The following is a 115,343-nucleotide window of genomic DNA, read 5'->3' as shown; positions in this document are numbered from 1 at the left end:
TAAGGATTTTGCGAGCGTCTTCTTCAGTTGCTTTACCTTTACGGCGTTCAACGAAAGATGCTACCATTGCATCCATTTCTTCGTATGTAGCTGGGTCGTAAATATCAACGCCTGCTAATGTTAAATTCATGCTAGCAGCTTTTGCGCTAATTTCTTCCTTATTACCAACTAAGATTGGTTTTACTAACTCTTCTTTTGCTAAACGCTCTGCAGCGCCTAAAATTCTTTCATCAGTTCCTTCAGGAAGTACGATAGAAATGCCTTTTCCTTGAACTTTTTCTTTTACTGTTGTAAATAAGTTGCTCACGAATAAACCCTCCTACATATGTTAAAAAAACTCTATCTTTAAGAATACTGCTTTTCTTCTATATTTTAAACTTATAGCTCCCAAAAAATAGATAAAATAAAAATGATTATATTTTCATAAAATTCAGCCGTTAAATTCACCTTGCTTAAACACTTAAATGTGACAATTTTATGCGCCAAGGTTTTATATAGATGATTTTAAAACTATATATGCTATAGTTAACGTGTAAAACTATCATTAACTGAGGTGAATAGAATGAGTGAAGCAACAACAACGTTAGATGGCTGGTATTGTTTACATGATTTACGTTCTATTGATTGGGCTGCATGGAAAACATTATCTAGCGACGAACGCGGACAAGCAGTGTCTGAATTTTTAAATGTCGTTGAAAAATGGAACGAAGTAGCTACTGCGAAAAAAGGTAGTCACGCAATGTATACAGTTGTTGGCCAAAAAGCTGATATTATGCTTATGATTTTACGTCCAACAATGGAAGAGTTAAATGAAATTGAGACAGAATTGAATAAAACAACTTTAGCTGAATATATGGTTCCTGCATATTCTTACGTATCTGTTGTTGAATTAAGCAACTACCTTCCAGCTGATGAGGATCCATACCAAAACCCGCAAATTTTAGCTCGTTTATATCCTGAATTACCGAAAGCAAATCATATTTGCTTCTATCCAATGGATAAGCGTCGCCAAGGTGATGACAACTGGTACATGCTTCCTATGGAAGAACGTAAAAAAATGATGTACAGCCATAGTAAAATTGGTCGTCAATACGCAGGTAAAGTACGCCAAGTGATTTCAGGATCTGTTGGATTCGACGATTTCGAATGGGGCGTAACATTATTCGCTGACGATGTTCTTCAATTTAAGAAACTTATATACGAAATGCGCTTCGATGAAGTAAGTGCTCGTTATGGTGAATTTGGAACATTCTTCGTTGGAAACATTTTACCAGACGAAAAAGTAGAGAAATTTTTACACATATAAATGGTGAAAAGGAACGAAATTCGTTCCTTTTTTTATTCTTCTCTATATTTATCCTCAAAAATCTCCTTTTTTCTGCACTTTTGAAGAAAAACCAACATTTTTTCAAATTTCTTGTAAAATTGTAACCTTTTTATATGTAAAGATATGCTAAAATGATACGAGCTATATGCTAAATAACGATGCGAAGGTGATAATCTATATGAAAAAAATCTTGTCTATTTTACTATTGCTTGTATTGTCAATTTCTTCCTTAGGAGTAACAACATCCCATGCGGAAGAAAAAATACATATTGAGGCGGCTGCTGCACTTTTATTTGATGCAGATACAGGAAAAATACTTCACGAGCAAAATCCAGATGAATTGCTAGCTATTGCTAGTATGTCAAAATTAATTGTTGTTTACGCTGTTTTAGAAGCAATTAAAGAAGGAAAAATCACATGGGATACGAAAGTAAATATTTCTGATTACGCTTATGAAGTCTCTCGTAATAATGAATTCTCTAATGTACCGTTCGAAAAAGGACGTCAATATACTGTAAAAGAATTATATCATTCTATTGTTATATTCTCTGCAAATGGATCTAGTATTGCTTTAGCAGAACTTCTTGCAGGAAGTGAGAAAAACTTCTTAAATCTTGCAAATGAACATGCTAAAAAGCTAGGATTAAAGAAATATAAATTTGTAAACGCTACTGGCTTAAATAACGCTGACTTAAAAGGAAAACATCCTGAGGGTACTGATCCAAATGCAGAAAACTCTATGTCAGCTCGTGATATGGGTATGCTTTCAAAAGCAATGATTACAAAGTATCCAGAAATGCTAGAGGATACAAAACAAAGATTTAGAAACTTCCCAGACAATCACCCAAAACCAATTCGTATGGAAAACTGGAATTGGATGTTACCAGGAGCTGCTTTCGCTTATGAAGGTACTGATGGTTTAAAAACCGGAAGTTCTGATACAGCTGGATACGGATTTACCATTACTGCTAAACGTGGTGATGTACGTCTTATCTCGGTTATTATTAAAACAAAATCAATGGATGAACGTTTCACGGAATCTCGTGAATTAATCGAATATGGATTTAATAACTTTGAAAAACAAAAACTAAAAGTTAATAAAAACAATACAATCTCTGTAGTAAAAGGGAAAGAAGACCAAGTAACTGTTGCACCCGAAAAAGAAATAACAGTAATTGCGAAAAAAGGTAGCAAAGAGCCTTATAAAATTGGAACTGAATTAGATAAATCTCTTTCTGAAGATGGACATTTAGTTGCTCCTATTAAGAAAGATACCAAAGTAGGCTCAATTACTTTAGAATCAACTGATAAATATGGTTTCTTAGACGGTAGTAAAAGTATGAAAGTTACTGCAAAAACGACAGAGGAAGTTGAAAAAGCAAATTGGTTTGTGTTAACAATGCGCTCTATTGGTGATTTCTTCTCAAACTTATGGTCTAAAGTTTTTTAATAAAAAAGCTGGCTCACGCTAGCTTTTTTATTTTCCACTCTCAATGTAAAACTTTGTTTGGTTGTCATATCTGAGTCCTTTTCCTCATACGTATGAACTAGTAATTGTTACACACTTCATCTAGAGATAAAGTAAAACTTTAATCAGTGGGGGAATCCCCCGCTGATTATTAGTTGAACCAATCGGGCGTTTACGGGCAGTTTGATCTCCCATCTAATTTCTTTACTTCAACCAAATTTTAGGGCAGGAGTCTTACTGCCCGTTAATGCGGGATAAACCTCTTTCCAAAAGGTATTACAAAAAGAGAGGTGACACATAATGGGCGTTATTGCTTATAACGAAGAAGATGTAAAGTTGTTGGCTAGACTGATGCGTGCTGAAGCCGAAGGAGAAGGGCAACAAGGAATGTTAATGGTCGGAAACGTTGGGGTAAATCGTGTCCGCGGAAATTGTTTAGACTTTAAAAGCATTCGTAATTTACGTCAAATGGTTTATCAAAACCCCGGCGGTTTTGAAGCAACGCAAAAAGGATATTTTTATCAACGGGCACGCGAACAAGATATTGCCCTAGCGAGACGGACCATTCAAGGGCAACGTTTTTGGCCTGCCAACTTTGCCTTATGGTTCTTTAGACCTGAAGGTCCTTGTCCACCAACTTGGTATAACCAACAAAACTCTGGTCGCTTTAAAAAGCACTGCTTCTTCCAGCCATCTGCTGGAGACTGCCCTAGCGTATATTAAGGAATAAAAATGAGGAGGGATTTTTGAATGGCACAGCAACAAAATCCATACTATGGAACAGGTTTTTATCAACCATCTGGAACTTATGTACAACCGCAACAAATGACTCAACAACAGCAGCAAGCGATGCAACAACAAACAGCTCAAGCTGCGCAAGCTCAATATGCAATTTCTCAAGGCATGTTACCTCTAGAGCAATCCTATATTGAAAATATCCTTCGTTTAAACAAAGGTAAGCAAGCTACGGTTGTAATGACCTATGAACGTGGCAGTTCCCTTGGCACACAATCTTATACAGGTATTATTGAAGCAGCTGGCCGTGACCATATCGTTATTAGTGAACCGCAATCAGGAAAACGCTATTTACTACTAATGATCTACTTAGATTACGTAGAATTTCCAGAAGAAATTACGTATTTACCTAGTCAACAAGCAACTTATACTCCAAGACCATAAAAAAAGCTGGCAAATGCCAGCTTTTGTTTTTTTATAATCCTTTTACAACTGCAGTCCCTACTAGGATCCACGCCACAATAAACGCTACACCACCAAGAGGTGTAATTGGACCAAAGAACTTAATACCTGTCGTACTTAATGCATACAAACTACCTGAGAACATAATAATTCCAGCTACCATTAGCCAACCAGCAGTAGTTAAAAGTGATGATTGAACCTTATCCATCAATAAAGCAACTACGAATAGTCCACCTGCATGAAACATTTGATATGTAACGCCTGTTTTCCACACTTCTAACATTTTTGCAGAAATTTTATTTTCTAAACCGTGTGCTCCAAAGGCCCCTAATGCAACAGATAGCCCCGCTGCAATACAACCTAGTAAAAAGAAAATTTTCATCTTAATTCCCCTTTTTTACCTTTATCATAAGCAATTTTTGCATATAAGCCAAACGATTTATCTTCTAAAAATCAAATAAAGAATTACCGTTTGCATCACTTTCTTTTATATATACCGGCTCCCCAGAAACAGGTGCAATTGGTTGCATAGTTGTTACTGGTTGTGATCCAATTACTTGCGATGGAATTTGCGGTTCTCTATATGTAGATGTTTCAACTTGTTCATCTAATAATAAGTCACATAAAGCACGCACAACTAATAAATGTTCTTTTGACTTTTGTCCTTCACTACTTTTTGCCTTCGCAATTTCATTCGCCATTTTATTTAAAATCTTGTCGCTAGATATTTGCATTCCTTCTCACCTCGTACTTTGTAATTCTTTCTCGAATTGCCCCAATTTCTCTACTGAACCAAATACTATTATCATATCACGTTCTTTCAATTTTTCCTGCCCTGCTGGATTATGTATAATATCCCCATTTCTTGAAATCGCTAATATTGTTACATCAAACTGATTCCTTACATTACTCTCTAGTAACGATTTACCAACTAATATTGAATCTTTTCCAACTAGAATTTCTTCAATGACAAATGACTGTTCTATTCCATACAACACTGTATCAATATAATGAACGGTTAATGGATTTGCAATACCTTTTGCGATATGAATACCTGCCATACTAGATGGATTAATAACCTTATTTGCACCGGCGCGCCTTAATTTCTCTTCAGTTTCTGGCTTTTCAGATCTCGCCACAATTTTAATCGTATCGTTTAACCCTCTTGCTGTTAATGTAATAAATACATTTTCGGCATCATTTGCAACAATAGCAACTAAACCAGCTGCTTTTAAAATTCCGGCATTATGTAATACTTGATCTTCCGTTGCATCTCCATGTACAAATAAAAGCTTTTCCTGCTCCAATATACTTTCATCTTTATCAACAACGACAAATGGAATATTCTTTTCTTGCAATTCATGTACAACTTGAAGCCCCACTCTACCGCAACCACATACTATAATATGATTTTTCAACTGCGCTATTTGTTTATCCATCTTCTTCCTCCGTACTGCATGAAATAAATTCCCTTCAATAATCATAGCTGCCACTACCCCAATTGCATACGTAACAATACCTACGCCAACAGGAATAATAAGAAGCGCAAATACTTTCCCCGCTTGCGTTACAGGAACAGCATCTCCGTATCCAACAGTCAATACAGTAATCATTGTCATCCAAAATGCTTGAAACAAACTAATCTCTTCAATCGTCATAAATCCTATCGTTCCTAGAATTACAACAAAAGTCATACATATAACTGCTATCCATAATTGCTTACGTGCATTCATACCGTGTTTCAACTCTTTTCTCTATCTACAATCTTTGCCAGTGGAAATAAAATACGTATATACTAGATACGGAATCTATGAAAGAGGTTGATATAATGAAGACATTTCTTTCCGCCTTACAATGGGCACTATTTATTTTAGCTGGAAGCCTTATTGTACCAATTAGTGTCGCAACTAGTTATGGTCTTGATGGCGCTGAAGCCATTGCATTCGTACAAAGAACATTATTTGTTCTAGGCTTTGCTGGTCTCTTGCAAGCTATATTTGGGCATAAACTTCCTATTCAAGAAGGTCCTGCTGGCCTTTGGTGGGGAATTTTCTCCCTTTATGCGAGTTTAGGCGTCGTATTATTTGGATCAAGCAATGAGACACTTAAAGTTCTTCAATATGCTTTCTTATTAAGCGGTATTATTTGTATTATTCTTAGCGTTTTTGGACTTATTGATAAACTCGTTCGCTATTTTACACCGACAGTCATTGGAACGTATTTATTTCTTCTTGTCGCGCAGCTTAGTGGCTCCTTCTTAAAGGGAATGTTTGGCCTTGATGGAAAACATACAGAAGTACAACCTAACGTATTTATTCTTTCACTCATTGTTATTTTACTATCCTTTTTCATCATGAAGCTACCTATTATTGGACAATATTCCGTTCTTTTCAGTATCGTATGCGGCTGGATATTATTCGCATGTTTCGGATTATCTAATCCAATAACACCAGTGACAGACATAATCCGTTTTCCATCCTTATTTGTTTTCGGAATGCCTCGTGTTGAATGGAACATGGTAATTACGGTCATTTTCGTTACACTCTTACTTCTAACAAATATGTTAGCAAGTATTCGCGTTGTACAAAAGGTTGTCTCTAAATATGAAGAAAACGCTGCATCAGATCGTTTTAAACAAGCTGGCATTATAACAGGAATCAACCAATTGCTAGGCGGCCTATTTTCAGCTATTGGGCCTGTCGCTATTTCTGGATCAGCAGGTTTTATTGCAACGACTAATATTTATAAACGTCTCCCGTTTATATTAGGGTCAAGCTTTATTATTGTCGTTAGTATATTTCCAAAGATTACTTCATTCTTTGCAGCAATCCCTGTTGCAGTTGGTTATGCCGCTATTTATCCTGTATTCGCAAGCATGATTGGTCTCGCCTTTCGAGAATACGAAACTGTCCAGGATAAAGAACGATTATTTAAAGTAGCCGGTCTTTCAATCTTTACAGGAGTCGGAGTTATGTTTGTTCCAGCAGGAGCATATTCCACACTTCCACCATTTCTAGCATCGTTTTTAAGTAATGGTCTCGTTCTTGGATCTGTAATGGCAATCTTGCTAGAAATACTATTTTCTCGTTCCGCTGCAAAACAAATATCGTAAATTGGAAAACTTCCATTATTGCACTCTACCTTTAGAGTTGTTACGATAAAATCAAACTTTAATCATTGGGGTTTTATTCTTCCCCAATGATTATTAACCAATATTATGAGCAACAACTCATAATAATTTATCTACTTCTTTTCAAAGAGGTTTGATGTCTTACTATTATTCCTCAACATCTTCATGAACATGTATTTTGATTTCAATTAAAGAAAGGAATTTTCTATATGACTTATAAAATGATTGTTTTAGATTTAGATGATACTTTATTACGTGATGACCATACTATTTCACCTCGTACGAAAGAAGCGTTAATGACTGCACAAGAGCAAGGGGTAAAGGTTGTACTTGCTTCTGGACGTCCAACGTTTGGTATGCGCAATGTAGCCAAAGAACTTCGCTTAGAAGAATACGGCAGTTTCATTCTATCTTTTAATGGCGCAAAAATTATTAACTGTAAAACAAACGAAGAAATCTTTAGTAGTACACTATCTCCTGAAATCGTTCACAACCTATTTGAAATTAGTAAAACTGAAGATGTATGGATTCATACTTATATGGGCGATGATATCGTAACGGAAGAAAATAATCCTTATACTGAAATTGAGGGCGATATTACTGGTATGCCAATTGTTGTAGTAGATGACTTTAAAGCCGCAGTTAAAGAGCCTGTAGTAAAAGTATTAATGAATAAAGAAGCTGAACGCCTTGTTGAAGTTGAAAAGAAACTTCAACAACAACTAGAAGGCCAATTAAGCGTGATGCGTTCGAAACCATTCTTCTTAGAATTTACTGAAGCCGGTGTTACAAAAGGAACGAGCTTAAACAAACTGATTCAAAAGCTTGGCATTAAGCGTGAAGAAGTTATCGCAATGGGCGATAGCTATAACGACCAAGCAATGATTGAATTTGCTGGTCTTGGCGTTGCAATGGGCAATGCGCCTGATGATATTAAAGAAATTGCGAACTACGTAACAGATACAAATATGAACGATGGTGTTGCAAAAGTTGTAGAGAAATTCGTTTTAAAAACGGATGTACTTGTTTAATATTTTCATTCACAAAACCTATTTGAAGTCAAATACTTCAAATAGGTTTTTATTTAAATTCTCATGCTTTTGTGACTATATTTTGAACTTTGCACTATTCTCGTAGTGTAAACTTTCTTTTTGTATATAATGAAACAAAATAGACTATTTTATTTTGAAAAAGAATACAAATTTACTATATACAAGCATACGTTAAAGGAGGCTACTTTATGTTATCTACACCAATCGGACGATTAAGAGCAATTGGACTAGTTGAGGGTATTTCTTTCCTATTACTATTATTTGTAGCAATGCCATTGAAATATTTCGCAGGATTTGCAACAGCTGTTAAAATTACAGGCATGGCTCATGGTGTTCTGTTTATTCTATTCATCTTTGCAGTAATTCAAGTAACAATCGTACACCGTAAATCAATTTTATGGGCACTTGGAGCATTCGTTTCATCAGTTATCCCATTTGGTACTTTTGTACTAGATGCAAAATTAAAGAACGAGCAATAATGATAATAAAAAGGTAGTTAACAACTGTTAACTACCTTTTCTATTTATAAATTTGGAATTTCCCAATCAATTTCTCTTTCGCCCATATTAGCTAAAATCGTATTTATTTTAGAATATGGCTTACTACCAAAGAAACCACGTCTTGCCGATAATGGGCTTGGATGTACAGATTCGATAATATGATGATTCGGATTCGTAATTAATTTCTTCTTCGCCTGCGCATGGCGCCCCCACAATATGAAAATAACTGGCTTTTCACGTTCGTTCAACAGTTCAATTACACGATCTGTGAAGTGCTCCCATCCTTTTCCCTTATGAGAATTTGCTTCGCCTTGACGAACTGTTAATACGGTATTTAGTAATAATACTCCTTGTTCCGCCCATTTTACTAAATAACCGTTATTCGGGATTTCATAACCATATTCATCTCGAAGTTCTTTATACATATTTAACAATGACGGTGGTGTTTTAACACCAGGTTGCACAGAAAAGCTTAAACCATGCGCTTGATTCGGTCCATGATATGGATCTTGCCCTAAAATGACAACCTTTGTATTTTCATAACTTGTATACTGAAGAGCGTTAAAAATATCTTCTACCTTCGGATAAACAACATGCGTGCTGTATTCTTCTGTCAAAAAACTGGATAGAGTAAGATAATACTCTTTCTCGAATTCTGGTGCCAATAGTGGCTCCCAATCATTCTTTAAAACGTTTTCCATACTGTCACTTCCTGTCTAATTAATTCACCATATCCTGTCTTGTAAATACTACGAACGAAATAACAAGAGAAACAACTGCCCAAACAGTTAAATTCATCAAAGAAAATCCCATCGATAAACCTTGTAATGCAGGTAATTTTCCTGATAAATAATCCGTTAATGATAAATTCACACTAAAAATATATTTGGCGCCTTCCCAAGATGTTGCGAACGAGCTTAAAATACCGCCTGCAATTAATGCAGCTAGCATAACGCCCATACCAGCTGGTGTATTACGAATTAAAACAGAGACCATAAATGATATAGTTCCGACAACGATAGCAACAAACCAGGCTAGTCCATACGCCATTAAGATGTATTGCCACTGCGGAATAAGATGTACAAAGTTCGTATTTAACGTTTCCTTATCAATGACGAATCCTGTTAAAACAGGTAAATTCCATCCCGAGTACCCAAATACAAGCCCTGATAATATGTAAGCAAACAAACCTACAAGAAACAGTATGAGCGAAATGAAAAATAACATCGTCACGTATTTACTAAGGAGTATTTTCCAGCGCCGAATCGGCCGCGTAAGTAACATCTTCATCGTCCCATCACTTCGTTCTCCTGAAACGATATCAATGGCGACAATCATTACGAGAAGCGGAATAAATAATGTAATTCCTTGTTCAATAAATGCTCTGACAAAAGTCGGTGCACCCGGTGCCATCGGATTAATATCATGATCTAAATAATATTGTTGTTGCTCAACTCTTACCTTTAACCAATCACGCCATTCTTCTGGCAACCTAGAATTGTTCAACCGGTTCTGAGAATCAACAATTTGCTGTTGCAATGAAACCTTCCAATCAGTTGTACCGAGTCTTTTTTGTGTCGTTTCTATTTCACGATACTGCGCGTACACAAAAAGCGGGATCAAGATTGCTAAAATAAGCATGACAACAAAAATACGTTTCTTGCGGTAAATCTTTTCTGATTCATTTAAAACTAGATTCGCAAATTCACGCATGCTGCTCACCCCTTGTGAGTTCAATAAATAAATCTTCTAGCGTAAATACAAGCTCCTTAACGCTATGTACATCTATTTCATTTTCTACAAATTTTTTATTCCAACTACTTATAGATGCAATATCCATGCGGCATAGTAATCGCTCGCCTTTTACACTCACTTCTCTTATTTCCTCGGCCGCTTCTAGCATATCTTTCGCCTTAGAAATCGGTGTAACAATCCATTCTACACGATCACTTGCTGTTTTAATTAATTCTTCAACCTTGGCAACTGTTATCATCTTTCCTTTATGAATAATAGCAACGCGATCGCATATCATTTGCACTTCACTTAGCAAGTGACTTGAAATAAACACGCTCATATTTTCTTCTTTCACAAGCTTATGTATAAATTCCCTAAGTTCTCTAATCCCTGCTGGATCTAAACCATTCGTTGGCTCATCTAATATGAGCAATTTCGGATTCCCAAGGAGCGCCTGTGCAATTCCAAGGCGTTGTTTCATACCAAGTGAGTACGTTTTTACCTTGTCATGAATTCTTTCATCTAAATGAACCATTTCAGCAATTTCAATAATACGTTCATCTGATATATCACCTAACATACGAGCAAATTGCTTTAAATTTTCCCATCCTGTTAAATATGTATACAACTCTGGGTTTTCAACGATACTCCCAATTTGACGCATCGCTTCTCTGAAGTTTTCCTTAATCGAATAACCACCGATAGAAATCTTACCTTCTGTCGCCTTAATCAATCCGACTAACATTCGAATGGTAGTCGTCTTCCCAGCACCATTTGGTCCTAGGAACCCGAACACTTCTCCTTGCTTTACATCAAAGGAAATATTCTCTACAAGAGTCTTCTTTTCAATTACCTTCTTCAAGTCTCGTACGGAAAGTATCGTCGTCATTTTACCCCTCCTTGTTCTAGTTTTAATTTACTTACAACATTTTGAACTAAACGTTCTGCCATATACGTATAACCTACTTCGTTCGGATGAAAATGATCAGAGTATAATAAATCTTTCCCGCGGTTTTGGAATAAATCAAATGTCGGTGTAATATACACATTTTTATCGTTTAGCGCTAATTTCTCTAAAGATGCATTCCAGTCCACAACAATGTTTGAAGACCCTTTTAAATCTTCTACATCTTCAAAAGGATTGTATAAACCAAGCCAAAAAATCGGACTATCTGTATTTAATTTACGAATTTCTTCTATAATTTTCTTTGCTTCATTTTGAAACGTCTCTGTGTCAGGACGATACGTCTCTAAATCTATTTTCCCAAGTGATTCCCAGCCTGGGAACAAATCATTTCCACCAATCGTTAACACAATTACATCTGCTTGCTTAATTGAATATTGAGCGCCATTACTTTCAATTTGTTTTAATAAATCGGGCATTTTTGCACCACTAACTGCTAAATTTGTTAATGCAATTTTTTGCTTATAATCTTTTTGTAAATCCTCTTTCATTCGCCCAACATAGCCAATTCCTTCTTTATCACCAACGCCACGCGTTAATGAATCACCTAAACTAACGATTTGTAACGTTCCCGTTTTCTTTTTCTCTTTTGACACTACATCGGTCTTTTTAATTAAATTTGAAGCTTTCGGATTTAATACATCATTTACACCTGAAACAAAGCCATATGCAAATAAACAGAAAGATGCAATTGTAATGAGTAGAATTACTTTTACTACTTTTGATCTCATATCAAAACCCCTTTTAGCCCTTATAGATTGTCCATAATTATACCAAACGAAATTTTGAAAAGCGATTTTCACACCTTCTCAATTATGTCGTTTCTCTATCTACTAACTCTGGTAATAACTCTATATGCTTCACATCTAATTTCTCTTCATTAATCTTTTCATATAATAATTCAAACGCTTTCACTCCAACGTTTTTACTAGAATGCGAAATCGTCGTTATACCCAATATATCTGCCACCTCTTGATCATCACACCCGATAATCGTAATATCCTCTGGAATACGAACTCCTTGTTTTTTTGCTTCTGTAACCATCCCCGCTGCAATATGGTTACAAGATACAAGGAACGCCGTCGGTTTTACTGACATATGAGCCCATTCTCTAATTACATTGCGTCCATCTTCCACTGTAAAACATCCCTCAAATTTCCAGGTCTCTAACGATGTTACGATACTCTGTTGAAGCGAATCTTCGTACGCCTTCTTTCGTCTTTGGCTATTAACGCTATTACTTCTTCCAATACAATATCCAATACGTGTATGACCGGCATCTATTAAGCTTTTCATCCCACGTGAAAATACTTTGTAGTAATCGATATGGACACTTGAAATATACTTCGAATCTATTTCTTCACACATAACAATCGGGCCGAATTTCGTATATTCTTCAAGCTTCTCCTTACTATTTGTCCGAGAACAAATAATAACCCCATCAAGCTTTTTCATTTTTAACATATTCAAAATTTCTAGTTCTCTTTCTTCACTATAATTCGTCTGGCAAAGCATCATATTATAATTATTCTTTGCTGTCTCTTTTGATATCCCCTCGATAATAGCGCTATAATATTGATCATTTACGTGTGGCAATAAAACGCCAATTACATTCGTTTTTCCTTTCACTAAATGAATTGCATTCACGTTTTGCGTGTAATTTAATTCTTCTATAATCGCTAAAATTTCTTTTCGTTTCTGTTCATTTACGTACGGATGATTATTTAGTACACGTGAAACAGTTGAAACAGATACTCCAGCAAGTTCAGCAATCTTTCTTATATTTGTCATCTCATTTTCCCCTTCTCACAAAAATTCTTCCTTGACCTGGTAAGCTTTCCACAATATATCCTTTCCTAGCAAATACATTTAGAAAGGATATACAACTATGCTTCGATTCAAATTAGAATATATATTTTTCATTGGCGGTTTACTCATTCTTGCCATCGGTATTAATATGATGACGACAATTACTTCCTTTGGACTTAGCCCTTATGATTCCTTCTTTATTGCACTATATCAAAATTTTGGGATAAGTATTGGTTTTTGGATTTTCATGATTAACTTTGCCTTTACACTTATCGTACTCTTTTGGAATAGAAAACAAATTACAATCGGTACAATTGTAACGATGGTTCTTATTTCTCTTTTTGTTGATTGGATTGGTTCCATTACAACTATTATGGACGCTATCCGCTCTCTTCCAAAATATATAACACTTATTTGCGGAAATCTATTCGTTGGAGCTGGAATTGGTCTTTACGTCTCTACAAACCTTTGTGCAGCGCCTCAAGAAGCTTTCGTTTTAACGGTTGCCGAGAAGAAAAAATGGACGTTTAGAAGAACAGAGATTTCATTAGCCTTTTTATTTTTAACGTTAAGCTTTTTATTAGATGGACCTATCTATTTTGGAACAATCATCTTATCCTTTACAACAGGCTGGATTATCCAAGCATTTATTCAAGTTGGTACGCAGATTTTAAATAGAAAAGAGCCTATTAAGCAAGCTGCTTAATAGGCTCTTTCTGTTTTATGGTAAGAGATACTACTTAGCATCCCCTTCAATTCGATAGTTCGCTTTCAAACAATCTATTTCTTCATACCCTTGCAACGTATGTAGAATATAATCATAATCAGCAAGAGACGCACGATGCGTTACAATTACAATTTCAGCCTTTCCTTTCTCTTCAAGCGGCATTTGAATAATTTTCTCAAAGCTAACTCCGCGCTCAGAGAACAATGAAGTAATTTTTGCAAATACACCAATTTCGTCTTTTACATGCAGTCTTAAAAACTTTTTCACGACAATTTCGTCTGGCTCTTTTAATACTTTTTGATATTGTGGGACTACAGCACTATTTCCTGTTACCCCTAATCTAATATTTTGCATTACAGCAACTAAATCCGAAACAACAGCTGTAGCTGTCGGTAAACTTCCTGCGCCTGGTCCATAAAACATCGTTTCCCCAACTGCTTCACCGTACACATACACAGCGTTATATTCATTTTGTACTGCTGCAAGAGGATGTGTATTTGGAAGTAAAGTTGGTTCAACTGTAACCTCCAATTTTTCACCATCTCGTTTTGCAAGACCGATTAATTTAATTGTATAACCTAAGCTCTTACTGTATTCAATATCTTCCTCTGTAATAGAGGTAATCCCTTTTACTTTCACATCTCCAAGCTCTACATTTGTAGAGAAACCGAGGGTAGCTAAAATCGTCATTTTTCTTGCTGCATCTAAACCTTCTACATCTGATGTTGGATCTGCTTCTGCAAATCCAAGTTGTTGGGCTTCTTTTAACACGTCGTTATATGCTCTCCCTTCGTCTGACATTTTCGTCAAAATAAAATTTGTTGTTCCATTTACAATTCCCATTACTTTCGTAATAAGATCTGAAGAAAGTCCTTCTACGATACTGCGTAAAATTGGAATTCCCCCTGCCACACTCGCCTCATAGAATAAATCAGCCTTATTATCTTTTGCTGTCGCTAATAATTCAGCTCCATGTAATGCCATTAAGTCTTTATTTGCAGTTACAACATGCTTTCCGCTTTTTAAAGCTTGTAAAATATATGATTTTGCATCATCAATGCCACCCATCACTTCAATAACAACATCAATATTTGGATTATCTAAAATTTCATTTGCATCTTGTGTTAATAGAGTAGAAGGTACCTCTACCTCTCTCTCTTTCTCAATGTTTTGCACTAATACTTTCGTTACCTTCACTGGGCAACCTACTTGGTGTATGAGTCGTTCTTGATGATCCGTAATAATACGAACCACACCACTGCCAACTGTCCCAAGACCTAATAACCCAACTTGAATTTCTTTCATAGTACTGTCCACCCCTCAAAAATTGTGTTTAGATGAAATTATATGAGTAAAAAATCTGAAAAACAATGTATTTTGAACATTCGGAAAAATAAAGGTTAATCTTTACAAGGAAAACGTTGCCACGTGTTACACAATCTTTCTTTACAATATATAAGGGGTTTCTTGATACACGTAATAATTCAACCAATTAGAAAACAATAAATTACCATGACTCCTCCACCTAACAAGCGGCTTTTCATCTGGATTATTATGTTTAAAATAGTTTTTTGGCACATCAATATTTAATCCCTTGTCACGATCTCGTTCGTATTCTTGTTTTAACGTCTCACAACTATATTCGCTATGTCCAAGGGCAAACACTTGCCTTCCTTCTGGCCCAATAACAAGGTGAACACCTGCTTCTTCAGAGTTTGCTAACAATGTTAATTCTTTCACTCCTCTAATATCATTCTCTCGTACTTCTGTATGACGAGAATGCGGAGCAAAAAACAATTCATCAAATCCTTGTAATAATTTCACATGTTGCTCGCAAACTTCATGTTCAAATACACCGAACACTTTTTCCTTAAGGGGATACTTTGGAACACCATAATGATAGTACAAGCCAGCCTGTGCCCCCCAGCAAATATGGAGCGTAGATGTTACATTCGTTTTTGAATACTCCATAATATGTTTAAGCTCTTCCCAATAATCTACCTCTTCAAAAGCAAGGGTCTCCACTGGCGCTCCTGTAATAATGAGCCCATCAAACTTTTCATTTTCAATATCACGAAACGTTTTATAAAAGCTTGTTAAATGTTCTTGCGTTACATTACGCGATAGATGTGATTCCATATGAAGCAAATGAACATCTAATTGTAACGGCGTGTTTCCAATTAAGCGAAGTAATTGCGCCTCTGTATCTTGTTTCGTTGGCATTAAATTTAATATAGCAATTTTTAAAGCACGTATATCTTGTGTTTCTGCCCGCTCCTTCGTCATTACAAAAATATTTTCTTTTTGCAACACTTTGCGAGCCGGTAAATCTTTATCAATTATGATCGGCATGTGTTTTGCCTCCAACTAGAGCTGCTTCCAAATCTGCAATAATATCAGAAACATCTTCTATACCAACCGATAAACGAATTAAATCAGATGTAACACCCGCTAAACGCTGATCTTCAGCATTTAATTGTCTATGCGTCGTACTAGCAGGATGTATAACGCAAGTTCGTGCATCAGCTACGTGCGTTACAAGAGTTGCTAGTTTTACATTTGCGATAAATTCTTTTGCTGCTTCTAATCCGCCTTTAATACCGAAAGTTAAAACACCACTAGCACCTTTTTTCAAGTACTGTTGTGCTAACGAGTAATTTTCATTACTATCTAACCCCGGATAATTCACCCATTCAATACGTTCATGATTAGCAAGCCACTTAGCAACTGCCAGAGCATTTTCGCTATGACGCTCCATTCGTAAATGCAAAGTCTCTAAGCCAATATTGCTAATATATGCATTGAATGGGCTCATACAATTTCCATAATCTCTTAATAGTTGAACACGTGCTTTCACAATATATGCTGCTGCACCAAAGTTTTGAACGTAACTTACACCGTGATAACTTGGATCTGGTTCAACAAGCTCAGGATATTTTCCATTTGTCCAATCAAAGTTTCCACCGTCAATTACAATACCGCCTAAAGAGCTCGCATGCCCATCGATATATTTAGTCGTAGAATGAACAATAATATTTGCCCCATATTCAAACGCTTGGCATAAATAAGGAGTTGCTAATGTATTATCAACGATAAAAGGTACCTCTAATTCTTTAGCGGCAGCTGAAAATTCTTTGAAATTTAAAACATTCATCGCTGGATTTCCTAATGATTCTGCATAGATAAGTTTCGTCTTATCGTTAGCAAGTGCCGTAATTTCATCTGCCGTTAAATTTGGATTAAAGAACGTAACATCAATGCCAAGCTTACGTAAACTCACCCCAAATAAATTAAATGTTCCCCCGTAAACAGTTGAAGAGCAAAGTAAATGGTCTCCACTACTACAAATATTTAAAACTGCGAGCATAATAGCTGCTTGCCCAGAAGCCGTTGCAACAGCTCCTACACCGCCTTCTAAATCTGATAACTTCTGCTCAAATGCTGCTAAAGTAGGGTTTCCAATACGTGTATAAATATATCCTTCTGCCTCTAAGTTAAATAGAGCTGCTAAATCATCCGAAGTATCGTATTTATACGTTGTGCTTTGATAAAGTGGTAAAACACGTGGTTCACCATTCTTTGGCGTATAGCCACCTTGCACACAAATTGTTCCTTTTCCCCATGATTCTCCCATCTCTCATTCTCCTTTCTTTTATACAAAATAAAAAACTGCCCCTTTCCTGAAAACAAGAAAGGAGCAGTTTGAAAACACGCTCTAAAGGCTCTTTCTTATCTCTCAGGATTACTACCTGCAGGATTTGGCACAATTCCGTTATACGGCTGTTGCCAAGGTTTCATCGGGCCTGTCCCTCCACCTTTTCTTGATAAGACTATGCAATTACCGTTGATTTTATAGCAATAATTTCCTAATGTCAAACAGTTTTTCTGAATGTTCTAAAATAAATGTTAACAGTTTCATATAAAGCAACAAAAGAAATATATTCTAGTCTATTTCAAAAAAGACCTTTAAAAACCTCAAATCAGTCTATAAAATTAAATAAGTAATTTAACCTATAAATTCAAATTCCCCAAAAGTTAGCCTATATGTTGAATAGGCCATCTTCTCAAAAAGATACTATATATATTCAATCCATTTTTCACTAGTATATTTCACTTTTTTCCCTACTAAGATTTACATAACGGAGGTATAACATGACAAATAAAAAAGATATGCATTACATACTTGCTCTATATGGCATTCTTCTAGGATCTATAGTAGGAGCTACAGTCTGGTTATTTTTAGTCACAATAAATATTGGAATCCACTTTATTTGGGGATACTTGCCTGAAGTTCTCTCTTTTCCCTCTTATTACACCCTTTGCGTAACAATAATTGGCGGGGTCCTTGTTGGTCTATCACAAAAACATTTCGGTACATACCCACGCCTTATGCCTGAAGTAATGGCTGAATATAAAAAAACTGGTCGAATCGAATATCGCTTTGTCCATCGGGCTACTTTAACAGCGATTATTGTTTTAATTTTCGGTGCTAGTCTTGGTCCAGAAGCCGCACTAGTTGGAATTATAGGCGGACTGTGCACATGGGTAGGGGATCGCTTTAAATTTGCCTTAAAGGGTATGAATGAGCTAACCGAGATCGGAATTGGCGCTACTTTAAGTGTCATTTTTAACGCACCATTATTCGGTTATTTAGCACCAAATGAAAATGAGGGGGAAGAAATTGCTGCTTTTTCTAAAGGAAAAAAAGCGATTGTATACTTAGCTACTACTTTCGCAGGTTTTTCTGTTTATTTACTACTGAGTAAACTTGATAATCGTGGATCCTTTATTGTTGATTTCGGGGAAGGTACACTTTCTTTCAATGAATGGATTGCATTTCTTCCACTTGCTAGTATCGGTGCTATAGTTGGTTTCTTTTATTTCAAGTTAGAATTCACATTAGAAAAGTTAATTCACCCTTTTAGAGAATACAAGCTGACACTCGGAATTATCGGTGGTATTTTATTAGGAATTGCGGGAACCTTTCTTCCGTACACATTATTTTCAGGGGAACATCAATTAAAAGAATTAGTTGTTGAATGGAGCCATTTATCTTTTTGGATACTACTTCTTTCAGGGATTTTAAAGTTGTGCATTACTGCCGTTTGTTTGAACACAGGGTGGCGAGGTGGACATATCTTCCCAATTATATTTTCTGGGTCAAGTATCGGATACGCTGTAGCATCTATTCTTCCTATAGATCCAGTAGCATCTGTTGCCATCGTAACAACAGCAATTTCAAGCTATGCGTTACGAAAGCCAATAGCTATAACATTACTATTACTTATGTTTTTCCCGCTTAATTTACTATTGCCCATGCTTGGTGCAGCTGCTATCGGGAATGCCTTTCCCCTCCCAAAACATAACGAAAATAAAAATTAATAAAAATAGGCAGTGGGGACGAAAGCTCAACTGCCTATTTTTTTATTACACATGCTGCTTCAATAACGCTTCTAACTCCTCAAAATTATGCACTTCATATGTCGGTATAATCCCACTATCATTTAATTTCCTTTCTGGATTAAACCAACAAGTATCAATTCCCGCTACATATCCACCTTTAATATCAGCGCTTAATGAATCACCAATAATCAGCCCTTCTTCAGGTGCAAAGTTAGGAATCCGTTCAAAAACATAATCAAAATACTCTTTCATCGGTTTTTGAAAACCTGTATCTTCCGAAACAAAGACATCTTTAAATAATGAATGTAACCCTGCATTGCGCAAACGTTTATCTTGCGTCTTAGAAACACCATTTGTCACTATATACAATTCATACTCCCCTTGAATTTGATTTATAAATTCAAATGCACCTTGCATGAGTTGATTTCCTTCTTCTAAGTAGTTACGATAATTATTTTCGAATAATATTCCATTTACTTCTTCTCCATACTCTTTAAACAAAAGAGAGAATCGTGTATTTACAACTTCATTGCGTGATAGTTCACCTTTTTCAAAAGCATCCCAAAGACCTTTATTTATTTTTTTATAACGAGCCTCTATCTCGTCTGTTAAAGGGATTCCCTTCTCTTCAAAAAGTACCCGTAAAGCCACTTTTTCAGCCTTTTGGAAGTCTAGTAATGTATCATCTACATCAAATAACAATGTTTTATATTTTTTCATAAATTCATCACACTCTCTTTTCTACAAAAACAAATTTACATAAATCGTATCATTCCTTCTTGTAAAGATAATAGGAGATATCTCATACTATACATAGGGGTGAAAATATGAAAATCAGCAAAAATGAGGAAGAAATTTATCAATACATGCGAATCCATCAATTCCATACCCTATTTTCATTTCATGTCTTGCCATATGTAGAGCTGCATTCTTTTCAAACGAAAGAGATGATATGTAGTGAAGGAAATGCTCTCCCTTATCTCTATTACTTAATTTCTGGGAGAGCCAAAATATATATGAGTCATAAAAACGGGAAGGTTTCATTAATTAATTTTATTCAAGCACCATCTTTTATCGGGGAATTAGGATTAATAGGAGTAGAAAATATTACTAAGTCCGTTGAAGTACTAGAAGATTGTGTGTGTTTGGCACTTCCTCTTAAAGATTGTCAGCAACTTTTATTACAAGATGCAACGTTTTTACAGCACTTATGTAAATTTATTGGAGAAAAGACAATTACTCGCACTGAAAATTACGCAAAAAACTATAGTTATCCTTTTGAAAATCGATTAGCTGCTTTTATTTTATTAACAGAGCAAAATAATTGTTATATAGAAAAGCATACCGAGGCCTCGGAATATTTAAATGTCAGCTACCGTCATCTTTTATATGTATTAAATCAGTTTTGCCAACAAAATTATTTAAGAAAAGAAGGCCGAACATATTATATAAAAGATCGAAATACATTAGAAAAACTTGCTGATGAACTAAAAATATAAAAAAACAGCATTAACATATAAACGTTAATGCTGTTTTTTCGAGTGACGAGTATAATTTTAATTAAAATTTACTTGCTACTTTAGCTGCTTCTTCAAGACCTGCAGCAATGATTTCTTCTGCTTTATCTGGGAATTGGTTATGTCCTTCAATAATTACTGTTTCCATGTTTGTTGCGCCGAAGAAGCCCATCATACTTGCTACATATTTAACAGCCATTTCTACCTCAGCTGCTGGACCTTCTGAATATACGCCGCCTCGTGCATTTAATAATGCAATCTTCTTATCACCGATTAGGCCAACTGGACCCTCTGGCGTATATTTGAACGTTTTACCAGCACGGTTTAAATAATCAATATATGTGTGTAACACTGCTGGAATCGTTAAGTTCCATAATGGGAAGCCGAAAACAACTTTATCAGCTTCTAGGAATTGATTTAAATACTTATCAGCAACTGCTACTGCTTTTGCCTCTTCTTCTGTTAAATCAAATCCTTTACCTGCCTTGAATGTACCATTGATCATGTCTACACCTACATATGGTAATTCTTCTTTATATAAATCCAGTTCTACTACTGTATCATTTGGGTGTGCTTCTTTATAGTTTGCTAAAAATGCCTCATATAATTTTACACTAACTGCTTGTTCCGCTGGACGGTTGTTTGCTTTAACGAATAAAACTGTTGCCATTATTTCTTCCTCCTAGTACTTACTCTTATGTTGTTATATGCTTTCAAAAAAGGTATCCCTTGTAATTGTTGTTTTGTTGCTTACAATCATATTTTATCTTTATATAAAGACAATTTCGTCCTCACATAGACGTATTTTTCCATAAAAAAAGTCCACCTTCTAAAGGCGAACTAGGTCTTACGACTTTTGTCTTATACAATTCCATTTTTCACTGCATATAACGCCGCTTGCGTACGATCGGATAAATTTAATTTACTCAAAATGCTACTTACATGCGCCTTAACTGTCTTTTCTGTAATAACTAAAACAGATGCAATTTCCTTATTGCTCATCCCTTTTGCTAATAGTTGCAACACCTCATTTTCTCTCGCTGTTAGCACATCCACTTGAATAGAAGGTTCTTCTTCCTTTTCTTCTACAGGTAATGTTTGAGAGAGAAGAGCATTTGCTATATCCGGATGTAATTGAATATTACCTTTATATGCACTTCGAATAGCCTCAACAAGCTGATCCGGTTCTACATCTTTTAAAATATACCCACTTGCTCCAGCCCTTAATGCAGGTAACACATGCGCCTGATCAGAAAAGCTAGTTAACACAATTACTTTCACATTTGGATACTCTTTTTTAATATATGCCGTCGCCTCAACACCATCCATTTCAGGCATATATAAATCCATTAATATAACATCAGGATTTGTTTCTCCTACTTTCACTAACGCTTCTTTCCCATTATTCGCTTCTCCAACTAAATCTAAATCTTCCTGTGTGCTTAAGAAAAACGCTAATCCTTTTAAAACAACTGTATGATCATCAACTAACAATACTTTTATTTTCACAAACTTCCCTCATTTTCACATCATAATGGTACATTTACTTTTACGCTCGTTCGTTTATTACTACTTACAATTTTAATTGTTCCACCAACTAATTCTACTCTTTCACGCATCGTAGTCATACCTAGTGATTTCTTTTCTTTTATATTCTTTTCCACAAAGCCCTTTCCTTGATCAACTATTTCTAATGATACATTTTTCTCATTCACTGTAAAATAAATCGTCGCTTCTTTTACACCTGCATGCTTACTTACATTGTTCAGTGCTTCTTGGCCAATGCGCCATAAAGCTTCTTCTACTACACGAGGTAAATCACGAACACCCGTAACTTGCTCCCTAATTTTCAGTCCCAAATTTTCACCGTACTGCTTTAGAGCTGGCAATAATCCTTTTTCTAATCCTGCCGGACGAAGCTGCCAAATTAATGTCCTCATTTCTTTCAAAGCTCCTTGTGCAAGTTCACGCATCTCATGCAAAGATTGATCTACCTTTTCATTTTTACCTTTTAAAACTGCCTCGGCGCCTTTTGTCATGAAGGTTAATGAAAATAATTTTTGCGAAACAGAATCATGTAAATCTCTTGCTAATCGGTTTCTTTCTTCCATTCGTACAAGTTCACGGCGCTGCTCGTTTAACCTCAAATTCTCTATTATTAACGAAACATGGTTTGATAGCGCTTGAATTACATCTATTGTATTAGCATCAAACTCTCCATTATTCAAGCTAACACATAAAACACCAAATATATGGTTTTGAATATGTATTGGCGTAGCAATAACAGTTTGATTTAGATGCACATTATGCCCTATTTGATGTTTTATTAGAACTGGTTCATCTTGCTCTAACGCCTTGTTGGCCGCCTCTTTTACATCCTCTTGTAACTCTTCCTGAACGTAAGACGCTCGCAGAGATAATTCTTTTTCCTCCCTAATAAAAAGCGCTACTTGATTCCATTGAAATACTTCACCTACGTGATTTACCACCTTTTCAGGTAATACATTAAACTTATGAATCGTTTTTAAATCTTGAATGAAACGCTCTAATTTCACATAATAATGTGCTCTTCTTCTTTCATTTTCATATAATTTTGTTCGCTTTAAAGCCGTACCAATTTGGAAGGCAACCGATTGGAGTAATACTAATTCTTCTTCTGAAAAATGTGTTTTACCCGGACTTGCAACATTTAACAACCCAAATTTTTCTCCTCCAGCTTTTAAAGGAACCGTAGCATGATGAAGAATGCCCTCCGTATCTCCCCAATTATATTCAATTGCATTATTAATTCTTTTACATTCAATAATATTAACGGCTCTCTCTAATTTCCCATCTACAAAACCTCGTAAACACCAACACTCACCTTCGCACATCGGGCGTTTATTTTCATATGTAAGTGCCTCTGGTAATTGGTAATCAATCAACTTCGTATACTTCCCATTTTCATCTGCAAGAAAAATCCATCCTGTCGTTAAACCTGTTACACTTAGCAATTTCTCGAGGACAGCTTGCAATACATGATATGTATCATTTGATGTATTTAATGTTTCTGCAATTTCCTTTAATATAACTAATTCATTCGTACGATTATCTCGAAACATACTCATTCTCCTGCATACAAGATTTTAAATAGCTCTTAAAATAAATCATCTACTTTTCACTTTGTACTTATTCGTAACATTGATATAATGGTGAAAACATAGTTTTCATTATATCACTCGAGGGGGCTTTCATAATGACATTAAATAAAGCACTTACTATCGCTGGTTCTGACACAAGTGGCGGTGCTGGTATACAAGCAGATTTAAAAACATTCCAAGAACTGGGCGTATACGGAATGACATCTCTTACAACAATCGTAACGATGGATCCACATAACGGTTGGGCACATAACGTATTTCCAATCCCAGCTTCTACATTAAAACCACAATTAGAAACAACAATTGAAGGTGTTGGCGTAGACGCTTTAAAAACAGGTATGCTTGGATCAGTAGAAATTATTGAAATGGTTGCAGAAACAATCGAAAAGCACAATTTCAAAAATGTAGTAGTTGACCCTGTTATGGTATGTAAAGGTGCAGATGAAGCATTACACCCTGAAACGAACGATTGCTTACGTGACGTTCTTGTGCCAAAGGCATTAGTTGTAACGCCAAACTTATTTGAAGCTTACCAATTAAGCGGTGTGAAAATTAATTCTCTTGAGGACATGAAAGAAGCAGCGAAGAAAATCCACGCTTTAGGTGCCAAATACGTACTAATTAAAGGCGGAAGCAAACTTGGTACGGAAACTGCAATCGACGTCCTATATGATGGAGAAACATTCGATCTTTTAGAATCAGAAAAAATTGATACTACAAATACACACGGCGCAGGTTGCACATATTCTGCTGCAATTACAGCAGAACTTGCAAAAGGAAAACCTGTGAAAGAAGCAGTAAAAACTGCTAAAGAATTCATCACAGCTGCTATTCGTTACTCATTCAAAATTAACGAATACGTAGGTCCAACTCACCATGGTGCATATCGTAAATTCGTTGTATCAAAAGAACTTGTCTAATATATAAATAAAAACACTCACAAGGTTCATACATTGTCTCTGTGAGTGTTTTTTATAAGCTTTATGTCTTCCGGTCATCTTATCTTTAAGATGCAGAGCTGACCTTATTTCTACCATTTCGTTTCGAGTAGTATAACGCATCATCCGCCGCTTGAATAAATTGCTCTGATGCCCCTTCATACTCTGAAACCCCTACCGAAACTGTAATTTTTATTTTTGTTCCATCTAACAATTCAAATGAATGTTTTTCAACAGCTATACGAGTTTGTTCCCCAACATGAATTCCATAAACCATTCCTTTCCTTGGTATCAAAAGCGCAAACTCCTCTCCACCCTTTCGAAAAACCAAATCCGGAAATGCTGACATTTCTCGCAAAATATGCCCTACTTGTTTTAACACTTCGTCTCCCGCTGGGTGCCCATACGTATCATTTACATGCTTAAAATGGTCAATATCTATAAGTAGTAAACAAAGTGAATCGTTTTTCAAGTGTTTATTACTAATATGACGATTCATCTCTAAATCAAACTGTCTTACGTTTCCTAGACCTGTCAATGCATCTATCGTTGCGTATTGCTTCATCGTTTGAAATAGCTCATTGGATTGTAAAACATAATTTGCACTTATGAATGTTATGTAACCTGTAATAATACTAGAAATTAAATATAATCCCACTATGTGGATCTCTTTAATTAACCATATATATAACGCTGGGATTAGAATAGATAAAATATATGCGTGTAACCATACCCACTTTTCCCCTAAAGAAAGCTTCATACGCGAAATAAAGATACTCCCTATTCCTATCGCAATGATTGTATAAAAGGCCACTTGAGAAGCTAATGAATAATCCATAAACAACAGTCTAGTTACTAAAATCATAATAATTGTTATGGTACTCGCTATCGGCCCTCCAATAATAACAGCTAGAATAACAGCTAAGTAGCGTAAATCCAATAGGATGGTACCAACACGAACACCGAAATACATTAGTAATATACCTAGTATCCCAGTAAAAATGCCTACTACACATTTCTGCCCAAAAGAGAATCCTTCTTTTAACGGCTTATCTCTTAAAAGCTGACCTCCAACAAAAATAAAGGAAAGAATAATTGTTGTATTTACAAATAAGTCCCTTAACATAAAATGATCTCCTTACTTTTCTATCTATCCCTTTCCTTACTTTATTGTATACGAAATCCCTATAATTCCCAAAGTTTTTATTTATTTTTTGCTGTTCCACGTGAAACAGCAAAAAATAAAAAGGGCGAAAACTCGCCCTTTTTCATTAACAACAGCGTGATATTTTTCCACCCTTTGCGTTAAATCTTGCTTCTTGTGCCTCAGCAAAAAATTGCTTTTGACATAAAACCTCTTCTTCAGGATGATGCTTTTTCATATGCTCCACATATACTTCATAACTTGGTACCCCAACGAGCAAACTAATAAAGCGCTTCCTTTCCCCCCATACTTGCCACAGCTTTTTAAGCATAGTTCCTCGACTCACTTTCATCTCTAGGAATATATGGTGCCTCTTTTAACGGCATTGGCTTATTTCTTAATACTTGTATCCAAATTCGAAGTGCTGAAATTAACACAGCGATTACAACTATCATAAAAATCCCACAAAGCGCTGCATCGATATAATCATTAAAAATAATTTGCTTCATTTGAGTAACATTTTTAGCTGGTGCTAACACTTTCCCTTCATCTAACGCTCCCTGAAACACCTTCGCGTGAGATAGAAATCCGATTTTAGGATTTTCATGAAATAGCTTTTGATAACCAGCTGTCATTGTTACAATAAGCAATCCCACAGTTGGAATAAGTGTTACCCAAACGTACGCCTTTTTCCCCATTTTGAACAAAATTGTCGTTCCAAGTAATAATGCAATACCTGCTAGCATTTGATTTGCAATACCGAAAAGTGGCCATAATGTATTAATTCCACCGAGCGGATCTATTACCCCTTGGTATAAGAAATATCCCCATCCTAATACACATAATGTTGTAGCGATTACATTCGCTAATGTAGAATCCGTTTTCCCAAATGGCTTATATACATGCCCTAAAATATCTTGAATCATAAATCGGCCGACACGCGTTCCGGCATCAATCGTTGTTAAAATAAATAGGGCTTCAAAGAGAATCGCAAAATGATACCAAAATGCCATCATGGCCGTTCCACCTATTACTTGTGAGAAAATATATGCCATACCTATCGCTAATGTTGGCGCACCACCTGTACGTGATAAAATCGTTTGCTCTCCAACATTTACAGCAAGATCTTTTAATTCATTTGGTGTAATAGCAAATCCCCATGAGGAAATAACTTGAGCTGCCTGCGAGACATCTGTACCGATAAGTGCTGCGGGACTATTAATTGCAAAATACGTTCCCGGTGTTAATACACAAGCTGCAATCATCGCCATCGCTGCTACAAACGACTCCATTAACATTGCTCCATAACCGATTGGCTGTGCGTGTCCCTCTTGCTCAATCATCTTCGGCGTCGTACCTGATGAAACAAGAGCATGGAATCCAGACACTGCACCACAAGCAATAGTAATAAATAAGAATGGGAATAAGTTTCCAGAGAACACAGGACCAGTTCCATCAATAAATTTCGAAACGGCTGGCATTTGTAAATCTGGTGCTACAATTAAGATACCGATTGCTAACCCTACAATTGTTCCAACTTTTAAAAATGTACTTAAATAATCACGTGGTGCTAAAAGCATCCAAACTGGTAATGCAGATGCAATAAATCCATATACAATAAGCATAATAGCAATTGTTTCACCACTAAATGTGAACATACTTGCAAGTGTTGGATTTTCTGCTACATACTGTCCTCCAACAAGAGATAAAATAAGTAGGATAATACCGATTACTGATCCTTCTCCAACACGACCAGGCCTAATATAGCGCATATAAACTCCCATTAAAATAGCGATAGGAATCGTTGCTGCTATCGTAAACATTCCCCAAGGACTTCCGATTAGTGCCTTTACTACGACCAACGCTAATACTGCTAATAAAATAATCATAATTCCTAAAATACCTATCATTGCAATTAGTCCTGTAACAGGTCCAATCTCATCTTTAATCATTTCTCCTAACGATTTACCATTACGTCTCATTGAAGCAAATAAAATAACAAAATCTTGGACAGCCCCCGCAACAACTACCCCAACAATAATCCAAATGGTCCCTGGTAAATACCCCATTTGTGCCGCTAAAATCGGTCCTACTAAAGGTCCCGCTCCAGCAATCGCTGCAAAGTGATGTCCAAACAATACCCACTTATTTGTTGGAACATAGTCTTTCCCATCATTTAATGTATGGGCTGGTGTTTGCCGATTATCATCTAAATTAAAAACCTTTCTCGCTATAAATCTACTATAAAAGCGATAAGCAACTGCATATACACATACGGCAGCTACTAAGAGCCATACAGCATTAATGGTTTCACCTTGTGATAAAGCTATTACCCCAAAAGCACCTGCTCCTACTGCTGTAATAACGCCCCAAAGTAAGATCGATTTCAATGTCTTCACATACAATTCCCCCAATACTATTTCTTAGTGGAGATTGTACTAAATTTTCTGAATATTTAACTTGAATCCTCCCTATCATGAAGGATTTTTAGTTTATCATGTTAAAATACTCTCATTATCTACTATAATTCAATGTTATTTCGAAGGCGTTTTACATAATTACGACTGACTGGAATCGGTTGCTCATCATACCTATCTAAATACAAATTATACGTGCCATTATAATAAGGTTTCAGTTCTTTTACATATGACATATTAATTAAATAGCTTTTATGTACACGTAAAAAATCATATGCATTTAGCTTATTTTCTAATTCCTGAAGTGTATATGTTGAAATATACTGATTATTCGTTGTGTAAATTGAAACAGTTTTATTTTCTTTATTTTTACTTACATATACGATATCTTCTGGAAGAATATATCGTATGCCCTCTTGACTTTCTATCGGTAGTTTTCGCAAATAACTCTTTGCTTTCTCGCCTTGTTCTTTACCTATTTTATATAAAAGAAATTGTAAATCTTCTTCACGAAATGGTCGCAATAAATAATAAAATGCTTGGAAACGAAAAGCTGTAATAGATTCTTCTATGTTTTCACCTACAAAAATAAATTTTGTATAGCAATTTATTTCTCGTAATAAACTTGCATATTCAAAACCAGTACCATCTAGTAATTTGGAACTTAAAAAAACAAAGTCTGGTATATGTTTTTTCATCATAAATAAAGATTCTGTTCCTGTCTTTGCTTCAAAACATTCTACATTTCTCATATTTTCAGTGAAATTTTCAGCTAACTCTCTTCTCTCTTCTGCCTCTTCCATAATCAGTAAAATTTTCATTTCTTCAACCACCTAATTCTTTGTCCATATGTCCTGTTGTATACATTCGCTTTTATAAGAAATAATCCTTTTTCTTACTATACCATTATTTATCTAAAAAAACAGAAAAAAGGAAACCCCTTCGGTTTCCTCTCCCCCTTTATCCTACATTAACTGCCTAGAAAGAGCCGAGTAGTGTAGGGTAATAAACGATCAGGCATACATTTAAAATTTCACTTTATACTAATTCTCGTTGCTTCGTTTCTTGTCCAAGTATTACTACAGCGAATACACCAATTAAGATTGATCCGCAGAAAATCGTAAATATTAATGATAGTGAAGCTTCTGAGGCAACTAAATACCCCACTAATAATGGTCCAAGAATACCACCAATACGCCCAAACGCTGCTGCCATTCCTGCACCTGTACCACGAATAACGGTTGGATACTGCTCAGGTGTATAGGCGTATAATGCTCCCCAAGCACCTAAGTTAAAGAAGGATAGTAACATACCTGCCACGATTAATACTGTTAATGAATCCGCAACCCCAAACAAATAGGCACTGCAAGCTGTCCCAATTAAATACGTAACCAAAACAAATTTACGACCGAGACGTTCAATAAACCAAGCAGCGGTGAAATATCCTGGAAGTTGAGCTAATGTCATAATAAGTACGTATTGGAAACTTTTTATTAAACTAAATCCTTTTAGCACCATTACACTCGGTAACCAAAGGAACATTCCATAATAGGAAAAGACAACACAAAACCATAGAATCCATAGCATAATTGTTGCTTTACGATATTCCCCAGACCAAACTGATTTTATATTTTCAATAACAGATGGCCTTTTTTCAACTTTTTGGAACCTTGGGGAATCCGGTAAATTCCATCTTAAATATAAAGCATATAGTGCTGGAATTGCACTCAATACCATCGCAACTTCCCAACCATATTTAGGAATAACAAAATACGAGATAAGAGCTGCAATTAGCCATCCACCTGCCCAAAAACTTTCTAATAACACAACAATTTTCCCACGCTCATGCGCTTCAACACTCTCTGATACTAGTGTAGAGGCAACTGGAAGCTCTCCGCCAAGCCCCATACCAATTAAAAAGCGTAAAACGAGAAACATTGCAAGTGTTGTTGTTAATGCAGTTAAACCACTACCGATAGAAAATAACAATAATGTAATAATAAAGACTGATTTTCGCCCTATTTTATCTGATAGTATCCCAAAAATAAGCGCTCCTACTGCCATACCGATTGAGTTAATACTACCTATCCAGCCCATTTCTTGCGTACTTAATCCCCAATCCTTTTGCAAGGCTACCATTACAAATGAAAGCATTCCAACATCCATTGCATCAAATAGCCATCCAAGCCCAGCTATACCAAGTAGTTTGCGCTTCGAAATTTCTTTTACCTTGCCCACTAGAAGTCCTCCTCACACAGGTGTCTTTACACATAATTTTACATGTGTGAATTGTATAAGTAAAATACTTTTGTGTAAAAAATTTCTCCTTCATCATTCCCAAAAAGTAAAACGTCTATCCCGATTGGTGAGGGCTAATAATCAGTAGGGATGCCTCACTAATTAAAGTTTCAATTTATTAAAAATGAACAAATAAAAAAAGCAGCGATATTTCGCTACTTTTTCGAACGCATTACTTCTTTTAAAAATTCCGCTAATACTAACTGACGACGCCAGCGTGTTGGATTACTGCATAATCTATAAAACCACTCTAAATGAATCGCTTGAATCCATTTTGGTGCACGTTTTACCTCTCCAGCCCATACGTCTAAACTTCCACCCACTCCAACAGCCATTTTCGTTTCTAAACGATGCTTATTGTTTTGGATAAAGTTCTCTTGTTTCGGGAAACCAAGTGCAACAAGTAATAAATCTGGTTTTGCTTCTTGAATGCGAGAAATAATATTCTCTTCGTCTTCTTGTTTAAAATAACCATCTTGTATACCGGCGATGGATACAGCTGAATATGTCTTTGTTAAATGATCTGCTGCAGCTTGTACAACATGCGGCTTTGCACCTAATAAGAAAACAGATACCGGCTTACTATCTTCAGATAACTTCGCAAGTAAATTACACATTAAATCAAAACCTGCTACACGTTCTTTTAAAGGTGTACCAAGCATCCCGCTTGCCTTTACAACCCCAATACCATCAGGTGTAATTAAATCTGTATTCAATAATGTTTGATAGAACTTTTCATCCTTTTTTGCGCACATAACAATTTCAGGGTTTGCTGTTACTACCTGAAACGTATGAGTTCGCTCCGCTTCTAGTTGTTCTTTTAAATATTGGACCGTTTCATCCATTGTCATTGTAGAAAAAGGAACGCCTAGAATATCAACTGTTTGTACTGCCATAGTTAACTATCCTCTCTATCATTACAAGTTTTTCGCTATTAATTGCTTATATGTTTCCTTTGTATCTTCATATAGTTTTTGAAGTGAGAAGTTCATAGTAGCATGCTCATAAATATGTTTACCCATTGCTGCTAACTCTCCAGTTTTCCACTTATCATACGCTTCTTCTAAAGCTAATGCTAATGCCTTTCCATCACCTGTTGGCACAATCCATCCGTAAGTTTCATCTACGATTAATGGTTCAATTTCTCCAGCCCTAGTCACAATTGATGGTACGCGTTGATTTGCTGCTTCTAATAAAACTAGTGGGAACCCTTCACTATGGGAAGTTAATAAATTTACATGTGACGACGCAAATAATTGTTTTACATCTTGACGATGTCCTAAAAACTCTACTTTATCGTTAATCCCTTTTTCAGTAGCTAATGACTTTAGATTTTCTTCTAATGGGCCATCGCCAACTAATAATACTTTAATTTTCTCTAATTTTGTTTGTTGTAACGCATCGAATAAAACTTCATGTCCTTTGACAGGATGTAATCGTGCTACTTGGATTGCCGTAAATACATCTTCATCAATATTGAACATTTCTTTTTTATTATAGCCTTCTGCTTTTTCCTTATCGTATTCAATTCCATTATAAATAACATGCATCTTTTCATTTGAAATACCTAATGCTGCCAGGCTTTTTTTCAATCTATTTGTTACAACGAAAAATAAGTCTATATTTTTTAAGGCTTTCAAATTTAATTTCGTAAAAATCCAACCTTTTAAGCCCTGTTTAGTAAAGTCTTGAAATGGATCACTATGAATAGTCGTTACCCATTTTGCCTTTATTCTCTTTTTCATTAAAGAAACATAGAAATTAGCCCTAGGGCCATGTGTATGAACTACATCAAATTTTTCTTTATTAATAAATTCACTTATATTCTTTAAAATGGATAAATCATAGCGCGATTTTTGTGAAAACACATGGACTTTTATCCCTAACTCCCTTGCTTCCTTCGCAACAATTCCATCTTCAAATACTGCTAATTCTACTTCACCAGTTGGAAACTGATCGAGAAGTGAAATAATATGTGTTTTCCCTCCCCCATCTTCTGCTCCTGCATTCATATGCAATATTCTCATATTTTTTCCTCCTTTAAATCCTCGCTACGTTTCCATCTATTTTTATTTTACTGTACTAAAAAATAAAAGCTAACAAAAGTTAGCTTTTATTTTTATCATTCAATTTCTAGGTCTACTATTAGATAAGCTAACACCACTACAAAGTAAATCCCAACTCCTGGTGCTGTTAAAATATGTCCTGCAATATAAGCAATACCTAACGCTAACAATAAGCTTGCTGAAATCATTCCATATTTTATATTGAATATGTCCTTAAATCTCGTAGCAAATGCTAGTAAAATTCTTAGCCCGTAATAAATAAATGGAATCATTAATAATACAAAGCCAATAATCCCGAAATCATAAAACCAATCATGGAAGTCCATTTCAATTAGTTTTGGATCTGGCTGCTTTTGTTCATTGTATTTAAAGTTACCTGCATAACCCATTCCTAATAACTTTTGTGACATTGGCGCTTCTTTAAAGAACTGCTTATGTCTTTCTTCATATACTTGACGTCCACTGAAAATAAGATTTTCTTGATTTTCTTTCTTTTGCTCTTTCTCAAGCTCTTTCTTAACTTCCTCTTCTATCTTCGCCTTTTCTTCTGGCTTTTCAACTTTATGATGATTTTCTTCTTTTGCTTTAAGTTCTTGCTCTTTTTTCAGCTTCTCTTTAATTTCTTTTTCTTTTTGACCTTGCTGTGCCACATTTTGCTCTGATAAATAATTATTGTGAATACCCATATTTTGTGCTAATGGTGTTTGTTTAAACGTCCCAACTACACCAGCTAATAGGACCATAGCAATTACTGCATTAAGCGCAAGGGATTTTTTGTTCGGATTTTTTCTATCAAATAATAATTGTAGTACAATGATTCCGATTGCTGCCCCTAACGTAGCACCAATTGAGCCCATTCCAACTTTTGTACCGACTTGAATTAGCGAATAAATCATTAAAAGTGATGGAATCCAATATAAAATGTGTTTCCAGCTCTTTGTTTTTTGAATAGAATATAGTACCACAATAGGGAAAATAATAGCTAAGATTGAACCTAGTTCATTCCCTGCATAGAACCAACCTCGAGAACCAACCTTCATCCATTCATAACTACCAAAGTCAGTAGATGTTGAAATAGAAATAACCATAATTGCGTTAATGATTAATGTAGAATATACAATACTATTTCGAACCTTATCACTAATATTAACTGTCTTTTTCAATGATTTTAAAGCTAAAATGTATGATCCCAGCATGATATATATATACAATGCTTTCGCAACGAATTTAACCTCTTCACCAAGTACAATAGGATTTTTAACTAGTTTGTTATTAATAAACCCTATCCCTAAAACTCCGGCTAATAATATAAGATAAATTAAAAACTTTCTATTTTCCTTCTCTTTTGCCTGAATTAAAATGTAAATACCACCAACAGCCATAATAAGGAATCTTACTAAAATTCCAACGGTAGCATTTGACTTTAATAAAGTGATGCTAAGAGACGTTAATAAATCTAAAACAGGCTGTAAAATAATAAAAAAGAGCAAAAAATGCTCAAATCTAACCCTAGCTTGATTTGCTAACATTCCAAGACCTCCATACAAAATCTTAACATTATCTTTTAATCATAATTTTTTATCATTCAAACACACCTAGCAATTATAACATAACTCATATTCAAATCGAGAACTATTTTTCCAGCTAAAACTAGCCAGGACAAGTATTAATAAGTAATAAAAATCATCGTCCTTTAGCTATACTCCCCTATTTTTACAAAATCTATCTAACAACCATCCCCTTATTTTTGTCAGTATATACATATTTTTTTATCATTTTATACAAATATAAATATCTCACCTCTAATTGTAATATTTCACCAAATTAACAACATCAAAAAATGTAAAATTAATCTTTTCATATCTTTTTCAGATTACTTTATGGTTATTTTCCAAACATTTTCAAACGCTTTCTTTATGAATTTTATCCGTTTTTCTACATGTAGCGAAAAGTAATTGTTATTTCCAATACTTTAGTGTATATTTTTTCTCTGGAACATCTTTAAGAGGAAGGGATTAAGGCCATGTTATTAATCGATATATTTACGTTTCTTGGCATTATCGCCGCTGCCATTTCTGGTACATTAGTTGGTTTAAAAAAAGATTTAGATTTATTTGGTGTCCTTTGTTTAGCTGTAGCCACTGCGCTCGGCGGCGGTATTATTCGTGATATCATGATTGGTAACCTGCCCCCTGTCGCATTTGTAAAACCCATTTACTTTTTCGTAAGTGTATTATCAGCATTATTTACTTGTATGTTTTTTGAGCGTATCAATAAACTTCAAGTCGTTATTATGCTTTCTGATGCTGTTGGCTTAGGCGTTTTTACAGCTATTGGTGCAAATGCGGCAATGTCACATCATGTTGACGCCTCATTTCTAGTTGTTTCAATGGGAGTCATTACAGGTATTGGAGGCGGTATTTTGCGTGACATTTGTGCTCAAGATATCCCTTACGTATTCCGAAAAGAGATTTACGCAATCGCTTCTATCTTAGGAGCAATTAGCTTCCTAATTACACACGCTATGGGGGCGCACGTATTAGCTTTCTATGTTTGTTTATTAGTAACATTCGTTATTCGTGTCGTCACTGTAATATATAATGTGCATTTCCCTGTTTTCTTTAAAACACATGCTAAAATTAATAAAGGCCATTAAGAGAATTCTAGATAGAATTCTCTTAATTTATATACTATTCAACGAACTAATATAGAGTAATTATATATAAGCATATATAATTACTCTATATTAGTTTTAAAATTGAAAACGTTTTATATACAGGAGGAAGAATGATGCTTGGGGTTTTCAAAAAAAATATTAATAAAACAAATGCCAGTATAATCGAATTAAGTAAGAACCAACAAATAACTTTTAATGTACCTACTAATTCTGAATTAAAAATTCAAATGGATATGCTACATATTTCAAAAGAAGATTTACAAGTTGTAAAAGTACTACAGCCTTTTATTTATGCAGAAATTGATTGGATTACTGAAAAATTCTATGCCAACATTACAAAACAACCTAATTTAATTACTATTATTGAGCGTTATAGCTCTATTCCAAAACTAAAACAAACTTTAAAAACACATATTAAAGAATTATTCAGCGGCAATATGCATGAAGATTTTATTGAACAGCGTGTTAGGATTGCCAAAAGGCATGTACAAATTGGTTTACATCGAAAATGGTATACTGCTGCTTATCAAGAATTATTCCGCTCTATCATGAAGATTTTGCAAACAAAAATAACGACAATCGATGATTTTTCATATTCTATAAATGTTATAAATAAATTATTCACTCTTGAACAAGAACTTGTTCTTGCAGCTTATGAATCTGAATATGAAAGAATGCAAAAAGAGCATGAGAAAGAAAAAGAATTAACTGCTATGACAATTACGCATATCGCAACAGAACTAGCTGCTGTATCTGAAAAAACAAGCTCTTCTATTCAAAAACTAACCGCCAAATCTGAAACTATTGTAGAGATTGCTAAAACAGGTACATCATTAGCTACAACATCTGAAGAAAAAGCGAATAAAGGGAAAGAACAATTAAACCAGCAAAACAAACGAATGGGATCTATTCAAATGAATATGGAAACGATTATTACAGATACTCATGAACTTCTCAATATTTCTAACAAAATTAATGAAATTATAGATATTGTTAAATCGATTGCGGAGCAAACAAATTTACTCGCACTAAATGCTGCTATTGAGTCGGCACGTGCTGGAGAATTTGGGAAAGGGTTTTCTGTTGTTGCTGGCGAAATCCGAAAATTATCAGAGCAAACGAAAGAATCTATATTTAACGTTACAAAGCTCGTCGAAAAAACAAATGAACAAATTACTCGTGTCTCGTCTTCTGTGAAACAAATTAGCTCTCTCGTATCGGAAGGAACAGATAGTATGTCGGCAACAGATCGATACTTCCAAGAAATCGTAAAAGATATGTCTAACTCAAAAGAACAGAATAAGAAAATTGAACACGAACTACAAGCTATTTCACAAGTAATGAAAGGAATTCAAGATGATTCCTCACAAATGGCTCTAACAGCCGATAATTTGCAACTAGAACTAAATCGATAAGATGAAATTTAGTAGTCAAGCATACTTTTCATCTGTACTAACTACTAAATTTCATCTTCCATCAAAAAAAGAATCCAGAATGGATTCTTTTTATTTTCTGAAAAATATTTTTTGACAATACACATAACTCATATAAACACCAAAGCTCTGCAAAATAAACAATGCTGGCATAATTACATTGTAATATGCCATATCTACTTGGAAGAGCTTTAACAATACGTATCCACTAATTAAAAATAAGAACAACATATATCCCTCATTTTGTTGTTTCTTAATAAGGAAGTGTAATAGAGCTATAGTCATAAACAATGTTACGGCTATATATATCAGTTTTTCATATTTGAAAAGAATAGAATTTATCCCCTCATCTGAAAACTGATTTATCATCGGTTCTAAAAGTTTAAATCTTTCTCCCTCAATCTCTTTTAACTTTTGATCAATATGCTCTGTTACACTTTGATTTTTCGATATTTTTTCTTCATGTTGCGTTTTTCCAATTAAAACAGATTGAACATACGTCTCATTCGCAATCGTATATTGTGACATTCCCATTGTCTTAATTCCATAATTCACACCAAAATGGGCACTATAAAATAGAATAAGTATCCCTATCATCTTTAGTAACACCTTTTGTTTCGTTGCTGATTGAAATACTTCGATTAATAATACATATACCGTGATAAAAATAGGAAGAAATAATCCCATTGGGAAAATCATATTACTAAATGCAAATAAAATCGCTGAAAATACCCACATATAAGGATGATCTAATCCTTTATATAAAAGTATGTAACAAGCAAAATAAAATAAAAATATTGCAAGTGACTCAGGAGTTAATACGGAACTCATGAATATATTTGGAATATACAGAGCATAAAAGATAGAAGCAATACGACCGCATTCTTCTCCAAAAACCATTGCTGCAATACGATAAATAAAAAATGCGGTTCCTGCGCAAAATAACACATTAAATAGTTGTAAAGCGAATAATGTATCACCAAATATACGAATAATTACTGACTCATATATAATAAAAGGCAAATGAGTTACAGTCTCTATATTATTACCAATTGCAATCTGCTTTGCAGACTCATACATCACTTTCAGATCACCAATTATTGGAGCGTCTACAAATAACAGCATACTAAGTCTCACAACTATAGATATACTTATAAGAAAAATAAGAAATTGTTTATCTGTAAAACGATATTGTAGAATTGATGCCACTAACAAAATGAGTATGATAAAAATTGCTAATATGATTGTTACACTTGTTGTACTTCCTCCAAAAAATTGCTCACTTGTCTCAAATGCTGCCCAACAACTATAAACAAAAAATGCGAGCATCGCACCGATTGTAATTTTATTAAAGAAAGATGAAAAATTTGTTTGTATATGATTCATATGTCCATTGCACCTCTATTTCCATTCATAACAAAACGATTCTATCATGAATGAGTACACGGCTGATAGAGAATTTCTATGACAAATACATAGTCATTACTTTTTACTTGCAATGTAAGCGAATCCTCTTTTACACTACATTTTAGATAAAATAAATTTTCTTTCAGTTACATGAATACAAATACAGAAGTTTAAATAATCCTCTTTTGGAATACACTTTACTTCATTAAATATCTAATATGAGTAATCCGCTTACACATATTATTCTGATTGAAAACAGACTATAGGGGCTGAATATATGGAAAAGAAATTCATGCGAGAATCTAAAGCAATTAAGACAACACGTGTTTTTCCTAACGATTTAAATAATCACCAAACACTTTTTGGAGGGAAATTATTAGCAGAAATTGATAGTATTGCTTCGATTGCGGCTGCAAGACATAGTCGTAAACATTGCGTAACAGCATCTATTGATTCAGTTGATTTTTTAACTCCAATTCACCAGGCTGATTCTGTTTGTTATGAAGCATTTGTATGTTATACAGGGAAATCTTCAATGGAAGTTTTCGTAAAAGTAATCGCAGAAAATTTATTAGCAGGCGAGCGTAGAATTGCTGCTACTTGCTTCATTACATTTGTAGCAATAAAAGATGGAAAACCTTCGTCGGTACCACAAGTACTACCTGAAACTGAGGAAGAACATTGGTTATACACAACCGGTTCAGAACGTGCGGAAAATAGAAAAAAAGGACGTTTAAAAAGCAAAGAAATGGCTGAGGTTTTAACTTTAAATAAACCTTGGAATATTTAATACAATACTCTTCCATATACATGCACAGATTTTTTCTTCCTTGCATGTATTTTTTTATACAAAATATCACCTCTTACCATTTTATTCTCAATCTGTTCTCCTAAATCATGCACCAGCTTTTCCTTTATTTTGTTATACTGTTAATGGTATATTAAATAAAGTTCGTTTAAAAATAACCATAATATGATTAAGTATATAAGGGATGGTGCGGTAATGACTATTGAAGTACCAATTTCAATACCAAAAACGTTAATTATTATTCCAGCGTATAACGAGGAAGAAGCAATTGCAGATACATTAACAAGATTATTAAAACTAAAACAGCATTTTACAGGATTAAGCATTTGTGTTATTAATGATGGATCACACGATAAAACAGCTCAAATCGTACAAGATTTTCCTGTTCACCTTGTGAATTTACCATATAACCTAGGTATTGGCTCAGCTGTACAAACTGGATATAAATACGCATATGAGAACGGATATGATATTGCGATTCAGTTCGATGCTGATGGACAACATAATCCAGATGATTTATATAAAATTATAAAGCCAATCGCTGAAGATGAATGCGATATGGTGCTAGGGTCACGTTTTACAGAAAAAACAGCATATAAAGGTAGTATTTCCAGAAGGATCGGTATTTTTTATTTTACTGCCCTATTGAAAGTACTAACAAAACAAACATTTATGGATCCAACTTCTGGATATCGTGCTATCAATCGAGAAGTAATTAAAATTTTTGCACACAACTATCCAAAAGATTATCCAGAACCAGAAGTTCTTATTCATTTAAAAAAGAAAAAACTTCGCATTAATGAAATATCTGTAAATATGCAAGAGCGACAAGGTGGACAATCTTCTATCACACCCTTTAAATCTGCATATTACATGATTAAAGTAAGTCTTGCTATATTGATGCAAAAAATCGTGAAAGGTTGATAATAAATGCCTATAATTACCTTTTCATTCATCTTTATTTTATTATTATTATTATTAATTATTAATTCCATTCGCCGTGGAACTTTAGAAACGAAATATGCTGTTTTATGGATTTTTGTTTGTATTGCAATGGCTATTTTAAGTTCTACCGATAAAATTATAAACTGGATTGGAAAACTATTAAAAGTAGAATATCCCCCTTCCATTTTATTCTTATTTGGACTATTATTCTGTTTCATCTTAATTTTTGACCTAACAAGAAAAATTTCTAAACAACATCATCAACTTGTAACATTAACGCAAGATTATGCGTTACTAAAGCAAAAATTAAATGCAACTGAGCCAGACAAAGACTAACCTAATATTTCATAGCTAATATAAAAAACCTCTTAATTTATTGCAAAAATTAAGAGGTTTTTTATTCTTAATAATAATTTATTCGCCTTCACAATCGTTAAGATAGATACATCCTACTTAACTAATAAGTTAAAATGACATGAATAAGAAGTTATATGCAATAGACATGATAAAGCTATTTGAAATACGAGAATTAACCATAAGAATCTAACTTCCCGCCACCTTTTTAATAGAAAGTTGATTTACAAAGTTTATATGCGTTAAACTTATACAGATGTTCTTGTAATCTTCTTCCTTTCAAAAGGCTTGTATATATGATGCAAGACATAAAAAACTTGAGGAGATAAAAATTCTATGATGGAACAAAAGCAACTTGTTTCTGTTGTCATACCCCTGTATAACACGGAAAAATATATTGAAGAAACGATGCAGTCAATACTAGATCAAACATATAAAAATATCGAAATTGTAATTGTAGATGATGGAAGTAAAGATCAATCACCTTCTATTGTGAAAAACCTTGCTGAAAAATATCCAGGGCAAGTAAAATACGTTCATCAAAAAAACCAAGGTGTTTCAGTAGCTCGTAATACGGGTATTGAAAATGCTAGTGGAGAATATGTCGCTTTTCTTGATAGCGATGACTTATGGCATCCAACTAAAATTGAGAAGCAAGTCGAAAGTATGCATAAAAACAACATGGACGCTTGCTATTGTGGTTATATGAATTTCTACGAAGAAACAGGTGAGAAGGTTGAACATACAACAAACTTTATTAAAGGTGATATGGCAAAAGCATTCCTAACGCATCAAGTTGTTGCTCAAACAAGTACTTGGATTTTCAAACGATCCATCGTAATGGATCATAACATTCGTTTTACACCAGAATGTAGTTGGGGCGAAGATTTAGAGTTTTTATTTAAACTTATGAGTGTGACAAATGTATGTTATGTCCATGAATACTTAACTTATTATAGAATCTTATCAGAAGGAAATCTTTCTTCTAAGTATAAAGATTATGAATTAAAAACGACAAAAGAGCTGGAAGTATTCAATCGTATGAAGGAATGGGTACATAATAAATCTCAAGATTTCATTACAAAAGATTCTCAGTTACTTATTGAAATTCTTGAGACTTATTTATTCCCTTATACAGTCATCAATAACGCTTGTATATATATTAAAGAAAACTCTCAATTAGATAAATCACAAGTTCAATTAATCAAAAAAGATATAAAGAAATATTGCCGTAAAATCTATTCAAAGAATGGAAAACGTAGTAAAAAACTATATGCAATGCTTTGGTTTGTACGAATTAAATTTCTGTTTTCTTAAACTGAAAATATAACGATACTCTCTCTTTCTGTGAACAAATCAAATTTACAAATAGGACAAGCTAACCGGGTCCTAAAGAATAGAAAGGTCTTTTCTCATGAAAACAAATAAAATTCTAAAAAACGCATCCTACCTGTTTGTAGGAAACATTACTGTCCGTTTTGTACTGGCTATTGCAACAATTTTCTTTGCAAGGTATGTTTCTCCAAGTGATTACGGTATGTTTACAACTGCGTTAGCAGTTTCAGCTGTTATTTGTTACTTTACAGATGCAGGTTTAACACATACGTTTATGCGTGAAGGAACGAGAAGCGATGCTAATATTAGCGTGCTAATAAGTAGTTACTTACGTATTCGTTTAATATTAGCTATCGTAATTTCTGTACTTTTCGCTATTTTTGCCCAGTTCTTCTATCCCGATGCTTACTTACGCGCGATGGTATATTGGGTTGTTCTACCAACAATGTTCGGAGCAACCTTACAAGGTGTTGGAATGGCTTACTTCCAAGTAACAGAACGCATGCAATTTACAGCTATTATTTCTGTACTACAAGGTGTAACTGCTGCTGCTGCCCTATTACTAGGGATGTCTTTCCAATGGTCACTTATGATGGTTGCTGCCATGTACGGGGTATCTAGTCTTGTAACAGGTGTTATCGCCTTTATAATGACAATACGTTATACGAAGGTCCATAAGGGTTGGGATAAAGGCATTTTAGATCAACTACTTATTTTTACAATCAATGGCATCATCATTATGCTCTTACCACAATTGGGCCCTATTATATTAGAAAAGGTTTCAACGTATAATCAAGTTGGATTCTTTGGTGCTGCATCTAAAATACCTGCTGTACTATATCAAATACCTGGGGTAATTGCAGCGGCCTTTTATCCAAGGCTTTTTGCTTTTGGTAATGAGAAAAATATTGAAGAACATAGAAAATTATCAAGTTTTGAATTAAAACTTATGTCTTTTTTAGGAATGGGAATTTCTATCCCCTTTATTGCGGATCCAAGTTTCTGGATTGTTAGTTTATTAGGAGAAGAATACGCTCCCGCCGGTGACGCTCTTGCTATTCTAGCGTTTATGGTTATTTTACAATCAATTAACTATCCACTAGCCGATAATTTAACAACGATTGGCCAGCAATGGAAACGTGCAACAACAATGACTATTGGATTAGTTGTTGCCATCATAGGTTATATTGTATTAGGTAGTAAATATGGAATGATGGGAGCAGCTGCCGCAGCTATCCTTACCGAAATTACACTATTAATCGGATTTACCCTCTTTATTCGTAAAGGCATGCAATTATTAGTTAAAGGAGTTATATTTAATTCCTTAGCCTTTATTATTAGTTACGGTATATACCGAATTGCATTAATCAACTTACCGCCACTAATTGCTTTAACTCTTACTGGTATACTATACGGTATAATTGGAATTGGAATTGATCCTCAAATACGTGGATTTGTTTTAGGGTTTATAAAACAAAAGCTCATTCGCAAACATGCTTAAAAGCAAAAAGCTTTTCCTATTTAAAAATGGAAAAGCTTTTTGCTTTTTTTATATACCATCATTTTTCTTCAGTAAAAAAATGCTATATATTCCAGCTCAAATTGACTTACTTTCTGAAAATGCCTTATACTAAATTACATGTAAACTATGAACTTCAACGCTTGTAAAAATATATATGCTTCAACAAAAATATATATTTTCTCATGTTAAAACTAAAGAACACACCTTTAAAAATTGGTGTGTTTTTATATGCTACCTAAAAACTAGTTGTTACATGTAACGACTTTCAAAGGAGGATTATCAATTTTTATGAGCATAAAGCCGAATAATAAATTCTTTTCCAAGAAAACAATGATAATTATGCCAATATTATTATTGTGCGCTTTTGCTTTTCATTATTTCTTTTTAACATCTAATCAAGCCTTTTCTGGTACAGGGGATGCGTTACGTCAATTTGGCTTTTTTACGTTTCTTCTACAACATGCCTTTAAAGATGGCAACCTTTTTTGGTCTTTTGATTATGGATTAGGTGGAGATTTATTTGGAGAGTTTAGTTATTATTACAGCACATCACCGTTTTTCTGGATTACACTGTTACTACCTAAACTAAGTCTTGAGCAAGTATATGACGTGAAATTATACATGAGTATTTTAAAAAACTTTTTAGCTATGGTATTCATGTATGGTTCTTTACGTTACCATAATAAAACAGCATTCTCATCTTTTGTTGCTGCTATTATATATGGTGGCTGTATTACTTTCATCCGCCACTCTTTACTATGGGATTTCATGGCTGATGCCATTGTATTTTTACCATTAGTAATATGGGGACTTGATAAATATATTATTGAAAAGAAGCACGGCCTTTTCCTAATCGCTGCTACTTTAATGTTAGCATCAAACTTTTATTTTGCTTTTATCACAAGTATTTTCATATTTATTTATGCATTATTCCAATACTTTGCGACACAACAAAATAAAACGATTGTCTCTTTTCTAACTTATTATATTAGAATCGGTTTATTGTACGGATTATCACTCGGTTTAGCCGCCGTTTGCTTCCTCCCATCAGTTAATGCCGTATTTAGCGCTGATCGACTATCAAAAAAGTTTGAGATACCATTATTATTTGAAGATAAATTTTATAAAGATTTAATGGAAAATATTTTCTTCATGTATAATGCTGAAAATCATCAATTAGCTTTACCAGCTTTAATTTTATTCTTAATCGTATTTGGAATGTTTATACGTGATAAACTCGTTAAGAATAAAGTATTCTTTACGTTATTCATGTTCATTCTGTTTATGCTTCCATATACATATTCTATGTTTAATGGTTTTTCAGCAATGCAATCTAGATGGTTTTATTTATTTGTATTTGTAATTGCCCAAACAATTGCATACATTCTAGATTGGATGATTATTCATAAGAAAGACTACAAATTACCTTATTTAATAAGTTTATTAGTGTCTATTGGATTATTCATTTATGCATTTTATAGAAAGGCAAATATAAATGTAACTGATAAACCTTTACAAGACGTTGATAACATTTTACTCGGAACTGTCGTTCTTTCTGTTATTACAGTATGTTTATGGCGTTATATTTCTAAACCTTTCATACAATTTTTAGTTGTATTGAACGTACTCGTTAGCACAATTTCTATGAATTATATGTATGCGAATAATATACTTAGCACAGTTTACGGACAGAGCCAGATTTCAACTGAAAAGTTACACGAACCAGGCTATGATAATCAAGAAGAAATTGCTGCAATTCGCTACATACAAGAAAATGATAAAGACTTTTATCGTATTCTTAATCCATATAGCGAATATAACACACCAATGCTACAAGGATATCATGGCGTAAGTACGTATCAAAGCTTGGTTAATTATTATGTCCATGACTTTATGAAAAATAAATATGGCGTATTCCAAATGTACGATACACCTTCAATGTTTTATCAAGCTGATAGTCGACTACTACTCGAAAATATGCTAGGTATAAAATATCGCGTATTAAGTGCTGATACAGATTCAAAGAATGTACCTTATGGATATAAACTATTACAGCAAGTAGGACCATATAATATTTACAAAAATGACTATGCTTTACCGTTAGGATATGTATATGATTCGGCTATAAGTGAAGAAGAATTTTCTAAATTAAACTTCGCTCAGCGTGATCAATTATTATTACATGCTGTTGTCGTTAATAATACAAAAGAATTTTCATTAAACCATTTTAATAAACAAGACCTTAAATCAAAGGCAGTATCTATTAAAACGGAAAAAGCAAAATTCGAAAACATGGAAAAACAAGAAAATAAACTAATTGTTCATGGCTTTGGAAATATGATTGTACCTATCAATTATCCTGATACACCTGGTGATCTACTGATAGAATTAAAATTAAAAAATGCAGGCACATTCAATGCAACTGTTAATGGAAAAACGATAGGAAAAGGGGACGATGCTGGTGCATACTCTTATCCGTTAGAAAGGTTTGTTTACAATTTGGGCAATGAGCGTCCAGAAAACCTAACTATCTCTATTGATATGGCAGGTGAGTATGAATTAGGTGACTTGCAAGCAAATATTGTAAACTATGAAAGTATACAAAAAGAAACAAAAAAACTAACTGAAAATAGGCTTGAAAATATTTATTATAAGAACAATTATTTAAAAGGGGATATCAAATCAAATAAAGACGGGCTCTTATATCTATCTGTCCCATATAGTAAAGGCTGGACTATAAAAATTGATGGGAAAGAAACAGAATTTACGAAAGCGAATTCTGCCTTTATCAGTGTTCCAATTACAAAAGGTTCACATGTAATCGAAATGACTTACGTTACACCTTACTTCAAATTAGGTATGACTATATCAATCATCTCACTAATTATCTGTATAGCTTTACTAATTTTCAAAAATCCAAAAGCACGACGAAAATTTTCTTTTAAAAAGCAATAATGAGCACTTAATGAATCATGAAGCTATCTATTTAGATAGCTTCCTAAAATAATATCTAAATATTATTTTAATCCACTACAAACAAGGAGTGTCAAACATGACCCTTTCAATAGTTGTACCATGCTACAATGAAGAAAAGGTGCTTCGAGCCTTTTATTCAGAGACTTCCCTTGAAATTCATAAATTAACTACCGATTATGAATTTGTTTTTGTTAATGATGGTAGTAAAGATGCTACATTAAATATTTTACGTGATTTAGCTAGTGTAGATTCATCGGTACACTACATATCATTTAGTCGAAACTTCGGAAAAGAAGCTGCAATGTTAGCTGGTTTAAAATATGCTACAGGCGATGCAATTGTTATTATGGATGCTGACTTACAACACCCTCCTACGTTAATAAAAGAACTGTTAGAAGGATATAACGACGGCTACGACCAAGTCATTGCAAAAAGAACAAGAACTGGTGATTCACCCGTTCGCTCTTTCGTCTCTCGTCTTTACTATAAAGTGATGAATAAATTTGTAGATATTGAATTAGTAGACGGTATTGGTGACTTTAGACTTTTAAGTCGAAGAGCAGTAGATTCTTTATTATCTTTAAGTGAATACAACCGATTTTCAAAGGGCTTATTTTCTTGGATCGGTTATAACGAATTAATCATTGAATATGAAAATGTATTACGTTCTGATGGAGAAAGTAAATGGACCTTCTCGAAATTATTAAATTATGGAATTGATGGTGTAATTTCATTCAATAATAAACCGTTACGTCTATCTATATATCTTGGATTACTAACAACCATTTTAGGACTTTTATACGTAATCACTACGTTCGTTCAAATCATCCTCGGTGGTGTGGAAGTTCCTGGTTACTTTACTCTCATTTCCGCTATACTATTTATTGGCGGTATTCAACTCATATTCCTAGGTGTTATTGGTGAATATATCGGTCGTATTTATTATGAAACAAAACGTAGACCGCATTTTATTGTAGCTGAAAAGAAAGTTAGTGAAGTTAAACAAAAGGCATAACCAAAAAGTTACTTCTGTAGGAGAAGTAACTTTTTTATATACTAACATTTACAAACACTTCTTTTGAAAAAATATACATTTTGAAATGATAGCATTATATGAAAGAATTTAGTATCATGATTCAAGGTACTATTTCAAGTTGGACGGAGGATACTATGAGCTTATTAACAGTTGAAAAATTAGGACATACATTTGGCGATCGTACATTATTTAAAGATGTATCTATGCGATTATTAGCAGGTGAGCACGTTGGATTAGTTGGTGCAAACGGTGTTGGTAAATCAACATTCATGAATATCATTACTGGTCAGCTTATTCATGACCAAGGTCGCGTAGAATGGACACCGGGCACACATTACGGCTACTTAGATCAGCATACTGTTTTAACACCTGGGCGTACAATCCGTGACGTACTAGCGGATGCATTTTTACCGTTATTCGAAAAGGAAAAAGCTTTAAATGAAGTTACAGAAAAAATGGGAAGTGCTACACCAGAAGAACTAGAAGAACTTCTTGAGCAAATGGCAGAAATACAAGATGCACTTGAAGCAGGTGGTTTCTACTTACTAGATATGAAAATTGAAGAGGCTGCACGTGGTCTTGGAATTGATGCAATTGGTTTAGATCGTGATGTTTCAGCATTAAGTGGTGGACAACGTACAAAGGTATTGCTTGCAAAGCTATTACTTGAACAGCCAGAAGTGTTATTGCTTGATGAACCTACTAACTATTTAGACGTTGAACATATTCATTGGTTAACAAATTATTTGAAAGAATATCCACATGCATTCTTATTAATTTCTCATGATACGGAATTTATGAACAAATGTGTTGATGTTATTTTCCATCTAGAATTCACAAAAATGACACGCTATACAGCGACATATGAAAAATTCCTAGAACTAGCAGAAATCAATAAAAATCAACATATAAACGCTTATGAAAAACAGCGCGAGTTTATCAAAAAGCAAGAAGACTTCATTGCAAAGAACAAGGCTCGTTATTCAACGACAGGTCGTGCAAAGAGTCGTCAAAAACAACTTGATCGCATGGAACTTATTGATCGCCCAGAAACAGCGATTAAACCTGAATTCTCATTTAAAGAAAGTCGCGCGAGTAGTCGCTTCGTCTTTGAAGGTGAAAATGTAGAAATCGGATATACGCATCCTCTACTACCAAAGCTATCAATGACGATTGAACGTGGTGAAAAAATTGCTATTGTTGGATGTAACGGTGTTGGTAAATCAACGTTGCTAAAAACGATCTTAGGTAAAATTAAACCTTTAAGCGGTAAAACAAGTCTTGGTGACTTCTTAGAGCCTGCATACTTTGAACAAGAAGTTAAAGCTGATAATATAACACCAATTGATGATGTATGGAATACATTCCCTGGCCTAGACCAGCATCAAATTCGTGCGATGTTAGCAAAATGCGGATTAAAAAATGAACATATTTCTCGCCCATTAAGTCAATTAAGTGGTGGAGAACAAGCAAAAGTTCGTTTATGTAAGCTAATGGGTGAGGAAAGTAACTGGCTATTATTTGATGAGCCGACAAACCATCTTGACGTTACAGCAAAAGCGGAACTTAAGAAGGCTATGAAAGCATATAAAGGAACAATTCTCCTTGTATGTCACGAACCGGACTTCTATGAAGATTGGATCACAAAAGTTTGGGATGTTGAAGAATGGTCTCAAAATAGTAAGTAGTCTTTAAGAAAAAACTCCTTGTGTAGACAAGGAGTTTTTTACTTATTTTTATTAAGAATTTTTTATATTGTAGTATCCTATAAGGCGTAATCGAAATTCTTTTAATTCCGAATACGCCTCTAAATTTGCTAACATACCTCTAATTACCGGAATTCTTGGATTAAGCAATCGTATTTCCGCCTCTAAAACATCTAATGTAACCAACAGCTCATCATCCTCTAATTGATCAGCTAAAGTGCGCTTAAATACAATAATCTCTTTTAAAAAATGTTCTTTAACTTGTTCCTTAATAAGCTCTGATTTACAAAGGAATTCTCCAAGCTTTTCTTCATGTAAAATAGGTTCTTCCGAAGATTCTACTAAGCCATCTACTAAATTATCTACTCTTTTTAAAATAAAAGCAGCTACATACGATAAATCAATTTCTGGTGCTTGTAAAATAATTAATTCTAAATACCCACGGCATATGCCTTCTACCATAATTACTAAATCCAATAAATATGGCATAACCTTTTCACCATAAATGGACAATAAACTATTCCGATAAAATGCATGAGACTCTAACTTCATCCGCATCATAAATTCTTCTACTTCTTTATTAAACGGAATCGCATTTTCTCTCGCATGCATAATAATAAATTCTTTATGCTTTTGTATATCATTAAACTGACAATGTAATTGTTTTGCAAATTTTTCACGTGGTAATAAAGACTCTTTTTCAATATCCAGCATTTTCTTTTGGATTTTGTCATAATAATATCGAAGTGTCGCTAATAAAAGCTCATCTTTCGATTTAAAATATAAGTAAAAAGCTCCCTTAGATATACCACTAGCTGTCACAATTTCCTGCACTGATGTCGCATTTACACCCTTAGTAGCAAATAACTTCATAGCCGATTCTATAATTAAACGCTCTTTTTCTTTCATATCTTCTCTCCTAAATTTAATCTCGCATCTTATTATAAATGTATTATACCATCTCTTTTTATTGACGATTGACCGAACGGTCAGTTATATTATGTATTAGACTGACCAGTTGGTCAATATAATAAAAAGGGAGCGCAAACATGAACAAAATCATCAATTTCTCGTTAAAAAATAAGTTCGCAGTTTGGCTACTAACCATTATTGTTACTATTGCGGGGATCTACTCTGGACTCAATATGAAGCTGGAAACAATCCCTGATATTACAACACCGATTGTGACAGTAACTACGGTCTATCCTGGTGCTACACCAGAAGAAGTAGCTGATAAAGTTTCAAAGCCGATGGAAGAACAACTACAAAATTTAAGCGGTGTTAACGTTGTGAGTTCATCATCTTTTCAAAACGCATCTTCTATCCAAGTAGAATACGATTTTGATAAAAATATGGAAAAAGCAGAAACAGAAATTAAAGAAGCTCTCACAAATGTAAAACTCCCAGAAGGTGTTAAAGATCCTAAAGTTTCACGAGTAAACTTCAATGCCTTTCCAGTTATTTCGTTAAGCGTGGCAAGTAAGAATGAATCTTTAGCTACCTTAACTGAAAATGTAGAAAAAAATGTTGTACCAGGATTAAAAGGACTTGATGGTGTTGCATCTGTTCAAATTGCTGGCCAACAAGTAGATGAAGTACAGCTTGTCTTCAAGAAAGATAAAATGAAAGAACTAGGACTAAGTGAAGATACCGTAAAAAATGTGATTAAGGGATCGGATGTATCTTTACCACTTGGCTTATACACATTTAAAGACACGGAAAAATCAGTTGTTGTAGATGGCAATATTACAACGATTAAAGCGTTAAAAGAACTTAAAATCCCAGCTATACCTTCCTCACCTAACGGTCAAGGTAGTCAAAATGCTGGCGCTGGTGCACAAACGCCGCAAATGAATCCAGCTGCTATGAACGGGATTCCAACAGTTACATTAGACGAAATTGCTGACATTAAAGAAGTTGGGAAAGCAGAATCTATTTCTCGAACAAATGGAAAAGAAGCAATTGGAATTCAAATTGTGAAGGCCTCTGATGCAAATACAGTTGATGTTGTAAATGCAGTAAAAGATAAAGTAAAAGATCTTGAGAAAAAATATAAAGATTTAGAGATCATTTCAACATTCGACCAAGGTGCACCTATTGAAAAATCAGTTGAAACAATGCTGAGCAAAGCAATTTTCGGTGCTATCTTTGCGATTGTTATTATTATGCTGTTCCTACGAAATATTCGAACAACGTTAATTTCTGTCGTTTCAATACCACTTTCTTTATTAATTGCTGTTTTAGTCATAAAGCAAATGGATATTACGCTTAACATTATGACACTTGGAGCAATGACCGTTGCTATAGGCCGCGTTGTCGATGACTCAATTGTTGTTATTGAAAATATTTACCGACGTATGTCGTTATCAGAAGAGAAATTGCGCGGAAAAGATTTAATTCGTGAAGCTACGAAAGAAATGTTTATCCCAATTATGTCTTCTACCATCGTAACAATTGCTGTATTTTTACCACTTGGACTAGTAAAAGGTATGATTGGTGAAATGTTCTTACCATTTGCCTTAACTATCGTCTTCGCTTTATTAGCATCATTACTAGTAGCAGTTACAATCGTACCGATGCTAGCTCATTCCTTATTTAAGAAAGAGAGCATGAGGGAAAAAGAAGTACATCATGAAGAAAAACCAAGTAAATTAGCAAATGGGTATAAACGCATACTTGCATGGGCTTTAAATCACAAAATTATTACATCAAGTATCGCTGTCCTTCTATTAGTTGGTAGTCTTGCACTTGTACCAGTTATCGGTGTAAGTTTCTTACCTTCTGAAGAAGAAAAAATGATTATCGCAACATACAACCCTGAACCAGGTCAAACGTTAGAAGACGTTGAAAAAATTGCAACAAAAGCTGAGAAGCACTTCCAAAATAATAAAGACGTCAAAACAATTCAATTCTCATTAGGTGGCGAAAACCCAATGAGTCCTGGTCAATCAAACCAAGCAATGTTCTTCGTGCAATATGATAACGACACGAAAAACTTTGAAAAAGAGAAAGAACAAGTCGTTAAAGATTTACAGAAGATGTCTGGCAAAGGCGAATGGAAAAACCAAGACTTCGGAGCAAGTGGCGGTAGTAACGAAATTAAACTATACGTTTACGGAGATAGCTCAGAAGACATTAAGCCTGTTGTAAAAGATATTCAAAATATCATGAAGAAAAATAAAGACTTAAAAGATATAGATTCTAGTATTGCAAAAACGTATGCAGAGTACACTTTAGTCGCAGATCAAGAAAAGCTGAGTAAAATGGGCTTAACGGCTGCTCAAATTGGAATGGGACTTTCTAATCAACATGATCGCCCTGTTCTGACAACAATTAAAAAAGACGGTAAAGATATCAATGTATATGTAGAAGCTGAAAAACAAAATTATGAAACAATCGATGACTTAACAAATCGTAAAATTACAACGCCACTTGGTAATGAAGTGGCTGTGAAAGATGTTATGACTGTAAAAGAAGGTGAAACTTCGAATACAGTGAAACACCGCGATGGCCGTGTTTATGCAGAAGTAAGTGCAAAACTAACATCTGATGACGTTTCAAAAGCATCTGCCGCTGTTCAAAAAGAAGTAGATAAAATGGATCTTCCTTCTGGCGTAGATGTTTCTATGGGCGGCGTTACAAAAGATATTGAAGAATCATTTAAGCAACTTGGCTTAGCGATGTTAGCTGCGATTGCCATTGTATACTTCGTTCTTGTCGTTACATTTGGTGGTGCCCTTGCACCATTCGCAATTTTATTCTCGCTACCATTTACAATTATCGGAGCTCTTGTTGCCTTATTAATCTCCGGTGAAACATTAAGTGTGTCTGCAATGATTGGTGCGCTTATGTTAATCGGTATCGTTGTAACAAACGCAATCGTGCTTATCGACCGCGTTATTCATAAAGAAAATGAAGGACTATCAACACGTGAAGCTTTATTAGAAGCTGGTGCAACACGCCTTCGTCCAATTTTAATGACTGCAATTGCAACAATCGGTGCTCTTATCCCGCTTGCACTAGGATTTGAAGGTAGTGGCTTAATTTCTAAAGGACTTGGTGTAACGGTAATTGGTGGATTAACAAGTTCAACGTTATTAACACTTCTTATTGTTCCAATCGTTTATGAAGTATTAAGCAAATTTAAAAAGAAAAAAACAAAATAACAAAAAATAACCTCGCTAACTGCGAGGTTATTTTTTATTTCCAAACAAGATTAGGAAATCACCATAGCCTTCTTTCTCTAATTCCTCTTTTGGAATAAATCGAAGAGCTGCGGAATTAATACAGTAACGAAGGCCATTTGGTCCTGGACCGTCTGGAAATACGTGCCCAAGATGTGAGTCTCCTTCTTTACTTCTCACTTCTGTACGTGTCATATTATGACTCACATCCATCTTTTCTTTCACACTTGCTGACATAACTGGTTTTGTAAAACTAGGCCATCCACATCCACTATCAAATTTGTCTAGAGAAGTAAATAGCGGCTCACCTGAAACGATGTCTACATAAAGACCTTCCTCTTTATGGTTCCAATACTCATTTCGAAATGGTGGTTCTGTACCATTTTCCTGCGTTACATAAAACTGCATCTCATTGAGTTTTTCTTTTAAATGAGCATTATCCTTTGGCCAATGTTGCTTAATAAAAGCATCTCGTCCTGAGCCTTTACGATATAACTCATAGCGGAATGTGTTTTTCTTATGATATCCTTGGTGATATTCTTCAGCTGGATAAAATGTAGCTGCTGGTAGTATTTTTGTCGCAATTGGTTTTGAAAAGCGCCCACTCTGCTCAAGTTCTTCTTTTGAGGCTTCTGCTTTTTTATGTTGTTCTTCATTATGATAAAAAATCACTGTTTCATAAGACTGTCCGCGGTCGTGGAATTGTCCTCCAATATCGGTCGGATCAATTTGTCTCCAATATATATTTAACAATTCCTCATACGACATTTTATTTGCATCAAATGTAATTTGTACCGCTTCATAATGTCCTGTTGTTTCTGAGCACACTTCTTTATACGTTGGGTCCTCTTTATGACCGCCTGTATAACCTGAAATAACCTGTATAATGCCCTCCATCTCTTCAAATGGAGAAACCATACACCAGAAACACCCTCCAGCAAATGTAGCTAACTCTACCTTTTCATTTACAGCCATTCTTTCACCCCTATTCTATGTTCTTCTTACAGTATGGCATAAGGAACATCATGTTATAAAAGAAAAAGCATCGAACATCGATGCTTTTTCTTACTTCACTTTATTTTTTCCAACATCCTTCTCCATTTCATCACTTGTCACGTCTAAAACATCTAATAAGAAAATGAAGATTGGAATACCGATAATCAGTCCCCATACACCTAAGAAGTGCTCTGAGAAAATTAATACCATAAATGTATAGAAAATCGGTAAATTTGTTTTTTGCGACATAAACTTCGGATTTAATACGTAACTTTCAAGCGCATGAATCACTGTTACGATAACTAAAATATAAACAACGTACATAATACCGCCAATATTGTAAGCAATCATACAAAGTGGGAATAACGAAATGATAACCCCCGCTACTGGAATTAATCCAAGCAAGAAAATCATTAATGCTAAACCTAATAATTGCGGGAATCCTAATATCCATAATGCGATAACTGAAAGAACACAGTTAACAACAGCAATTAAAAATTGTGCTTCGATTACCTTTCCAAATGAACGTGCAAATTTCTTTCCGAAGTACTCAATTTCAGTATAGAAAATTGCAAGCCTGCTTTCTTTAAACTTTGCAGTAAAACCAACAATACGAGATTTTTCTAATAAGAAAAACAAACTCAAAATTAAAGAAAGTAAAACCTGAAGGCCAAATTTACCAACATTCGTAATCGATTTATACAAAATGTCTACGCCTTGTCCTACATATTTAGAAAGCTCCATATGATTGACAGCATTAACTGCATACTTAATTAGTTCACTATCTGGTGGGTTTCTTAAAAATACATTGAATTGGTAAATCAGTTGTGAAATTTGTATCGTCAATACTGGTAAATATTTAAATAGCGTAATAGCAATTCCACCAATTAACATTACATATAGAAATGCTATAATAATTTTTCGATTAATAGGCATGAAATGATCTAATTTGCGGGAAATAAACTTTTGGAATCGATCCATTAAATACGTGAGAATAAACGTAATTAATATTAAATTCAACATACTTTGCAGCCCGTATAACACGAGAGCAAGTATTACTAATACGAGTAACCTCTGAAATCCTTTACTTTGAAACAGGTTTTTTATTTGCATAATCGACGAATACTCTCTCCTGTCCTATAAACTAAAACGTTACTAAGTAGATTTCTCTCTCTTTTCTACTTTTAATTATTCATTCATATTAAGATTTTTATAAACTCATTATATGCCTACCTTAACAGGTATACAGTAGCTTACTTCTTATTTTACAATACAATGACCTAATTCAAAACGTATTCTACATAGTATTAATGAAGATTTAAGGAAACTTACATTTTTTTAAATAGGTCTTACCACTACTGTAACATAAAAAGCAAGCTATCAGTAGAAATCTGTCCTACAAATAGCTTGCTTTTCTTGTTTTTTAAGTAAGTTTTACTATCCAATGAATGGTATGAACATTGGGATGACAACTACTGTTACAACCCCAACTACCGTTACAGCAATACTTGCCATTGCTGCCTCTACCTCACCCATTTCAATTCCTACCGCAACTCCTAATGCATGACCCGCTGTTCCAAGTGCTAAACCTTTTGCAATCGGATGTTTCACTCTAAATGTTTTTAAGAATAATGCTCCTAATGCGTATACGATAACTGCGTTGAAAATAACTGCAAACGATGTAATTGCTGGAATACCACCAATACTTTCTGAAATTGGTAACGCAATTGCTGTTGTTGCTGCTTGTGGTAGCATTGAATTCATTACTGCTGTATCTAAACCGATTGCTTTTGCAACAATGAACACGACAATTACTGAGCAAATAGATCCAACCACGATAGCTGATAAAATTTGCCACCAATATTTTTTCAACTTATCAACTTGTTTATAGAGTGGGATAGCAAATGCAATGGTTGCTGGCTCTAAGAAGAAACTAATCATTTTTCCGCCAGTATTATATTCTTCAAAAGTAAAGTTACCTACCTTTAGAAAGACAATCCCTAATACCATCGCTACGAATAATGGCGTAAATAGGAAGAACCCTTTTGAATGCTTGAATAATAATGTTCCGATTCCGTATGCGATTAATGAAACGACGATTCCGAAATATGGAGTCATTGTGCTTGCCATGTTCATTACCTCCTAACAATATATAAATGCAATGGTTACGCAACCTTTCCGTGCTTGCGTCCTTTATTTACTACTTTCAATTCTTTTGTATCTTCTGTTTCTTTTTCATCTTTTCCTAAAATAAATTGTGCAAATAACCCTGTTACAGCGAGTAAAATAACTGTTGCTACAACAATTACAGTTAAAATTTGTACAAAGTATTGCCCCATTACACCAAGAGAATTAATAACTGAAATACCTGATGGGACGAATAAGAATCCAATAATACCTGTTAAAGCTGTTCCGAGTGATTCAACTTGCTCCAATTTAATAACTTTTAAACATAATAGACTAAATAAAATAACTAACCCGATTACCGATGAAGGCATTGGAATTGGTAAATATGTTGCAATAATATTAGAAATTAACATAATAGCTGAGAATATGAATGCTTGTGATAAGAAACTATATACTTTTTTCGTACTCATTTTGGCCACCTCTTTCGATTTGGTACCTTTATTGTATAGGATAAAAACGTATAAGTAAGCGTTTACATAACAGAACGTCAAATATACAGAATCAGTTACAAATATAAAAGGATGAAATACAAAAGCTGCTTCTTAAATACGAAGCAGCTTCTTGAGTTCTTTTGCATATGTACGGCTAACAGGTACTTTCGATCCTTCTTTCATGATTAAATTATAAGTAGAATTAAACCATGGCTGAATTTCAGTAATATGATTAATATTCGCAATAAAGCTACGGTGTACGCGCATGAAGCTTGCTTGTGGTAACTTCCTCTCTAAAATTACAAGTGTATCATGTGTTACATACGTTTCCCTCATTGTTTTTACTGTTACTTTCCCATCTACAAGCCCTACATATATAATATCTTCAATATTAACAAGTACGATTGATTCTTCAATTGGTAATGCTAATTTATGCATCTCTGCTGTTACATCTGTCCCCTTTATTTCGTGCTTCGTTTCTATTTGCGCTTGTTTTTGTTTTTTATACTTCTTTAATGTCTGCACAATACGCTCTTCATCAAATGGTTTTAAAATGTAGTCTAACGCATCTACTTCAAATGCTTGCAGCGCATATTGATCATAGGCAGTAGCAAATACAATTGCAGGTGGATTTTTCATCTTCTTTAATATATTCGCGATTTCAAATCCGTTATCATCGGATAATTGAATATCTAAAAACACAATATCTGGTCTACTTTGCATTAGTTCTTCTAATGCGTCTTCCACACAATCAGCCTCACCAATTATCTCAACTTCTTTCGTTCTCTCTAATAAATACTTTAGTTCATCACGTGCTAACATTTCATCGTCAACTACTAGTACTTTTAACAATCTGCTCTTCCTCCCCTACTTTTTTTGGAATAACAAAAGTAATCTCTGTCCCCTCATTTAATTCACTTTCGATATGAAGCATCGTTTCTTTTCCAAATAATCCAATAAGACGTTCATTAATATTATATAAAGCTGTTCCAGTCCCTTTCTTTGACGAAACTACCATCTTTCCTAATTGTTCTAAACGTTCTTCCTCAATTCCCTGTCCATTATCTTTTACTTCAAAGTGAACCATACCCTCTTTTTCAAAAACATGCACTTCCACTTCGCATACTGGTTGCTTCTTCGGAAAAGCATGTCGCAATGCATTTTCAACCAATAGTTGAAGAACAAATGGTGGTACTAAAGTTGTCTTTAGCTCATCTTCAATATACATCTTTACCTCATACTTATTTGGGAACCTTGCTTGTTCTAGGGATAAGTATGCCTGTACATGGTTTAATTCTTGTTCTAGTGGAATCAATAACTGACGTGCCCCTTGCAAATTACAACGGAAATATACGCTAAGCTGTAATAATAACTTCCTTGCTTTTTCTACATCTGTTCGGCATAAAGCTGATACTGTATTAATCGCATTAAATAAAAAGTGCGGGTTAATTTGCGCTTGTAATGCTTTTATCTCCGCATCTTGAAGTAATTTACTTTGCAACTCAGCTTCTCCTAACTCTAACTGCGTGGAGAATATTTTTGCTAACCCTTCTGCTAATTCCTCTTCCACACGACTTAACTGGTTAGGATTTTTGAAATAGAGTTTTAATGTCCCTATCGTATTTCCATGCGAAGTTAGTGGAATTACAATCGCCGCTTGCAAAGGGCAGCCTTCATGTTGACAATTAATAACCTCACGTGATTTCGCTTTCATTATTTTCCCTGTGTTTAACACTTCTTTCGACAAACCGGTTATTAAACTATGTGAAGGAATATGGTGATCTGATGCTAATCCAACATGAGCTAATATTTTCTCTGTATCTGTTAAGGATACCGCATCTGTTCCTGTAAAACGGTGAATAATTTGTGCCACATGCTTACATGATTCTTCTGTTAAGCCTTGGCGGAAATACGGTAACGTTTTATCTGCAATACGTAATACTTTATGAGTCTGCAGTGCCTTTGCATTCTCCTCCTGACGCAAAATAGCTTGTATCATAGAAAGTAAAATAAAACTTCCAAAACTATTTACAAGAATCATTGGTATCGCTATTGTTTTCACAATGCTCATTCCATCCTCTATAATTAATAGGATCATAATCATTTCTAAAGAAACGATAAAAACACTTAAAATCGCTGAAAACTTAGGGGTAATTGTACGGTTATATTTTTTAAAAATGTATCCGATATAACCAGTTATAACGCCTGCTAAAATTGAAGAGATTGCACAACTTAGCGCTGTCGTACCACCAAGCATATAACGATGAATACCAGCAATAAATCCTACTCCAACCCCTACGATAGGGCCACCAAGTAAGCCGCTAATACCGACACCCATAATACGCGTATTCGCAATTGTACTTGACGAAGAAACACCTTGTAACCAGTTTTCATTCATAATCGTATTTCCTGCTATTTCAATCCCAGTGTAATTGCTTACAATTGTAAATACCGAAAAAATACAAATAAGCTTCAGCTTATCTACATAGCCATCCTGTTTATGAAGGAGGCGTCTGAAAGTTTTAATATGAGAGAGTAAAAATCCTAAAATAACTATAAGTCCGACTCGTTCAATCATCATGAGTACTAAATTTAGCATCTTTGATTCATTCCTTTTTATTTAGTTAGTTTTATTATGGGAAAATAATGAAGTCGGCGTCAAGAAGAACGAAATATTTTTTGAAATATTTTACACATAATAACTTCCTCTTTATTTGACAATACAATAGAAGAGTGCTAAAAATAAAGTAATATAATACAGTCCTTTAACCCAACCCCGTGAGGTTGAGAAGGAAGTCGGAATATAATATACGTATGTTCTTTTTGGGGGATACGTATGCTTTTTTGACCTTCTCATCATATCAGGTGAGAAGGCCTTTTGTTATTCTTCCATAGCGACTGTAGAAAATAAGGAGGAGTAATAATGAACGTCACTACTGATGTACAACAAATAACAGAGGAGACGAAAGCGAAAAGATATAAAACATTATTTGGTTCTGCGCTAGGATATGCAGCAGAAGGTTTAGATATGTTGCTATTATCTTTCGTACTTGTCTATATTTTAAAAGAGTTTCACTTAAGTCCTGTTGAAGGTGGAAACTTAACATTAGCTACCACAATAGGGATGTTAATTGGTTCTTATTTATTTGGATTTATTGCTGATTTATTTGGCCGTATTCGTACAATGGCCTTCACAATCTTACTGTTTTCACTAGCAACCGCACTCATTTATTTCGCAACAGACTACTGGCAATTATTAATTCTGCGCTTTTTAGTTGGAATGGGTGTTGGTGGTGAATTCGGAATCGGAATGGCCATTGTAACAGAAACATGGTCTAAAGAAATGCGCGCTAAAGCGACATCTGTTGTTGCACTTGGATGGCAATTTGGTGTACTGGTTGCTTCACTCCTTCCAGCATTTATTGTCCCGCACTTTGGATGGAGAGCCGTTTTCTTATTTGGATTAATTCCAGCTTTACTAGCTGTCTATGTCCGTAAAAGTTTAAGTGAACCGAAAATATGGGAGCAAAAACAACGCTACAAAAAGGAACTGTTGCAAAAAGAAGCTACAGGTAAATTAACAACTACTGAAGCAGAACAACTAAAACATATAAAAAAATTCCCACTTCGAAAGTTATTTGCCAATAAAAAAGTAACAATTACAACAATCGGTCTCATTATTATGTCGTTTATCCAAAACTTCGGATATTACGGAATCTTCACATGGATGCCCACTATTTTAGCAAATAAATATAACTATACATTAGCAAAAGCAAGTGGCTGGATGTTCATTTCTACCATCGGTATGCTAATTGGAATTGCAATCTTTGGTATTCTAGCTGATAAAATTGGTCGCCGTAAAACTTTTGCAATCTATTATATTGGCGGTACAGTATACTGTCTCATTTACTTCTTCTTATTCACAGATTCAACATTATTATTATGGGGAAGTGCATTGCTTGGATTCTTTGCAAATGGAATGATGGGAGGATTTGGGGCAATTTTAGCTGAAAACTATCCTGCTGAAGCTCGCTCTACCGCTGAAAACTTTATTTTCGGTACAGGACGTGGGTTAGCTGGATTTGGGCCTGTTATTATTGGCTTACTCGCTACAGGTGGCAACCTACTTGGAGCATTGTCCTTGATTTTTATCATCTACCCAATCGGGTTAATTACAATGCTACTATGTGTACCAGAAACAAAGGGAAAAGTATTAGATTAAACGTAAAAGAGGAGGCATCTCATTTAAGATGCTTCCTCTTTTACGTTTTTATTTATTTTGATTTACTAGCCTTCTGAAATAAGAATGCAGTTTTATCTTCTTCTTTTACAATACCTTGTTTTAATGCTAATTCTCCCGCAACTTTAGGTGCTAACCATAGCATTGGGAATAACAAAATTGATACCGGAACTGCCGTCACCACGATAAACGATTGTAGCGCATTAATACTTCCTTCACCCATATATAAAAGAATTGCTGCAACTGCGCCCATAATAAGCGACCAAAAAATTCGCAAACTAATTCTAGGATCTCCGTCTCCAGTCACTGCCATGGAAATGGAATACGCCATTGAATCTCCTGTTGTCACTACAAATAAAATTGTTAATAAAAGAAATGCTGGTCCAATAATATTAGAAAGTGGCAATTGTCCTGTAATTGCAATCATAGCTGCCGGCATACCAGATTCACTTAATGCGTCCGAGATAGACCCAGGATTCATCAACTCATAAAACACGCCTGATCCACCTAATATAGTAAACCAAAACGTTGTAATAATAGGTGCGATAATTCCAATTGCAACGATGATTTCTCGAATCGTTCTCCCTCTTGAAATTCGACTCACTAAAATTGCCATCATTGGTCCGTATCCAATAAACCATCCCCAGAAAAAGATTGTCCAAGATCCTAACCAACTTGTATCACCACGGTATGTGCTCATCGGTATAAACTCATTTACATAAAATCCAAACGAAGAAACAAACGAATCAATAATAAATCCACCTGGCCCAAATAGTAATATGAATGCCATTAATACAATTGCTAATCTAACATTTAAATTACTTATAATTTGAATCCCTTTATCAATACCTGTTACTGCCGATATGGTAGACACGGCCACCACACAAACAATAATTGCTAATTGAGTAGTAAACACATCAGAAATTCCAAATAATTCTTGTAATCCATAACTTGCTTGTAAACCTAAAAATCCAATTGGGCCAATTGTACCTGCAGCTACTGCAATAATTGCAGCTGCATCAATTATCGTTCCAAGCAGGCTCTTTCTTAATTTTTCCCCAAAAATAGGATATAAAAGTGTTCGAGGTTTTAGCGGCATATCTTTATGATAATGTCCATACATCATAACTACCGCACTAATTGTACCTAAAATCGTCCATGCTAAAAATCCCCAATGCATATAACTTTGTGCTAAAGCAGGCATGACTGCTTCTTTCGTTCCAGCAGATATACCATCATGTATTGGTGGCACCGTCATCAAATGATACATTGGCTCTGCTGCTGCCCAAAAAACGCCACCTCCAGCAAGTAATGTAGACATAATAATAGCAAGCCATTTTGCCGTACTAATCTCAGGTTTTTCTAATCCCCCAAGCTTAACTCTCCCATATTTGGAGAAAGCCATACACATCGCAACAATAAATGTACCTAATAATAAAACTTGCCAGAAGGCACCGAAATATTTAATTGAAAAAGCGAAACTTTTATTAATCGCACTCTCTACATAATCCTTGTTCAAAAAAACTGCAATTACAAATAATAAAAGTGAACCACCACTAATAATAAATACAGGCCAATCAGTTTTTCGACTCTTCATCCTCATTTATACTTCCTCCTTCCTCAGCAATCTAAAAAAACAACTTTATTATGTTTTATTGTTTAAACCTAAAAACATAATAATTATATATGCATAACATTTTATCGACTTCCCACATACTTATGTTGTCCCTAAAAATATGCCAAATCCCTTATTAAAAAGAAAAATCCTCTTCCTCTTACATAAAAAAGCAAAACAAAAGACCTTATATTTCTATAAGGTCTTCGAAACAGAAATTTGATTATAACATAAGGTACTCCTTGGTTCAAAAAGCCTCTTCCAAAAATAACCGAGAGTAAAGGCTTCCATTTGCTACATAACAGTAATTAAAAAAAATTATATTTCACAGAAAAAACCTACACTAAATATTATTTATGAAAGAAATTTGGCTTCAAAATTTCATTCGGATACGGTTTATGATAAATGTGAGTGGTAGCTGGAGATAATGGCGGAATAAGCCATACCCAATTACCTGTTACAACACGACCACAAGCAGCTTCTTGCTTCTCAAATTGCTGAAATTGTTGTGCAGCAGTATGGTGATCAACAATACTAACTCCTTGTTTTTTAAAGGAGTGTAGTACGGCAATATTCAACTCAATTAGCGCCTTATCTTTCCATAAGGTACCGTTTCTCGATGTATCTAAATCCATCATCTCCGCAACAGCCGGAAGTAAATTATAACGATCATGATCTGCTAAGTTGCGCGCCCCAATTTCTGTTCCCATATACCATCCATTGAACGGAGCGGCTGTATAAGAAATACCACCAATTTCTAAACGCATATCTGAAATCATTGGAACACCATACCATTTTACTCCAAGTGATGAAATAGGGTATTCTGGGTGTTCAATTGGCACTTCTTTTACTTCTTCTCTCGGAATTTCTTTATATGTAGGCGCCTTCCCGTTTATAGAGAACACAAGTGGCAATACATCGAAATTCGTACCTTCTCCTTGCCAACCAAGCCCCTGACAAAAGTCCGTAAATGTAGCGGAATGAGAATCACCAATCACTCCCGTTTCTGTTTTATATCCTGCATATCGAATCAATTGGTGATTATAAATTCTTATATTATTTTCTTCACCTTGATATTGCTTAAAAATCGTAATGGTTGGTTTAACTTTCCCGTCGTTCGTTGCATATTTAATATGATGAATTAATGCATTATATACACCCTCTTCATCATTTACTTCGCGCGCATCTAATATGTGCATCTTACTCCAAAATAGTCTTCCAATACATCTATTACTGTTACGCCATGCCATTCGTGAACCATGAACAAGTTCTTCAAATGTATGCTCATATGTCCCTGTCTTTTCTATCTCAATTTGAATTTCTTTTATACGTTCTTCTATCAATTGTTCTTTATGAAGCTCCTTATAACAAATCGTAATAAAATTACTTGCTTCCTCTATTAATTGTTTCGTTTTACTCATAAACAATCTCCTTCTATTTCAACAAAACCCTGCTACTTTACAGTATAAGCAAAAAGGATAGGAGTCACAAATGAAAGTGAGAGTGTTACTTTTATTGTAATATTTTTCAGAAAATTAATGGACTTACTATTGACTTATATGGAAAATGGGTGTATTTTTGACTCAGGTAAAGTATTTTTACCTAGACCAACTTTTTAAGTAGAAAGGAGGTAATGTTATGTCTTCATTTCAATTGCCAAAGCTTTCATATGACTATGATGAACTAGAGCCACATATTGATAGCAATACACTTTCCATTCATCATGGAAAGCACCATGCGACATACGTAAACAATTTAAATGCTACTTTAGAAAATTATACTGAATTACATAATAAATCTTTAGAAGAATTGCTATGTAATTTAGATGCTTTACCGAAGGAAATTGTTACAGCTGTACGAAATAACGGTGGTGGTCACTATTGTCATAGTCTTTTTTGGGAAGTGATGAGCCCACGAGGTGGCGGTGAGCCTAATGGAGACGTTGCAAAAGTAATTGATTATTATTTCAATACCTTTGACAACTTAAAAGATCAACTTTCCAAAGCAGCTATTAGTCGTTTTGGAAGTGGCTATGGATGGCTTGTTCTTGACGGTGAGGAACTCTCTGTTATGAGTACACCAAATCAAGATACGCCTTTGCAAGAAGGGAAAATCCCCTTACTCGTAATTGATGTATGGGAACATGCTTATTATTTAAAGTATCAAAATAGGCGCCCAGAGTTTGTTACCAACTGGTGGCATACAGTAAACTGGGACCAAGTAAACGAGAAGTATTTACAAGCAATTCAATCACAAAAACATTAGTCGTACGTATAAGGTAAATTTGGTAATGTAAAATCAGTATTGTCGAAATCCTCCAGAATCCCCCGGATTGCCACCGGGGGATTTATGATTACTTCATTGTATTTATATAATGTTTTAAAACATTTTTCATTTCTAGTTTCAGCTCTCGGAACAAAAATCCGAATTCACGAGCCTTTCCATTATGTAATGTACAGTTAGTTACCTCATTATAAGGAGCTATATTTTCCCCAGCTTTCTGAATGAGTGCTTTTATTCCTGTCTTCTCTTCTATGAAATGAATAATTTCTTCCGTAGAAACTACCCCGTTACTACAGGCGTTAATTGGCCCTTTCACATTTTCCATTCCGCACCAAGCTAGAAACTCTCCTGCCTCTTTTTCATGTATAAATGAAAAAGTTCCATCTACATGATCCACAACGATAGGTTTTTGGTTCACAATACATTCAACGTAAAATTGTAACCTTTTCGTATAATCGTTTTCTCCAATAACAACTGGAAAACGAACTGCAACAACTGGGAATGTTGCTTGTTGAAATACAACGGCTTCAGCTAATCTCTTTCCTTCACCATAATTGAAGTCATTCCTATCTCCATACGCGATTGCATAATCGTACGGATTAAAGTCTTCTTCTGATAAGCTTAGGGCAGGTTCATAGACGGCCATTGAAGATGTCATAACATATTTCTTCGTTTTCCCTCGTAACACTTCACATATTATCTTCGCTGCATTCGAGCTATAGCATAAATTATCGTATACAATATCATAATTTTTTCCTTCTAGACGCTTTTCTAGTAGCTTTCCATCTTCTCTATCAATAATTATTCTTTTTACTGCGCTACCAAAAGAATCTTCAGTAACTCCCCTCGTCGCAATCGTTACATCGTGCCCCTCTTGCAAAAGTGCTTCTACTAAATGTTTACCAAAAAATCTTGTTCCCCCTAGCACCAATACTTTTTTCAACTTCATCATCCCCATTTTAACAAATTGTAAAATACTACCTCTCTATTATAAGTGCCAACATATAAAAAGCATGGAATTCGTTTAACGATTCCATGCTTTTCTACAGAAAATATATTAACGTACTCGATATTTATAAATACAATAACAGAAGTACAAAATAGAAATTACTGATACATAAACCCATAGTTCATATACAAATCCCTCTCCCCACACTCCCATAAAATAAAAGAGTGAAGGTAAAGTCAATGTTACCCATGATTGTACGAAGGCAATCCTTCCAAGATATTGATTAATGTTCTTCTTTTGTGTATTTAATACAAAGAATAAATACCAAAGTAATGCCCACATAAACCACGTTAACGCATTAACAACATCATGGAATTGAACAAATGAAACAACCATATAGAATAAGGCTATAATTGCTACCCAAATACAAAACCATCCTAGACCACTACTATCCATTCCTTTTATAAAAGTAACACCTACATATAAATAAGTTAATCCAAATAAGAAAGTAGCCGCATATGAATACACTGTCCAATTGCTTTGGTCAGAAATCATGATCAAATAAAACGGAATAATAATTTGTAGTGCACCCACAAATAAATTAAAAACACCCGCACTTTTCATCTCTGCTTTCCCTAATATAACAAGACTATTTAAAAATAAAGCTGCCCCTGAAAGTAATAATCCTACATAACCCATATATATTCGTGTGAAAATCTTTACCTTTCACACTTTTAACCTCCCCACACTATAAAGTGATACTTATATTATTTTTCTTCCCATTTAAAACTACATACATAATTTTTCATCCAAATAAGTCAGACCTCCTACCTCAAAAAGGAGCGAACTTAAAACGCTTTCAATAATAAATAATCCTATTAAAACATGAACTAGGATTCCTTGATTATAAACGGACTCTAGCAATGATACAAGTGTTGGAATACTTTTCAATAATACGCTTTCAATTTCTATAAAAAATTAATAAAATAATACATTCCTCTATCTCATTCTACTACCTTCTAGCATAAGATATTGTAAAATCACATCATTTAAAACAGCGAACGTTCTTTTCTAGGTTCGCTAATAAAATTAATAAAAAATGACCTCTTGCTTTTATGCAAAGGTCATTTTTTTATATTCATCATTAAACTTCTAAATAGCCATTTTTATTATTTGATTGCCATTTCCAAGAATCTGCACACATTTCTTCTAATCCGCGTGTTGCCTCCCAGCCTAATTCACGCTTTGCTTTCGATGCATCAGCAAAACATACTGCCACATCACCTGGGCGACGCTCTGTAATTTTATAAGGAACTTTCTTGCCCGAAACTTTTTCAAACGCTTCAACCATCTCTAGTACAGTATAGCCCATACCTGTGCCCAAGTTATAAGCATCTACTCCCGTTGTACTCAGTACTTTCTCAAGCGCCTTTACGTGACCATTTGCTAAGTCCACAACATGGATGTAATCACGGACTCCTGTTCCATCTTTCGTTGGATAGTCATTTCCGAATACGCTTAATTCTTTTAACTTACCTACCGCTACTTGCGTTACATATGGCATTAAGTTATTTGGGATTCCATTTGGATCTTCTCCGATACGCCCACTTTCGTGTGCACCAAATGGATTGAAATAGCGAAGTAATGCGATACTCCATTCTGCATCTGCAAATGCTACATCACGCATAATTTGCTCAATCATTAATTTCGTTTGACCATATGGATTTGTTGCACTTAATGGAAACTCCTCGGTAATCGGTGACGTTTCCGGGATACCATATACAGTTGCAGATGAACTAAAGATTATCTTCTTTACATTATGTTTCTGCATTACTTCACATAGCACTAACGTGCTTGTAATGTTGTTATGATAATATGTTAATGGAATCGCTACTGACTCCCCTACAGCTTTAAATCCTGCAAAGTGAATAACTGCTTCAATTGAATTTTCTTCAAAAATTGCGTCAAGCGCTTCGCGATTTAAAACATCTTCTTTATAAAACTTAAATTGTTTTCCTGTTATTTCTTTTACTCGATTTATAGATTCTACCGAGCTATTCGAAAGATTATCCACTACTATAACTTCGTAACCGCTATTTAGTAATTCTACACATGTATGACTACCAATATATCCTGCTCCACCTGTTACAAGTATTGCCATAATTATAGTCCTCCATATTTCATTCATTATAAACTTCTCAAAGTATATCACATATTTCTTATCCTATGTTTAACATGCGAACACAGAAACTTACATTTTATCCCATAATAATTTTATAACATATACGATTCTAATCAGGTAATAAAAAAATGCCACATAATTTTTATTATGTGGCGTTTTTTTATTAAATTACGTAACAATATACACTTAGAAAATGCGCAAGACTACCTAATAATACAAAAACATGAAAAATTTCATGATGCCCCATATATTTAAACTCTAACCATTTTGGCTTTGTTCCATAAATAAATCCACCAATTGTATAAAAAATGCCACCAAGTACTAAGAAAATAATGCCTCCTGTACTTAAATTCTCAGCTAACGGCGCAAAGAATAAAACAATTAACCAACCCATCGTAATATAAATTGCTGTCGATAACCACCTTGGACAATTAAACCAAAACATTTTAAATACAATGCCACAAATCGCAGTTGCATAGACTAAACAAAATAATAGCAAACCACTTGCTGAATTTAATGTAATTAAGCAAAAGGGTGCATATGTACCTGCAATTAATATAAAAATCATAGAATGATCTAGCTTCCTAAAGAAGTATATAACACGTTCATTGGCCACAACACTATGATATACAGCTGACGCCGTATAAAGGACCATCATTCCAATACCAAACAAAATAACAGCTGTAATTGCAGCAAATGATGGCATCTTGATAGAAACTTTCACAAGCATAGCTAATAACGCAATAAATGATAATATCGCTCCACCTAAGTGAGTAAATGCATTAACTGGTTCCCTTACATAAGTATTCATAATAACACCCCTCATATAATTACATGTAGTTTTGATAACTACATGTAATTATATACACATTTCTTTTTAAGGTCAACATTTACAATTCATTTGTTTCGTAATACCATATTTAAAGATATATTAAACATTAAGTTCCACTAAGTTATAAAAGTGAGGGATTCTACGTGGAAAATATAAATGAATTACTTAAGACATTACATTTAGAAAAAAACATTAAACTTGAGGATATTCCAAATGTTGACTTATATGTAGACCAAGTTGTCCAACTATTTGAGAATACTTATGCAGATACAACGAGAACTGATGATGAAAAAGTATTAACAAAAACGATGATTAATAATTACGCAAAAGGGAAACTATTCATCCCTATCAAAAATAAAAAGTATTCAAAAGAGCATATGATTTTAATTAGCCTAATTTATCAATTAAAGGGAGCTCTCTCCATTAACGACATAAAAAGTTCATTAGAAACTATAAATGACTCCTTATTAAATGATGATTCATTCGAATTAAATACGTTATACAAAAATTATCTTGCTCTTACTGAAAGCAATGTCGAAAGCTTTAAACAAGACGTAAATAACCGTGTTACAGAAGTAAATGAGATTTCTTCCTTAGAAGATACAAAGCTAGAAAAATTTCTACTACTAACATCCTTCGTGACTATGAGTAATATGTATAGACGTTTAGCGGAGCAACTAGTGGATGATTTAAAAGAATCATAAATAAAAAACTATCCACCTATTAAAGTGGATAGTTTTTTATTTACTTAATTGCTTCATGAACTTTTAGTTGTTTCCCTTTAATCGTTGTAGTCTTCATGACTTTCAAGACAAGTGGTCCTTTTCCATTTAATATTTCAACGTAAGAAACATTATCTTGTATCGTAATAATACCTATATCTTCTGCTGTAACACCTTTAATTTTAGCAATTGTACCGACGAAATCTACCGCCCTAATTTTCTTTTTCTTCCCGCCATTAAAGTACAGCTTCATAATGCCTTTGTTGATATCTGCATTTTTATCTTTCTTTATAATTGGTTTAGCATGTATCTTTTCTTCAAATGCAGCTTTCTCTTTCATAACTTCTTCTTTTGAAGGTCCAATTGCCTTTGGAATTTCAAATCCAATATACTCCTCAATCTCTTCTAAAAATCTATTTTCATATGGTGTTATAAATGTAATAGCTTTTCCACTATTTCCAGCTCGTCCTGTTCTTCCAGTACGATGTACGTAGCTTTCTTTTTCAAGTGGAATATCATAATTAATAACATGTGTAATATTATCAATATCAATTCCTCTCGCAGCTACATCTGTTGCTACTAAATAACGGAATTTTCCTTTTCTAAAATCATCCATGACTTCAAAACGATCTTCTTGTACCATACCACCATGTATTTTGTCACAAGGATAGTTAGCTCGTTTTAATTGTCTATATACATGATCTACATTTTCTTGTGTACGGCAGAAAATAATACAGCTATCAGGATTCTCAATCGTTGTTACATCTTTAAGTAGTGAAAGCTTCTCGTCTTCTATCACCTCAAAAAGAGTATGTTCAATTTTATCCGTCGTAATCCCAGCTGCTTTAATTTCAATATGAATTGGTGAATTCATATATGTACGAGACAATTTCTCAACATCTTCTGGAAGTGTTGCTGAAAATAACATCGTCATTCTTTTTGTAGGTAATTCATCAATAATTGCCTCTACTTGATCGATAAAGCCCATATTTAGCATCTCATCTGCTTCATCAATAACTAAATACTTCAAACACTCTAAAGAAAGGGTACCCTTCTCAATATGATCCAACACACGACCAGGAGTCCCAACTACAATATGTGTCTTTTGCTTTAATTCTAATTTTTGACGTGCAAATGGAGATTTCCCATAAACTGCCGCAGCCTTAATCCTTTTGAATCGACCTATATTTGTAATATCTTCTTTTACCTGTACCGCAAGCTCTCTCGTTGGTGTTAAAACTAATGCTTGTGGTTTATTCTCTTCCCACTCCACCATTTCACAAAGTGGAATACCAAATGAAGCTGTTTTTCCACTTCCAGTCTGGGACTTCACAACAAGATCCTTCTTTTGTAATGCGACTGGAATAACCTCACCTTGTACTTCTGTTGGATGATTATACCCTAAACCATTAAGTGCTCTTATAATTTCTTTACTTAATGTATACTCAGCAAAGCTTCTTTTACTCATGTACTAACCTCATTTTATTCTTTATTTAATAATTATATTTTTTATTCTCCTACACTTAATTATACTAAGATGATATATCAAACTAATATTTGCAATTCGTTGAAATATCATCTTAACCTAAGTATAACTCTTTTTATATTATTTTTTAAAACAACATAGAAAAGGGCAGTCTTAATAATAAGCCTGCCTACCTACATAATGAAAAATATATTTTTTTAGATAAAATATATTTACGGAACTAACCTTTTTACAAATGGTATTCGTTGCAATACTAAAGTTATTATCATACTCAGAAAAAGTGTAATCATTACATTTATAGGTATTGCCAGTATTGCATGTACATGGGCATCTACCTTTGGAATAACTATGTATAGATAGTTATTTAATAAGAAAAAGTGAAGAATATAAATTCCAAGACTTGCTTGGTTTATACCACGTAATAAAAATGGTAATTGTCTTTCCGAATTTTGGAAAGTGTATTTAAAAAAGACAAATAATCCAATTGCCATAAGTACAACACCTGGCGCAAAATATTCATACCAATATTGGTCCAATTGCCCATTAGCTTTGACTGTATAATAGTATGTAATAAAGAACGTACCAATAAACCCTAAAATTCCCCCAATATAAGATAGGTTTCTCCATTTTTTTGCAATATCATAATTAGATAAGTAATAACCTAGTAGAAAATATCCTACATAGTTTGTCACATAAAATAGTTCGATATTAAAGTTGATAGGATAATAATAATTTACTAGTTTGACTATAACAGATGCATATAACCATAAAATTAAAAAATATTCTATCTCTCTCTTTTTAGCATTTTTCACGAATACTTTCAGTAAAGGGGCGATTAGGTATATTCCTACAATCATGTATAAGAACCATAGATGTAAACCAATACTATTTGTTAAAAAATACTTTACCCCCTGTTTTAAAGAAGCCGGAAAATATCCTACGCAAGCTCCATAGATGTAAAATATAGCACTCCAACCTATAAAAGGTATGATTACTTTACTTGCACGTTTCTTTAAAAATTCCCCAATAGAACTATCTTTTGCTCCCCTTAACAATAAAGCTCCGCTAATCATTACAAATATCGGAACACTAGCACGTGAAAATGAATCATAAAAATTACCAGCCATCCAACGCGATACGTTACTTGCATCTAACATAGAAACATAACCAGCAGAAACGTGAATTGTAACGACCGCAATTGTTGCTAATACGCGTAGCCAATCCATATAAACTAAACGTCCCATAAAACCTCTCCCATAATTAATATATCTATCTACTATTTTCCAAATATAATTCTACAGTAAACCAATAAACATTAAAATACATTATAGACATTTAAATACAAAAAACATTAAATAAAATTTAAATTCCAAATTAATAATTAAACCTTTGACTTCTTAATAAAAATAATGTAAATTATCCTATGGACGAACATTTTTAATTAATAAAAATAAAATATTCGTATTTTAGGGGTGTAAATGATGGAAAACGTATTCGACTATGAAGATATTCAATTAATTCCTGCAAAATGTATTGTAAATAGCCGCTCTGAATGTGATACAACTGTCACTTTAGGAAAACATAAATTTAAATTACCTGTCGTGCCTGCAAATATGCAAACGATTATTGATGAAAGAATTGCAACTTATTTAGCTGAGAACAACTACTTTTATATCATGCATCGTTTCCAACCAGAGAAACGAATCTCATTCATTAGAGATATGCAATCACGTGGATTAATCGCTTCTATCAGCGTTGGTGTAAAAGAGGACGAATATGAATTCGTACAACAATTAGCTGCTGAGCAACTTACACCTGAATATATCACGATTGATATCGCACACGGTCATTCTAATGCTGTGATCAACATGATTCAACATATTAAAAAACATTTACCAGAGAGCTTCGTTATCGCTGGAAACGTTGGAACTCCAGAAGCGGTAAGAGAATTAGAAAATGCTGGTGCCGATGCAACAAAAGTTGGTATTGGACCTGGTAAAGTTTGTATTACTAAAATTAAAACAGGCTTCGGAACTGGTGGTTGGCAGCTAGCTGCACTTCGCTGGTGTGCAAAAGCTGCAAGTAAGCCAATTATCGCTGATGGTGGTATTCGTACACACGGCGACGTAGCTAAATCTATTCGATTTGGGGCAACTATGGTCATGATCGGTTCTCTATTCGCTGGTCACGAAGAGTCTCCAGGGGAAACAATTGAAAGAGATGGCAAACTTTATAAAGAATACTTCGGTTCTGCTTCTGAATTCCAAAAGGGTGAGAAGAAAAACGTTGAAGGTAAGAAAATGTTCGTTGAGCATAAAGGTTCTTTAGAAGATACGTTAATCGAAATGGAACAAGATCTTCAATCTTCTATCTCTTACGCTGGCGGAACAAAATTAGACGCTATTCGTACTGTAGATTATGTTGTCGTGAAAAACTCGATTTTCAATGGTGACAAAGTATATTAATTCTTAAATTAACTCGAAGGACAAGCATTTTCATGCTTGTCCTTCTTTTTTGTATATAAAAATGTAAAATATTTTAATTAAATGAATTTTCCGGTATTATGTGTTTAGATAGTCTTAATAAGGAGGAGATACGACTTGAAAAATGTAATGGAAAATCGCCTTAATCGCGCAGAGGTACCTGCTGAACTAACATGGGATTTATCCGATTTGTATAATTCTGATGCCGAATGGCATGCTGCATTAAACGCATTGGAAAATGATATACAGAAACTTGATTCACTTAAAGGGCATTTACATACTAGCTCCCACACTTTATTAAATTGCCTACTTTTAGAAGAAGAGCTTTTAATGACGTTAACAAAACTATACTCATATGCAAATTTAAAAGAATCTACTGATCGTACAAATCCAAGTATTCAAGCGAACTCTTCCAAAATTTCTGCTTTATGGACGAAAGTACATACTGCACTATCCTTTATTCATAATGAAATCCTCATATTCGGCGAAGGAACAATTGAAAAATATTTAACTGAAGAAACAAAACTTGAACCTTTCCGTAAATCGTTACTAGAAATACTACAAAAAAGGCAGCACACACTGCATCCACTGCAGTAGCTCAAATGATTAAAGAGGAAGTACAACCTGCTATTGATCGCTGGTGGTACAATGAAACATGCCGGAGTAGATATGTCAAAACCAGATGCAATCCGTAAAGCTGTTTCTTACGTTGGTTCATTAATTGATGAATTAGAGCATTCTTATCAAGAATAAAAAAATAAACCCTCGCTTTAATGAGGGCTTATTTCATATTTACTTCCCAAACCGTTTGCGATATCCACATTTCCTGCAAAGTTCTTCAACCGCAACTCTTTTCGAAAATCCATCGACAATGTTTGTTGCTCTTTCACCTTCAATAATGTTAGAAAATGAATCATTATTAATATTCCCAAGGTTAATAATCCCTTCACCATCTAAACAACAAGGAATAACTGTTCCATTCGCTAAAATACCTGCTTGATTACGAAGTCCATGACAGAATCCTTTCCCATCATCCTCTTCCTCATGTAAAGCTGGCCACTGGAATTCATAGTCTTGATTAATAAAGACACGTTCTGCAATTTTTATACCTTTTCCTGGTGTAAGCTTCTCTTCAATTTGATAAGATAGATCAAATTCATTTTCAATTATAGATAATAACTCTCTATTTTTCTGGATTTCAGCATTTGTTTTATTATCCTGAGTTAAATTCCATAACCTTAACGATACAATTAAATCTGATTGACTTGTCGCTTCCCTAATGAAGGAAAGTATACTCCTTACATAGCCCTCTTTATCTTGCGAACCTGGATGTCCATCAAAACTATGCAGTGAAAAATTCATTTGTCTTAACGCAGGCTTATTTAACAGCCTATGTCTTCTCTTATTAATTAACGTTCCGTTCGTTGTAATATTAACTTTAAACCCTTTTTCATGACTTAAGTCTAATAGTTGATCTATTTTCGGGTGGAGCAACGGCTCACCCTTCACGTGCAAATAAATGTAGTCTGTGTGAGGTTTAATTTGGTCTAATCTTTTAGCAAAATCCTCCACAGAAATGAATTGCTTCTGCCTTTCCGTCGGCGGACAAAAGCTACACGCAAGATTACATACACTCGTAATCTCCAAGTAAAACTTCTTAAACTTCTTCACCTTTAATTCCTCACTTCTCTAACTACTTATACTTTTTCCTCTTCATATTACAGCATATTTTTATGGAAATAGAAACATACTTATTTTAGGAAATCTACATACCATCTAATAATATTTAAAAGACCATCGGTAATTTTTGTCCAATGGTCTTTTTATCCTTTTATATACAAAGAATAAATTTATTTATGATACGGTTCATCGTAACTATTCTAAATAAGGTTATTTTTTATTATTTTCATAATTAAATTTAACAAAAAAGGTAGTGCCTTCCGATCCTGTTTGAATTTCTATTTTTGCATTATGGCGGGCAGCAATGGCATAACATACACCTAACCCCAATCCAGTTCCATTATCTTTGGTCGTGTAAAACGGCGTACCCAGTTTCTCTAATACTTCAGGCCTGATACCTTTTCCTTGATCCCGCACTGCAAGCACCACACAATTTTGACCTTCCTTGTAAGTGCTAATGGTTAGAACTTTCCCTGTATTCATCGCTTCTAAGCCATTACGATATAGATTCATTAATAATTGCCGTATCTCATTACGATTTAAAAGTAATTCTGGAATGTCATTTGTATCGACTTGAATATATTTATTTTGATTGTACGTATCAATCTTTATTAAAGGAATAATATCGCGGATAATTGAATTTAAATCTAACATCTGCAAATCCAATTTCCTTGTATTACCCATTGAGAGAAATTCAGTAATAATAGAATTGGCACGGTTAAGTTCTTCAATCATTAAATGAAAGTACTTATTATGTTTCTCATAGGTATTCTCTTCTTTTAATAACTGTAAAAATCCCAGTACTGTTGTCATTGGATTTCTAATTTCATGGCTGATACCTGCTGCCATTTGCCCTATTAAATCTATATTGGATAATCTTTTCAATTCCTGTTCATATTTCTTTTTTTCCGTTATGTTTTTAAAAATACAACAAATACCATCATCATATGGGTATGCAATAACTTCGTGCCAATATTCATCTGCAGTAGAAAGAAATTCGAAATGAACTGTAGTTCGCTCTGACATCGCACGATGAAATTCCTTATACATAACTGTGTCAATTTCACTCGGGAAAACATTCCATATATTCTTTCCTAATACATCTTTTGCTGTTTTTCTTTGCGGAAAATATTGGTGCTTATTTACGTACGTAAATTCCCATTTATTATTTAAAATAAAAAATCCATCCGTAATACATTCAATCACACTTGTAACTTTTTCATTAGCAGCAGCTAGCTCTCTCGTTCGCTCTTCCACTATGCTCTCTAGTTGATCCATATACAACAAATTCGAAAACGTAGGGGCTGTGGCATCAACGATAGATTTTGCTAGTTGAAGTTGTGAATCATCATAATTGTGAGCTTTTCCTTCTTTGCCAACGACGATTACCCCTAATACTTCTCCCATTGAAACCAATGGAATCATCAATAGACCCTTACTATCTATATTTTTTGTTTGAATAACCTCTTGGATCTTGGCTTCATAGCTTTTCTCTGTCCAATCCGCTTCTGTCCAATGACAGTCCTTACTTAATTTCGTTGTTTTAATTGTTGTTTTGTCTAGCGGATCTAGAAGATGAGCAGTCATATTTTTACTCTCTAAAATCTGTTCTAGGTAAAAAAAACATTTATCAAAACTCTCCTGTATCGAGGAACACATCGATAAATCACGTGTAACATTTAGTAACAGTTGTTTCTCAGCAATAAGGTTTTCCTTTTGTTTTAAATTATTTGCGTTTTGAATTGCAACCGCAGCCATATTTACATAAGCTTCAACACTTTGAATTTCTGAATCTGTTAAGTTCATCGGAATTCCATAATCAAATAAAAAAACCAGACCAAATAACTCTTGCCCAAATGAGATAGGCAGAGCTAATAAGGACTTAATTTTGAATGCATTAACCGGTCTCGGATCTGGTCGATGATCCTTTGAGGTATCAGGAATATAGATGGTTCTTTTCGTTTCAATAACTTCTTTTGCCAGTAAGTCTATTTCAGGATCAATTACTTGAGTATCGAGTGTTACACCATTTATAGTCTCTGGTTTTCCTGCAAACCCTCTAAATGTTCCATCTTCCTGGGGTAAATAAATTCCAACAGCGTCGCACCTAACAATCTCCTCTGATATCGCCATTGTCACACGCTGCAATACGTCACGTAGTTCTAATTTCGTATTTATTATTTTTGTTATATTCGCGAGCCTAGAATATCTCGTCTGATCACTTACCATTCACATAGCCTCCAGTTATAGGCATAATAAAATAAATATGATAATATCAGTGTTTTATATAGAATACATTACTTATGATACGGTTCCCCACGATTAATCCGAAACGCTCTATACACTTGCTCAAGCAACACTAATCGCATTAATTGGTGTGGTAACGTCATCTTTGAAAAAGAAAGTGATTCGTTTGAACGCTTCATCACTTCTGAACTTAGTCCGAGTGATCCACCAATTACAAATGCGACTTTACTCTTTCCGTATGTAGCAAGGCGATCTAGGCTTACCGCAAATTCTTCTGATGACTTTTGCTTTCCTTCTATAGCTAATGCAATCACATGCGTGTCATCGGAAATTTTATCCAGTATACGTATACCTTCTTTTTCCTTTACAATTAACATTTCTGCTTCACTTAAATTTTCTGGCGCCTTTTCATCAGGCAATTCAATTACTTCTACTTTTGCGTATGCAGATAATCGTTTTAAGTATTCTGCTATACCTTGTTTCAAATATTTTTCTTTTAATTTCCCAATTGAAATAATCGAGATATTCACACGTATCCTCCACCTTACAAACATGTTATCCACAAAACTTATCCACATATCCACAAATACTACCCACATGTTGTGTGAGAATCTGTGTTCGATACAACATACGTCGCCTCATTTTGACAAAATTTACATGTTTTTTTCTCTTTTTCCAAGTTATCCACATTGTTGATAACTGGCGCAACTTCACACTCATCCACAATAATATCTAACGCTAATTCAACATGCTCTAAACAACAAGGTAAATTCATTTTCTTCACCTCACTTTTCTACAATAGAAAACAGGAGGTAGGCCCTCCTGTTTTTAATACTTTTGAATGCCTAATTTCACCGTTGTTGTTACTCTTTTTGTGCCACGATAAAACGTAAGAGTCATTTTATCATTAATTTCCTTATCATATAAGGCCGTACGGAATCCAATAATATCGCGAATCGGTTTTCCATCTACCGCCACAATAACATCATGTTCTCTTAAACCAGCATCCGCACCTGGCGAAGGACTTTTCACATCCAAAATACAAACTCCCTCTGTTACAGTACCTGGTAAATGTAATGTTTTTGACCAATAATAGTTTGGAATTTCATTTAATGACCTAAGTTCAATCCCAACATATGGTCTTCTTACTTTTCCATACTTCTCAAGTTCATTCATAATCGGAACAGCTCTAGTCACCGGAATAGCAAGGCCGATTCCTTCTACTTCTTTTGCAGCAATTTTCATTGAATTAATACCAATTAATTGTCCTGCTGCATTTACAAGCGCACCGCCACTATTCCCCGGATTAATCGCTGCATCTGTTTGTAACACTTCTACTTGCCAATCATAATGTCCATCTTGATCTAAATCTACAGGGACAATACGTTCATTAGCTGAAATAATACCTTGTGTAACTGTTCCAGAAAATTGCAGTCCAAGTGGGTTTCCAATCGCAATAACTGGCTCTCCTCTGCGAACAGTATTAGAATCGCCAATTTCAATTATTTTTTTCACATGCTTTGCATCTATTTCTAATACAGCTAAGTCTGTGACTACATCGGTTCCTAATACTTTTCCAGGAACCTTCTTACCGTCACTTAGACTTACTTCAATACGATTCGCTCCAGCTACAACATGATTATTCGTTACAATATAAGCTTGACCATCTGTCTTTTTATAAATTACTCCTGATCCTGTACCGGCCTCTGAATCTGCCTCTGAAAAGTTATCTCGTTGAATGTTAATAACACCCACAACAGCTTCAGATGCACGATCAACAGCATCTACAAAGCTAATCTGTTTAATCCCTTGAGCTTCGGCCATATTACTTCCGCTTGCTTCAGCTTGCGGAAGCGTATCAGCAGAATTTGAAAATAAAGGCGCTCCAAACGCGAATAAAGAAGCTCCTACAATTGTTCCCGCTATACTAGAAAGAACTATACCTTTGTGCTTCTTTTTTCCTGCACGTTTCATACGATAATTTTCTTCATCAATAAAGGACATATTTGTTCACCTATCTTCCTGAAAACAACTATATTCACCTTTATTGTTTACTAAAATGAAGAATTATACGTATTGAATTTTTGTAGGCATTTTTGGATCTGTATCGTGAATTTCAAAGGATTCACCCACTCCAAATCCTTTTTCCTCTAGTACTTGTGATACTGACATACGCGCTAGTTCTTTCATGTTATTATCTAAGCTTAAATGGGCTAAATAAATATGCTTTGTCTCATCTGTAATTACATCTGCCATCGCTAATGCAGCATCCTCATTACAAACATGCCCAACGTCACTTAAAATACGTCGTTTAATGCTCCATGGATAACGTCCCATACGAAGCATTTCTACATCATGATTACTTTCAAATACGAAAGCATTAGCTCCCTTAATAACGCCTTTCATACGGTCACTTACGTATCCCGTATCTGTAATAAGCGCTAACTTCCTATTATTGTTATGGAAAGCATAAAACATCGGTTCTGCCGCATCATGAGAAACTCCAAATGACTCGACTTCAATATCACCAAAGGTTTTCACATCACCAACTGAGAAAATAAACTTTTGTTCAGTTGGGATATTTCCTATTAAATGTTCCATTGCATTCCATGTTTTCTCATTCGCATAAACAGGTAAATCATATTTACGTGCCAGTACACCTAAACCTTTAATATGATCACTATGCTCATGCGTTACAAGAATACCTGATACATCATTTATATTCAGTTCTGCTTGTTTAAATAAAGCCTCTGTTGCTTTACCACTTAAACCTGCGTCGACTAGTAATTTTTTTTCATCGGTTCCTACGTATAGCATATTTCCTGTACTTCCACTTGCAAGTACGCTAAAATGCAACCCCATTCTTTCTCACTCCAGTATGTTCATCAACCACTTGATTTTCCTTTTCTCCTAATTCCATAACTTGTCCTTCAATTGCATTCACAAAGAAGTCCTGCTTCTGCTCCGTTTTCAAATTCCACGTTGGAGCCAGTACTTGGTTATTAGAAGTAGATGCGGTAAGAGTGGCATAACCAATTTGCGCTTCTTTAACATGCGTATTTCCATGAATTTTATTTTTTAAATACAAATTTTCTAAGGCTGTTTGAGCCGTAATAATTTCTTGCTCTTTCGTTTTTTCACCTTCGCCCATTTCTTTTAAATCAGTTAGCATTGTCTGCGTATATGAAACAAGTTCATTTTTTTCATTTAATTCCACAACAATCATCGCCTGATTATTATAGAAAATAGGCTTATCTTTATATTTTTGGAAGAAATAAATTTTAGAGTCTTTCACCGCTCCAAATTCATACTTTTGTCCATCCAATACATAGTTCTTCAAAAATTCATTATACTTATCTTTTGATAATGATTTCGTATTTAAAAAAGGCTCTTTTAGCTTACTTTCTATCTTGTACATATTTTGTATATGCACTGTTTGATTTTTCAAAGACTGTATATCTTCTTCTTTAAAAGCTTTATTTTCCGCTCTAATAAATGACTCTTTTTTCGGTTCTTTAGGGATATTTCCCATCGTAATTTTGTTTGCTTTTAATTCTTGATCTATCTTTGTTTCTGCAATAAGCTCCAATTGATTACTATCTTGCTTTTGAATGAATTGGAAAATGAGAAAGAGGTCCAAAACAAAAAAGGTCACAATAAATATGGTTTTAATCCGATCCCAATCCATTTAGTCCTCCCTCACTCCACTCATAGATTTTCTGTTTACCTGTTTCATCTTCAACAAGCTTTACATACCAAATTGGTTGTAATCGAACTACTTGTCCATCTAGTGATAACTTGTATCCAATACCAATATCCTTAATTACTTGTTTCTTTATCTCTGGATTATTTTCTAGAGATGCTATTACAACATGCCCTGACGGAAGAGTAACCTTCTGTTCTATACCTTTAGTATTTAAAGACAGCAACGGTCTTTCATATTCCATTACTTCTTCTGATCCCCATATTTGTCTCAATTCAGCTAATCCATCTTCATTGAATACTGAATATCCATCTTCATTTAAACGAAATACTGTCTCTCCTTTATTCATATAGTCCAAACGATATGAATCCAAACTTCCACTGTGACCACTTACGAATTCAAAGCTTTTTTGTAAAAGCATTAAATTATCTATCGTTTTCTCAGTTAAGACAGAAGAGTTTTTATACTTTAGCATGTGACGATCGTTTTCAATTTCCATGGATCTAATACCATCTGTAAATGTTTCTTTCGACATCTCGGTAATCGGACTTAAATAACGAGGATCACTAAACAGAGCATTCTTAAACGTATCAACTGCTAAATTAGATGAAATATATGTTATATTGTTTAACTCTGTCGTTCCATCTGGTAAAAATAACTTTTTCATATCATTAAGTTGATAATCAAAATAAGGCTTTGCTGATACTATAAATTGATTTTGGGCATTTACAATATCTTTTAAATACACGCCACTTAATTTTGCCTCGTATATTTTAAAGTTATCACCATCAGAAACAAAGTTAATTTTAATTTCTTGATCCTTACTTCGAGAAGGATCGAGGAGAATACGATTAAAATGTTTAGGCTTATCTGTACTCTTCTCTTTCATGTTAAACATGGATTTTACTGCATCAAATGGGATATCGGTAGGGAAAACAAGTTCAACTTTCCCTTCACCATGCACATATGAAAGGAAATCACCCTTAGTGATTGATATCTCTTTAAAATCATGTAGTTCCCCTACTTCCAGAGGCTTATAGATTGATTCTATATCTGCCTCTCTTCTGCTCCCATAATGATTTTTATCTTTATGCACGATGATAGAAGTAGGACGGACAACATCGGAAATTTTAGTTTGGTTCATTCCTTCATTTCCCTGCACAAATTTCGCGTTTTGCATGGATGTAGAATCTGGCACATACGTCCATAGGTTAAAAGTAAGAAATAGGCTAATTACAACTAGGTTAATTAAAACTATTGTTTTAAAGTTTTCCATACTCATTCCCAATCGTCCTCTTCATCTGCTGCCATTGGTAACGTGAAATAAATAGTTGTCCCTTTTCCTTCTTCACTCTTCGCCCAAATAGAGCCACCATGTGCCTCAATCATTTCTTTTGCAATTGCTAATCCAAGCCCAGTACCACCCATTTGTCTTGAACGAGCTTTATCTACGCGATAAAAACGTTCAAAGATTTTATCAACGTTTTCTTTTGGAATCCCCATTCCTTGGTCACTTACACTAATTTCTAATAAATCACCGCGATCACGTAAACGATATGTTACTGTTCCACCTTCTGGTGAATACTTTAATGCGTTAGAAATAATGTTATACAGCACTTGAGTAATTTTGTCAGTATCCATATCAATAAATCTAGATTTCTTAGAGAAAGATCGTTTGAAACTTACATTTTGCTCTTTAGACATTTCAAAGCGATCAATAATATTATTAAAGAAATCAGTAAAGTCGACCCATTCTTTCATTAAACGATGCTCTGTACTATCAAGTTTAGATAGCTGTAACAACGCATTTACAAGTCTAATCATTCTTTCTGTTTCTTCTTGTGTAACCGTTAAAAATTGTGGTGCAATATTTGGATCCTGCCATGCTCCATCTGTAAGTGCCTCTAAATAACTGCGCATCGTCGTTAATGGCGTCCTTAATTCATGAGAGACATTCGCCACAAACTCACGGCGTTCCCTTTCTATACGCTCCTGCTCTGTTACATCATATAGTACAGCAATTAAGCCATTTGCCTTCCCTGTTTCTTTTTGAATAACAGAGAAACTAGCACGTAAAATATATGGTTCGTTTCTCGTACTAAAATCTAATAAAACAGAATCTGGCTCTTCATATAAATGATCGAGCGTAAATTCTTCCTGTATTCCTAATACCTCTAAAACAGATTGATCGAGCGCTGTTTCACGAGAAACATTTAACATCTTTTCCGCAGGATCATTTAGTAAAATAATATCCCCTTTTCGGTCAGTAGCAATTACTCCATCTGTCATATGTGATAAAACAGATGATAATTTACGCCTTTCACTTTCTGTAGAAGAACGAGCTTGTTGTAATTTTTTTGATAAATTATTGAAGGATAATGCCAGTTGTCCAATTTCATCATGGCTATGCACTTTTACTTTTCTCGAATAATTTCCTTTTGCCATTTCGATTGCTTGTCTCCGCATATCTGAAATTGGTCTTGTAATTGTTTGAGCCAATAAAATTCCAAGTACGGCTGTTACTAATAAAGCAATTACTGTTCCCGTAGCAAAAATTTGATTTATATCCTTCATTTGTTTATATACATCTTCCATAGATGCCACAATGTAAATAACACCAAGCGCATCCTTACCGTTATCATCTAGAATCGGAGTAAGCATAACTTGAACACGATGACCTGTACTACCATCCTTCTCAATTTTCACTTCCGGCTTTTTTTGTACTAACACTCGCTGAACAGCTATATCAGTTGATGTTCGATTCACCTTATTCTGCTTTGATTCATCTGAAATAGCCAGTAACTTTCTGTGCGAATCAAATACACTTACCTCTTGTATAACTTTCTTCTGATCAGAGGCAAATTTTCGAATTGAAGTTTTAATCGTTTCATCTGTTGACTCTGTTTCTGCTTTTGTATAACTTTTTTTAAACTCTTGCTTCAAATTATATGATAATAAGTTTGTTTGCTGCGTTAAAGAATCCCTAAAACCTTGTACTAAGCTCTTCTCTAATTCCCTTACGAAATATACTCCAATAACTTGCATCGCTATTAATATTAATAGCATATATATAAGCACAAATTTTAAATGAATAGATTGAAAAAAACCAACTTTCTTCATATACTATTCCTGCTCTGGGTCACGCAAGTAATACCCTACTCCACGTCTAGTTACAATTAAAGTAGGATGGCTTGGATTATCTTCAATTTTTTCACGCAAACGACGTACTGTAACGTCTACTGTGCGCACATCTCCAAAATAGTCATAACCCCAAACTGTTTGTAATAAATGTTCGCGTGTCATAACTTGTCCTAAATGTTTCGCTAAATAATGTAGCAACTCAAATTCACGATGTGTAAGCTCGATATTTTCCTCACGCTTCGTTACACTATATGCATTTGGATTAATCACAATTGGTCCAATAACCATTTCTGTATTTTCTTCTTTTTCCGCAGCACCACCTTGTTGATGGCGGCGTAAATTCGCCTTCACACGAGCAAGTAATTCCCTCGTACTAAATGGCTTCGTTACATAATCATCTGCCCCAAGCTCAAGCCCTAATACTTTATCAATCTCAGAGTCCTTTGCTGTAAGCATAATAATCGGCATTTCTGAGCTTTTACGTATTTCACGGCAAACCTCTAAGCCATCTTTACCTGGTAGCATAATATCTAATAAAACCATATCTGGTTGCTCTTCATTAGCCTTTTCAATTGCTTCATCACCATCATGCGCCATTACTATTTCAAAACCTTCTTTTTCTAGGTTAAACTTCAAAATATCTGCAATCGGCTTTTCATCATCAACTACTAAAATTTTCTTTCCCATCATCGTCTATTTCCTCCTTATAAAAATATGGTCAATAATCCCTAAACATATTGATGTTTACATAGTATGTCCTATATGACCGCATCCTTTGTTTAAGTATTTTCTCCTCTATTCTCATAGACTCATGTATGATCCACTTTTACACGGCATCCTATACGATCTATAGAAAAACCTCTAGCTTCAACTGCTAGAGGCTCCTCGTTCTATTTTAAAATAACTACTCAGTTTTGTAAAATTACATAAATAAAAAGGATATTAAGTGGGCCCACTTAATATCCTGAGAGTGGCTCGGGACGGAATCGAACCGCCGACACGAGGATTTTCAGTCCTCTGCTCTACCGACTGAGCTACCGAGCCAAAACTATATATAAAACCACTAATGGTGGTATAAACAAAAGTGGCGGTCCCGACCGGGGTCGAACCGGCGATCTCCTGCGTGACAGGCAGGCATGTTAACCACTACACCACGGGACCAAAAATAAGCAAAAAAAAACATGACCCGTACGGGATTCGAACCCGTGTTACCGCCGTGAAAGGGCGGTGTCTTAACCACTTGACCAACGGGCCACGAAAAATAAAATGGTGAGCCATGAAGGACTCGAACCTTCGACCCTCTGATTAAAAGTCAGATGCTCTACCAACTGAGCTAATGGCTCATACTCACCAACGTCATATTTTCGTGACGACAAGATGTATCATAACATGTATTCTGTATTTATTGCAATACTTTTTTTGTTTTTTTATAAAAGAATAAGAAAAAACTCATGCAGACATGAGTTTTTTCTAAAAAATGTTAATTAAGCTTCGTATACGTTACGAACAATATTTGTTTGGTTACGATCTGGTCCAACTGAGAACATAGATATTTGAATTCCTGTTAACTCAGAAACACGTTCTACGTATTTTCGTGCATTTTCAGGAAGTTCATCTAATGATTTTACACCAGTAATATCTTCTTCCCAACCTGGAAGCTCTTCATATACAGGCTCACATTTCGCTAAAATGTTTAAGTTAGCTGGAACTTCATCAATAACTTCGCCATTGTATTTGTAAGCTACACAAATTTTAAGAGTTGGAATACCTGTTAAAACGTCGATAGAATTTAATGATAGATCCGTTAAACCACTAACACGACGTGCATGTCTTACAACAACGCTATCGAACCAACCTACGCGGCGTGGACGACCAGTTGTCGTTCCATACTCGCGACCAACTTCACGAATTTGATGACCAATTTCATCATGAAGCTCAGTAGGGAATGGACCATCACCAACGCGGCTTGTATATGCTTTACATACACCTACAACGCGAGTAACTTTCGCAGGACCAACTCCAGTTCCAACTGTTACACCACCAGCAATTGGGTTAGAAGATGTAACGAACGGGTACGTACCGTGGTCAATATCAAGCATAACACCTTGCGCACCTTCAAATAATACACGGTGATTATTATCTAATGCATCATTTAATACAACAGACGTATCACATACATATTGCGCGATTTGTTGCCCGTACTCGAAGTACTCTTCGAAAATTTCTTCTACAGTGAAACCTTCTGTATCGTACATTTTTTCAAATAAACGATTTTTTTCTACTAAATTGCGCTCAAGCTTCTCTTTAAATGCTTCACGGTCTAAAAGATCAGCCATACGAATACCAATACGAGCAGCTTTATCCATATATGCAGGACCGATACCTTTTTTCGTTGTACCGATTTTGTTATCACCTTTACTTGCTTCTTCTAACTCATCTTGTTTTAAGTGGTAAGGTAAAATAACATGTGCACGGTTACTTACACGTAAATTATCAGTACTTACACCACGATCGTGTAAGTATTTTAACTCTTCAAGTAATGCTTTTGGATCTACTACTAATCCGTTTCCGATTACACAAATTTTCTCTTTATAGAAAATACCAGATGGAATTAAGTGTAATTTATATTTAACTCCGCCGAAAACAATTGTATGTCCCGCGTTATTTCCACCTTGATATCTTGCAACTACTTCCGCATGCTCAGAAAGAAAATCAGTGATTTTACCTTTTCCTTCGTCGCCCCATTGTGTTCCTACAACTACTACTGAAGACATTATTAAAGCACCTCCGCAATTTTCAAACGATCTATTCAAACAATATAATTGTACCAAAACCGAAAGAGAAGTCAACCGAAAAGCGAACATTTTTTCACAAAGAAACATTTTCGTTCGTAAGAATTATATATTTAACTTATGAAAGCCTTATCTTTCTTATAAAAAAAAAGAAACACATCTTATTATAAGAAATGTGTTTCTTTTTTATACTGCCTTTATGCCGGTGGAGCATGTCCATCCTCAAAACGACGTTCTAAGTTAACGAACTTATTGAACTCTTTGACGAATGCAAGTTCCACTGAACCTACTGGACCGTTACGTTGTTTTGCAATAATAATTTCAATTGTATTTTTGTTTTCCGTTTCTCGATCATAGTAGTCTTCACGATATAGGAAAGCTACAATATCAGCATCCTGCTCAATACTTCCAGATTCACGAATATCAGACATCATCGGGCGTTTATCTTGACGAGATTCTACACCACGAGATAACTGTGATAAAGCAATAACAGGCACTTGCAATTCACGCGCAATCCCTTTTAAGGTACGAGAAATCTCAGATACTTCCTGCTGACGGTTTTCTCCTGATTTCCCACTTCCTTGAATAAGCTGCAAATAGTCAATCAAAATCATACCAAGACCTTGTTCTTGCTTTAATCTACGACATTTTGCTCGAATCTCATTTACTTTAATACCTGGCGTATCATCAATATATATACCAGCATTTGAGAGACTCCCCATTGCCATTGTTAATTTTGCCCAATCATCGGAAGTTAATGAACCAGTACGAAGTCTTTGTGCATCAATATTCCCTTCTGCACAAAGCATACGCATAACAAGCTGATCAGCACCCATCTCCAAACTAAAAATCGCTACATTTTCATCCGTTTTCGTCGCTACGTTTTGTGCAATATTTAATGAAAATGCCGTTTTCCCTACTGATGGACGTGCTGCCACGATAATTAAATCATTTCGTTGGAAACCTGCTGTCATCTTATCTAATTCAGTAAACCCAGTTGGTATCCCAGTAACTTCACCCTTTTGATTATGCAAAAGTTCAATTTTGTCATAAGCATCTACAAGAACATCTTTAATGTTTTGGAATGCTTTTGCATTCGTTTGATGGGATACTTCTAATATTTTTTTCTCAGCCTCGTTTAAAAGACCATCCACATCATCTTCTCTCTCGTATCCATCCGATACAATATGAGTCGCCGTGCGAATTAAACGACGTAAAAGCGCCTTTTCAGCGATGATGCGTGCGTAATATTCTACGTTAGCTGCAGTTGGCACAACTTCTGCTAACTCTGCTAAGTAAGAAACCCCACCAACCTCTTCTAGTAATCCTTGATCAGCCATTGCTGATGTCATCATTACTAAGTCAATCGGCTCTCCCTTATCAGATAGCCCAAGCATGACTTCAAAAATCTTTTGATGTTTCGTTCGATAGAACGAATCAGGTACCAATAACTCTGATGCTGAAGTTAACGCATCTTGATCAATCAATATGGCCCCTAAAACCGCCTGCTCAGCCTCTATATTATGCGGAGGGGTACGATCAGCAAGTACATCACTCATACGCAATCCTCCTTGCTTAATTTATTTTTATTGTTCACTAACATGAACTTTTACTGTTGCTGTTACTTGTGGATGCAATTTCACAGTAACGTTTGTATAACCTAACGCGCGGATTGCATCGTCCATTTCAAATTTACGTTTATCAAGTTTAATCTTGTGTGATTTTTGCATTGCATCTACGATTTGTTTGCTTGTAATAGAACCAAATAAACGGCCACCTTCTCCAGATTTCGCCTTTAATTCTACAGTTAATTTCTCTAAAGTCTCTTTTAACTCTTTTGCATTTTCAAGCTCTGCTGCTGCATCTTTTTCTTCTTTACGCTTTTGAGCTTCTAAAGTTTTCATACTGCTATTTGTTGCTTCAGCAGCTAATCCTTGTTTTAGTAAGAAGTTATTTGCATAGCCATCTGGTACGTTTTTTACTTCTCCTTTTTTACCTTTACCTTTTACGTCTTTTAGAAAAATTACTTTCATGATTGTGTGCCTCCCTGTAAATAGTCATCAATAACAAATCGAAGCTTCTCCTCAGCTTCATCTACTGTAACATTTTTCATCTGTGTGGCTGCATTCGTCAAATGCCCGCCACCGCCTAAGTTTTCCATAATTAGCTGCACATTCACTTCACCTAAAGACCTGCTGCTAATTCCAATGAGATTCTCGCCACGTTTCGCAACAACAAATGATGCAATAATCCCTGTCATCGTTAATAACGTGTCTGCCGATTGCGCAATAAGCACTTGATCGTAGTAATCATCACTATCAACTTTAGCAATCGCAATTCCATTTTTATAAATGTACGCATTTTTTATAGCTTTTGCAACCCGTAAATACTGATCCATATCTTCCTTTAAAAGTTCTTGTACAAGTACAGTATCTGCACCATGTGAGCGTAAATAAGAAGCAGCATCAAATGTACGAGCCCCTGTCCGGAATGTGAAACTTTTCGTGTCGACAATAATACCCGCTAACAATGCCGTCGCTTCTAACATTGTCATCTTTAAATTTTTAGGTTGATACTCAAGTAATTCTGTAACCAATTCTGCCGTTGAAGAAGCATATGGTTCCATATAAACTAGCAATGGGTCTTCAATAAAATCTTCTCCACGGCGATGATGATCAATAACTACCACATTTTCAATTTTATGTAACAGTTTTTGCTCCATCACCATAGAAGGTTTATGCGTATCGACAACAACAAGTAACGACTCATCATTTGCAAATTCCATCGCTTGCTCTGGAGTAATAAAATGAGACCATAACTCCTCATTTTGTTTCACTTTGTCCATCAAACGCTTAATTCCTTTATCGGAATCATTTTCATCTAACACAATATATCCTTTACGCTCATTTAATTGAGCCACTTTTAAAATACCAATCGCAGCACCAATTGCGTCCATATCGGGAGCCCTATGCCCCATAATAATGACATTACTACTTTCTAATACTAAATCCTTTAACGCATGCGAAATGACCCTGGCACGTACACGGGTACGTTTTTCAACCGGATTTGTCTTACCTCCATAGAACTTAACTTTACCTGTCGCTTGTTTAATAGCTACTTGGTCTCCCCCGCGCCCAAGCGCAAGATCTAAACCAGATTGAGCCATTGCTCCAAGCTCTGATAAAGGTAAATCACCTGATCCGACACCCACACTTAATGTAAGTGGTATATTCCTTTTAGATGTTTCTTCACGCACCTGATCTAAAATGCTAAATTTCCCTTTCTCCATCTGCGTCAAAATACTTTCATTTAGCACAACGAAGAATCTTTCTGAAGATGCACGTTTTAAATACGCACCATACTTAAGTGCCCATTCATTTAGTCGCGATGTCACAAGACTTGTTATATTCGTACGTAATTGATCATCTAATCCTTGTGTAACTTCATCATAATTATCCAAATAGATGACAGCTAAAACAGTCCTTTGATCCTCGTACATCTTTTCGATTTCTGTTTGTTCCGTTACATCAAAGAAATAAATTAACTTTTCTTCTTTCCTTACAAAAACGCGAAACTTTCGATTATTTAAAGAGACTATATCATCAGAAGTTTCTCCTTTAATGAAAAGAAGTAATGTTTCTGATACATCGTAAAGGTGCCATCCAGCTAATGCATGCTGTCCCAGACATGAAGATAAATAAGGATTTGCCCAATCAATCCCATAATCCTTATTGTATAACAAAATACCAATCGGCATTTGGTTAAATGCTTCATTACTTACTTTCTTTACTCTTGTAATCATATCTGTCGTATGCTTTTCGAAATTCCTTTGAAAATTAAGTTCAAATCGTATAACGATAAAGAATACGATACAAAAAATGACAAAAGCAGCTATCCCCATAATTAAATGAAAATAACAGAGAATTGAAATGAGCACAAACACAAAAAATGCCAATACATAAACAGGATATAAAAACCACTGTTTCTTATCAAATTCAGGCATGTATACAACTCCTATAAAGTAAAACTAACTTACCTTCCAGTTAGTTAAACAGATTAAAATAGTATAAGGAATATTATTTTATCCCCCTATTTTAGAACGCAATGAAATCCCTAAGTCAATTATACCTAAGATTGTCACAAGAGGAAACAGCATCGGAATAAACATGCATGCAATAAAACTAATAATAGGAACCCCTTTAGTAAAACCTTTTCTATACGCTAAAAAGGCGATAAATGTCAGACCTTGCAGTACAAGCAATAGTGCAAATATGACATTTAGGTTAGAAAATACCATATGTAAATATGATGTTGGTTCTACTTTTATAAAAGTTGCTAACAAAATAAATATAACGTAATACCAAATGATACTCTTTGGTAATTGTATATCTTTAAATTTAGGCCAAGATATAACTTCATGTTTTAACTTTTTCAAAACACTACCTGATATTATCACTGTAATCCAAGAAAAACATACTGAAACTAGCACAAGTATACTTGGAAGTAACGATTGTAATATATCATTCATTTGTGCAAGTAACTCTTTTTGTTCCTTACTAATCGGCATGCCAGTAGCACTTACTATCTTTTCGCTTTTCGCCATACTTTCACTAAACATACTTTGCATTTGCTTCATTATATCTATGTTGAAAAACTTTATACTCGCAACATAAATAATTACAAAACCAATTAAGTATGCAAGCGTCCCCGCTATTAAGATTTCCACTGGCTTTTTTCTTGTTTTATACATATATCCTAAAACAATCCCTATCAATCCAAACATAATTGTCTTCACTAAATTCAGCGGTTGACTCACAATAATAGTAACAAAAAGTGCTGCTACAAAAACCACGAGCACATTAGATAGTTTATGTCTTATCATTAATAGTATAAATGGTAACGGCAACGCAAAAGTTACAACTGTACCCAAAATCGGAACATACATAGATATAAGCAATAAAATTGCATATATAGCTAATAATGCTGCACCTTCTGTAATAAACTTTGTTTGTTTCACATTTTAACCTCTCTTTCAAAAAGAAAAGCATAGCAAAATGCACAGTAGAGTCCCACTCTACTGTGCATTTCATACGCTATTATTCACCAACATATGGTAAAAGTGCCATTTGACGAGCACGTTTAATTGCAACTGTAAGTTTGCGTTGGTATTTTGCGCTTGTTCCTGTTACACGACGAGGTAAAATTTTACCACGCTCAGAAACGAAACGTTTTAATAAATCAACATCTTTATAGTCAATGCGAGTGATGCCGTTAGCTGTGAAGAAACACACCTTACGACGTTTCGCACGTCCACCTTTGCGTCCTGCCATGTCTATTTCCCTCCATTCTTTGTTAAAACTAACAAATTTACTGTATTAGAACGGTAAATCGTCGTCGGAAATGTCGATCGGTTGACCTACATTTGAAAATGGATCGTCATTCTTCGTAAATCCAGAGTTACCTTGGTTACCTGAATTACTAGATTGACCAAATGGGTTAGAGCCTTGGTTACCGAAACCAGCTCCTGATGGTTGCTGATTAAATGAACCACGTTGCTCCCCACCGCCATTACGCGGCTCTAAAAATTGCACGCTTTCCGCAAGAACTTCTGTTACGTATACACGTTTACCATCTTGTCCCTCGTAATTACGAGTTTGAAGACGTCCATCTACGCCTGCTAAGCTACCTTTTTTCAAATAATTTGCTACGTTTTCTGCTTGTTTACGCCATATTACACAATTAATAAAGTCAGCTTCACGCTCACCTTGTTGATTGGCAAATGCGCGATTCACAGCTAACGTAAAAGTAGCTACTGCAACACCATTGGGCGTGTAACGTAAGTCAGGGTCCTTAGTTAAACGACCAACGAGGATAACACGATTCATCAATCGAACCACTCTCCCTTATATATCAATTATTTTTCTTCTTCTTTAACAACGATATGACGAAGGATGTCTTCGTTGATCTTAGCTAAACGGTCGAATTCGTTAATCGCTTCTGCGTTAGATTTCACGTTTAAGATCATGTAGAAACCTTCACGTAAGTCGTTGATTTCGTAAGCTAAACGACGCTTACCCCACTCTTTCGTGTTAATGATTTCTGCACCATTGTTTGTTAAAACACCTGCAAAACGTTCAACTAAAGCTTTTTGAGCTTCTTCTTCAACGCCAGGACGAATGATGTACATAATTTCGTACTTTCTCATTACACTTTCACCTCCTTTTGGTCTAAACGGCCCGTAATGGGCAAGGAGCAATTAATTTATAGTAATTACTCACGAGTTTAGATTATATCATAGTAAGTTATATGAATCAACTCACCAATACATAAAAAACTTGGCAAACATATAATATATTTGCCAAGCTCATATCTTTATTTTTCCTAGGAAATATTAAATTAAACGTTAAAACGGAAGTGCATAACATCTCCGTCTTTTACGATATATTCTTTTCCTTCTAAACGTACTTTTCCAGCTTCTTTTGCAGCTGTCATAGAACCGTTTGTCATTAAGTCATCGTAAGAAACTGTTTCTGCACGAATAAATCCACGCTCAAAGTCTGTATGAATAACACCAGCACATTGTGGTGCCTTCATTCCTTGTTTAAATGTCCAAGCACGTACTTCTTGAACGCCAGCTGTAAAGTAAGTAGCAAGTCCTAATAGGTCATATGCTGCACGAATTAATTGATCTAAACCAGACTCTTCAATTCCTAATTCTTCAAGGAATACTTTTTTCTCTTCTTCGTCTAATTCAGCGATTTCTGATTCGATTTTTGCACATACAACGATTACTTGAGAATTTTCATTTGCTGCAAATTCTTTTACCATTTGTACGTATTTATTTTCCGAAGGATCGATAATATCGTCTTCACTTACATTCGCTACGTATAACATTTCTTTTGTTGTAAGTAAATGAAGGCCTTTAACAATCTTCATCTGCTCTTCTGTAAATTCAACAGTACGAGCTGGTTTTCCCTCTTCAAAAGCTTCTTTTAAACGAACTAAAATTTCATGCTCATATACCGCTTCTTTATCTTTTTGTCTTGCTAATTTCGCAACACGCTCGATACGCTTATCAACAGACTCTAAGTCCGCTAAAATTAGCTCTAAATTGATTGTTTCAATATCATCAATTGGATCTACTTTCCCTGAAACGTGCGTAATATTTTCGTCTTCAAAACAACGAACAACTTGGCAAATTGCATCTACTTGACGAATGTGAGATAAGAATTTATTTCCTAAACCTTCACCTTTACTAGCACCTTTTACGATACCTGCAATATCAGTAAACTCGAATACAGTCGGAACAGTCTTTTTCGGTTCTACTAATTCCGTTAATTTATTTAAACGCTCATCTGGTACTTCTACAATCCCTACGTTTGGATCAATTGTACAGAATGGATAGTTCGCAGATTCTGCTCCTGCTTGTGTAATTGCATTAAATAAAGTGGACTTCCCTACGTTAGGTAATCCAACAATCCCAGCCGTTAATCCCATATTTTTCACTCCTATGTCTCAATCTTTCATCATTATAGATAGTAACGAAAAAAATGACAAGTTTCCGCCAAACGAAAAAAAGTAACAGTTACCTACTGTAACTGTTACTCTCCCTCTATTCTTCGTGCTTCACAAGTATTTTTTTCACCTTACGATCAAACTCTCTTCGAGGAATCATTACTGAATGGTCACACCCCTCGCACTTAATGCGGATATCCATTCCCATACGAATAATTTTCCAACGATTCTCGCCACATGGATGGGCTTTCTTCATTTCCACAACATCATACAAGTTATATTCCTTTTGCTCCATTCTCCAAACTCCTCTCCATACTAAATTGCTTTTCCACTAACTAATTCTTCACGATTATATAAAACCATACGTGGATATGGAATTTCAATTCCATGTAAATCAAGACGATTTTTAATCTCTTTACGAAGTGCCCTTGCAATAACTGCATGTTGCATCGGTTCTACTTCAGCAATAACACGTAATATAACTTCTGATGCTGCTAATGTTTGCACACCTAATAATTGAGGCGTTGTTACCATTTTTTCGTACTTTGAAGGTAATTCTACTAATAAATCTTCAATAACTTGCTCTGCTTTCGCAATGTCAGCCTCATATGAAATAGATACATCAACAAACGCTACACTATTACTAACTGAGTAGTTAGTAACTTGAATAATACTTCCATTTGGTAAAGTATGAATTTCACCTGTCCAACTCTTTACTTTCGTTGTACGAAGTCCAATTTCTAAAACGACTCCTTCAAATTGACCGATTTTAACATAATCGCCAACTGAAAACTGATCTTCTAACAAAATAAATAAACCTGTAATAACGTCTTTCACTAAACTTTGAGCACCAAATCCGACTGCTAAACCAATTACCCCAGCACCCGCTAATAAACCTGATGCATTAATATCAAACACACCTAAAATCGCAATTAGCATAATGAACATAACAACGTACGCTACAATATTTTCAAGTAATTTCGCTACTGTAACTGTACGACGTTCTGAAATTTGAATTGGAGAACGACTCCCCATCCGGAACGCATTTCGTACAACCGCCCTTGCAATTCGCACAACAACTGCACCAATTGTTAAAATAATACATATTTTTAATGTCGCAACTCCAATATGAGCCCAACGATCAGCATCTAATAAATACTGTTTCATAGAATTAAACCACTTCGCTAATAAATCCATGTACCTCTACCTCTCTAGCTAAAATTTCTTTTTAGTTACCCTTATTATTGTATCAGAAGTCCCCTAATTGCTGAAAAAATTTTATGATTTTAATCCTATTTTATCCCCGACATCCAGGTATAAAATGGAACGAATATATATATACTAGTACTATTATTTCCGTTTTCATTCACATTTTGCAAAAATTATGCACTTATAACTTTCCATTTTCCTCACCATATAACATATATTGAAAATTTATTAAAAGGATGGGTGCTTCATGAATATTGGAAGTTTTCGCTTACCATTTTTTGAGAAAGAAACTCAAAACGTTATGCACCAAGATCTAGAAGCCTCTGAGATAATCAGTAATTTCTTACTTACCCATATTCCTATTAAAACTAATATACCACTCATTCTCGTTTGTATCGGCACAGATCGCTCTACAGGTGACGCACTCGGCCCATTAGTTGGTACAAAACTTGAACAAATAGACATCCAAAACCTCCAAGTATTCGGTACACTAGATGAGCCAGTACATGCGCTAAATTTAGAAGAGAAAATTCAGAATATACAGAAAGAATATCCTGCTGCATTTATAATTGCTGTTGATGCATGTTTAGGAAAGTCCCAAAATATCGGATCAATCACTACTGGAAAGGGACCTAGTAAACCTGGAGCTGCTATGAATAAGAAATTACCTGCAGTTGGTGATTTGCACATACACGGTATCGTCAATCTAAATGGGTTTATGGAGTTTTTCGTTCTTCAAAATACAAGATTAAGTTTAGTCATGAAAATGGCTGATGTAATCGCAAAAAGTATAAAAGAGACGGATCAAAAATTATCCGCATTAAAAAAAGCAAACCATCTATAAATAATAAGATGGTTTGCTTTTTAATTTTTCTGTGCTAATAGTTCTAAAATACGATTTAAATCTTCTTTATTAAAAAATTCAATTTCGATTTTACCTTTTTCTTTTTTCGTCTCTTTAATTTTCACATCTGTGCCAAACTTTTCTCTTAAGAACGTTTCACGTTCTACGAAAAATATATTTCGCTCTTTTTTCACTTTTTTTGTTTCACGTGAAACGTGTTGATTAATCTCTTGGACGATTTTCTCTAATTGACGAACATTTAATCCTTCTTTTTCAATGCGTTTCAATAAGGACTTCAATTGTTCTTCATCTTTTATCGTAAGTAAAGTTCTCCCATGAGCCATTGAAAGTTGACCATTTGCAATCATATCTTGTACGAAAGAAGGTAGGCTTAATAACCGAGTATAATTTGCAATGTAAGGTCTGCTTTTACCAAGACGTTTCGCTAATTGTTCTTGCGTTACATTTAGCTCATTCATTAACATCTGGTATGCCATTGCCTCTTCCATAGGATTTAAATCTTCTCGTTGTAAGTTTTCTAACAAAGCAAATTCCATCATTTGCTGTTCAGTTAATTGTCTTACAACCGCAGGTACTTTTTCTAAACCAGCCTCTTTTGCAGCACGAAATCGTCTTTCACCTGCAACAATTTCATATCCTTTAATACTCTTCCTAGCAATTAATGGTTGTAGAATACCGTGTTCCTTAATCGAAATTGCTAATTCCTGAATCGCCTCTTTATTAAAGTGTTTACGCGGTTGATATGGATTCGGCCTTAATTCAGTTACAAGAATCTCCTGAATTGTTTCCTCTTCTTTCACATCTAAATCAGGAAAAAACACATTAATTCCTCTTCCTAATCCTTTAGCCACCTGCAATCACTTCCTCTGCTAAATCTATATACACTTCTGCTCCTCTTGATTTAGCGTCATACTGCATAATAGGTTTCCCATGACTTGGAGCCTCGCTCAAGCGTACATTACGCGGAATAATCGAGCGATATACTTTATCCCTAAAATACTTTTTCACTTCATCTATAACTTGAATCCCTAAATTTGTACGGGCATCCAACATTGTTAACAATACACCTTGAATTGCTAAATTTTTATTTAAATGTTTTTGTACAAGTCGAACTGTATTTAATAGCTGACTTAACCCTTCTAGTGCGTAATATTCACACTGTACAGGAATAATAACAGAATCTGCTGCTGTTAATGCATTAATCGTTAATAACCCTAAAGATGGGGGACAGTCGATAATAATATAGTCATATTCATCACGAACTGGCTGTAATGCTCTTTGCAAACGTACTTCCCGGGAAATAGTCGGTACCAATTCAATTTCAGCACCAGCCAATTGAATTGTAGCGGGTAGAACATCTAAGTTTTCAGTTGCGGTTTTCTGTATAACCCCTTGAACATCTGCATCTTCCACAAGAACGTTGTAAATACATTGATCTAATTCAGATTTTTCAATTCCCACACCAGTCGTTGCATTTCCTTGAGCATCAATATCTACAAGAAGGACTTTTTTACCTACTTGCGCCAATCCAGCCCCTAAATTAACAGATGTTGTTGTTTTTCCAACACCGCCTTTTTGATTAGCAATAGCAATGATTTTTCCCATGATGTCACCTACTTTCAACCTTTCTATCTTATTCTAGTAACAATTACGTTTATTGTAACATGAAATAAAACTTTTTCTTTTACGTCCTTTATTAAACTTCAAAATTTATTTCTAAACTCCTTCTTCATTTAACAAGAAAATATAGTAAAAGAGACCTCTCCAATAGGATAAGGTCTCTAGCACGTCATTATTATTTTTTCTTTGGAATTTTAATTGTAATTTGATAGTACTCATCAAATTCTTCTTCCTCAGAATTAACATTCAAACCACTTTCAGTAACCATTTGTAAAGATTGTCTAATTGTATTCATAGCAATCCTCGTATCTCGACTTACTGCTTTTTGCTTTGCCTTACGCTTCGGTTTCGCTTCCTCTAGTAACTTCGCAATTCGTTCTTCTGTTTGCTTTACATTTAGTTGTTTCTCAACAATTTCCTGTAAAACCTTCAGTTGTAATTCCTCATTTTTTAAAGGAATGAGAGCGCGGGCATGACGTTCTGTAATGCTTTTTTCTAATAATGCACTTTTTATTTCTTCAGGCAACTTTAACAAGCGCAACTTATTTGCGATTGTAGATTGTCCTTTTCCAAGTCGTTGTGCCAATGCTTCTTGTGTTAAATTATGTAACTCAATCAGCTTTTGATATGCCACAGCTTCCTCGATTGCCGTTAGTTCCTCACGTTGCAAGTTTTCAATTAAAGCTACAGAAGCTGTCTCTGTATCATTTAAATTCTTTATAATTGCAGGAACCTTTTCCCAACCTAACTTTGTTGCCGCGCGAAAACGTCTTTCTCCAGCAATAATCTCGTACTTATCATCCTCATATTGCCTTACAACAATCGGTTGAATAAGTCCATGTGTACGAATTGTTAATGCTAGCTCATCAATACGCGCATCATCAAAAACTGTTCTTGGTTGATAACGATTAGGGGTAATATTTACTATCGGAATTTCTTGTATTTCTTCATATACCTTTTTATCTATCTCTTCATGGCTTTCGTCTTGTAATTCGAATTCGCTCTCTTTATCTCCAAAGCCAAATAAACGAGAAAACGTATTTTTCATACATATTCCACCACCTTTTAGGCCTATTGACTATTCTCCATAAAATGTTTCCTATGAAACATTTACGTTTTCATTTATATAATTTAATCTTACGTCTAATAAGATTTATTTTTCAATAGGTAATTTATTGGGTGTTCCCGGTTTGCGTGGATATTTCTTTGGTGTCTTGCGCTTTTTCTCGATTAATAAAATATTACGTTCACTCTCTTCAAACGGCAATTGGAACGTAGACATCTCTTTTAACTCTCCGCCTAGCACCTCTAAAGCATACTTGCCATTTTCAATTTCTTCGTTTGCTGCTGCACCTTTCATTGCAATGAATGTTCCTCCAACTTTTACAAGCGGTAAACATAGCTCACTTAATACAGAAAGACGCGCAACTGCACGTGCCATTACAATATCGTATGATTCACGTACACCTTCTTTTTTCCCAAATGTTTCAGCACGATCGTGACAAAATGCAACATCACTTAATTCTAACTTTTGGGCTAAGTGATTTAAGAAATTAATACGTTTTTGCAACGAATCTACAATTGTTACTTTTAAATGCGGGAAACAAATTTTTAAAGGAATACTTGGGAATCCAGCCCCTGCACCAACATCGCAAATTGAGAATGGTTTTGAAAAATCATAATAAAAAGCAGCTGTAATGGAATCAAAAAAGTGTTTTAAATATACTTCTTCTTTTTCTGTAATAGCCGTTAAGTTCATTTTTTCATTCCACTCTACTAATGTTTCAAAGTAGATTTTGAACTGCTCTAACTGTCTAGAAGAGAGGGTGATTCCCTTCTCTTCTAGCATAGATTGAAATTGTTCTATGTTCATCTAGCAATATCTCCTTACTATTTATTGGTTCGATACGCGTGCAATTTTTCCTTGTTCTATATACACAAGTAAAATGGAAATATCCGCTGGATTTACGCCAGAAATACGTGAAGCCTGTCCCATTGAAAGTGGACGAACATCTTTCAATTTCTGTCTAGCTTCTGAAGCAAGGCTAGAAATCGCATCATAATCAATATCTACAGGGATTTTTTTACTCTCCATTTTCTTCATACGCTCTACTTGCTGTAAAGATTTTTCAATATACCCTTCATACTTAATCTGAATTTCAACTTGTTCTTTAACTTCATCACTTAATTCTACTTCACTTGGTACTAAAAGATGAATATGCTCATATGTCATCTCTGGACGACGTAATAAGTCACTTGCACGTATTCCATCTTTCAATTCACTTCCGCCAATATTGCGAATTAATTCTTGAACTTCAGGACGTGGTTTAATAATAATGCTGCTTAAACGTTCCTTTTCCTGTTCAATTTGTAATTTTTTATTTGTAAATCGCTCATAGCGCTCTTCTTTAATTAATCCAATTTCACGACCAACTTCAGTTAAACGAAGATCAGCATTATCGTGGCGTAATAATAGACGGTATTCTGCACGAGACGTTAATAAACGATATGGTTCATTTGTACCTTTCGTTACAAGATCATCAATTAAGACGCCAATATAAGCATCCTCGCGACCTAAAACAACTTCTTTTTTACCTAAAGAACGGCATGCTGCATTAATTCCAGCCATAAGCCCTTGTCCTGCCGCCTCTTCGTAACCAGAAGTTCCATTAATTTGTCCTGCTGTATATAAATTTTTAATCTTTTTCGTTTCAAGTGTTGGCCATAGTTGTGTTGGCACAATTGCATCATATTCAATTGCATAACCTGTACGCATCATTTCAACATTTTCTAGGCCTGGAATTGTTCTAAGCATGTCACGTTGTACATCTTCTGGTAAGCTTGTGGATAAACCTTGTACATATACTTCTTGTGTATTACGCCCTTCTGGCTCTAAGAAAATTTGATGGCGTGGTTTATCATTAAATCTTACTACTTTGTCTTCAATAGAAGGACAGTATCTAGGGCCTGTTCCTTTAATCATACCAGAATACATAGCTGAACGATGTAAATTTTCATCTATTAAACGGTGTGTTTCTGTACTTGTATATGTCAACCAACATGGAATTTGATCCATAATAAATTTCGTTGTTTCAAAAGAGAACGCACGTGGCTTATCATCACCTGGTTGAATTTCTGTTTTACTGTAGTCAATTGTATTACTGTTTACACGCGGAGGTGTCCCTGTTTTAAATCTAACAAGATCAAATCCAAGTTCCTCTAAATGCTCAGATAATGTAATAGACGGTTGCTGATTATTTGGACCGCTTGAATATTTTAAGTCGCCCATGATAATCTCGCCGCGTAAAAATGTTCCAGTTGTAATTACAACGGTTTTTGCTGTATATTCTGCACCAGCTTGTGTAACTACCCCTTTACATACACCTTCTTCAACGATTAAACGCTCTACCATTCCTTGGAACAACGTTAAGTTTGGTGTTTCTTCAATTGTTTTCTTTAATTCATGTTGGTAAGCGAATTTATCAGCTTGCGCTCGAAGTGCACGTACGGCTGGTCCCTTACCTGTATTTAGCATACGCATTTGAATATGAGTTTTATCAATATTACGTCCCATTTCTCCGCCTAATGCATCAATTTCACGAACAACAATCCCTTTTGCTGGTCCACCAACAGAAGGGTTACATGGCATGAATGCTACCATATCCAAGTTAATTGTTAACATTAATGTTTTTGAGCCCATTCGTGCTGCCGCAAGACCAGCTTCACATCCTGCATGACCTGCACCGATTACTATGACATCGTATGAACCGGCATTGTATCCCATTGTTTATTCCTCCTAATAATCTCTATCTTTCTACAACTTCACTATATTATTTTCCTAAACAAAATTGAGAGAACAACTGGTCAATTAAGCTTTCATGCACTGTGTCCCCAGTAATTTCACCAAGTATTTCCCACGTTCTTGTTAAATCAATTTGTACCATATCAATTGGTACACCATTTTCAATCGCCTCAACTGCATCACCGATTGTTTTTCCTGCTTGTGTTAATAATCCAATATGTCTCGCATTAGAAACATATGTCATATCTGCAGAATCGATTGTTCCTTCAAAGAATAAATCAGCTATTGCCTTTTCGAGTTCATCTATTCCTTGTTCCTCAATTAAGGATGTTGTAATAACACGATTTCCCGCGGCTAACTCTGTAACACGTTCCATATCAATCGCTTGCGGTAAATCAGTCTTATTCACAATAACAATAAAGTCTTTTCCTTGTACCGCACGGAATAGATCTTCATCCTCATTTGTTAAAGCCTCGCTATAGTTGACAACAACTAATACTAAATCCGCTTGGCTCATCATTTCTTTTGAACGTTCCACACCAATTCGTTCAACAACATCTTCTGTCTCCCGAATACCGGCTGTATCTATAAGTTTAAGAGGTACACCACGCACGTTAACGTACTCTTCAATAACATCACGAGTTGTTCCTGCAATATCAGTTACAATTGCCTTTTTCTCCTGAACAAGACTATTTAATAACGATGATTTCCCAACGTTAGGTCTACCGATAATTGCTGTAGCAATACCTTCACGTAAAATTTTCCCCTGTTTTGATGTTTCTAATATTTTTTCGATTTCCGAACGAACATGCGTCGCTTTCTCAATTAAAATATTATGTGTCATCTCTTCTACATCATCGTATTCTGGATAATCTATATTTACCTCAACATGAGCTAATGTTTCTAATATTTCTTGACGCAAAAGACCAATTAATTTAGATAATCGCCCTTCCATTTGATTAATTGCTACATTCATCGCACGATCTGTTTTTGCTCGAATCAAATCCATAACAGCTTCTGCTTGTGATAAGTCGATACGTCCATTTAAAAAAGCACGTTTTGTAAATTCGCCCGGTTCTGCCAATCGTACTCCTTGTGCTAGAATAAGTTGCAATACTTTATTTACTGAAACAAGTCCACCGTGACAGTTAATTTCCACTATATTTTCACGTGTAAAAGTCCTTGGTGCGCGCATAATAGACACCATAACTTCTTCAATAACTTGATTTGTATCTAAATCAACAATATGACCATAATGAATAGTGTGAGAAGGAACCTCTGTTAAATCCTTCCCCTTAAAAATACGATCAACTTTCTCAACCGCATCATCACCACTTACTCGAACAATGGCAATTGCACCCTCTCCAAGCGCTGTGGAAATCGCAGCAATTGTATCAAATTCCATGTCCTTTCACCTCACTTGCTTATTTATCTCTATTTCAACATGATTATTTCTTTCACTAAATTATTAGGATACCATAACGAACCTATCTACAAAAGAAGAATAACTCATTTTATTATATCCCCATGTAAAAAACACTAAACTTATTCACAGTGGATAAGTTTAGTGTTTTTTAGTTATCCACATCTATTTTCCGCTCAAAAAAACCGGCACTCATTTGAGCAACCGGTCATTTAGGAGATATTACAACATGCCGATGTGGTTCATTTCCTTCAGAAGTTGTATTGATACCTTGATGATTTGATAATGCCTGATGAATAATTTTTCGTTCAAAAGATGGCATCGGTTCTAAAATAACTCTTTTTTTCGTATTAAATACTTGTTTCGCTAATCGATAAGAAAGTGATTCTAACGTACTTTTTCTTTTACTACGATAATTTTCAGCATCTAGTGTAATACCGATATACTGCTTCGTGTTACGATTCGCGACAAGTTTTGTTAAATACTGTAAAGAGTTCAATGTATTACCTCTTTTCCCAATTAAAACACCTACATTATCACCAGAAATTGTAAATTCGATTTCGCGTCCTTTTACAATTTTACTAATCTCGACTTCCACACCCATATCGTGAATAACATTTCTTAAATATTCTTCACATTCTTGAATTGGATCTTTCTTCAATACAACTTCTACTACTGCAGGGCGATTCCCAAATAAACCTAAGAATCCCCTTTTACCCTCATCGACAATATTTATATCTACTCGATCTTTTGATGTATTTAATTGCCTTAAAGCATCCTCTACTGCCAGCTCGACTGTTTGTCCTTTAGCAGTAATTACACTCACTTGCTTGAGCCTCCAGCCTTACCAGCCTTAATCTCTGGCCCTTTAATAAAGTACATTTGAGCAATACCAAAGATATTACCAACAACCCAGTAAAGTGATAATGCAGCTGGGAAGTTAATTGCAAAGATTAAAATCATAATCGGCATAAGCCAAAGCATCATTGCCATTTGTGGATTTTGACCAGCTGTTCCTGCCATTGCAAGCTTTTGCTGAATAAATGTCGTAATTGCTGCAACGACTGGTAAGATATAGAACGGGTCTGCATGTCCTAAATCGAACCATAAGAAACTATGTTGTTTAATTTCAGCTGTTCTCATAATCGCATGATAAAACGCGAATAAAATAGGCATCTGAACAAATATCGGTAAACATCCTGCCAATGGATTTACACCATTCTTTTGATATAACTGCATCATTTCTTGTTGTAGTTTTTGCTGTGTTGCTTGATCTTTAGAACTATATTTCTCTTTTAACTTCACCATTTCTGGTTGTAACGCTTGCATTGCCTTTGTACTCTTTGTTTGTTTAATCATTAATGGTAATAATGCAAAACGAATGATAAGAGTTGTAATAACAATTGCTAAACCGTAATTACTGTTAAATAAGTCGGCAAAATACGTGATTAACTGAGAAAGCGGATATACGAAATATTCATTCCAAATCCCAGTACTTTTCGATGTAATCGGCTGACCCGTTTCACTACAACCGGTGGCAATCGCCATTAATGCAACGACCATGGCTAGTAAACCTAATTTCTTTTTCAAAGCCTACTCCTCCTTGTATCGGTATGTATATAGTGTAATTCATTTCCTTACGCTACTTTTTTATTCTTTTCATACCAGAGCGTTTAAAGACATGAATTAAGCTTTTCTTTACTTCTTCATATGTCATCTCTGCACAAGGCTTCCTTGCTATTATAACAAAATCTTTTCCAGAAGCTATCTCATCTTTTAACTCTGTAATAGCCTGACGGACCATGCGCTTAATTCGATTACGAACTACTGCATTTCCTATTTTCTTGCTAACAGAAAGGCCGATGCGAAAGTTTGGCTGTTCTTCTTTATCTAATTGGTATACAACAAACTGACGATTTGCATTTGATTTTCCTTTTTGAAAAACCGCCTGGAATTCATCATTCTTCTTTATACGATGTTTTTTCTTCATATCAATTGACACTCCTGTATTTCATCAGCGGAAATTCACTATTATTAGAAAAAAAGACCACTGAACGATCAGTGGTCTACGCAGATAATACTTTTCTTCCTTTACGACGACGAGCTGCTAGCACTTTACGTCCGTTCGCTGTGCTCATACGGCTGCGGAAACCATGTACTTTGCTGCGCTTACGTTTATTTGGTTGGTAAGTTCTTTTCATTATATGACACCTCCCTGAGGAATATCTGTTAAAGACAGTCCTATAAATTATAGTTAATTAACTAGGAAAATGTCAATGGTTCTAGAAATTTTCATCAAATATTCATTTTGAACCTATTCACATACTTTTTCACAGCACCTATATTTCCTTGTGGATAAATATTTTTTCGCGCTTTTTATATCCACAAACTTTTTTCGCACTTTTACACAGTATATCGTGTTGTGGACAAGTTTATTCCACAAGGTATTGATTTTGTGGATAACTTTCTTAAATTCATTGCTATAGCCACTTTTTTTTGATATTATAGTTGTGTTTTCACTTTGAATAAGTTTTCCACATCTTTATCTTATCCACAATTTGTGTATAACATGTGGACAGTTTTAATCACATGTGGGTAAATAGTTGTCCACATTTGCTTTTTTTGTCGAAAACCCTATCTCATATACAAACGACGTTTTTAGGTTTTAAAATACGTTTCGTATAAATATACATTTTATATTTATTAGGTTGTACATTTGTTGCACAACCTTATTCTTTTACCAACTTAGTAAAGGAGGGACACCTTTGGAAAATATCTCTGATTTATGGAATAGTGCCTTAAAAGAATTAGAAAAAAAGGTAAGCAAGCCTAGTTATGAGACATGGTTAAAATCCACAACGGCTCATAACTTGAAGAAAGACGTATTAACGATTACAGCTCCGAATGAATTTGCTCGTGACTGGCTAGAATCTCATTACTCCGAACTAATTTCAGAAACACTATACGATTTAACAGGGGCAAAATTAGCAATTCGCTTTATTATTCCCCAAAGTCAAGCTGAAGAGGACATTGATCTGCCTCCAGTTAAGCCGAATCCAGCACAAGATGATTCAGCTCATTTACCACAGAGCATGTTAAATCCAAAATATACATTCGATACATTTGTTATTGGCTCTGGTAACCGTTTTGCCCATGCAGCTTCATTAGCTGTAGCTGAGGCGCCAGCTAAAGCGTATAATCCACTCTTTATTTACGGGGGAGTTGGACTTGGAAAGACACATTTAATGCACGCAATTGGTCATTATGTAATTGAACATAATCCAAATGCAAAAGTTGTATATTTATCATCAGAAAAATTTACAAATGAATTTATTAACTCTATTCGTGATAATAAAGCTGTTGATTTTCGTAATAAATATCGTAACGTAGATGTTTTATTGATAGATGATATTCAATTTCTTGCTGGAAAAGAACAGACTCAAGAAGAGTTTTTCCATACATTTAACGCATTACACGAAGAAAGTAAACAAATTGTAATTTCTAGTGACCGACCACCAAAAGAAATTCCAACTTTAGAAGATCGTCTTCGTTCCCGCTTTGAATGGGGACTTATTACAGACATTACGCCGCCAGATTTAGAGACACGAATTGCGATTTTACGCAAAAAAGCAAAAGCTGAAGGGCTTGATATACCAAATGAAGTTATGCTTTATATCGCAAATCAAATTGATTCAAATATTCGTGAATTAGAAGGTGCACTTATCCGAGTTGTAGCTTATTCATCTTTAATTAATAAAGATATTAATGCTGATTTAGCAGCTGAAGCACTTAAAGATATTATTCCAAATTCTAAGCCGAAAATTATCTCTATTTATGATATTCAAAAAGCTGTCGGGGACGTTTATCAAGTGAAATTAGAAGATTTTAAAGCGAAAAAACGTACAAAATCAGTTGCGTTTCCTCGCCAAATTGCAATGTATTTATCGCGCGAGCTTACAGATTCCTCTTTACCAAAAATAGGTGAAGAATTTGGTGGACGTGATCATACAACAGTTATCCATGCCCATGAAAAAATCTCTAAACTACTAAAAACCGATACGCAATTACAAAAGCAAGTTGAAGAAATTAATGGTATTTTAAAGTAGTAGCTGAATAGTGTGAATAACTTACCTTGTTTTACGCACAGTCTATCCACATGTAGATAGACTGTTTTTACATCCTTTAGCGGGGTTATCCACATATCCACAAGCCCTATTACTATTACTACTATTTTTTATCTTTATTAATTAAATAAAATCTTATACTTACCGGAGGTTTTTCTTTATGCGTTTTACAATACAAAAAGACTATCTTGTAAGAGGTGTACAAGATGTAATGAAGGCAGTTTCTTCTCGTACAACAATCCCTATCCTTACAGGAATTAAAGTTGTAGCTACTGAAGAAGGGGTTACATTAACAGGAAGCGATGCTGATATTTCTATTGAATCGTTTATTCCAGTCGAAGAAAATGGAAAAGAAATCGTAGAAATAGCTCAATCAGGAAGCATTGTTTTACAGGCAAAATATTTTAGTGAGATTGTAAAAAAACTACCTAAAGACACTGTCGAAATTTCTGTGGAAAATCATTTTATGACAAAAATAAAATCTGGAAAATCAGAATTTAACTTAAATGGTTTAGATTCTGCAGAATATCCGTTATTACCACAGATTGAAGAACATCATGTATTTAAGATACCAACGGATTTACTTAAGCATATGATCAGACAAACTGTATTTGCAGTTTCTACTTCTGAAACAAGACCGATCTTGACAGGTGTAAACTGGAAGGTATATAACAGCGAGTTAACTTGTATTGCAACAGATAGTCATAGACTAGCACTTCGAAAAGCGAAAATCGAAGGACATAATATTGCAGATGAATTTCAAGCTAATGTTGTTATCCCAGGTAAGAGCTTAAATGAATTAAGTAAGATTCTAGATGAGTCTGAAGAAATGGTGGATATCGTTATTACGGAGTATCAAGTATTATTCCGTACAAAACATTTATTATTCTTCTCAAGATTGTTAGAAGGAAATTATCCTGATACGACACGTTTAATTCCAGCAGAGAGTAAAACGGATATTTTTGTGAATACAAAAGAATTCCTACAAGCAATTGATCGTGCTTCACTATTAGCGAGAGATGGCCGCAATAACGTTGTTAAATTATCAACTTTAGAGCAAGAAATGCTAGAGATTTCTTCGAATTCACCAGAAATCGGAAAAGTTGTCGAAGAAGTACAATGCGAAAAAGTAGATGGAGAAGAGTTAAAAATATCTTTTAGTGCAAAATATATGATGGATGCATTGAAAGCTTTGGATAGTACAGAGATTAAAGTTAGCTTTACTGGGGCGATGAGACCGTTCTTAATTCGTACAGTAAATGATGATTCAATTATTCAATTAATTTTACCGGTTCGTACTTACTAGGTAAGGAATAAGGGTTGCTAGTTTAAAGATGCTAGTGGCCCTTATTTGATTTTTGGGTATTACTTTCCTAATGCTAGTTTATTTAGTACAATGAAAGAATGAACACTTTCAGAAAGTGAGCGATTTTATGAAACGTATTAAAATTTCAACAGAGTATATTACACTAGGACAATTTTTAAAGTTAGCTGATGTAATTGATACAGGTGGCGCTGTAAAATGGTTTTTACAAGAATATGAAGTGTACGTGAACAACGAACTTGAAAATAGAAGAGGTCGCAAACTATATGCGAATGATGTTATTGAAATTCCAGGAAGCGGAACTTTCCAAGTTCAGGCATAAAGGGGGAGCCCTTTGTTTATTTCAGAAATACAATTAAAAAACTATCGCAATTATGAAAAATTAGAGCTTTCCTTTGAAGATAAGGTAAATGTAATTATCGGCGAAAATGCGCAAGGGAAAACAAATTTGATGGAAGCTATTTATGTTTTAGCGATGGCGAAATCTCATAGAACCTCTAATGATCGCGAACTTATCCGCTGGGATGAAGATTTTGGTCAAATAAAAGGGAAATTACAAAAAAGAAACAGTTCTTTGTCTTTGGAATTAAATATTTCGAAAAAAGGTAAAAAGGCAAAATTAAATCAACTTGAACAACAAAAGTTAAGTCAATATATTGGCGTGATGAACGTTGTCATGTTTGCCCCAGAAGATTTAAATCTTGTAAAAGGAAGCCCTCAAGTAAGAAGACGCTTTTTAGATATGGAATTAGGACAAATAGCTCCTGTATATTTGTATGAATTAAGTCAATATCAAAAGGTGCTCACGCAACGAAATCACTTGTTGAAAAAAATGCAAGGGAATAGTAAGAATGAGGAAACGATGTTGGATGTATTTACACTTCAACTAATTGAGCATGGTGCGAAAATACTGCAAAAACGTTTTGGATTTTTGCATTTGCTACAGGAATGGGCAGCTCCAATTCATCGAGGTATAAGCCGTGGATTAGAAGAGTTAGAAATTGTCTATAAACCAAGTGTAGATGTATCAGAATCAATGGATTTGTCGAAAATAAAAGAAGTATACTATGAAAGTTTTCAATCTGTGAAACAACGTGAAATTTTCCGTGGTACGACTTTAATTGGTCCTCATCGTGACGATTTACAATTCTTCGTTAATAGTAAAAATGTTCAAGTCTTTGGTTCGCAAGGACAACAACGAACGACCGCACTATCCCTAAAATTAGCTGAAATTGAATTGATTTATTCAGAGGTTAAAGAATATCCAATCCTTTTGTTGGATGATGTTTTATCAGAATTAGATGATTATCGTCAATCACATCTTTTAAATACAATTCAAGGAAAAGTGCAAACATTTGTTACAACGACGAGTGTCGACGGAATTGAACACGAAACATTAAAAGAAGCGAAAACAATTCATGTAACGAACGGCACTGTAGATTGTGAAATAGATAGGGAATAACCCCTGTTTAAATGGAAAAGTAGGTGATCTTTGTGTCAATGGAACAAAAGCAAATGCAAGAAAATGCATATGATGAAAGTCAGATACAGGTGCTTGAAGGACTAGAGGCAGTTCGGAAACGCCCTGGTATGTATATTGGATCTACAAGTGGAAAAGGGCTTCACCATCTTGTTTGGGAAATCGTAGATAATAGTATTGATGAAGCACTTGCAGGTTATTGTGATGAAATTAATGTTAGTATCGAAGAAGATAATAGTATTCGTGTAACGGATAATGGGCGTGGTATTCCGGTTGGTATACAAGAAAAAATGGGACGTCCAGCTGTAGAAGTTATTATGACTGTTCTCCACGCCGGTGGTAAATTTGGCGGTGGCGGTTATAAAGTTTCTGGTGGTTTACATGGTGTTGGGGCATCGGTTGTAAATGCTCTATCAACAGAATTAGAAGTATTTGTACATCGTGAAGGTAAAATCCATTACCAAAAATACGAAAGAGGTATTCCGGTTGCGGATTTAAAAGTCATTGGTGACACCGATCAAACAGGAACAATAACTCGATTTAAACCAGATCCGGAAATTTTCCAAGAAACAACAGTATACGATTTTGATACGCTAGCAACTCGTATGCGTGAATTAGCGTTTTTAAATCGTAATATTAAATTAACAATTGAAGATAAACGTGAACATAAGCAAAAGAAAGAATTCCATTACGAAGGTGGAATTAAATCATACGTTGAGCATTTAAATCGCTCAAAACAACCGATTCATGAAGAGCCTGTGTACGTAGAAGGTTCAAAAGATGGTATTCAGGTTGAGGTTTCTCTTCAATATAACGAAGGATACACAAATAATATTTACTCATTTACGAATAACATCCATACGTATGAAGGTGGTACACATGAGGTAGGTTTTAAAACAGCTTTAACTCGTGTAATCAACGACTATGGTCGTAAAAATAGCATTTTAAAAGATGCGGACAGTAATTTAACTGGTGAGGATGTTCGTGAAGGTTTAACAGCAATTGTATCAATCAAGCATCCAAATCCACAATTTGAAGGACAAACGAAGACAAAACTTGGGAATAGTGAAGCGAGAACAATTACAGAGTCTGTATTCTCAGAGGCATTTGAAAAGTTCTTACTAGAAAATCCTAATGTAGCGCGAAAAATTGTAGAAAAAGGTACGATGGCTGCACGTGCACGTGTAGCTGCGAAAAAAGCGCGTGAATTGACACGTCGAAAGAGTGCGTTAGAAGTTTCAAGTTTACCTGGTAAATTAGCTGATTGCTCTTCGAAAGATCCAGCAATTAGTGAAATTTACATCGTAGAGGGTGATTCTGCGGGTGGATCTGCAAAACAAGGACGCGATCGTCATTTCCAAGCAATTTTACCGCTGAAGGGTAAAATTATTAATGTGGAAAAGGCGCGCTTAGATAAGATTTTATCAAATGATGAAGTTCGTACAATTATTACGGCAATCGGTACAAATATTGGTGGAGACTTCGATATTGAAAAAGCACGCTATCATAAAGTTATTATTATGACCGATGCCGATGTTGATGGTGCACATATTCGTACCCTATTATTAACGTTCTTCTATCGTTATATGCGTCAAATAATTGAGTGTGGTTATATCTATATTGCACAGCCGCCATTGTTTAAAATACAACAAGGTAAAAAAATTCAATATGCTTACAACGATAAGGAACTTGAAAAAATCTTAGCTGAGCTACCAGCCCAGCCGAAACCAGGAATTCAACGTTATAAAGGTCTTGGGGAGATGAATCCAACTCAGCTATGGGAGACGACAATGGATCCAGAAGTACGTTCGTTACTTCAAGTTTCTCTTCAAGATGCAATAGAAGCAGACGAAACGTTTGAAATTTTAATGGGTGATAAAGTAGAACCGCGTCGTAACTTTATCCAAGAGAATGCAAAATACGTGAAGAACCTTGATATTTAAATGAGTAATGACAGGAATCTAAGTATTCCTGTCTTCTACATATAAATCAATGTATGTGTAACGGAAATGTAAGAGGAGGTGCTCGTTGATGTCAGACAATCAACAACAAGCACGAATTCGAGAAATTAATATTAGTCATGAAATGCGTACCTCATTTTTAGATTACGCAATGAGTGTTATCGTATCTCGTGCATTACCAGATGTTCGTGATGGATTAAAACCTGTGCATCGTAGGGTTTTATATGCGATGAATGATTTAGGAATTACAGCTGATAAAGCGTATAAGAAATCAGCACGTATTGTCGGTGAAGTAATCGGTAAGTATCACCCTCATGGTGATTCAGCCGTTTATGAAACAATGGTACGTATGGCGCAAGATTTTAGTCAACGTTATATGCTTGTAGATGGGCATGGTAACTTCGGTTCTGTAGATGGAGATTCAGCAGCAGCAATGCGTTATACAGAGGCAAGAATGTCTAAGATTTCTATGGAATTAATACGTGATATTTCAAAAAATACAATTGATTATCAAGATAACTATGATGGTTCCGAAAGAGAACCGATAGTACTACCAGCGCGTTTCCCTAATTTATTAGTAAACGGTACAACAGGTATTGCTGTTGGTATGGCAACAAATATACCGCCGCATCAGCTTGGCGAAGTAATTGATGGTGTGCTGGCATTAAGTCATAATCCTGATATTACTATCGCAGAATTGATGGAATATATTCCTGGTCCAGACTTTCCGACGGCAGGTTTAATTTTAGGAAGAAGTGGAATTCGAAGAGCTTATGAAACAGGTCGCGGTTCCATTATGCTTCGTGCTAAGGTTGAAATTGAAGAGAAGTCAAACGGTAAACAATCTATTATCGTAACTGAACTACCTTATCAAGTTAATAAGGCGCGATTAATTGAAAAAATCGCAGAATTAGTTCGCGATAAGAAAATTGAAGGTATTACAGATTTACGTGATGAATCAGATCGTAATGGTATGCGTATTGTCATGGAAGTACGTCGTGATGCTAATGCAAACGTACTATTAAACAATCTATATAAACATACAGCGCTTCAAACAAGTTTCGGTATTAATATGTTGTCTCTTGTAAATGGGGAGCCACAAGTACTAAATTTAAAACAAAATCTATATCATTATTTAGAGCATCAGAAGGTAGTAATTCGTAGACGTACTGCTTATGAATTAGAAAAAGCAGAAGCACGTGCTCATATTTTAGAAGGATTACGAATTGCTTTAGATCATCTTGATGAAGTTATTACGTTAATTCGTAGTTCAAAAACGGCAGATATTGCAAAGCAAGGCTTAATGGAACGTTTTGGTTTAAGTGAGAAACAAGCGCAAGCGATTTTAGATATGCGTCTGCAACGCTTAACTGGATTAGAACGTGAAAAAATTGAGCAAGAATATCAAGACTTAATGAAGTTAATTGCTGAATTAAAAGCGATTTTAGCAGATGAAGAAAAAGTTCTTGAGATTATTCGTGAAGAATTAACAGAAGTAAAAGAGCGTTTCAATGATAAGAGACGAACAGAAATTACAATTGGCGGTATGGAATTTATTGAAGATGAAGATTTAATTCCTGAACAAAACATTGCGATTACGTTAACTCATAACGGTTATATTAAGAGGTTACCAGCTTCTACGTACAAAACACAGAACCGTGGGGGACGTGGTGTGCAAGGAATGGGTACGAATGATGATGACTTTGTTGAACATTTATTAACAACGTCTACTCATGATCATATTTTATTCTTTACAAACAAGGGTAAAGTATACCGTACGAAAGGATATGAAATTCCAGAGTATAGTCGTACTGCAAAAGGACTACCAATTATTAACCTATTAGGGGTAGATAAGGGTGAGTGGATTAACGCTATTATTCCGATTCGTGAATTTGGTGACGATCAGTTCTTATTCTTTACGACAAAACAAGGGGTTTCTAAGAGAACGCCACTTTCATCATTTGCAAATATACGTACAAATGGTTTAATTGCAATTTCTCTTCGTGAAGAGGATGAAGTAATATCTGTACGTTTAACATCGGGTGATAAGGATATTATTGTCGGGACAAGTAACGGTATGCTAATTCGTTTCAATGAACAAGATGTTCGTTCTATGGGACGTAATGCTGCAGGTGTTAAAGCTATTACGTTGGGCGATGAAGACCAAGTTGTAGGTATGGAAATTGTCGAAGAGGATGTAAATGTTCTAATTGTAACGAAAAATGGTTACGGAAAGCGTACACCGATTGATGAATACCGTCTGCAAAGTCGCGGTGGTAAAGGTCTGAAAACTTGTAACATTACAGATAAGAACGGTAAATTAGTAGCTGTTAAGTCTGTTACAGGTGAAGAAGATATTATGTTAATTACAGCGGCAGGCGTTATTATTCGTATGCCAGTTGATCAAATCTCTCAAATGGGACGTAATACACAAGGTGTTCGTCTAATTCGATTAGAGGAAGACCAAGAGGTAGCGACGGTAGCAAAAGCACAAAAAGATGAAGAGGAAGAAACGAGTGAAGAGGTTTCTTCAGAAGAATAAGAGAGGGGATTTTCCCTCTCTTTATTTTTTTATAATAATACTTGCATAGGGAAGAGAAAGCCTATATAATAGGCAGAGTCAGCAAATGAGAGATACAACTTATCAAAAAAACTTGTTGACCAAAATAATATAGTATGATATATTATAAAAGTCGCTGAAACGCGATGTTGAACTTTGAAAACTAAACGAAACAAACAACGTGAAACGTCAATTTTTATTTTAGATGCTAGACAAACTAACTTTATTGGAGAGTTTGATCCTGGCTCAGGATGAACGCTGGCGGCGTGCCTAATAC

Annotated in this window: 106 protein-coding genes, 4 tRNA genes, 2 pseudogenes and 1 riboswitch (1 of these 113 running past the window's edge); of the genes and pseudogenes, 36 read left to right on the top strand and 76 right to left on the bottom strand. The window is 34.8% G+C overall.

Annotated features, from left to right (window positions below; genetic code table 11):
- Positions 1–307, bottom strand: the beginning of a protein-coding gene (gene pta / locus MR112_RS09740) for a phosphate acetyltransferase (protein ID WP_000067215.1). The gene continues 665 nt to the left of window position 1, outside the view; 307 of the gene's 972 nt are visible here — the first part of the coding sequence; its start codon is at positions 305–307; its stop codon lies off the left edge, out of view.
- 255 nt (positions 308–562) lie between these two features.
- Between pta and hemQ the strand changes: the two genes are divergently transcribed.
- From hemQ to gerQ, 4 genes are all read left to right on the top strand, one after another.
- Positions 563–1,306 carry a hydrogen peroxide-dependent heme synthase gene (gene hemQ / locus MR112_RS09735; protein WP_001287595.1) on the top strand — a complete coding sequence of 248 codons (744 nt, stop codon included), beginning with the start codon at positions 563–565 and terminating at the stop codon, positions 1,304–1,306.
- A gap of 199 nt (positions 1,307–1,505) precedes the next feature.
- The gene (locus tag MR112_RS09730) at positions 1,506–2,777 is read left to right on the top strand and encodes a serine hydrolase (protein WP_000722870.1); all 1,272 of its coding nucleotides are present in this window, start codon (positions 1,506–1,508) and stop codon (positions 2,775–2,777) included.
- Positions 2,778–3,095: 318 nt separating this feature from the next.
- Positions 3,096–3,518: a cell wall hydrolase CwlJ gene (gene cwlJ, locus MR112_RS09725; protein WP_000538168.1), complete on the top strand. Its 423-nt coding sequence runs from the start codon at positions 3,096–3,098 to the stop codon at positions 3,516–3,518.
- 27 nt (positions 3,519–3,545) lie between these two features.
- Positions 3,546–3,974 carry a spore coat protein GerQ gene (gene gerQ / locus MR112_RS09720; RefSeq protein WP_000068652.1) on the top strand — a complete coding sequence of 143 codons (429 nt, stop codon included), beginning with the start codon at positions 3,546–3,548 and terminating at the stop codon, positions 3,972–3,974.
- Between the two features lie 31 nt (positions 3,975–4,005).
- On the opposite strand, the gene MR112_RS09715 is transcribed toward gerQ, so the two are convergent.
- The 3 genes from MR112_RS09715 to MR112_RS09705 form a co-directional block, all read right to left on the bottom strand.
- Complete coding sequence (locus tag MR112_RS09715) at positions 4,006–4,374, bottom strand: DUF423 domain-containing protein (RefSeq protein WP_000688315.1); 369 nt, start codon at positions 4,372–4,374, stop codon at positions 4,006–4,008.
- A 64-nt stretch (positions 4,375–4,438) separates the two neighbouring features.
- Positions 4,439–4,726, bottom strand: a complete 288-nt coding sequence (locus MR112_RS09710; protein WP_001167352.1) for a YwdI family protein — start codon at positions 4,724–4,726, stop codon at positions 4,439–4,441.
- Positions 4,727–4,732: 6 nt separating this feature from the next.
- On the bottom strand, positions 4,733–5,725 hold the full coding sequence (locus tag MR112_RS09705; RefSeq protein WP_000993980.1) for a potassium channel family protein: 993 nt from the start codon (positions 5,723–5,725) through the stop codon (positions 4,733–4,735).
- A 95-nt stretch (positions 5,726–5,820) separates the two neighbouring features.
- Between MR112_RS09705 and MR112_RS09700 the strand changes: the two genes are divergently transcribed.
- From MR112_RS09700 to MR112_RS09690, 3 genes are all read left to right on the top strand, one after another.
- Positions 5,821–7,104, top strand: a complete 1,284-nt coding sequence (locus tag MR112_RS09700; RefSeq protein WP_000847034.1) for a purine/pyrimidine permease — start codon at positions 5,821–5,823, stop codon at positions 7,102–7,104.
- A 227-nt stretch (positions 7,105–7,331) separates the two neighbouring features.
- Positions 7,332–8,153 (top strand): Cof-type HAD-IIB family hydrolase, encoded by an 822-nt coding sequence (locus MR112_RS09695; RefSeq protein WP_000221387.1) that lies wholly within the window; start codon positions 7,332–7,334, stop codon positions 8,151–8,153.
- Positions 8,154–8,362: 209 nt separating this feature from the next.
- The gene (locus MR112_RS09690) at positions 8,363–8,653 is read left to right on the top strand and encodes a DUF3817 domain-containing protein (protein WP_000953395.1); all 291 of its coding nucleotides are present in this window, start codon (positions 8,363–8,365) and stop codon (positions 8,651–8,653) included.
- A gap of 44 nt (positions 8,654–8,697) precedes the next feature.
- Here MR112_RS09690 and MR112_RS09685 read toward each other — a convergent pair whose 3' ends face one another.
- The 5 genes from MR112_RS09685 to MR112_RS09665 are packed head-to-tail and all read right to left on the bottom strand — an operon-like array spanning position 8,698 to position 13,163.
- Positions 8,698–9,375, bottom strand: a complete 678-nt coding sequence (locus tag MR112_RS09685) for a uracil-DNA glycosylase (RefSeq protein WP_000432519.1) — start codon at positions 9,373–9,375, stop codon at positions 8,698–8,700.
- Positions 9,376–9,394: 19 nt separating this feature from the next.
- Complete coding sequence (locus tag MR112_RS09680) at positions 9,395–10,387, bottom strand: ABC transporter permease subunit (protein WP_001206477.1); 993 nt, start codon at positions 10,385–10,387, stop codon at positions 9,395–9,397.
- Positions 10,380–11,297 (bottom strand): ABC transporter ATP-binding protein, encoded by a 918-nt coding sequence (locus tag MR112_RS09675; protein WP_242244908.1) that lies wholly within the window; start codon positions 11,295–11,297, stop codon positions 10,380–10,382. Before MR112_RS09675 ends, MR112_RS09680 begins: the two co-directional genes overlap by 8 nt.
- Positions 11,294–12,175 carry an SGNH/GDSL hydrolase family protein gene (locus MR112_RS09670; protein WP_242244907.1) on the bottom strand — a complete coding sequence of 294 codons (882 nt, stop codon included), beginning with the start codon at positions 12,173–12,175 and terminating at the stop codon, positions 11,294–11,296. Before MR112_RS09670 ends, MR112_RS09675 begins: the two co-directional genes overlap by 4 nt.
- A gap of 10 nt (positions 12,176–12,185) precedes the next feature.
- A complete protein-coding gene (locus tag MR112_RS09665) occupies positions 12,186–13,163 on the bottom strand; it encodes a LacI family DNA-binding transcriptional regulator (RefSeq protein ID WP_000181979.1) in 978 nt (325 codons plus the stop codon).
- A 97-nt stretch (positions 13,164–13,260) separates the two neighbouring features.
- Here MR112_RS09665 and MR112_RS09660 point away from each other — a divergent pair, with 97 nt between their 5' ends.
- Positions 13,261–13,887, top strand: coding sequence for a YczE/YyaS/YitT family protein (locus tag MR112_RS09660; RefSeq protein WP_000943416.1), 627 nt, complete (start codon positions 13,261–13,263; stop codon positions 13,885–13,887).
- Between the two features lie 30 nt (positions 13,888–13,917).
- Here the strand turns inward: MR112_RS09660 and MR112_RS09655 are convergent, their stop codons facing one another.
- The 3 genes from MR112_RS09655 to MR112_RS09645 form a co-directional block, all read right to left on the bottom strand.
- Positions 13,918–15,213: a homoserine dehydrogenase gene (locus MR112_RS09655; protein WP_000659109.1), complete on the bottom strand. Its 1,296-nt coding sequence runs from the start codon at positions 15,211–15,213 to the stop codon at positions 13,918–13,920.
- 141 nt (positions 15,214–15,354) lie between these two features.
- Complete coding sequence (gene metA / locus MR112_RS09650) at positions 15,355–16,260, bottom strand: homoserine O-acetyltransferase MetA (RefSeq protein WP_001121540.1); 906 nt, start codon at positions 16,258–16,260, stop codon at positions 15,355–15,357.
- Complete coding sequence (locus MR112_RS09645; RefSeq protein WP_000504787.1) at positions 16,244–17,542, bottom strand: bifunctional O-acetylhomoserine aminocarboxypropyltransferase/cysteine synthase; 1,299 nt, start codon at positions 17,540–17,542, stop codon at positions 16,244–16,246. Before MR112_RS09645 ends, metA begins: the two co-directional genes overlap by 17 nt.
- A 92-nt stretch (positions 17,543–17,634) precedes the next feature.
- A riboswitch (SAM riboswitch) is annotated at positions 17,635–17,739 on the bottom strand.
- A 321-nt stretch (positions 17,740–18,060) separates the two neighbouring features.
- On the opposite strand from MR112_RS09645, the gene MR112_RS09640 reads away from it, so the two are divergent.
- Complete coding sequence (locus MR112_RS09640; RefSeq protein WP_000182456.1) at positions 18,061–19,290, top strand: chloride channel protein; 1,230 nt, start codon at positions 18,061–18,063, stop codon at positions 19,288–19,290.
- Between the two features lie 45 nt (positions 19,291–19,335).
- Here MR112_RS09640 and MR112_RS09635 read toward each other — a convergent pair whose 3' ends face one another.
- Positions 19,336–20,031, bottom strand: a complete 696-nt coding sequence (locus MR112_RS09635) for a YjjG family noncanonical pyrimidine nucleotidase (RefSeq protein WP_000760196.1) — start codon at positions 20,029–20,031, stop codon at positions 19,336–19,338.
- A gap of 107 nt (positions 20,032–20,138) precedes the next feature.
- On the opposite strand from MR112_RS09635, the gene MR112_RS09630 reads away from it, so the two are divergent.
- A complete protein-coding gene (locus tag MR112_RS09630; RefSeq protein WP_006921968.1) occupies positions 20,139–20,810 on the top strand; it encodes a transcriptional regulator YeiL in 672 nt (223 codons plus the stop codon).
- 61 nt (positions 20,811–20,871) lie between these two features.
- Here MR112_RS09630 and MR112_RS09625 read toward each other — a convergent pair whose 3' ends face one another.
- From MR112_RS09625 to MR112_RS09615, 3 genes are all read right to left on the bottom strand, one after another.
- Complete coding sequence (locus MR112_RS09625; protein WP_000246721.1) at positions 20,872–21,498, bottom strand: FMN-dependent NADH-azoreductase; 627 nt, start codon at positions 21,496–21,498, stop codon at positions 20,872–20,874.
- A 191-nt stretch (positions 21,499–21,689) separates the two neighbouring features.
- The gene (locus tag MR112_RS09620) at positions 21,690–22,337 is read right to left on the bottom strand and encodes a response regulator (protein WP_071713913.1); all 648 of its coding nucleotides are present in this window, start codon (positions 22,335–22,337) and stop codon (positions 21,690–21,692) included.
- 20 nt (positions 22,338–22,357) lie between these two features.
- The gene (locus tag MR112_RS09615; protein ID WP_098214287.1) at positions 22,358–23,929 is read right to left on the bottom strand and encodes a GAF domain-containing sensor histidine kinase; all 1,572 of its coding nucleotides are present in this window, start codon (positions 23,927–23,929) and stop codon (positions 22,358–22,360) included.
- 134 nt (positions 23,930–24,063) lie between these two features.
- Here MR112_RS09615 and pdxK point away from each other — a divergent pair, with 134 nt between their 5' ends.
- Positions 24,064–24,888 (top strand): pyridoxine/pyridoxal/pyridoxamine kinase, encoded by an 825-nt coding sequence (pdxK, locus tag MR112_RS09610; protein ID WP_000174252.1) that lies wholly within the window; start codon positions 24,064–24,066, stop codon positions 24,886–24,888.
- Positions 24,889–24,973: 85 nt separating this feature from the next.
- Here the strand turns inward: pdxK and MR112_RS09605 are convergent, their stop codons facing one another.
- The 8 genes from MR112_RS09605 to MR112_RS09570 all read right to left on the bottom strand — a co-directional run bounded on the left by MR112_RS09605 (position 24,974) and on the right by MR112_RS09570 (position 34,360).
- Entirely contained in the window at positions 24,974–26,032 is a 1,059-nt protein-coding gene (locus MR112_RS09605) for a GGDEF domain-containing protein (protein ID WP_017657620.1), read from the bottom strand.
- A gap of 145 nt (positions 26,033–26,177) precedes the next feature.
- Positions 26,178–26,381 carry a YbdD/YjiX family protein gene (locus MR112_RS09600; RefSeq protein ID WP_000914503.1) on the bottom strand — a complete coding sequence of 68 codons (204 nt, stop codon included), beginning with the start codon at positions 26,379–26,381 and terminating at the stop codon, positions 26,178–26,180.
- Complete coding sequence (gene cstA, locus MR112_RS09595) at positions 26,374–28,449, bottom strand: carbon starvation protein CstA (protein ID WP_000854312.1); 2,076 nt, start codon at positions 28,447–28,449, stop codon at positions 26,374–26,376. Before cstA ends, MR112_RS09600 begins: the two co-directional genes overlap by 8 nt.
- Positions 28,450–28,571: 122 nt before the next feature.
- Positions 28,572–29,288: a LytR/AlgR family response regulator transcription factor gene (locus MR112_RS09590; RefSeq protein WP_000698256.1), complete on the bottom strand. Its 717-nt coding sequence runs from the start codon at positions 29,286–29,288 to the stop codon at positions 28,572–28,574.
- A gap of 217 nt (positions 29,289–29,505) precedes the next feature.
- The gene (locus tag MR112_RS09585) at positions 29,506–30,705 is read right to left on the bottom strand and encodes an MFS transporter (RefSeq protein WP_017657617.1); all 1,200 of its coding nucleotides are present in this window, start codon (positions 30,703–30,705) and stop codon (positions 29,506–29,508) included.
- Positions 30,706–30,920: 215 nt separating this feature from the next.
- Positions 30,921–31,661 (bottom strand): WecB/TagA/CpsF family glycosyltransferase, encoded by a 741-nt coding sequence (locus MR112_RS09580; RefSeq protein ID WP_000290747.1) that lies wholly within the window; start codon positions 31,659–31,661, stop codon positions 30,921–30,923.
- Positions 31,662–31,682: 21 nt separating this feature from the next.
- Complete coding sequence (locus MR112_RS09575) at positions 31,683–32,792, bottom strand: glycosyltransferase family 4 protein (protein ID WP_001221227.1); 1,110 nt, start codon at positions 32,790–32,792, stop codon at positions 31,683–31,685.
- A 95-nt stretch (positions 32,793–32,887) separates the two neighbouring features.
- Positions 32,888–34,360 carry an O-antigen ligase family protein gene (locus tag MR112_RS09570; RefSeq protein WP_000880755.1) on the bottom strand — a complete coding sequence of 491 codons (1,473 nt, stop codon included), beginning with the start codon at positions 34,358–34,360 and terminating at the stop codon, positions 32,888–32,890.
- 494 nt (positions 34,361–34,854) lie between these two features.
- Between MR112_RS09570 and MR112_RS09565 the strand changes: the two genes are divergently transcribed.
- From MR112_RS09565 to MR112_RS28870, 3 genes and pseudogenes are all read left to right on the top strand, one after another.
- The gene (locus MR112_RS09565) at positions 34,855–35,487 is read left to right on the top strand and encodes a trimeric intracellular cation channel family protein (protein ID WP_000924371.1); all 633 of its coding nucleotides are present in this window, start codon (positions 34,855–34,857) and stop codon (positions 35,485–35,487) included.
- A 131-nt stretch (positions 35,488–35,618) separates the two neighbouring features.
- Positions 35,619–36,167, top strand: a pseudogene (locus tag MR112_RS28875) (protoglobin family protein); the annotation flags it as partial.
- A gap of 15 nt (positions 36,168–36,182) precedes the next feature.
- A complete protein-coding gene (locus MR112_RS28870) occupies positions 36,183–36,923 on the top strand; it encodes a methyl-accepting chemotaxis protein (protein WP_370512974.1) in 741 nt (246 codons plus the stop codon).
- 90 nt (positions 36,924–37,013) lie between these two features.
- On the opposite strand, the gene MR112_RS09555 is transcribed toward MR112_RS28870, so the two are convergent.
- Positions 37,014–38,327, bottom strand: a complete 1,314-nt coding sequence (locus MR112_RS09555; protein ID WP_242244906.1) for an ArnT family glycosyltransferase — start codon at positions 38,325–38,327, stop codon at positions 37,014–37,016.
- A 298-nt stretch (positions 38,328–38,625) separates the two neighbouring features.
- On the opposite strand from MR112_RS09555, the gene MR112_RS09550 reads away from it, so the two are divergent.
- The 8 genes from MR112_RS09550 to MR112_RS09515 all read left to right on the top strand — a co-directional run bounded on the left by MR112_RS09550 (position 38,626) and on the right by MR112_RS09515 (position 49,012).
- Complete coding sequence (locus MR112_RS09550) at positions 38,626–39,138, top strand: acyl-CoA thioesterase (protein WP_000412123.1); 513 nt, start codon at positions 38,626–38,628, stop codon at positions 39,136–39,138.
- Positions 39,139–39,351: 213 nt separating this feature from the next.
- The gene (locus tag MR112_RS09545; protein WP_000151539.1) at positions 39,352–40,080 is read left to right on the top strand and encodes a glycosyltransferase family 2 protein; all 729 of its coding nucleotides are present in this window, start codon (positions 39,352–39,354) and stop codon (positions 40,078–40,080) included.
- 6 nt (positions 40,081–40,086) lie between these two features.
- A complete protein-coding gene (locus tag MR112_RS09540; protein WP_001121774.1) occupies positions 40,087–40,437 on the top strand; it encodes a DUF2304 domain-containing protein in 351 nt (116 codons plus the stop codon).
- Between the two features lie 354 nt (positions 40,438–40,791).
- Positions 40,792–41,772, top strand: coding sequence for a glycosyltransferase family 2 protein (locus MR112_RS09535; protein ID WP_000970530.1), 981 nt, complete (start codon positions 40,792–40,794; stop codon positions 41,770–41,772).
- 97 nt (positions 41,773–41,869) lie between these two features.
- A complete protein-coding gene (locus MR112_RS09530) occupies positions 41,870–43,291 on the top strand; it encodes an oligosaccharide flippase family protein (protein WP_046393130.1) in 1,422 nt (473 codons plus the stop codon).
- A gap of 309 nt (positions 43,292–43,600) precedes the next feature.
- The gene (locus MR112_RS09525; protein ID WP_242244905.1) at positions 43,601–46,267 is read left to right on the top strand and encodes a YfhO family protein; all 2,667 of its coding nucleotides are present in this window, start codon (positions 43,601–43,603) and stop codon (positions 46,265–46,267) included.
- A 97-nt stretch (positions 46,268–46,364) separates the two neighbouring features.
- Entirely contained in the window at positions 46,365–47,303 is a 939-nt protein-coding gene (locus MR112_RS09520; protein WP_063219912.1) for a glycosyltransferase family 2 protein, read from the top strand.
- A 155-nt stretch (positions 47,304–47,458) separates the two neighbouring features.
- A complete protein-coding gene (locus tag MR112_RS09515; RefSeq protein WP_242244904.1) occupies positions 47,459–49,012 on the top strand; it encodes an ABC-F family ATP-binding cassette domain-containing protein in 1,554 nt (517 codons plus the stop codon).
- 51 nt (positions 49,013–49,063) lie between these two features.
- On the opposite strand, the gene MR112_RS09510 is transcribed toward MR112_RS09515, so the two are convergent.
- Positions 49,064–49,939: a TetR/AcrR family transcriptional regulator gene (locus MR112_RS09510; protein ID WP_048538342.1), complete on the bottom strand. Its 876-nt coding sequence runs from the start codon at positions 49,937–49,939 to the stop codon at positions 49,064–49,066.
- 140 nt (positions 49,940–50,079) lie between these two features.
- Here MR112_RS09510 and MR112_RS09505 point away from each other — a divergent pair, with 140 nt between their 5' ends.
- The gene (locus tag MR112_RS09505) at positions 50,080–53,196 is read left to right on the top strand and encodes an efflux RND transporter permease subunit (RefSeq protein ID WP_242244903.1); all 3,117 of its coding nucleotides are present in this window, start codon (positions 50,080–50,082) and stop codon (positions 53,194–53,196) included.
- Positions 53,197–53,223: 27 nt separating this feature from the next.
- On the opposite strand, the gene msrB is transcribed toward MR112_RS09505, so the two are convergent.
- From msrB to lytS, 6 genes are all read right to left on the bottom strand, one after another.
- Positions 53,224–54,189 carry a peptide-methionine (R)-S-oxide reductase MsrB gene (msrB, locus tag MR112_RS09500; RefSeq protein WP_000290174.1) on the bottom strand — a complete coding sequence of 322 codons (966 nt, stop codon included), beginning with the start codon at positions 54,187–54,189 and terminating at the stop codon, positions 53,224–53,226.
- Between the two features lie 90 nt (positions 54,190–54,279).
- Entirely contained in the window at positions 54,280–55,323 is a 1,044-nt protein-coding gene (locus MR112_RS09495; RefSeq protein ID WP_001166010.1) for an AI-2E family transporter, read from the bottom strand.
- Between the two features lie 324 nt (positions 55,324–55,647).
- A complete protein-coding gene (lrgB, locus tag MR112_RS09490; RefSeq protein ID WP_000168868.1) occupies positions 55,648–56,340 on the bottom strand; it encodes an antiholin-like protein LrgB in 693 nt (230 codons plus the stop codon).
- Between the two features lie 35 nt (positions 56,341–56,375).
- A complete protein-coding gene (lrgA, locus tag MR112_RS09485) occupies positions 56,376–56,807 on the bottom strand; it encodes an antiholin-like murein hydrolase modulator LrgA (protein ID WP_059304286.1) in 432 nt (143 codons plus the stop codon).
- 132 nt (positions 56,808–56,939) lie between these two features.
- Positions 56,940–57,680, bottom strand: coding sequence for a LytR/AlgR family response regulator transcription factor (locus tag MR112_RS09480; RefSeq protein WP_075676724.1), 741 nt, complete (start codon positions 57,678–57,680; stop codon positions 56,940–56,942).
- Positions 57,658–59,427: a two-component system sensor histidine kinase LytS gene (lytS, locus tag MR112_RS09475; RefSeq protein WP_226368863.1), complete on the bottom strand. Its 1,770-nt coding sequence runs from the start codon at positions 59,425–59,427 to the stop codon at positions 57,658–57,660. The genes MR112_RS09480 and lytS overlap by 23 nt, the downstream gene beginning before the upstream one ends.
- A 324-nt stretch (positions 59,428–59,751) precedes the next feature.
- Here lytS and MR112_RS09470 point away from each other — a divergent pair, with 324 nt between their 5' ends.
- Positions 59,752–61,050, top strand: a complete 1,299-nt coding sequence (locus tag MR112_RS09470; protein ID WP_001103408.1) for an MFS transporter — start codon at positions 59,752–59,754, stop codon at positions 61,048–61,050.
- A 52-nt stretch (positions 61,051–61,102) separates the two neighbouring features.
- Here the strand turns inward: MR112_RS09470 and MR112_RS09465 are convergent, their stop codons facing one another.
- Positions 61,103–62,671, bottom strand: coding sequence for a BCCT family transporter (locus MR112_RS09465; protein WP_001242442.1), 1,569 nt, complete (start codon positions 62,669–62,671; stop codon positions 61,103–61,105).
- 362 nt (positions 62,672–63,033) lie between these two features.
- Entirely contained in the window at positions 63,034–64,104 is a 1,071-nt protein-coding gene (locus MR112_RS09460; protein WP_000047627.1) for a nitric oxide synthase oxygenase, read from the bottom strand.
- 217 nt (positions 64,105–64,321) lie between these two features.
- Between MR112_RS09460 and sodA the strand changes: the two genes are divergently transcribed.
- Positions 64,322–64,948: a superoxide dismutase [Mn] gene (sodA, locus tag MR112_RS09455; RefSeq protein ID WP_000094037.1), complete on the top strand. Its 627-nt coding sequence runs from the start codon at positions 64,322–64,324 to the stop codon at positions 64,946–64,948.
- A gap of 88 nt (positions 64,949–65,036) precedes the next feature.
- Here the strand turns inward: sodA and MR112_RS09450 are convergent, their stop codons facing one another.
- The 4 genes from MR112_RS09450 to trhA all read right to left on the bottom strand — a co-directional run bounded on the left by MR112_RS09450 (position 65,037) and on the right by trhA (position 68,908).
- Positions 65,037–65,924, bottom strand: a complete 888-nt coding sequence (locus MR112_RS09450) for an NAD-dependent epimerase/dehydratase family protein (protein WP_242244902.1) — start codon at positions 65,922–65,924, stop codon at positions 65,037–65,039.
- Positions 65,925–66,023: 99 nt separating this feature from the next.
- Positions 66,024–66,614 (bottom strand): AmiS/UreI family transporter, encoded by a 591-nt coding sequence (locus MR112_RS09445; protein WP_000542569.1) that lies wholly within the window; start codon positions 66,612–66,614, stop codon positions 66,024–66,026.
- A gap of 445 nt (positions 66,615–67,059) precedes the next feature.
- Entirely contained in the window at positions 67,060–68,076 is a 1,017-nt protein-coding gene (gene galE, locus MR112_RS09440; protein ID WP_242244901.1) for a UDP-glucose 4-epimerase GalE, read from the bottom strand.
- A gap of 184 nt (positions 68,077–68,260) precedes the next feature.
- Positions 68,261–68,908 carry a PAQR family membrane homeostasis protein TrhA gene (trhA, locus tag MR112_RS09435; RefSeq protein WP_001099728.1) on the bottom strand — a complete coding sequence of 216 codons (648 nt, stop codon included), beginning with the start codon at positions 68,906–68,908 and terminating at the stop codon, positions 68,261–68,263.
- Between the two features lie 164 nt (positions 68,909–69,072).
- Between trhA and MR112_RS09430 the strand changes: the two genes are divergently transcribed.
- Positions 69,073–69,633: a DUF1836 domain-containing protein gene (locus tag MR112_RS09430; protein WP_000427884.1), complete on the top strand. Its 561-nt coding sequence runs from the start codon at positions 69,073–69,075 to the stop codon at positions 69,631–69,633.
- A 40-nt stretch (positions 69,634–69,673) separates the two neighbouring features.
- Here the strand turns inward: MR112_RS09430 and MR112_RS09425 are convergent, their stop codons facing one another.
- Together MR112_RS09425 and MR112_RS09420 are read right to left on the bottom strand one after the other, a co-directional pair.
- Positions 69,674–71,119: a DEAD/DEAH box helicase gene (locus tag MR112_RS09425; RefSeq protein WP_000044733.1), complete on the bottom strand. Its 1,446-nt coding sequence runs from the start codon at positions 71,117–71,119 to the stop codon at positions 69,674–69,676.
- Between the two features lie 230 nt (positions 71,120–71,349).
- On the bottom strand, positions 71,350–72,381 hold the full coding sequence (locus tag MR112_RS09420) for an acyltransferase (protein WP_000533187.1): 1,032 nt from the start codon (positions 72,379–72,381) through the stop codon (positions 71,350–71,352).
- A gap of 237 nt (positions 72,382–72,618) precedes the next feature.
- Here MR112_RS09420 and guaC point away from each other — a divergent pair, with 237 nt between their 5' ends.
- The 3 genes and pseudogenes from guaC to MR112_RS09405 all read left to right on the top strand — a co-directional run bounded on the left by guaC (position 72,619) and on the right by MR112_RS09405 (position 74,373).
- Positions 72,619–73,602: a GMP reductase gene (gene guaC, locus MR112_RS09415; RefSeq protein WP_000432447.1), complete on the top strand. Its 984-nt coding sequence runs from the start codon at positions 72,619–72,621 to the stop codon at positions 73,600–73,602.
- A 135-nt stretch (positions 73,603–73,737) separates the two neighbouring features.
- Positions 73,738–74,208, top strand: a pseudogene (locus tag MR112_RS09410) (oligoendopeptidase F); the annotation flags it as partial.
- Between the two features lie 60 nt (positions 74,209–74,268).
- Complete coding sequence (locus MR112_RS09405; RefSeq protein ID WP_050252267.1) at positions 74,269–74,373, top strand: oligoendopeptidase F; 105 nt, start codon at positions 74,269–74,271, stop codon at positions 74,371–74,373.
- Between the two features lie 39 nt (positions 74,374–74,412).
- Here MR112_RS09405 and MR112_RS09400 read toward each other — a convergent pair whose 3' ends face one another.
- From MR112_RS09400 to MR112_RS09280, 25 genes are all read right to left on the bottom strand, one after another.
- Positions 74,413–75,291, bottom strand: coding sequence for a radical SAM/SPASM domain-containing protein (locus MR112_RS09400; protein ID WP_000713633.1), 879 nt, complete (start codon positions 75,289–75,291; stop codon positions 74,413–74,415).
- Positions 75,292–75,510: 219 nt separating this feature from the next.
- Complete coding sequence (locus MR112_RS09395) at positions 75,511–77,529, bottom strand: GAF domain-containing sensor histidine kinase (RefSeq protein ID WP_000253113.1); 2,019 nt, start codon at positions 77,527–77,529, stop codon at positions 75,511–75,513.
- 68 nt (positions 77,530–77,597) lie between these two features.
- Positions 77,598–78,077 carry a 23S rRNA (pseudouridine(1915)-N(3))-methyltransferase RlmH gene (gene rlmH, locus MR112_RS09390; RefSeq protein WP_001027003.1) on the bottom strand — a complete coding sequence of 160 codons (480 nt, stop codon included), beginning with the start codon at positions 78,075–78,077 and terminating at the stop codon, positions 77,598–77,600.
- Between the two features lie 59 nt (positions 78,078–78,136).
- Positions 78,137–78,322 carry a CxxH/CxxC protein gene (locus MR112_RS09385; protein WP_242244900.1) on the bottom strand — a complete coding sequence of 62 codons (186 nt, stop codon included), beginning with the start codon at positions 78,320–78,322 and terminating at the stop codon, positions 78,137–78,139.
- A gap of 53 nt (positions 78,323–78,375) precedes the next feature.
- Positions 78,376–79,551: a S1C family serine protease gene (locus MR112_RS09380; RefSeq protein WP_000008031.1), complete on the bottom strand. Its 1,176-nt coding sequence runs from the start codon at positions 79,549–79,551 to the stop codon at positions 78,376–78,378.
- A 63-nt stretch (positions 79,552–79,614) separates the two neighbouring features.
- Positions 79,615–80,409, bottom strand: a complete 795-nt coding sequence (locus tag MR112_RS09375) for an MBL fold metallo-hydrolase (protein ID WP_000522837.1) — start codon at positions 80,407–80,409, stop codon at positions 79,615–79,617.
- Positions 80,393–81,235, bottom strand: coding sequence for a two-component system regulatory protein YycI (locus tag MR112_RS09370; protein ID WP_000383740.1), 843 nt, complete (start codon positions 81,233–81,235; stop codon positions 80,393–80,395). Before MR112_RS09370 ends, MR112_RS09375 begins: the two co-directional genes overlap by 17 nt.
- On the bottom strand, positions 81,216–82,532 hold the full coding sequence (locus tag MR112_RS09365; protein ID WP_000061560.1) for a YycH family regulatory protein: 1,317 nt from the start codon (positions 82,530–82,532) through the stop codon (positions 81,216–81,218). The genes MR112_RS09370 and MR112_RS09365 overlap by 20 nt, the downstream gene beginning before the upstream one ends.
- Positions 82,529–84,370 (bottom strand): cell wall metabolism sensor histidine kinase WalK, encoded by a 1,842-nt coding sequence (gene walK / locus MR112_RS09360; RefSeq protein WP_000755367.1) that lies wholly within the window; start codon positions 84,368–84,370, stop codon positions 82,529–82,531. Before walK ends, MR112_RS09365 begins: the two co-directional genes overlap by 4 nt.
- Before the next feature lie 3 nt (positions 84,371–84,373).
- Complete coding sequence (gene walR / locus MR112_RS09355) at positions 84,374–85,081, bottom strand: cell wall metabolism DNA-binding response regulator WalR (RefSeq protein WP_000971865.1); 708 nt, start codon at positions 85,079–85,081, stop codon at positions 84,374–84,376.
- 281 nt (positions 85,082–85,362) lie between these two features.
- Positions 85,363–85,435: transfer RNA gene (locus MR112_RS09350), tRNA-Phe, on the bottom strand.
- Between the two features lie 41 nt (positions 85,436–85,476).
- Positions 85,477–85,552: transfer RNA gene (locus MR112_RS09345), tRNA-Asp, on the bottom strand.
- 21 nt (positions 85,553–85,573) lie between these two features.
- A tRNA-Glu gene (locus tag MR112_RS09340) sits at positions 85,574–85,645 on the bottom strand.
- Between the two features lie 13 nt (positions 85,646–85,658).
- A tRNA-Lys gene (locus MR112_RS09335) sits at positions 85,659–85,734 on the bottom strand.
- Between the two features lie 141 nt (positions 85,735–85,875).
- Positions 85,876–87,165, bottom strand: coding sequence for an adenylosuccinate synthase (locus MR112_RS09330; RefSeq protein WP_000100238.1), 1,290 nt, complete (start codon positions 87,163–87,165; stop codon positions 85,876–85,878).
- A 215-nt stretch (positions 87,166–87,380) separates the two neighbouring features.
- Positions 87,381–88,742 carry a replicative DNA helicase gene (gene dnaB, locus MR112_RS09325; protein WP_001286148.1) on the bottom strand — a complete coding sequence of 454 codons (1,362 nt, stop codon included), beginning with the start codon at positions 88,740–88,742 and terminating at the stop codon, positions 87,381–87,383.
- Positions 88,743–88,769: 27 nt separating this feature from the next.
- Complete coding sequence (rplI, locus tag MR112_RS09320; protein WP_000864228.1) at positions 88,770–89,216, bottom strand: 50S ribosomal protein L9; 447 nt, start codon at positions 89,214–89,216, stop codon at positions 88,770–88,772.
- Complete coding sequence (locus MR112_RS09315; RefSeq protein WP_001113785.1) at positions 89,213–91,186, bottom strand: DHH family phosphoesterase; 1,974 nt, start codon at positions 91,184–91,186, stop codon at positions 89,213–89,215. The genes rplI and MR112_RS09315 overlap by 4 nt, the downstream gene beginning before the upstream one ends.
- A 78-nt stretch (positions 91,187–91,264) precedes the next feature.
- The gene (locus MR112_RS09310; RefSeq protein WP_074555684.1) at positions 91,265–92,200 is read right to left on the bottom strand and encodes a YybS family protein; all 936 of its coding nucleotides are present in this window, start codon (positions 92,198–92,200) and stop codon (positions 91,265–91,267) included.
- A gap of 79 nt (positions 92,201–92,279) precedes the next feature.
- Positions 92,280–92,513 (bottom strand): 30S ribosomal protein S18, encoded by a 234-nt coding sequence (gene rpsR, locus MR112_RS09305; protein WP_000918873.1) that lies wholly within the window; start codon positions 92,511–92,513, stop codon positions 92,280–92,282.
- 45 nt (positions 92,514–92,558) lie between these two features.
- Positions 92,559–93,071: a single-stranded DNA-binding protein gene (gene ssb / locus MR112_RS09300; protein ID WP_000981966.1), complete on the bottom strand. Its 513-nt coding sequence runs from the start codon at positions 93,069–93,071 to the stop codon at positions 92,559–92,561.
- 26 nt (positions 93,072–93,097) lie between these two features.
- Positions 93,098–93,388 carry a 30S ribosomal protein S6 gene (gene rpsF / locus MR112_RS09295; RefSeq protein WP_001233778.1) on the bottom strand — a complete coding sequence of 97 codons (291 nt, stop codon included), beginning with the start codon at positions 93,386–93,388 and terminating at the stop codon, positions 93,098–93,100.
- Between the two features lie 191 nt (positions 93,389–93,579).
- Complete coding sequence (gene ychF, locus MR112_RS09290; RefSeq protein WP_000524657.1) at positions 93,580–94,680, bottom strand: redox-regulated ATPase YchF; 1,101 nt, start codon at positions 94,678–94,680, stop codon at positions 93,580–93,582.
- 115 nt (positions 94,681–94,795) lie between these two features.
- A complete protein-coding gene (locus tag MR112_RS09285) occupies positions 94,796–94,993 on the bottom strand; it encodes a DUF951 domain-containing protein (protein ID WP_000435485.1) in 198 nt (65 codons plus the stop codon).
- 20 nt (positions 94,994–95,013) lie between these two features.
- Positions 95,014–95,895 carry a mechanosensitive ion channel family protein gene (locus tag MR112_RS09280; RefSeq protein WP_000364814.1) on the bottom strand — a complete coding sequence of 294 codons (882 nt, stop codon included), beginning with the start codon at positions 95,893–95,895 and terminating at the stop codon, positions 95,014–95,016.
- A 259-nt stretch (positions 95,896–96,154) separates the two neighbouring features.
- Here MR112_RS09280 and yyaC point away from each other — a divergent pair, with 259 nt between their 5' ends.
- A complete protein-coding gene (yyaC, locus tag MR112_RS09275) occupies positions 96,155–96,751 on the top strand; it encodes a spore protease YyaC (protein ID WP_048656326.1) in 597 nt (198 codons plus the stop codon).
- 20 nt (positions 96,752–96,771) lie between these two features.
- Here yyaC and spo0J read toward each other — a convergent pair whose 3' ends face one another.
- From spo0J to rpmH, 10 genes are all read right to left on the bottom strand, one after another.
- Positions 96,772–97,623, bottom strand: a complete 852-nt coding sequence (gene spo0J, locus MR112_RS09270) for a stage 0 sporulation protein Spo0J (protein WP_001051832.1) — start codon at positions 97,621–97,623, stop codon at positions 96,772–96,774.
- A complete protein-coding gene (soj, locus tag MR112_RS09265; protein ID WP_000516114.1) occupies positions 97,616–98,377 on the bottom strand; it encodes a sporulation initiation inhibitor protein Soj in 762 nt (253 codons plus the stop codon). The genes spo0J and soj overlap by 8 nt, the downstream gene beginning before the upstream one ends.
- 190 nt (positions 98,378–98,567) lie before the next feature.
- A complete protein-coding gene (gene noc / locus MR112_RS09260) occupies positions 98,568–99,440 on the bottom strand; it encodes a nucleoid occlusion protein (RefSeq protein ID WP_000799016.1) in 873 nt (290 codons plus the stop codon).
- Between the two features lie 105 nt (positions 99,441–99,545).
- A complete protein-coding gene (gene rsmG / locus MR112_RS09255; RefSeq protein ID WP_001019628.1) occupies positions 99,546–100,265 on the bottom strand; it encodes a 16S rRNA (guanine(527)-N(7))-methyltransferase RsmG in 720 nt (239 codons plus the stop codon).
- Between the two features lie 21 nt (positions 100,266–100,286).
- Positions 100,287–102,176 carry a tRNA uridine-5-carboxymethylaminomethyl(34) synthesis enzyme MnmG gene (mnmG, locus tag MR112_RS09250; protein ID WP_000541031.1) on the bottom strand — a complete coding sequence of 630 codons (1,890 nt, stop codon included), beginning with the start codon at positions 102,174–102,176 and terminating at the stop codon, positions 100,287–100,289.
- Positions 102,177–102,222: 46 nt separating this feature from the next.
- Positions 102,223–103,599, bottom strand: a complete 1,377-nt coding sequence (gene mnmE, locus MR112_RS09245; RefSeq protein ID WP_000393757.1) for a tRNA uridine-5-carboxymethylaminomethyl(34) synthesis GTPase MnmE — start codon at positions 103,597–103,599, stop codon at positions 102,223–102,225.
- 226 nt (positions 103,600–103,825) lie between these two features.
- Positions 103,826–104,443 carry an RNA-binding cell elongation regulator Jag/EloR gene (jag, locus tag MR112_RS09240; RefSeq protein ID WP_000111516.1) on the bottom strand — a complete coding sequence of 206 codons (618 nt, stop codon included), beginning with the start codon at positions 104,441–104,443 and terminating at the stop codon, positions 103,826–103,828.
- Positions 104,440–105,207 carry a YidC family membrane integrase SpoIIIJ gene (gene spoIIIJ, locus MR112_RS09235; protein ID WP_242244899.1) on the bottom strand — a complete coding sequence of 256 codons (768 nt, stop codon included), beginning with the start codon at positions 105,205–105,207 and terminating at the stop codon, positions 104,440–104,442. Before spoIIIJ ends, jag begins: the two co-directional genes overlap by 4 nt.
- A gap of 52 nt (positions 105,208–105,259) precedes the next feature.
- Complete coding sequence (gene rnpA, locus MR112_RS09230) at positions 105,260–105,607, bottom strand: ribonuclease P protein component (RefSeq protein WP_000726619.1); 348 nt, start codon at positions 105,605–105,607, stop codon at positions 105,260–105,262.
- 76 nt (positions 105,608–105,683) lie between these two features.
- Positions 105,684–105,818 (bottom strand): 50S ribosomal protein L34, encoded by a 135-nt coding sequence (gene rpmH / locus MR112_RS09225; protein ID WP_000831901.1) that lies wholly within the window; start codon positions 105,816–105,818, stop codon positions 105,684–105,686.
- 564 nt (positions 105,819–106,382) lie between these two features.
- Here rpmH and dnaA point away from each other — a divergent pair.
- From dnaA to gyrA, 6 genes are all read left to right on the top strand, one after another.
- On the top strand, positions 106,383–107,723 hold the full coding sequence (gene dnaA / locus MR112_RS09220; protein WP_000428017.1) for a chromosomal replication initiator protein DnaA: 1,341 nt from the start codon (positions 106,383–106,385) through the stop codon (positions 107,721–107,723).
- A gap of 178 nt (positions 107,724–107,901) precedes the next feature.
- The gene (dnaN, locus tag MR112_RS09215; RefSeq protein WP_001212886.1) at positions 107,902–109,047 is read left to right on the top strand and encodes a DNA polymerase III subunit beta; all 1,146 of its coding nucleotides are present in this window, start codon (positions 107,902–107,904) and stop codon (positions 109,045–109,047) included.
- A 127-nt stretch (positions 109,048–109,174) separates the two neighbouring features.
- Entirely contained in the window at positions 109,175–109,387 is a 213-nt protein-coding gene (gene yaaA / locus MR112_RS09210; protein WP_000821364.1) for a S4 domain-containing protein YaaA, read from the top strand.
- Positions 109,388–109,399: 12 nt separating this feature from the next.
- A complete protein-coding gene (gene recF, locus MR112_RS09205; protein WP_242244898.1) occupies positions 109,400–110,527 on the top strand; it encodes a DNA replication/repair protein RecF in 1,128 nt (375 codons plus the stop codon).
- Positions 110,528–110,565: 38 nt separating this feature from the next.
- Complete coding sequence (gene gyrB / locus MR112_RS09200; protein ID WP_000435982.1) at positions 110,566–112,488, top strand: DNA topoisomerase (ATP-hydrolyzing) subunit B; 1,923 nt, start codon at positions 110,566–110,568, stop codon at positions 112,486–112,488.
- Positions 112,489–112,576: 88 nt separating this feature from the next.
- Positions 112,577–115,048: a DNA gyrase subunit A gene (gyrA, locus tag MR112_RS09195; protein WP_001282864.1), complete on the top strand. Its 2,472-nt coding sequence runs from the start codon at positions 112,577–112,579 to the stop codon at positions 115,046–115,048.
- Between the two features lie 29 nt (positions 115,049–115,077).
- Here gyrA and MR112_RS09190 read toward each other — a convergent pair.
- The coding region (locus MR112_RS09190) for a hypothetical protein (protein WP_230090770.1) at positions 115,078–115,343 on the bottom strand (266 nt) is incomplete at its 5' end.

The organism is Bacillus cereus group sp. BfR-BA-01330 (assembly GCF_022663885.1).
In the GTDB taxonomy this organism is placed as follows: Bacteria; Bacillota; Bacilli; order Bacillales; family Bacillaceae_G; genus Bacillus_A; species Bacillus_A cereus.
The sequence above is the reverse complement of the archived record's forward strand: the minus strand, read 5'-3'. Positions and strand labels throughout refer to the sequence as shown.

What these genes read in the sequence shown, in the direction of transcription:
- MR112_RS09535 (WP_000970530.1), top strand. Translation starts at nt 40,792, where the DNA reads ATGATGGAACAAAAGCAACTTGTTTCTGTTGTCATACCCCTGTATAAC.
- MR112_RS09510 (WP_048538342.1), bottom strand. Translation starts at nt 49,939, where the DNA reads ATGAAAGAAAAAGAGCGTTTAATTATAGAATCGGCTATGAAGTTATTT.
- MR112_RS09495 (WP_001166010.1), bottom strand. Translation starts at nt 55,323, where the DNA reads ATGCAAATAAAAAACCTGTTTCAAAGTAAAGGATTTCAGAGGTTACTC.
- MR112_RS09525 (WP_242244905.1), top strand. Translation starts at nt 43,601, where the DNA reads ATGAGCATAAAGCCGAATAATAAATTCTTTTCCAAGAAAACAATGATA.
- rpsF (WP_001233778.1), bottom strand. Translation starts at nt 93,388, where the DNA reads ATGAGAAAGTACGAAATTATGTACATCATTCGTCCTGGCGTTGAAGAA.
- MR112_RS09695 (WP_000221387.1), top strand. Translation starts at nt 7,332, where the DNA reads ATGACTTATAAAATGATTGTTTTAGATTTAGATGATACTTTATTACGT.
- walR (WP_000971865.1), bottom strand. Translation starts at nt 85,081, where the DNA reads ATGATGGGAAAGAAAATTTTAGTAGTTGATGATGAAAAGCCGATTGCA.
- MR112_RS09690 (WP_000953395.1), top strand. Translation starts at nt 8,363, where the DNA reads ATGTTATCTACACCAATCGGACGATTAAGAGCAATTGGACTAGTTGAG.
- trhA (WP_001099728.1), bottom strand. Translation starts at nt 68,908, where the DNA reads ATGAATACTTATGTAAGGGAACCAGTTAATGCATTTACTCACTTAGGT.
- MR112_RS09570 (WP_000880755.1), bottom strand. Translation starts at nt 34,360, where the DNA reads ATGTTAGCAAATCAAGCTAGGGTTAGATTTGAGCATTTTTTGCTCTTT.
- yyaC (WP_048656326.1), top strand. Translation starts at nt 96,155, where the DNA reads ATGAATATTGGAAGTTTTCGCTTACCATTTTTTGAGAAAGAAACTCAA.
- MR112_RS09715 (WP_000688315.1), bottom strand. Translation starts at nt 4,374, where the DNA reads ATGAAAATTTTCTTTTTACTAGGTTGTATTGCAGCGGGGCTATCTGTT.
- pdxK (WP_000174252.1), top strand. Translation starts at nt 24,064, where the DNA reads ATGACATTAAATAAAGCACTTACTATCGCTGGTTCTGACACAAGTGGC.
- msrB (WP_000290174.1), bottom strand. Translation starts at nt 54,189, where the DNA reads ATGGCTGTAAATGAAAAGGTAGAGTTAGCTACATTTGCTGGAGGGTGT.
- MR112_RS09365 (WP_000061560.1), bottom strand. Translation starts at nt 82,532, where the DNA reads ATGAGTATGGAAAACTTTAAAACAATAGTTTTAATTAACCTAGTTGTA.
- MR112_RS09460 (WP_000047627.1), bottom strand. Translation starts at nt 64,104, where the DNA reads ATGAGTAAAACGAAACAATTAATAGAGGAAGCAAGTAATTTTATTACG.
- MR112_RS09285 (WP_000435485.1), bottom strand. Translation starts at nt 94,993, where the DNA reads ATGGAGCAAAAGGAATATAACTTGTATGATGTTGTGGAAATGAAGAAA.
- MR112_RS09315 (WP_001113785.1), bottom strand. Translation starts at nt 91,186, where the DNA reads ATGCCTGAATTTGATAAGAAACAGTGGTTTTTATATCCTGTTTATGTA.
- noc (WP_000799016.1), bottom strand. Translation starts at nt 99,440, where the DNA reads ATGAAAAATACGTTTTCTCGTTTATTTGGCTTTGGAGATAAAGAGAGC.
- MR112_RS09685 (WP_000432519.1), bottom strand. Translation starts at nt 9,375, where the DNA reads ATGGAAAACGTTTTAAAGAATGATTGGGAGCCACTATTGGCACCAGAA.
- gyrA (WP_001282864.1), top strand. Translation starts at nt 112,577, where the DNA reads ATGTCAGACAATCAACAACAAGCACGAATTCGAGAAATTAATATTAGT.
- hemQ (WP_001287595.1), top strand. Translation starts at nt 563, where the DNA reads ATGAGTGAAGCAACAACAACGTTAGATGGCTGGTATTGTTTACATGAT.
- MR112_RS09395 (WP_000253113.1), bottom strand. Translation starts at nt 77,529, where the DNA reads ATGGTAAGTGATCAGACGAGATATTCTAGGCTCGCGAATATAACAAAA.
- MR112_RS09590 (WP_000698256.1), bottom strand. Translation starts at nt 29,288, where the DNA reads ATGAAAATTTTACTGATTATGGAAGAGGCAGAAGAGAGAAGAGAGTTA.
- galE (WP_242244901.1), bottom strand. Translation starts at nt 68,076, where the DNA reads ATGGCAATACTTGTAACAGGTGGAGCAGGATATATTGGTAGTCATACA.
- MR112_RS09680 (WP_001206477.1), bottom strand. Translation starts at nt 10,387, where the DNA reads ATGCGTGAATTTGCGAATCTAGTTTTAAATGAATCAGAAAAGATTTAC.
- MR112_RS09700 (WP_000847034.1), top strand. Translation starts at nt 5,821, where the DNA reads ATGAAGACATTTCTTTCCGCCTTACAATGGGCACTATTTATTTTAGCT.
- MR112_RS09550 (WP_000412123.1), top strand. Translation starts at nt 38,626, where the DNA reads ATGGAAAAGAAATTCATGCGAGAATCTAAAGCAATTAAGACAACACGT.
- soj (WP_000516114.1), bottom strand. Translation starts at nt 98,377, where the DNA reads ATGGGAAAAATCATTGCTATTGCTAATCAAAAAGGCGGTGTTGGAAAA.
- mnmG (WP_000541031.1), bottom strand. Translation starts at nt 102,176, where the DNA reads ATGGGATACAATGCCGGTTCATACGATGTCATAGTAATCGGTGCAGGT.
- gyrB (WP_000435982.1), top strand. Translation starts at nt 110,566, where the DNA reads ATGGAACAAAAGCAAATGCAAGAAAATGCATATGATGAAAGTCAGATA.
- MR112_RS09420 (WP_000533187.1), bottom strand. Translation starts at nt 72,381, where the DNA reads ATGGGACGTTTAGTTTATATGGATTGGCTACGCGTATTAGCAACAATT.
- MR112_RS09630 (WP_006921968.1), top strand. Translation starts at nt 20,139, where the DNA reads ATGAAAATCAGCAAAAATGAGGAAGAAATTTATCAATACATGCGAATC.
- walK (WP_000755367.1), bottom strand. Translation starts at nt 84,370, where the DNA reads ATGAAGAAAGTTGGTTTTTTTCAATCTATTCATTTAAAATTTGTGCTT.
- mnmE (WP_000393757.1), bottom strand. Translation starts at nt 103,599, where the DNA reads ATGGAATTTGATACAATTGCTGCGATTTCCACAGCGCTTGGAGAGGGT.
- MR112_RS09450 (WP_242244902.1), bottom strand. Translation starts at nt 65,924, where the DNA reads ATGGGGATGATGAAGTTGAAAAAAGTATTGGTGCTAGGGGGAACAAGA.
- MR112_RS09530 (WP_046393130.1), top strand. Translation starts at nt 41,870, where the DNA reads ATGAAAACAAATAAAATTCTAAAAAACGCATCCTACCTGTTTGTAGGA.
- ychF (WP_000524657.1), bottom strand. Translation starts at nt 94,680, where the DNA reads ATGGGATTAACGGCTGGGATTGTTGGATTACCTAACGTAGGGAAGTCC.
- MR112_RS09575 (WP_001221227.1), bottom strand. Translation starts at nt 32,792, where the DNA reads ATGAGAATATTGCATATGAATGCAGGAGCAGAAGATGGGGGAGGGAAA.
- MR112_RS09540 (WP_001121774.1), top strand. Translation starts at nt 40,087, where the DNA reads ATGCCTATAATTACCTTTTCATTCATCTTTATTTTATTATTATTATTA.
- MR112_RS09380 (WP_000008031.1), bottom strand. Translation starts at nt 79,551, where the DNA reads ATGTCCTTTATTGATGAAGAAAATTATCGTATGAAACGTGCAGGAAAA.
- sodA (WP_000094037.1), top strand. Translation starts at nt 64,322, where the DNA reads ATGTCTTCATTTCAATTGCCAAAGCTTTCATATGACTATGATGAACTA.
- metA (WP_001121540.1), bottom strand. Translation starts at nt 16,260, where the DNA reads ATGCCGATCATAATTGATAAAGATTTACCGGCTCGCAAAGTGTTGCAA.
- MR112_RS09545 (WP_000151539.1), top strand. Translation starts at nt 39,352, where the DNA reads ATGACTATTGAAGTACCAATTTCAATACCAAAAACGTTAATTATTATT.
- MR112_RS09640 (WP_000182456.1), top strand. Translation starts at nt 18,061, where the DNA reads ATGACAAATAAAAAAGATATGCATTACATACTTGCTCTATATGGCATT.
- rpmH (WP_000831901.1), bottom strand. Translation starts at nt 105,818, where the DNA reads ATGAAAAGAACTTACCAACCAAATAAACGTAAGCGCAGCAAAGTACAT.
- rpsR (WP_000918873.1), bottom strand. Translation starts at nt 92,513, where the DNA reads ATGGCAGGACGCAAAGGTGGACGTGCGAAACGTCGTAAGGTGTGTTTC.
- MR112_RS09555 (WP_242244906.1), bottom strand. Translation starts at nt 38,327, where the DNA reads ATGAATCATATACAAACAAATTTTTCATCTTTCTTTAATAAAATTACA.
- MR112_RS09330 (WP_000100238.1), bottom strand. Translation starts at nt 87,165, where the DNA reads ATGTCTTCAGTAGTAGTTGTAGGAACACAATGGGGCGACGAAGGAAAA.
- MR112_RS09625 (WP_000246721.1), bottom strand. Translation starts at nt 21,498, where the DNA reads ATGGCAACAGTTTTATTCGTTAAAGCAAACAACCGTCCAGCGGAACAA.
- MR112_RS09675 (WP_242244908.1), bottom strand. Translation starts at nt 11,297, where the DNA reads ATGACGACGATACTTTCCGTACGAGACTTGAAGAAGGTAATTGAAAAG.
- MR112_RS09445 (WP_000542569.1), bottom strand. Translation starts at nt 66,614, where the DNA reads ATGGGTTATGTAGGATTATTACTTTCAGGGGCAGCTTTATTTTTAAAT.
- MR112_RS09425 (WP_000044733.1), bottom strand. Translation starts at nt 71,119, where the DNA reads ATGAGTAAAAGAAGCTTTGCTGAGTATACATTAAGTAAAGAAATTATA.
- MR112_RS09370 (WP_000383740.1), bottom strand. Translation starts at nt 81,235, where the DNA reads ATGGATTGGGATCGGATTAAAACCATATTTATTGTGACCTTTTTTGTT.
- MR112_RS09520 (WP_063219912.1), top strand. Translation starts at nt 46,365, where the DNA reads ATGACCCTTTCAATAGTTGTACCATGCTACAATGAAGAAAAGGTGCTT.
- MR112_RS09565 (WP_000924371.1), top strand. Translation starts at nt 34,855, where the DNA reads ATGTTATTAATCGATATATTTACGTTTCTTGGCATTATCGCCGCTGCC.
- yaaA (WP_000821364.1), top strand. Translation starts at nt 109,175, where the DNA reads ATGAAACGTATTAAAATTTCAACAGAGTATATTACACTAGGACAATTT.
- MR112_RS09710 (WP_001167352.1), bottom strand. Translation starts at nt 4,726, where the DNA reads ATGCAAATATCTAGCGACAAGATTTTAAATAAAATGGCGAATGAAATT.
- dnaB (WP_001286148.1), bottom strand. Translation starts at nt 88,742, where the DNA reads ATGAGTGATGTACTTGCTGATCGTACCCCTCCGCATAATATAGAGGCT.
- MR112_RS09600 (WP_000914503.1), bottom strand. Translation starts at nt 26,381, where the DNA reads ATGCTTAAAAAGCTGTGGCAAGTATGGGGGGAAAGGAAGCGCTTTATT.
- MR112_RS09505 (WP_242244903.1), top strand. Translation starts at nt 50,080, where the DNA reads ATGAACAAAATCATCAATTTCTCGTTAAAAAATAAGTTCGCAGTTTGG.
- lytS (WP_226368863.1), bottom strand. Translation starts at nt 59,427, where the DNA reads ATGCTAAATTTAGTACTCATGATGATTGAACGAGTCGGACTTATAGTT.
- guaC (WP_000432447.1), top strand. Translation starts at nt 72,619, where the DNA reads ATGGAAAACGTATTCGACTATGAAGATATTCAATTAATTCCTGCAAAA.
- MR112_RS09615 (WP_098214287.1), bottom strand. Translation starts at nt 23,929, where the DNA reads ATGTTTCGAGATAATCGTACGAATGAATTAGTTATATTAAAGGAAATT.
- MR112_RS09580 (WP_000290747.1), bottom strand. Translation starts at nt 31,661, where the DNA reads ATGGCAGTACAAACAGTTGATATTCTAGGCGTTCCTTTTTCTACAATG.
- gerQ (WP_000068652.1), top strand. Translation starts at nt 3,546, where the DNA reads ATGGCACAGCAACAAAATCCATACTATGGAACAGGTTTTTATCAACCA.
- MR112_RS28870 (WP_370512974.1), top strand. Translation starts at nt 36,183, where the DNA reads ATGCAAAAAGAGCATGAGAAAGAAAAAGAATTAACTGCTATGACAATT.
- MR112_RS09705 (WP_000993980.1), bottom strand. Translation starts at nt 5,725, where the DNA reads ATGAATGCACGTAAGCAATTATGGATAGCAGTTATATGTATGACTTTT.
- MR112_RS09605 (WP_017657620.1), bottom strand. Translation starts at nt 26,032, where the DNA reads ATGTTAAGGGACTTATTTGTAAATACAACAATTATTCTTTCCTTTATT.
- MR112_RS09665 (WP_000181979.1), bottom strand. Translation starts at nt 13,163, where the DNA reads ATGACAAATATAAGAAAGATTGCTGAACTTGCTGGAGTATCTGTTTCA.
- dnaN (WP_001212886.1), top strand. Translation starts at nt 107,902, where the DNA reads ATGCGTTTTACAATACAAAAAGACTATCTTGTAAGAGGTGTACAAGAT.
- MR112_RS09385 (WP_242244900.1), bottom strand. Translation starts at nt 78,322, where the DNA reads ATGAATTTACCTTGTTGTTTAGAGCATGTTGAATTAGCGTTAGATATT.
- MR112_RS09470 (WP_001103408.1), top strand. Translation starts at nt 59,752, where the DNA reads ATGAACGTCACTACTGATGTACAACAAATAACAGAGGAGACGAAAGCG.
- MR112_RS09280 (WP_000364814.1), bottom strand. Translation starts at nt 95,895, where the DNA reads ATGGATTTATTAGCGAAGTGGTTTAATTCTATGAAACAGTATTTATTA.
- MR112_RS09655 (WP_000659109.1), bottom strand. Translation starts at nt 15,213, where the DNA reads ATGAAAGAAATTCAAGTTGGGTTATTAGGTCTTGGGACAGTTGGCAGT.
- rplI (WP_000864228.1), bottom strand. Translation starts at nt 89,216, where the DNA reads ATGAAAGTAATTTTTCTAAAAGACGTAAAAGGTAAAGGTAAAAAAGGA.
- MR112_RS09635 (WP_000760196.1), bottom strand. Translation starts at nt 20,031, where the DNA reads ATGAAAAAATATAAAACATTGTTATTTGATGTAGATGATACATTACTA.
- MR112_RS09660 (WP_000943416.1), top strand. Translation starts at nt 13,261, where the DNA reads ATGCTTCGATTCAAATTAGAATATATATTTTTCATTGGCGGTTTACTC.
- lrgB (WP_000168868.1), bottom strand. Translation starts at nt 56,340, where the DNA reads ATGGCAAGCACAATGACTCCATATTTCGGAATCGTCGTTTCATTAATC.
- MR112_RS09730 (WP_000722870.1), top strand. Translation starts at nt 1,506, where the DNA reads ATGAAAAAAATCTTGTCTATTTTACTATTGCTTGTATTGTCAATTTCT.
- cwlJ (WP_000538168.1), top strand. Translation starts at nt 3,096, where the DNA reads ATGGGCGTTATTGCTTATAACGAAGAAGATGTAAAGTTGTTGGCTAGA.
- lrgA (WP_059304286.1), bottom strand. Translation starts at nt 56,807, where the DNA reads ATGAGTACGAAAAAAGTATATAGTTTCTTATCACAAGCATTCATATTC.
- rsmG (WP_001019628.1), bottom strand. Translation starts at nt 100,265, where the DNA reads ATGAACATAGAACAATTTCAATCTATGCTAGAAGAGAAGGGAATCACC.
- MR112_RS09375 (WP_000522837.1), bottom strand. Translation starts at nt 80,409, where the DNA reads ATGGGGTTGCATTTTAGCGTACTTGCAAGTGGAAGTACAGGAAATATG.
- MR112_RS09465 (WP_001242442.1), bottom strand. Translation starts at nt 62,671, where the DNA reads ATGAGGATGAAGAGTCGAAAAACTGATTGGCCTGTATTTATTATTAGT.
- MR112_RS09515 (WP_242244904.1), top strand. Translation starts at nt 47,459, where the DNA reads ATGAGCTTATTAACAGTTGAAAAATTAGGACATACATTTGGCGATCGT.
- MR112_RS09405 (WP_050252267.1), top strand. Translation starts at nt 74,269, where the DNA reads ATGAAACATGCCGGAGTAGATATGTCAAAACCAGATGCAATCCGTAAA.
- rnpA (WP_000726619.1), bottom strand. Translation starts at nt 105,607, where the DNA reads ATGAAGAAAAAACATCGTATAAAGAAGAATGATGAATTCCAGGCGGTT.
- MR112_RS09645 (WP_000504787.1), bottom strand. Translation starts at nt 17,542, where the DNA reads ATGGGAGAATCATGGGGAAAAGGAACAATTTGTGTGCAAGGTGGCTAT.